Origin of the sequence: Corynebacterium sp. CCM 9203, assembly GCF_041357675.1 — a bacterium.
In the GTDB taxonomy this organism is placed as follows: Bacteria; Actinomycetota; Actinomycetes; order Mycobacteriales; family Mycobacteriaceae; genus Corynebacterium.
The window spans coordinates 173015-288357 of the sequence record NZ_JAUERY010000003.1; the positions used below are offsets into that span (position 1 = coordinate 173015).

At 60.2% G+C, this 115343-nt stretch carries 94 protein-coding genes and 1 tRNA gene (1 of these 95 cut by a window edge); 33 read left to right on the plus strand and 62 right to left on the minus strand.

Features of this window, described 5'->3' with window-relative positions; translation table 11 throughout:
- The 12 genes from QWU44_RS07525 to rho form a co-directional block, all read right to left on the minus strand.
- Positions 1 to 623, minus strand: partial view of a F0F1 ATP synthase subunit gamma gene (locus QWU44_RS07525; RefSeq protein WP_370915073.1) — the 5' portion only. Its footprint begins 358 nt before the window's first position; 623 of the gene's 981 nt are visible here — the first part of the coding sequence; its start codon is at positions 621 to 623; the stop codon falls past the left edge of the window.
- Positions 624 to 675: 52 nt separating this feature from the next.
- The gene (atpA, locus tag QWU44_RS07530) at positions 676 to 2319 is read right to left on the minus strand and encodes a F0F1 ATP synthase subunit alpha (RefSeq protein WP_370915359.1); all 1644 of its coding nucleotides are present in this window, start codon (positions 2317 to 2319) and stop codon (positions 676 to 678) included.
- A gap of 69 nt (positions 2320 to 2388) precedes the next feature.
- Positions 2389 to 3207: a F0F1 ATP synthase subunit delta gene (locus QWU44_RS07535; protein ID WP_370915360.1), complete on the minus strand. Its 819-nt coding sequence runs from the start codon at positions 3205 to 3207 to the stop codon at positions 2389 to 2391.
- A gap of 5 nt (positions 3208 to 3212) precedes the next feature.
- Complete coding sequence (locus tag QWU44_RS07540) at positions 3213 to 3791, minus strand: F0F1 ATP synthase subunit B (protein WP_370915074.1); 579 nt, start codon at positions 3789 to 3791, stop codon at positions 3213 to 3215.
- Positions 3792 to 3840: 49 nt separating this feature from the next.
- Positions 3841 to 4080 carry an ATP synthase F0 subunit C gene (locus QWU44_RS07545; protein WP_198737374.1) on the minus strand — a complete coding sequence of 80 codons (240 nt, stop codon included), beginning with the start codon at positions 4078 to 4080 and terminating at the stop codon, positions 3841 to 3843.
- 174 nt (positions 4081 to 4254) lie between these two features.
- Positions 4255 to 5067, minus strand: a complete 813-nt coding sequence (gene atpB, locus QWU44_RS07550; RefSeq protein ID WP_370915075.1) for a F0F1 ATP synthase subunit A — start codon at positions 5065 to 5067, stop codon at positions 4255 to 4257.
- Between the two features lie 543 nt (positions 5068 to 5610).
- Complete coding sequence (locus tag QWU44_RS07555; protein ID WP_370915076.1) at positions 5611 to 6042, minus strand: hypothetical protein; 432 nt, start codon at positions 6040 to 6042, stop codon at positions 5611 to 5613.
- 10 nt (positions 6043 to 6052) lie between these two features.
- Positions 6053 to 7228 carry a glycosyltransferase family 4 protein gene (locus QWU44_RS07560; protein WP_370915077.1) on the minus strand — a complete coding sequence of 392 codons (1176 nt, stop codon included), beginning with the start codon at positions 7226 to 7228 and terminating at the stop codon, positions 6053 to 6055.
- A gap of 1 nt (position 7229) precedes the next feature.
- On the minus strand, positions 7230 to 7880 hold the full coding sequence (locus tag QWU44_RS07565; protein ID WP_370915078.1) for an L-threonylcarbamoyladenylate synthase: 651 nt from the start codon (positions 7878 to 7880) through the stop codon (positions 7230 to 7232).
- Between the two features lie 33 nt (positions 7881 to 7913).
- Positions 7914 to 8768: a peptide chain release factor N(5)-glutamine methyltransferase gene (prmC, locus tag QWU44_RS07570; RefSeq protein ID WP_370915079.1), complete on the minus strand. Its 855-nt coding sequence runs from the start codon at positions 8766 to 8768 to the stop codon at positions 7914 to 7916.
- A gap of 10 nt (positions 8769 to 8778) precedes the next feature.
- Entirely contained in the window at positions 8779 to 9852 is a 1074-nt protein-coding gene (prfA, locus tag QWU44_RS07575) for a peptide chain release factor 1 (protein WP_370915080.1), read from the minus strand.
- 1 nt (position 9853) lies between these two features.
- Positions 9854 to 11980, minus strand: coding sequence for a transcription termination factor Rho (gene rho / locus QWU44_RS07580; protein ID WP_370915081.1), 2127 nt, complete (start codon positions 11978 to 11980; stop codon positions 9854 to 9856).
- 531 nt (positions 11981 to 12511) lie between these two features.
- Here rho and QWU44_RS07585 point away from each other — a divergent pair.
- From QWU44_RS07585 to QWU44_RS07595, 3 genes are all read left to right on the plus strand, one after another.
- Positions 12512 to 14227, plus strand: a complete 1716-nt coding sequence (locus QWU44_RS07585; protein ID WP_370915082.1) for a long-chain fatty-acid--CoA ligase — start codon at positions 12512 to 12514, stop codon at positions 14225 to 14227.
- Positions 14228 to 14356: 129 nt separating this feature from the next.
- On the plus strand, positions 14357 to 14650 hold the full coding sequence (locus QWU44_RS07590; protein WP_370915083.1) for a DUF2249 domain-containing protein: 294 nt from the start codon (positions 14357 to 14359) through the stop codon (positions 14648 to 14650).
- 237 nt (positions 14651 to 14887) lie between these two features.
- Positions 14888 to 16015: an ABC transporter ATP-binding protein gene (locus QWU44_RS07595; RefSeq protein WP_370915084.1), complete on the plus strand. Its 1128-nt coding sequence runs from the start codon at positions 14888 to 14890 to the stop codon at positions 16013 to 16015.
- A gap of 91 nt (positions 16016 to 16106) precedes the next feature.
- Here the strand turns inward: QWU44_RS07595 and thrB are convergent, their stop codons facing one another.
- Genes thrB through QWU44_RS07610 form a run of 3 tightly spaced genes read right to left on the minus strand, consistent with a single transcriptional unit; the run spans position 16107 to position 19460 of the window.
- Positions 16107 to 17030: a homoserine kinase gene (gene thrB, locus QWU44_RS07600; RefSeq protein ID WP_370915085.1), complete on the minus strand. Its 924-nt coding sequence runs from the start codon at positions 17028 to 17030 to the stop codon at positions 16107 to 16109.
- Between the two features lie 5 nt (positions 17031 to 17035).
- On the minus strand, positions 17036 to 18118 hold the full coding sequence (thrC, locus tag QWU44_RS07605) for a threonine synthase (RefSeq protein ID WP_370915086.1): 1083 nt from the start codon (positions 18116 to 18118) through the stop codon (positions 17036 to 17038).
- Between the two features lie 4 nt (positions 18119 to 18122).
- Positions 18123 to 19460: a homoserine dehydrogenase gene (locus QWU44_RS07610; RefSeq protein ID WP_370915087.1), complete on the minus strand. Its 1338-nt coding sequence runs from the start codon at positions 19458 to 19460 to the stop codon at positions 18123 to 18125.
- Between the two features lie 869 nt (positions 19461 to 20329).
- On the opposite strand from QWU44_RS07610, the gene QWU44_RS07615 reads away from it, so the two are divergent.
- Positions 20330 to 20959 carry a hypothetical protein gene (locus tag QWU44_RS07615; protein ID WP_370915088.1) on the plus strand — a complete coding sequence of 210 codons (630 nt, stop codon included), beginning with the start codon at positions 20330 to 20332 and terminating at the stop codon, positions 20957 to 20959.
- Positions 20960 to 21318: 359 nt separating this feature from the next.
- Here the strand turns inward: QWU44_RS07615 and QWU44_RS07620 are convergent, their stop codons facing one another.
- The 3 genes from QWU44_RS07620 to argS form a co-directional block, all read right to left on the minus strand.
- Positions 21319 to 21783, minus strand: a complete 465-nt coding sequence (locus QWU44_RS07620) for a hypothetical protein (protein ID WP_370915089.1) — start codon at positions 21781 to 21783, stop codon at positions 21319 to 21321.
- 165 nt (positions 21784 to 21948) lie between these two features.
- Positions 21949 to 23310, minus strand: coding sequence for a diaminopimelate decarboxylase (gene lysA, locus QWU44_RS07625; protein WP_370915361.1), 1362 nt, complete (start codon positions 23308 to 23310; stop codon positions 21949 to 21951).
- Positions 23311 to 23427: 117 nt separating this feature from the next.
- On the minus strand, positions 23428 to 25080 hold the full coding sequence (gene argS / locus QWU44_RS07630; RefSeq protein WP_370915090.1) for an arginine--tRNA ligase: 1653 nt from the start codon (positions 25078 to 25080) through the stop codon (positions 23428 to 23430).
- A 740-nt stretch (positions 25081 to 25820) separates the two neighbouring features.
- On the opposite strand from argS, the gene QWU44_RS07635 reads away from it, so the two are divergent.
- The 5 genes from QWU44_RS07635 to QWU44_RS07655 all read left to right on the plus strand — a co-directional run bounded on the left by QWU44_RS07635 (position 25821) and on the right by QWU44_RS07655 (position 31619).
- Entirely contained in the window at positions 25821 to 27509 is a 1689-nt protein-coding gene (locus QWU44_RS07635; protein ID WP_370915091.1) for an L-lactate permease, read from the plus strand.
- Between the two features lie 463 nt (positions 27510 to 27972).
- Entirely contained in the window at positions 27973 to 28758 is a 786-nt protein-coding gene (locus QWU44_RS07640; RefSeq protein ID WP_370915092.1) for a (Fe-S)-binding protein, read from the plus strand.
- A 23-nt stretch (positions 28759 to 28781) separates the two neighbouring features.
- Positions 28782 to 30311: a lactate utilization protein B gene (locus QWU44_RS07645; protein ID WP_370915362.1), complete on the plus strand. Its 1530-nt coding sequence runs from the start codon at positions 28782 to 28784 to the stop codon at positions 30309 to 30311.
- Positions 30311 to 30982: a lactate utilization protein C gene (locus QWU44_RS07650; protein WP_370915093.1), complete on the plus strand. Its 672-nt coding sequence runs from the start codon at positions 30311 to 30313 to the stop codon at positions 30980 to 30982. Before QWU44_RS07645 ends, QWU44_RS07650 begins: the two co-directional genes overlap by 1 nt.
- Before the next feature lie 564 nt (positions 30983 to 31546).
- Positions 31547 to 31619 (plus strand) — tRNA-Arg (locus QWU44_RS07655).
- 219 nt (positions 31620 to 31838) lie between these two features.
- On the opposite strand, the gene QWU44_RS07660 is transcribed toward QWU44_RS07655, so the two are convergent.
- The 6 genes from QWU44_RS07660 to QWU44_RS07685 all read right to left on the minus strand — a co-directional run bounded on the left by QWU44_RS07660 (position 31839) and on the right by QWU44_RS07685 (position 41000).
- Positions 31839 to 32081: a PspC domain-containing protein gene (locus QWU44_RS07660; RefSeq protein ID WP_370915094.1), complete on the minus strand. Its 243-nt coding sequence runs from the start codon at positions 32079 to 32081 to the stop codon at positions 31839 to 31841.
- 169 nt (positions 32082 to 32250) lie between these two features.
- On the minus strand, positions 32251 to 32790 hold the full coding sequence (locus tag QWU44_RS07665) for a MarR family winged helix-turn-helix transcriptional regulator (protein WP_370915095.1): 540 nt from the start codon (positions 32788 to 32790) through the stop codon (positions 32251 to 32253).
- Positions 32791 to 32996: 206 nt separating this feature from the next.
- The gene (locus QWU44_RS07670) at positions 32997 to 35642 is read right to left on the minus strand and encodes an AAA family ATPase (protein WP_370915096.1); all 2646 of its coding nucleotides are present in this window, start codon (positions 35640 to 35642) and stop codon (positions 32997 to 32999) included.
- A 14-nt stretch (positions 35643 to 35656) separates the two neighbouring features.
- The gene (locus QWU44_RS07675; protein ID WP_370915097.1) at positions 35657 to 36820 is read right to left on the minus strand and encodes an exonuclease SbcCD subunit D; all 1164 of its coding nucleotides are present in this window, start codon (positions 36818 to 36820) and stop codon (positions 35657 to 35659) included.
- Positions 36817 to 37662 carry a hypothetical protein gene (locus QWU44_RS07680; RefSeq protein WP_370915098.1) on the minus strand — a complete coding sequence of 282 codons (846 nt, stop codon included), beginning with the start codon at positions 37660 to 37662 and terminating at the stop codon, positions 36817 to 36819. The genes QWU44_RS07675 and QWU44_RS07680 overlap by 4 nt, the downstream gene beginning before the upstream one ends.
- Positions 37659 to 41000: an SNF2-related protein gene (locus QWU44_RS07685; RefSeq protein ID WP_370915099.1), complete on the minus strand. Its 3342-nt coding sequence runs from the start codon at positions 40998 to 41000 to the stop codon at positions 37659 to 37661. The genes QWU44_RS07680 and QWU44_RS07685 overlap by 4 nt, the downstream gene beginning before the upstream one ends.
- Positions 41001 to 41417: 417 nt before the next feature.
- Here QWU44_RS07685 and putP point away from each other — a divergent pair, with 417 nt between their 5' ends.
- From putP to QWU44_RS07700, 3 genes are all read left to right on the plus strand, one after another.
- On the plus strand, positions 41418 to 42995 hold the full coding sequence (gene putP / locus QWU44_RS07690; protein ID WP_370915100.1) for a sodium/proline symporter PutP: 1578 nt from the start codon (positions 41418 to 41420) through the stop codon (positions 42993 to 42995).
- A 122-nt stretch (positions 42996 to 43117) separates the two neighbouring features.
- Positions 43118 to 43819 (plus strand): HNH endonuclease family protein, encoded by a 702-nt coding sequence (locus tag QWU44_RS07695; RefSeq protein WP_370915101.1) that lies wholly within the window; start codon positions 43118 to 43120, stop codon positions 43817 to 43819.
- Positions 43820 to 43909: 90 nt separating this feature from the next.
- Positions 43910 to 44410 carry a DUF2269 domain-containing protein gene (locus tag QWU44_RS07700; protein ID WP_370915102.1) on the plus strand — a complete coding sequence of 167 codons (501 nt, stop codon included), beginning with the start codon at positions 43910 to 43912 and terminating at the stop codon, positions 44408 to 44410.
- Between the two features lie 183 nt (positions 44411 to 44593).
- Here the strand turns inward: QWU44_RS07700 and QWU44_RS07705 are convergent, their stop codons facing one another.
- From QWU44_RS07705 to QWU44_RS07770, 14 genes are all read right to left on the minus strand, one after another.
- Complete coding sequence (locus tag QWU44_RS07705) at positions 44594 to 45097, minus strand: hypothetical protein (protein WP_370915103.1); 504 nt, start codon at positions 45095 to 45097, stop codon at positions 44594 to 44596.
- Between the two features lie 2058 nt (positions 45098 to 47155).
- The gene (locus tag QWU44_RS07710; protein ID WP_370915104.1) at positions 47156 to 49450 is read right to left on the minus strand and encodes a DEAD/DEAH box helicase; all 2295 of its coding nucleotides are present in this window, start codon (positions 49448 to 49450) and stop codon (positions 47156 to 47158) included.
- A 1108-nt stretch (positions 49451 to 50558) separates the two neighbouring features.
- Positions 50559 to 51743 (minus strand): acetyl-CoA C-acetyltransferase, encoded by a 1185-nt coding sequence (locus tag QWU44_RS07715; protein WP_370915105.1) that lies wholly within the window; start codon positions 51741 to 51743, stop codon positions 50559 to 50561.
- Positions 51740 to 52414 (minus strand): 3-oxoacid CoA-transferase subunit B, encoded by a 675-nt coding sequence (locus QWU44_RS07720; protein ID WP_370915106.1) that lies wholly within the window; start codon positions 52412 to 52414, stop codon positions 51740 to 51742. Before QWU44_RS07720 ends, QWU44_RS07715 begins: the two co-directional genes overlap by 4 nt.
- 6 nt (positions 52415 to 52420) lie before the next feature.
- Positions 52421 to 53152: a CoA transferase subunit A gene (locus QWU44_RS07725; RefSeq protein WP_370915107.1), complete on the minus strand. Its 732-nt coding sequence runs from the start codon at positions 53150 to 53152 to the stop codon at positions 52421 to 52423.
- A gap of 78 nt (positions 53153 to 53230) precedes the next feature.
- Positions 53231 to 54028: a hypothetical protein gene (locus QWU44_RS07730; RefSeq protein WP_370915108.1), complete on the minus strand. Its 798-nt coding sequence runs from the start codon at positions 54026 to 54028 to the stop codon at positions 53231 to 53233.
- A gap of 112 nt (positions 54029 to 54140) precedes the next feature.
- The gene (locus QWU44_RS07735; protein ID WP_370915109.1) at positions 54141 to 56459 is read right to left on the minus strand and encodes a hydantoinase B/oxoprolinase family protein; all 2319 of its coding nucleotides are present in this window, start codon (positions 56457 to 56459) and stop codon (positions 54141 to 54143) included.
- Between the two features lie 25 nt (positions 56460 to 56484).
- Positions 56485 to 58611: a hydantoinase/oxoprolinase family protein gene (locus QWU44_RS07740; protein ID WP_370915110.1), complete on the minus strand. Its 2127-nt coding sequence runs from the start codon at positions 58609 to 58611 to the stop codon at positions 56485 to 56487.
- Between the two features lie 27 nt (positions 58612 to 58638).
- Positions 58639 to 59073, minus strand: coding sequence for an acetone carboxylase subunit gamma (locus QWU44_RS07745; protein ID WP_370915111.1), 435 nt, complete (start codon positions 59071 to 59073; stop codon positions 58639 to 58641).
- 30 nt (positions 59074 to 59103) lie between these two features.
- On the minus strand, positions 59104 to 61011 hold the full coding sequence (locus QWU44_RS07750) for a hydantoinase/oxoprolinase family protein (RefSeq protein ID WP_370915112.1): 1908 nt from the start codon (positions 61009 to 61011) through the stop codon (positions 59104 to 59106).
- Positions 61012 to 61648: 637 nt separating this feature from the next.
- Complete coding sequence (locus QWU44_RS07755) at positions 61649 to 62878, minus strand: MFS transporter (RefSeq protein WP_370915113.1); 1230 nt, start codon at positions 62876 to 62878, stop codon at positions 61649 to 61651.
- 559 nt (positions 62879 to 63437) lie between these two features.
- Positions 63438 to 64268 (minus strand): hypothetical protein, encoded by an 831-nt coding sequence (locus tag QWU44_RS07760; RefSeq protein WP_370915114.1) that lies wholly within the window; start codon positions 64266 to 64268, stop codon positions 63438 to 63440.
- 177 nt (positions 64269 to 64445) lie between these two features.
- Positions 64446 to 65270: a (2Fe-2S)-binding protein gene (locus tag QWU44_RS07765; RefSeq protein ID WP_370915115.1), complete on the minus strand. Its 825-nt coding sequence runs from the start codon at positions 65268 to 65270 to the stop codon at positions 64446 to 64448.
- Between the two features lie 47 nt (positions 65271 to 65317).
- A complete protein-coding gene (locus QWU44_RS07770; RefSeq protein WP_370915116.1) occupies positions 65318 to 66877 on the minus strand; it encodes a carboxylesterase/lipase family protein in 1560 nt (519 codons plus the stop codon).
- Positions 66878 to 67168: 291 nt separating this feature from the next.
- Here QWU44_RS07770 and QWU44_RS07775 point away from each other — a divergent pair, with 291 nt between their 5' ends.
- From QWU44_RS07775 to QWU44_RS07785, 3 genes are all read left to right on the plus strand, one after another.
- A complete protein-coding gene (locus tag QWU44_RS07775; RefSeq protein WP_370915117.1) occupies positions 67169 to 68026 on the plus strand; it encodes a hypothetical protein in 858 nt (285 codons plus the stop codon).
- A 147-nt stretch (positions 68027 to 68173) separates the two neighbouring features.
- Positions 68174 to 72022 (plus strand): ABC transporter ATP-binding protein, encoded by a 3849-nt coding sequence (locus QWU44_RS07780; RefSeq protein WP_370915118.1) that lies wholly within the window; start codon positions 68174 to 68176, stop codon positions 72020 to 72022.
- Between the two features lie 177 nt (positions 72023 to 72199).
- On the plus strand, positions 72200 to 75997 hold the full coding sequence (locus QWU44_RS07785; protein ID WP_370915119.1) for a multifunctional oxoglutarate decarboxylase/oxoglutarate dehydrogenase thiamine pyrophosphate-binding subunit/dihydrolipoyllysine-residue succinyltransferase subunit: 3798 nt from the start codon (positions 72200 to 72202) through the stop codon (positions 75995 to 75997).
- 117 nt (positions 75998 to 76114) lie between these two features.
- Here QWU44_RS07785 and QWU44_RS07790 read toward each other — a convergent pair whose 3' ends face one another.
- Complete coding sequence (locus QWU44_RS07790; RefSeq protein ID WP_370915120.1) at positions 76115 to 76816, minus strand: hypothetical protein; 702 nt, start codon at positions 76814 to 76816, stop codon at positions 76115 to 76117.
- 244 nt (positions 76817 to 77060) lie between these two features.
- Here QWU44_RS07790 and QWU44_RS07795 point away from each other — a divergent pair, with 244 nt between their 5' ends.
- Positions 77061 to 78146 carry a magnesium and cobalt transport protein CorA gene (locus QWU44_RS07795; protein ID WP_370915121.1) on the plus strand — a complete coding sequence of 362 codons (1086 nt, stop codon included), beginning with the start codon at positions 77061 to 77063 and terminating at the stop codon, positions 78144 to 78146.
- A 4-nt stretch (positions 78147 to 78150) separates the two neighbouring features.
- Here QWU44_RS07795 and QWU44_RS07800 read toward each other — a convergent pair whose 3' ends face one another.
- The gene (locus QWU44_RS07800; protein ID WP_370915122.1) at positions 78151 to 78675 is read right to left on the minus strand and encodes a general stress protein; all 525 of its coding nucleotides are present in this window, start codon (positions 78673 to 78675) and stop codon (positions 78151 to 78153) included.
- Between the two features lie 132 nt (positions 78676 to 78807).
- Between QWU44_RS07800 and QWU44_RS07805 the strand changes: the two genes are divergently transcribed.
- From QWU44_RS07805 to QWU44_RS07815, 3 genes are all read left to right on the plus strand, one after another.
- The gene (locus QWU44_RS07805; protein ID WP_370915123.1) at positions 78808 to 80133 is read left to right on the plus strand and encodes a magnesium transporter MgtE N-terminal domain-containing protein; all 1326 of its coding nucleotides are present in this window, start codon (positions 78808 to 78810) and stop codon (positions 80131 to 80133) included.
- Between the two features lie 56 nt (positions 80134 to 80189).
- On the plus strand, positions 80190 to 80810 hold the full coding sequence (locus tag QWU44_RS07810; RefSeq protein WP_370915124.1) for a DUF1003 domain-containing protein: 621 nt from the start codon (positions 80190 to 80192) through the stop codon (positions 80808 to 80810).
- Between the two features lie 67 nt (positions 80811 to 80877).
- Complete coding sequence (locus QWU44_RS07815) at positions 80878 to 82008, plus strand: Mrp/NBP35 family ATP-binding protein (RefSeq protein WP_370915125.1); 1131 nt, start codon at positions 80878 to 80880, stop codon at positions 82006 to 82008.
- A gap of 78 nt (positions 82009 to 82086) precedes the next feature.
- On the opposite strand, the gene tatB is transcribed toward QWU44_RS07815, so the two are convergent.
- The 3 genes from tatB to sigE all read right to left on the minus strand — a co-directional run bounded on the left by tatB (position 82087) and on the right by sigE (position 83841).
- Positions 82087 to 82581: a Sec-independent protein translocase protein TatB gene (tatB, locus tag QWU44_RS07820; RefSeq protein ID WP_370915126.1), complete on the minus strand. Its 495-nt coding sequence runs from the start codon at positions 82579 to 82581 to the stop codon at positions 82087 to 82089.
- A 51-nt stretch (positions 82582 to 82632) separates the two neighbouring features.
- Positions 82633 to 83046 (minus strand): anti-sigma factor, encoded by a 414-nt coding sequence (locus QWU44_RS07825; RefSeq protein ID WP_370915127.1) that lies wholly within the window; start codon positions 83044 to 83046, stop codon positions 82633 to 82635.
- 129 nt (positions 83047 to 83175) lie between these two features.
- Positions 83176 to 83841 (minus strand): RNA polymerase sigma factor SigE, encoded by a 666-nt coding sequence (sigE, locus tag QWU44_RS07830; protein ID WP_370915128.1) that lies wholly within the window; start codon positions 83839 to 83841, stop codon positions 83176 to 83178.
- A 176-nt stretch (positions 83842 to 84017) separates the two neighbouring features.
- Between sigE and QWU44_RS07835 the strand changes: the two genes are divergently transcribed.
- Entirely contained in the window at positions 84018 to 84677 is a 660-nt protein-coding gene (locus QWU44_RS07835; RefSeq protein WP_370915129.1) for an O-methyltransferase, read from the plus strand.
- A 122-nt stretch (positions 84678 to 84799) separates the two neighbouring features.
- Here QWU44_RS07835 and glgC read toward each other — a convergent pair whose 3' ends face one another.
- Positions 84800 to 86017: a glucose-1-phosphate adenylyltransferase gene (gene glgC / locus QWU44_RS07840; RefSeq protein ID WP_370915130.1), complete on the minus strand. Its 1218-nt coding sequence runs from the start codon at positions 86015 to 86017 to the stop codon at positions 84800 to 84802.
- Positions 86018 to 86362: 345 nt separating this feature from the next.
- Here glgC and glgA point away from each other — a divergent pair, with 345 nt between their 5' ends.
- Both glgA and QWU44_RS07850 read left to right on the plus strand, forming a co-directional pair.
- Positions 86363 to 87550: a glycogen synthase gene (glgA, locus tag QWU44_RS07845; protein WP_370915363.1), complete on the plus strand. Its 1188-nt coding sequence runs from the start codon at positions 86363 to 86365 to the stop codon at positions 87548 to 87550.
- Positions 87551 to 87606: 56 nt separating this feature from the next.
- Entirely contained in the window at positions 87607 to 89061 is a 1455-nt protein-coding gene (locus tag QWU44_RS07850; protein ID WP_370915131.1) for a GH32 C-terminal domain-containing protein, read from the plus strand.
- 63 nt (positions 89062 to 89124) lie between these two features.
- On the opposite strand, the gene QWU44_RS07855 is transcribed toward QWU44_RS07850, so the two are convergent.
- The 7 genes from QWU44_RS07855 to dapE all read right to left on the minus strand — a co-directional run bounded on the left by QWU44_RS07855 (position 89125) and on the right by dapE (position 94542).
- Positions 89125 to 89991, minus strand: coding sequence for a methyltransferase domain-containing protein (locus QWU44_RS07855; protein ID WP_370915132.1), 867 nt, complete (start codon positions 89989 to 89991; stop codon positions 89125 to 89127).
- Positions 89992 to 90223: 232 nt separating this feature from the next.
- On the minus strand, positions 90224 to 90391 hold the full coding sequence (locus QWU44_RS07860; protein ID WP_198735586.1) for a DUF3117 domain-containing protein: 168 nt from the start codon (positions 90389 to 90391) through the stop codon (positions 90224 to 90226).
- A gap of 104 nt (positions 90392 to 90495) precedes the next feature.
- Positions 90496 to 90792 (minus strand): cell division protein DivIVA, encoded by a 297-nt coding sequence (locus tag QWU44_RS07865; protein WP_370915133.1) that lies wholly within the window; start codon positions 90790 to 90792, stop codon positions 90496 to 90498.
- A 63-nt stretch (positions 90793 to 90855) separates the two neighbouring features.
- On the minus strand, positions 90856 to 91638 hold the full coding sequence (locus QWU44_RS07870) for a glucosyl-3-phosphoglycerate synthase (protein ID WP_370915134.1): 783 nt from the start codon (positions 91636 to 91638) through the stop codon (positions 90856 to 90858).
- Positions 91635 to 92447: a dihydropteroate synthase gene (gene folP / locus QWU44_RS07875; RefSeq protein WP_370915364.1), complete on the minus strand. Its 813-nt coding sequence runs from the start codon at positions 92445 to 92447 to the stop codon at positions 91635 to 91637. The genes QWU44_RS07870 and folP overlap by 4 nt, the downstream gene beginning before the upstream one ends.
- Before the next feature lie 55 nt (positions 92448 to 92502).
- Positions 92503 to 93303 carry a TIGR00730 family Rossman fold protein gene (locus tag QWU44_RS07880; protein WP_370915135.1) on the minus strand — a complete coding sequence of 267 codons (801 nt, stop codon included), beginning with the start codon at positions 93301 to 93303 and terminating at the stop codon, positions 92503 to 92505.
- A gap of 123 nt (positions 93304 to 93426) precedes the next feature.
- Positions 93427 to 94542 (minus strand): succinyl-diaminopimelate desuccinylase, encoded by a 1116-nt coding sequence (dapE, locus tag QWU44_RS07885; RefSeq protein ID WP_370915136.1) that lies wholly within the window; start codon positions 94540 to 94542, stop codon positions 93427 to 93429.
- A gap of 125 nt (positions 94543 to 94667) precedes the next feature.
- Between dapE and QWU44_RS07890 the strand changes: the two genes are divergently transcribed.
- The 7 genes from QWU44_RS07890 to QWU44_RS07920 all read left to right on the plus strand — a co-directional run bounded on the left by QWU44_RS07890 (position 94668) and on the right by QWU44_RS07920 (position 101433).
- Positions 94668 to 95591 carry a DapH/DapD/GlmU-related protein gene (locus QWU44_RS07890; protein WP_370915137.1) on the plus strand — a complete coding sequence of 308 codons (924 nt, stop codon included), beginning with the start codon at positions 94668 to 94670 and terminating at the stop codon, positions 95589 to 95591.
- 253 nt (positions 95592 to 95844) lie between these two features.
- Positions 95845 to 97242, plus strand: coding sequence for an amino acid permease (locus QWU44_RS07895; RefSeq protein ID WP_370915138.1), 1398 nt, complete (start codon positions 95845 to 95847; stop codon positions 97240 to 97242).
- Positions 97243 to 97330: 88 nt separating this feature from the next.
- Positions 97331 to 98308 carry a 2,3,4,5-tetrahydropyridine-2,6-dicarboxylate N-succinyltransferase gene (gene dapD, locus QWU44_RS07900; RefSeq protein ID WP_370915139.1) on the plus strand — a complete coding sequence of 326 codons (978 nt, stop codon included), beginning with the start codon at positions 97331 to 97333 and terminating at the stop codon, positions 98306 to 98308.
- A gap of 114 nt (positions 98309 to 98422) precedes the next feature.
- Positions 98423 to 99025 (plus strand): GNAT family N-acetyltransferase, encoded by a 603-nt coding sequence (locus QWU44_RS07905; RefSeq protein WP_370915140.1) that lies wholly within the window; start codon positions 98423 to 98425, stop codon positions 99023 to 99025.
- Between the two features lie 148 nt (positions 99026 to 99173).
- On the plus strand, positions 99174 to 100526 hold the full coding sequence (locus QWU44_RS07910) for an amino acid permease (protein ID WP_370915365.1): 1353 nt from the start codon (positions 99174 to 99176) through the stop codon (positions 100524 to 100526).
- A gap of 170 nt (positions 100527 to 100696) precedes the next feature.
- Positions 100697 to 100948 carry a helix-turn-helix transcriptional regulator gene (locus QWU44_RS07915; RefSeq protein ID WP_370915141.1) on the plus strand — a complete coding sequence of 84 codons (252 nt, stop codon included), beginning with the start codon at positions 100697 to 100699 and terminating at the stop codon, positions 100946 to 100948.
- Positions 100945 to 101433: a hypothetical protein gene (locus QWU44_RS07920; RefSeq protein WP_370915142.1), complete on the plus strand. Its 489-nt coding sequence runs from the start codon at positions 100945 to 100947 to the stop codon at positions 101431 to 101433. Before QWU44_RS07915 ends, QWU44_RS07920 begins: the two co-directional genes overlap by 4 nt.
- Here the strand turns inward: QWU44_RS07920 and QWU44_RS07925 are convergent, their stop codons facing one another.
- The 9 genes from QWU44_RS07925 to typA all read right to left on the minus strand — a co-directional run bounded on the left by QWU44_RS07925 (position 101434) and on the right by typA (position 109802).
- Positions 101434 to 101994, minus strand: a complete 561-nt coding sequence (locus QWU44_RS07925; RefSeq protein ID WP_370915143.1) for a GtrA family protein — start codon at positions 101992 to 101994, stop codon at positions 101434 to 101436.
- Positions 101995 to 102187: 193 nt separating this feature from the next.
- Complete coding sequence (locus QWU44_RS07930; protein ID WP_370915144.1) at positions 102188 to 102820, minus strand: pseudouridine synthase; 633 nt, start codon at positions 102818 to 102820, stop codon at positions 102188 to 102190.
- Between the two features lie 6 nt (positions 102821 to 102826).
- A complete protein-coding gene (locus QWU44_RS07935) occupies positions 102827 to 103021 on the minus strand; it encodes a hypothetical protein (protein ID WP_370915145.1) in 195 nt (64 codons plus the stop codon).
- Positions 103018 to 104133 carry a succinyldiaminopimelate transaminase gene (gene dapC, locus QWU44_RS07940; RefSeq protein WP_370915146.1) on the minus strand — a complete coding sequence of 372 codons (1116 nt, stop codon included), beginning with the start codon at positions 104131 to 104133 and terminating at the stop codon, positions 103018 to 103020. Before dapC ends, QWU44_RS07935 begins: the two co-directional genes overlap by 4 nt.
- Before the next feature lie 82 nt (positions 104134 to 104215).
- The gene (gene fdxA / locus QWU44_RS07945; RefSeq protein ID WP_198735573.1) at positions 104216 to 104533 is read right to left on the minus strand and encodes a ferredoxin; all 318 of its coding nucleotides are present in this window, start codon (positions 104531 to 104533) and stop codon (positions 104216 to 104218) included.
- A gap of 78 nt (positions 104534 to 104611) precedes the next feature.
- Positions 104612 to 105022, minus strand: coding sequence for a hypothetical protein (locus tag QWU44_RS07950; RefSeq protein ID WP_370915147.1), 411 nt, complete (start codon positions 105020 to 105022; stop codon positions 104612 to 104614).
- The gene (gene mshB / locus QWU44_RS07955; protein ID WP_370915148.1) at positions 105019 to 105942 is read right to left on the minus strand and encodes an N-acetyl-1-D-myo-inositol-2-amino-2-deoxy-alpha-D-glucopyranoside deacetylase; all 924 of its coding nucleotides are present in this window, start codon (positions 105940 to 105942) and stop codon (positions 105019 to 105021) included. Before mshB ends, QWU44_RS07950 begins: the two co-directional genes overlap by 4 nt.
- A 7-nt stretch (positions 105943 to 105949) precedes the next feature.
- Positions 105950 to 107587 (minus strand): ABC transporter family substrate-binding protein, encoded by a 1638-nt coding sequence (locus QWU44_RS07960; protein ID WP_370915149.1) that lies wholly within the window; start codon positions 107585 to 107587, stop codon positions 105950 to 105952.
- Positions 107588 to 107888: 301 nt separating this feature from the next.
- Positions 107889 to 109802, minus strand: a complete 1914-nt coding sequence (gene typA, locus QWU44_RS07965) for a translational GTPase TypA (RefSeq protein ID WP_370915150.1) — start codon at positions 109800 to 109802, stop codon at positions 107889 to 107891.
- A gap of 461 nt (positions 109803 to 110263) precedes the next feature.
- Between typA and QWU44_RS07970 the strand changes: the two genes are divergently transcribed.
- The 4 genes from QWU44_RS07970 to QWU44_RS07985 all read left to right on the plus strand — a co-directional run bounded on the left by QWU44_RS07970 (position 110264) and on the right by QWU44_RS07985 (position 113581).
- The gene (locus QWU44_RS07970) at positions 110264 to 111007 is read left to right on the plus strand and encodes a hypothetical protein (protein ID WP_370915151.1); all 744 of its coding nucleotides are present in this window, start codon (positions 110264 to 110266) and stop codon (positions 111005 to 111007) included.
- Between the two features lie 6 nt (positions 111008 to 111013).
- A complete protein-coding gene (locus QWU44_RS07975) occupies positions 111014 to 111556 on the plus strand; it encodes a DUF402 domain-containing protein (protein ID WP_370915152.1) in 543 nt (180 codons plus the stop codon).
- A gap of 173 nt (positions 111557 to 111729) precedes the next feature.
- Positions 111730 to 112569 carry a formate/nitrite transporter family protein gene (locus QWU44_RS07980; protein ID WP_370915153.1) on the plus strand — a complete coding sequence of 280 codons (840 nt, stop codon included), beginning with the start codon at positions 111730 to 111732 and terminating at the stop codon, positions 112567 to 112569.
- 130 nt (positions 112570 to 112699) lie between these two features.
- On the plus strand, positions 112700 to 113581 hold the full coding sequence (locus QWU44_RS07985; RefSeq protein ID WP_370915154.1) for a trypsin-like serine protease: 882 nt from the start codon (positions 112700 to 112702) through the stop codon (positions 113579 to 113581).
- A 459-nt stretch (positions 113582 to 114040) separates the two neighbouring features.
- Here QWU44_RS07985 and QWU44_RS07990 read toward each other — a convergent pair whose 3' ends face one another.
- Entirely contained in the window at positions 114041 to 114262 is a 222-nt protein-coding gene (locus QWU44_RS07990; protein WP_370915155.1) for a hypothetical protein, read from the minus strand.
- Positions 114259 to 115002, minus strand: coding sequence for a hypothetical protein (locus tag QWU44_RS07995; RefSeq protein WP_370915156.1), 744 nt, complete (start codon positions 115000 to 115002; stop codon positions 114259 to 114261). Before QWU44_RS07995 ends, QWU44_RS07990 begins: the two co-directional genes overlap by 4 nt.
- Between the last annotated feature and the right edge of the window lie 341 nt (positions 115003 to 115343).

Consider the following 115343-nt stretch of genomic DNA (forward strand, 5'->3'; position numbering starts at 1 on the left):
AGTTGGTGTGCGCGAGCGTTCTGCGTGAGCATGGACTCGAACTCGGTGTACACGACGTGCAACTGATCGAATCCCTGGACAGCTTCGCCTTCGGGCGCAGATAGTCCTTCACGCCACTTCGCGGTACCTGCAGATCCTGCAACGAATCCATCGATCAGGTGCCTGCGCATTCCGTGCGTTTCCTTGTAACCCGGGTCCTGGGAGAACCCAGTCCAGGCACCAGCGATTTTCTCACTGCGGAAACGGTAGTAACTCAAACCCTTGTTACCGGAAACGTACAGAACCACTTCGTAGCCCTTGTCCTCAAGCATCCCACGCAGTTCCGCAGTCTTCTTGAAGACATTGTAGTTGTATCCGCCGCACATGCCACGGTCACTGGTCACCACGAGAATCGCGGCCCGACGTCCGTTCTCGCGTTCACGGAGCATCGCGTGATCGAGTTCAGTGGCGGATGCCAGGCGTTCGATCACATTGTGGATCTCTTCGGCGTACGGCATCGATGCCTGAACCCGCTGCTGGGCCTTCGTGATTCGCGAGGTGGCGATGAGCTCCTGCGCCTTGGTGATCTTCTTCGTCGAATTCACCGATTTGATACGGGAACGTAGTTCTCGAAGATTGGCCATGGTCTATCGCCTCCCTTCTTTTCCTTGGACGGTCATGGTGCGTGTCACGACCCTATTTCTTGGCTGACTTGCGAGAAACCGTGATCTTGTTCTTCTTCAGGTCTCCCTCAGCGAGAGCTCCGACCTCAGGCTCGTTGATCACGGGGGTCCCATCCGTGGTCTGGAAGGTTCGCTTGAAATCCTCGGTCGCGGAAACGAGCACTTCCTTGGACTCATCGGAGAAAGCAGCGCCACCTGCGATCTGGTCGTAGACTTCGCGGGCGTTGCCATGCAGGTACTCGTGCAGTTCCGACTCGAAACGACGGACATCTTCGACGGGAACGTTGTCGAGGTGACCTTCGCCTGCGAGCCAGATCGAAACCATCTGATCCTCGACGGCCATCGGGTTGTTCTCGGACTGCTTGAGCAGTTCGACGAGACGCTGACCACGTTCCAGCTGGCGCTTGGATGCCGGATCCAAATCGGACGCGAAAGCCGCGAAGGCCTCCAGGTCACGGTAGGAAGCGAGATCCAGACGCAACGAACCGGACACCTTCTTCATGCCCTTGGTCTGTGCGGCACCGCCGACACGGGAAACCGAGACACCGACGTTAATGGCCGGTCGGACACCCTGGTTGAACAGGTCCGATTCCAGGAATACCTGACCGTCGGTAATGGAGATGACGTTGGTCGGGATGAAGGCCGAAACATCGTTAGCCTTGGTCTCGATGATCGGCAAAGCCGTCATCGATCCTGCGCCCATGTCATCGGACAGCTTTGCGGCACGTTCCAGCAGTCGGGAGTGCAGGTAGAAGACGTCACCCGGGTAAGCCTCACGGCCCGGCGGACGGCGCAGCAGCAACGAGATCGCACGGTAGGCCTCAGCCTGCTTGGTCAAATCGTCATAAATGACCAAAACGTGCTTGTTGTTGTACATCCAGTGCTGCCCCAAGGCCGCACCGGCGAACGGCGCCAACCACTTGAATCCAGCGGAGTCGGAGGCAGGAGCGGCAACGATCGTCGTGTACTCCAGCGCACCGTGCTCCTCGAGGGTCTTCCGGATTCCGGCGATAGTGGAGCCCTTCTGACCGATGGCAACATAGATGCAGCGGACCTGCTTCTTCTCGTCACCGGACTCCCAGTTGGCCTTCTGGTTCAGGATGGTGTCCAGGCAGACAGCAGTCTTACCGGTCTTCCGGTCACCAATGATCAACTGACGCTGACCACGCCCGATGGGGGTCATTGCATCAATAGCCTTAATACCTGTCTGAAGCGGCTCCTCGACGGGCTGACGCTGCAGCACAGAGGGTGCCTGAAGCTCGAGGACACGGTCCTCTTCAGCCTCGATAGCACCCATCCCGTCGATGGGTTCACCCAGGGGATTGATCACTCGGCCGAGGAACTTGTCACCGACCGGGATGGACAGGACTTCTCCCGTCCGCTTGACTTCGTCGCCTTCTTTGAGGCTCTCGTAGTTACCCAGCACCACGACGCCGACGCGGTCGGTATCGAGGTTCTGTGCGACGCCGATGACGCCACCCGGGAACTCGAGCAGCTCATTCGTCATCACTGACGGGAGGCCCGAAACCTGGGCGATACCGTCAGCCGCCGAAATGACCACGCCGACCTCCTCACGGGAGGCCTCCGGGGAGTAGCTCGAGGTGTAATTCTCAATCGCGCTACGGATCTCGTCGGAGGAGATCGTCAGCTCCGCCATGTTCTTCCTGCTCTCGGTTGTTTCTTCCAGCATTATTTGTCTAGTTCTCCTGGTCGTAGTCGGCGCCGGTCACGGCAGTTTCGACCGCAGGCGTTGAAGTTTGCCTGAAGTAGAACCATCAATGACTTCCGAACCGACGCGGACGACCACACCACCGAGGAGGCTGGGGTCAACCTCAGAGTGGATGGACATCTCACGACCGTAGATCGTGCCCAGCTTGTCCTTCAGTCCCTGCTCCTGCTGCGCAGTGAGCTGGGTCGCGGCAACCACATGGGCAACCGTCCGGTTCTGCATGTCGGCGGCCAATGCACTCAGTGCGGCGATGTCGTCGACGGGGCCGTGGTCTCGTCGGGTGATCGCCTGCAATGCCAGTGCCTCGGTTACCGGGGTGACCTTCCCGTACAGAACGTTCGCCAGCAACCCTCGCTTCGCGTCGGCAGTCGCCGTGCGGTCGTCGAGAAGTTGCGTGAGTTTGGGTTCGTCGCTCAGTATCCGGGAGAGCCGGAACAGTTCGTCCTCGACCTGCTCCAACTGCCCCTGATTCCGGGCAGCCTCCAGCAGTGCGCGGCGGCCGAGTTCAACTAGGCCTTCCCGCATCTCACGGGGGGTCGACCAGGTCAGTTCAACCGCATCTCCGAGGACCTTGAGGGTGGTATCGGAGACCTTTCCCCCGAATACCTCCCGCACCAGGCCCACGCGCTGCTCGGCGGGGTTCGAAACCTCCGCTGCAGCGACACGCAGGGCGCGGTCGCCGTCGAGGACTTCCACGACGTCGAAAAGCTCGGTTCCGGTCTGTGCGGCGCTGGCCACGGCGTTGCCCTGGCCGGACAGGATCGTGTCCAGATTGCGCGTCGCCTTCGCCAATGCCTCGCGGCTCGCTGCGTGCATGTCGCTCACTTTCCTGCCGGGGCCACGGTGTCGAGATCGGAGAGGAATGTATCGATCGTCCCGGAGCGCTTGACGTTGTCGCCGAGCTGCTCGCCGAGGAGGCGCTCAGCCAAGTTGATCGAGTTCTGTCCCATCTCACGGCGAAGCTCGGTAATGACCTGCTCGCGCTGAGCCATCAATTGCTTCTCACCGGACTCGATGATTCGGTTACTTTCTTCTGTGGCCTGGGCCTTCATGTCTTCGATGATCTGCTTGCCCTTGGTACGCGCATCTTCACGGATCTGCGCGGCTTCAGCACGAGCCTCAGCGAGCTGGGCATTGTACTTTTCCAGGGCCGCCTTGGCTTCCGCCTGAGCAGCTTCCGCGCGCTGAATTCCGCCCTTGATGCGGTCTTCGCGCTCGACGAGCACTTCACGGGCCTTCGGAAGAACAAACTTCCAGAAGCCGATCAGGATGACAATGAAGCACAGCGCCGACCAGACCATGTCGTAGGTGAACGGGAACAAGGGTGAAATCTGGCCGCTCAGCGGCAGATTTCCATGCTCCGCGCCACCTTCGGCAAGGTGGTAAAGGTGGTTAGTCATAGGTCCTCACAGCTTTCGTTGTCGGCGTGGTTCTTCGCTGTTGAGTAGATCAGAACAGGAAGCCGGCAACGAGGCCGATGAGAGCAAGCGCCTCCACGAAGGCGATACCCAGGAACATCGTGGTGCGGAGCTGGCCGGCCATCTCGGGCTGGCGTGCCATACCCTCGAGGGTCTTACCGACGAGGATGCCGATGCCGATGCCGGGGCCGATCGCGGCGAGGCCGTAGCCGATGGCGCCGAAACCGGAGAAGGAGGTGGCGGCTTCCTGCGCGAGGATGATCTCGTTCATTGGTGTGTCGTTCCCTTTCTTAAGCCCAGAAAGGTCATTGTCTTCTGGGCGAGGTGGTGATGATGGGGTATTCAGTTGACCGTATTGATGCCCCGGCCTGAGCCGAGGCTGGTCCGTGGCTCCGGTCTCCCGGAATCACGAGGCCTGGGCCGACGCCCCGGAGGGCGACGGGTGTCAGTGTTCGTCCGCGTGCAACGACAGTTCGATGTAAACGGCAGAGAGGAGCGCGAAAATGTACGCCTGCAGGAAGATGACCAGCAGTTCGAACAAGGTGAACGCGACTCCGGCAAGGAAGGTCACGCCACTCAGCAGGGTCCAGCCGTTCAACTGCCAGAAGAAGAAGTTCGTGGCGGAGAACAACAGAACCAGAATGAGGTGACCTGCGAGCATGTTGGCCATCAGACGCAGGGTCAGCGTGGCCGGCCGCATGACGAACGTCGAGAAGAACTCGATCGGAATCGTCAGAAAGTGGAGCAACGGCGGAAGGTTCGGGACCACCGTCGAGCACTTGACATACTTGAAGAAGCCGTAACGCTTTACACCCGCGTAGATGAACGCGATGTAACCGACTATCGCCAGCGTCAGCGGCATGCCGATTCGAGCATTCGGGGAAATGTTCAGTCCCGGGATCACAGACGGGAGATTCATCGCAAAGACGGTGAAGAAGATAGCCGTCAGCAATGGCAGAAAGCGGTGTCCCTCCCGCTTGCCGAGGATCTCCTCGGCGATATGAAGCCGGACGAAATCAAGGCCCATCTCCCCCACGCTCTGCAACCGGGACGGAACCAGTTTGGGGTTCCGCATGGCGATGGCGAAGAAGAAGACGAGCAGAACCGCCATGAGCAGGCGGACGAACATCAGACGGTCGAGTGCGAATGCGCCGTTGAAGAAGTCGTGGAACCAGAGGTTCACGACATTCCCGTGCTCATCCACGTACCCCGGGAAAAATTCTTGGTCCAGGTCGGGCTTATGGAACTCACCCTTCATGGACAGTGTTGTAACGCTCAGCGTTCTCTCCCGTGTTCGGGCCGCACCCGACGCTTCTGCCTGCGGGTGCGGTGCGATGGACGTCTGAAAAGTACCTGGACCAACCGCGGACTCCGTCGCACATCATCGCGGTGATCACTGGGGACGGGAAGCCCGGCACCATCCCAGCAGAATGGCACACCTGTACGGACGAAAGCACGTCAGCACAACGGTTCCCTAAACCCGGGATCAGACTATCAGGTGCCGGGTACGTTTACCGAAGATTGCCCCGGGGGTATTCACCCACCCCCTGGACCAGAACCAGCGCACCACTGTTCAACGGGGAAAATGTTTACTTGTAAGTTCGGTCACATGGTGTTGAAGTGGGGGCTACGGGGGTAATCCACCAACTTCAGAGATGTAATGCATCTCCGGATTTTCCCGGCCCCCGGTTCCCCCGTATGCGCCTTATCCTATACTCGGACCTCAATACCGGACGTAACACCGTGATTCATCTGTCGCGGGAACGATGTCCACCCACTGAAATAGAGCACGCGGGAAGTGTCAGGAGACATAAGTCGTGCGACTGCTCACGATGGCCCATGTCTCTGATCCCAGGACCACGGTCAGTGCCGCCATTACCGTGACGAACAACGCCCTGCGTGAGTAGAAGTCCAGATCACGCAGAATGAACAGAAGGATGAGAAGTGCCACCAGTTTGAGGAGCCAGCCACCAAGCACTAAAACGGCTGTCATACTCGGTGAGGTTCCACCGGTAATCAGAACACTCAGCACTGTCAGAAGAACGAATCCGCCTCCGACAATCCCACCGATGATTCCACCCCACATTCCCCGTTCACCATCGATCATCCACCACCCCGACACGGAGAGTGCCGTGATTCCGAGCAGGGCGAACGACCCCATCTGAGCAGCACGTATAAGCGGGATCCGATGATTGTCATACGGGGACTCGGGGAACTGGGTCGATTCACTCACATGCGGAATCCTACGTCATGGGAGATGGAGGGTCGATCGAGAGTTCACGGTCCCGCTTCCGTTTGTCCAGGACCGGTGTGATCGTAAAAATGAACGCCAGCGTAATCGCGAGGAAAAACCCCACGAGCACTTCCATGACATGGAGGACCGTGAACGCTACCGCACCGAAGGCGACCGCAAAGGTCCACGAGTAGATCGTTACCGCAACCTGACGGGGGGAATGCCCGTGGCGCATGAGTTGATGATGCAGGTGATTCTTGTCGGGAACCGACATCGACTGTCCGGTGACCAGACGTCGGACAACCGTCAGACAGAGTTCCGCGAGAGGAACACAGACGCATCCCACGGCGACAATCATCGGTGCCATGACAGCGAAGATATCTGCCACACCGTACAGGGAGAGATTAATCTTTCCCGAGGCGGACGTTGACCCGGCTGCGAGAAGCAACCCGATCAGCATACTGCCGGTGTCCCCCATGAAAATCCTCGCGGGAGCGAAGTTGTGCGGGAGAAACCCGAGACAGATTCCCACCAGGCCCGCTCCAATGATGGCGGGTGGATACGCGGACACCGCTCCTCCCTGATCGTGGAGAATGGTCAGGGAAAAAGTCAGGATCGCCCCACCCGTGATCAACCCGACCCCGGCTGCAAGTCCGTCACTGCCGTCAACGAAATTCAATGCGTTGATCAACGCCACGGTGACGAAAGCAGTGAGTACCGTCGACAGCACCTGATCGAGCACGACGGTTGTTCCACCACCGAACGGAAAATATATCAGGGTCCAGGTCAATCCCATCAGGCTCATCACGACGGCACCAAGGATCTGTCCGATGAGCTTCGCCAGAACATCGAGTTCGAAAAAATCATCGATGATACCCACCAGCACGATGACGAGTCCAGCCCAGGCGACGGCCCCCATCTCCGGGGTGATCGGTTGAAAACCTCTGTTGAGCGCTGGAAGCTGCTGTGCCAGGAAAACTGCCGCCAGAAAACCAGTGAACATAGCTACTCCGCCCATCTGCGGAGTCGGGTTCTTGTGCACGTCCCGTTCCCTTACCGGGTCAACCTTGTCTGTGCGAACCAAGACATACCGGACGATTCCGGTGGCCAGATAGGTCACCGCGCAAGCGACGAGAAGGACCAGTCCAAGTTCGCGCAGGGGGACTCCGGCGCCTCCGGATCCCATGTCAGGCCAGAGTCTCCGGAGAGATCCCGAGCGCATCAGCGATCCGTGCAGCCGGGACGGCCCCTTCCCGGAGCAGTCGCGGGCGACTCCCGGAAAGATCGATAATGCTCGAAGGCTGACCCGTCAGACAGGTTCCGCCATCGAGATAGACGGAAACGGTGCTACCGAGTTGCTTCCGGGCTTCCTCGGCTGTTGTTGCCGGAGGTTGACCGGAAATATTCGCACTTGAAACCGCCATCGGCCCGGTTTCCCTCAGCAGCTCGATCGCAACCGGGTGCAGCGGCATCCGGAGCATCACCGTGCCACGGGTGTCTCCGAGATTCCAGGGAAGACTCGGTGCCTGGACGACGACTATGGAGAGTCCACCGGGCCAGAACGCCTCGATAAGAGTACGCACCTGCGGTTGATTGTCACGGACGAGTCCCTGGACCGTGTACCAGCTTCCGACGAGAACAGGAACCGGCATGTCGGGTCCCCTGTGCTTCGCCCGAAGCAGGTCACCGACGGCACGATTATCGAACGCGTCGCACCCGATTCCATACAGCGTGTCCGTCGGTAGGACGACGAGCCCGCCGCCTTTGACCGCGTTGACGGCAGCGGCTACACCGTTGACGCGGTCCTCGGTGTTCAGGCAATTGTAGATCCGGCTCACTGGTTTGTTCTCTCTTTCCGGGTGGAACCTCGTTCAGCAGTGTCCGAGTCTACTCGCCGTGGTGAATCGCTCCCGACCCGCCAGGTCGCTCCGGGTCCGAACCCGGTTAAACCCACCGTGCGCGGAGAACGCCGCCCGTACCGCACCTCCGGTGGAATCATCATGTTCGATTCCACAGATACCCCCCGGTTTCAGCAGTTTATACACGGTCTCGAGCATGGGGATGATGACCTCCATGCCATCTATGCCACCAAATACGGCACGGTAGGGGTCATGGGATATTTCAGGGGGCAAGATCTCCGATCCGCGCTCAGGAACGTACGGCGGGTTCGAAAGTACCAGGTCCACCCTGCCCTGAAGATCCGGGAGGATGTCCATCCGGGTCGCATCGGCCTCAACGAGCCGGACACGGGGAGCATGTACATCAATATTTCTCCGTGCCCACCGGGCTGCGTCCGGATCCAATTCGACCGCGATGACCGTGGCATCAGGGACCGAGCAGGCAACCGCGATCGCGAGTGCCCCCGAGCCGGTGCAGAGATCAACGACGACGGGGGTAGCCAAATTAGTGAGTTCAGTGATTCCCCAGGCTGCGAGCAGTTCAGTCTCGGGGCGCGGGATGAAAACCCCGGGACCGACTGCCAGGTCAAGCCCGCCGATGGAAGCAGTTCCGGTGATGTACTGGAGAGGCTCTCTTCGGGCCCGTCGCCTGACGAGCGCCGCGTAGCCTTCCGGTGCCGGTTCCCCGCCACGGAGGAAGAGGTCCATCCGCCCGCAGCCAAGAAGATGTGCCGCGAGCAACTGGGCGTCGACGAGCGGCGTGTCGATGCCCGCGGCAGAAAGAACCGCCGCAGCGTCGCGCACGGCAGCGGTTACCGTGAGCTGCACGTGGATACCTCTACTCAGCTTCCAGACGGGCGTTGCGTTCCGCGGTCTGGAGCGCGGCGAACAGATCCTCAAGATCACCGTTCAGAACGGTGTCGAGGTTGTTGGCCTTGTATCCGATCCGGTGGTCACTGACCCTGTTTTCGGGCCAGTTGTAGGTCCGGATACGCTCAGACCTGTCCATGGTGCGGATCTGGGCAGCACGGCCCTCTGCGGCTTCAGCGTCAGCGGCTTCCTCGATCTGCCGCTGCAGCCGGGCTGCGAGAACCTGCATGGCACGAGCTTTGTTCTGGATCTGTGAACGTTCCTTCTGACAGGTCACAACAATTCCCGTGGGCAGGTGTGTGATACGGACAGCCGAGTCGGTGGTGTTGACTCCCTGGCCTCCCTTGCCCGATGAACGGTAGACGTCCACCCGAAGATCCTTGTCATCGATCTCCACGGCCTCAATCTCATCGGGCTCCGGATAGACGAGAACACCCGCTGCGGAGGTCTGGATACGCCCCTGTGACTCGGTCACGGGCACCCGCTGAACCCGATGAACACCACCCTCGAACTTGAAGACGCTCCACGCACCGTCCGCAGAAGGCTGCTTCGACTTGATGGACAAGGTCATGTCCTTAACTCCACCGAGATCTGATTCGCTGAGCCCCAGAATTTCAGTACTGAAGCCGTGCTTCTCAGCGAAACGCTGGTACATCCTGGCGAGCTCGCCGGCGAAGAGCGCCGCCTCTTCACCACCGGCGCCGGACTTGATCTCCATCACGATGTCATCGGCATCGTGCGGATCACGAGGAGCAAGGAGGTCGGCGAGCTTCTCCTCCAACTCGATCTTCCGTTCGGAGAGACGTTCGGCCTCAGCGGCAAACTCGGCATCCTCGTGGGCCATCTCAAGGGCTGCCTCAAGATCACCACGCACAGCAGACAACTCACCGTGCACGCGGATGATCGGTTGCAGTTGCGAATAACGCTTACCGACTCTACGGGCGGCCGTCTGATCATTGTGCAACTCCGGGTCTGCGAGCTGTGCTTCGAGGCCCTGGTACTCGGAGAGGATGTCGTCGACAGCGGAAACCTGGTTCGACATCTTAGGAGTACTCCTCCTCGCCGTCAGACGCCATCGGCGCCGACGAAGCGATCTGCATCATGAACTCTGCATTGGATTTCGTCTTCTTCAACTGCTTCAGTAGCAGATCAATTGCCTGCTGATTGTCCAGGGCAGACAGAATCCGACGTAGCTTGTGCATGAGCCGCGCTTCCTCGGGGGCGAGCAGAAGCTCGTCCTTGCGGGTGCCGGACGGGTTGACGTCGACGGCCGGGAACACCCGACGCTCAGAGATCTTGCGGTCGAGCTTGAGCTCGGCGTTACCGGTACCCTTGAATTCCTCGAAGATGACCGTGTCGCCGGCCGAACCGGTCTCGACCATGGCAGTCGCGATGATTGTCAATGAACCACCCTGCTCGATATTCCTGGCGGCACCGAGGAAACGCTTCGGCGGGTAGAGTGCGTTGGAGTCCACACCACCAGACAGAATGCGTCCCGACGCCGGAGAGCTGTTGTTGTACGCGCGTCCCAGTCGGGTGATGGAATCGAGTAGAACGACGACGTCTTTCCCTTCCTCCACCAGGCGCTTGGCACGCTCGATAGCGAGCTCGGCGACAGCCGTGTGCTCGCTCGGCGGACGGTCGAAGGTGGAGGCGATGACCTCACCTTTGACTGAACGCTGCATGTCGGTGACTTCCTCCGGACGCTCATCCACAAGCACGATCATGCAGTGGCATTCCGGGTTGTTGGTCGCGATCGCGTTGGCGATGTTCTGCATGATCGTCGTCTTACCCGCCTTCGGAGGTGAGACGATCAGTGCACGCTGCCCCTTACCGATCGGCATGATTAGATCGATAAGTCGAGTAGTGAGAACCTTGGGGTCAGTCTCCAACCGCAGACGCTGATTCGGGTACAGCGGGGTGAGTCTGTAGAAGTCAGGGCGTTTACGTGCCTCTTCCGGACTCATCTGGTTCACCGTGTCGACTTTGACCAGCGAATTGTACTTCTGCCGGTTGCGTCCACCACCGCTGTGCTGGTTGGCGGGCTGTCCGTCGGCACGCATCTTCACCTGACCGGTGATCGCATCCCCAGAGCGCAATCCGAACTTGCGGACCATCTGCTGCGGCACGAAAACGTCCGCTGGGCCAGCGTGATACCCGGTTGTACGGACAAATGCGAGATTGTTGTCGACGATGTCGAGAATACCTCCGACCGGAGAGAACACATCATCATCGCGAGAATCATCGTTGCTGTGATTGTTGCCGTAGGCGTCGTTTCCGCCTCGGTTACGGTCCCGGCGGTTACGTCGGTTACGACGGTTACCCCGCCCACCATCATTGTCATCGCCACCGCGGCTGCGGTCCCGGCGGTTGTTCCCCCCGTTGTTGTCCGAATTCTGCTCGTCACTGCCGCCGCCCCGGTTGCGGTCCCGGCGGTTGTTGTTTCGGCCTCCGTCTGAATTCTGCTCGTCACTGCCGCCGCCCCGGTTGCGGTCCCGGCGATTGTTGTTACGGCCTCCGTCTGAATTCTGCTCGTCACTGCCGCTGTCACGATTGCGGTCCCGGCGATTACCGTTACGGATGTTTCCGTCATTGTCATCGCCGTCATCCTGCGTACCGTCATCACTAGTGTCACGGCCGCCCTTCCGCTGCTGGCGGGCACGGTTGCGACGTGCCCGGCGCGCAGCCGAACGTGATTCAAAATGCCCGTCATCGTCACCGTTGTCACTGTTTTCAGTACCCGGGGAACCCTCCGCCTCGGAATCCCGATCTTCGCCTCGATCACGACGTTCCGCATCGTTCGGGTCACCATTCTTGTGGGCACCGTTCCGCTGCTGACGCTCATTCTGTGCAGACGTCTCCGGCTGCATTGCCGCATCCCCCCTCTGCGCGGACTCCCGCGCAGATTCCCCCGGAGTGATCGTTGAGGTACTGACCCGGCGTCGATGCCGTTCTCCACCGGAGACATCCGAACCTGACTCCCCCTGATCCGGTGCTGAGGCTGTGGCGGGGGCCTGGCTCTGTCCACCTGCGCCGCGGATTGCCTCGATGAGGTCTCCCTTGCGTTTGCCGGAGATTCCCCGGATACCGAGTTTCTGCGCCATTTGGCGCAGCTCAGTGAGCTTGAACGAGGCGAGATCCTTGTTCACGGCGTTGTCCGTATCGGTCACGAAAGTCCTTTCAATCGCTGTACCGGCACTGATGGCGTCATACACCACTGGGCAGATCGTACTGCCGGCAGCTTTTCACGGAAAATAATCAGTCATCGCAGTACCGCTCGGCTTCGGACACCTGCCGGAGAATATCCGTGGGGCGATCCGGGAGCGAGGAAGCTCTGCTTCAGACTTGTCTGGGTGCTTCGGCCGGTTCATCCTTCGGGTATACCGCCGGGAGACCGTCATCGAAGCTGTATTAACTGGCCCGGGCATGCACCCCGGCCATTCGAGTGCGCGGCCATGGGAGGGAGCACGGAAGAAGATTGTCGTTCCCGATAATCCGGCTCCGCGCCTCGGCCCTGGCGGTCACACTGCATTAACCTGTCGGTTCAGTCACCTACTTTAGCGTATTCGGCACGTCTACGCCTACATCGGACACGGTCGAACAGGTAGTCCGCATCATAGCTCCCCAGAGAAATGACACGTCCCGCATCAGCATTCCATGGACCCCTGCCCCCGCATCAGCACGCGGTTAGAGTGGTGAACATGCTGAGTACCATGCACGACATCCCCATGTCGTTGACCAGGATCCTGCGCTACGGTTCCACCGTGCACGGGTCATCGACGGTCACGAGTTGGGACCACGGTGAACCAACCTCAATGACATTCAGCGAGATCGGGGTCCGCGCAGCGGCACTCGCCAACGCTCTCCGAGATGAACTCGGCATAGATTCCGACCAGCGTATCGGTACATTCATGTACAACTGCGCCGAGCACCTGGAAGCGCTGTTCGCGGTTAGTTGCATGGGAGCGGTGTTCAACCCCCTCAACAAGCAACTCATGGAGGATCAGGTCTCCCACATCATCAATCACGCCAATGACCGCGTCATCATCTCCGACCCACGGCTGATTCCGAAACTGGGACGGATCCTCACCCACTGTCCCCGGGTCACGGATGTGATCATCACAGGCCTGCAAGGCATCGACACGCTCTCTTCGCATCTACCCGACCACATCAGGATCCACTCCTACGAAGCGCTCATCGACGGTCGCCCCACGACATACGACTGGCCCGTCCTCGACGAACACACCGCAGCCGCGATCTGCTATTCCACCGGCACAACCGGGGCTCCCAAAGGGGTCGTCTACTCCCACCGGTCCATGTATCTCCACTCCATGAGCCTCCGGACCACGGATAGTTTCGCGGTGAGCCATGGGATACCTTTCCTCTGCTGTGTACCGATCTATCACGTCCTCTCCTGGGGGGTCCCGATATCCGCATTCATGTCCGGCGCACCGATGATTCTCCCCGGCCCTGATCTCTCCGCACCGACACTCGCGAAAATCATCGCGACGACCCACCCACGGGCGGCATCCGGGGTCCCCACACTATGGATTTCGTTGATGGTGCATTATCTCTCGCATCCCCCAGAACGAATGAGTCTCCAGGAGATCTTCGCGGGCGGATCCCCCGTACCACCGATCCTCATCAGAATGTGGGAGGAACGGTACGGAGTCGACGTCATCCACATCTGGGGCATGACAGAAACCTCACCCATCGGCACCGTCGCCCGACCACCGATGGGTGTCTCCGGCCAAGCCCGTTGGACATATCGAATCAGCCAAGGCAGATTCCCCGCATCCATCGAGTTCCGGGTGGTCAACGACGGCCGGGAAGTCACCGGAACAGATCGGAACCAGGGCGAGATCCAGGTCCGTGGCAACTGGGTCACAGCCTCCTACTACCACTCCCCAGAGGAGGACAAAGGTGGCCTCGCACAGAGCTTCCGCGGCGCGGACGTCGGGGACGCCACCGACAAATTCACCGATGACGGGTGGCTGCGCACCGGGGATGTCGGATCGATCACCCGTGACGGCTTCCTCACCGTTGAGGATCGTGCCCGCGACGTCATCCGATCCGGCGGGGAATGGATCTACTCCGTCCAACTGGAGAATCTGATCATGGAGGCGGATGAGGTCGTAGAAGCCGCCGTGATCGGATATCCCGATGACAAATGGGGTGAACGGCCCCTCGCTGTGACGGTCCTCTACCCTGGGGTCACCCCCGGAAAAACCACCGCGGAACACCTCCGGGACACACTCCGCGAGAAACTCCCGGCCTGGATGCTGCCCGAGTACTGGACCTTCGTGGAACAGATCGACCGCACCAGCGTAGACAAGTTCGACAAAAAGGATCTGCGCAAACACCTTGCTGACGGCGACTTCGAGGTGATCCGACTCAAGGGCCCTGGCGAGCGTTGACGATGAGCCGGGATGGCTTTCTCCCGGCGAACCCCCACGGCAGCTCGCGCATCGGGGACCGGTGACAATCAGAGTATCCGAGATTAACATCGTGGAATATCATCTACAGCTCCACTGAAAGGAACCCCGATGAGTCTCCGGGAACAACTGCCCCTCACCGAAAAAACGGGCACCTGTAGCTGTACTGAACAAGAGATTCCGATCCCGGAGCTGGATGCGGCTGCCATTCCGCATGCCATCCGACACGGGGCCATCCATGGTGCACTGGGGGTCCTCCCCATCGGAGGGGCGCTCGTCCTCGTCGCCCCGCACAATCCGGTCCCCCTGATCAACGAGATCGCCGCTCGTGAGGAATCCTTCGACATGAAGTTCATTCAGCAGGGCCCGGACGAGTGGCGGATCAGATTCACCAGGATGGCCTGACCCGGAGTTTCCACGGGGAGTTTTCCTGACCATGATTCCCGGGCCATAACTGTGACATCATGAAGTGATCTGCACAATACCGTGCAGTCGGTATCATCCCCTGGTCACAGCATCTGGGCACGGTTTCGACGTCGCGCTACCCTGCCGCGTATGGCGTAAACCCCTTGCCACGGTGGGCGGGGAAGGTACTCCACTCGGATCGTCCGGCACGTACCTGCCGGTGGAGGGAATTCAATCATGGCTACAGTGACTTTCGATAAGGCCAGCCGAATATACCCGGGGGCCAATCATCCGGCCGTCGATAAACTTGATCTACACATTGATGATGGCGAGTTTCTCGTTCTCGTCGGTCCGTCAGGCTGCGGAAAATCCACTTCACTCCGGATGCTCGCCGGACTGGAGGACGTCAACTCGGGCCGCATCCTCATAGGTGACCGCGACGTCACTTCGGTACTGCCGAAAGACCGGGACATCGCGATGGTGTTCCAGAACTACGCGCTGTACCCGCACATGACCGTCCGGGAGAACATGGGGTTCGCCCTCAAGATCTCCAAGACCCCGAAGGACGAGATCGCCCGCCGCGTGGACGAAGCCGCGGGGATCCTCGGTCTCGAACCTTTCCTGGACCGGAAGCCCAAAGCGCTCTCCGGCGGCCAGCGTCAGCGGGTGGCCATGGGCCGCGCCATCGTCCGTAAACCCCAGGTATTCCTCATGGACGAACCCCTGTCCAACCTTGACGCGAAACTCCGTGTACAGACTCGTACCCAGATCGCCTCGTTGCAGCGCAACCTCGGTGTCACCACGGTGTACGTGACGCATGACCAGACGGAAGCGCTCACCATGGGCGACCGGATCGCCGTTCTCAAGGACGGGGTACTCCAACAGTGCGGCACGCCGCAGGACATGTACGACCGGCCGGTCAACAAATTCGTCGCCGGATTCATCGGATCACCCGCGATGAACCTCGGGACGTTCCACGTCGACGGCGACGAGGCCAAGCTCGGTTCCGCTGCGGTGCGGCTCCCGAGGGACACGGTCGCAGCTCTCACCGAAGCGGACGGCGGACGCATCACGATCGGTTTCCGGCCCGAGAGTCTCGAGGTTGTCAGCGAGCAGGTGGGCACAACTATTCCGGTGGTCGTCGATCTCGTTGAGGAGCTCGGCTCCGACGCCTACATCTATGGTCACCTCGCGGGTGCCACGGATGCGGCGATCGGATCTGGCCCGGACGAATCCGCTGATTCGCCCATCATCGTGAGGGTTCCCCCACGGACCGCACCGACGCGCGGCGAGACGATCCACGTGCGGATCCGGGAGAACCAGCAGCACTGCTTCAGCGCGGCCACCGGCGAGCGGATTGCCTGACGTCCTTTCGATCCCCAGTCGCTGAACGAAGCGGGGTGGGTGGGAGATTCCTCTCCCCGCCCACCCCGACTTTCAGGTCCGCTGGTCCGGATCAGTCAACGGTGACCTCGACAGGTCCGGCCACCTCAAGCTCGTGCACCACGAGTCCGTCTGCCCGCGCCTGGTCCAGGATCATCGGATCCACGGGTTCCGTGGACAACACCATGACGGTGGGTCCTGCTCCAGAAAGATAGGCGGCCCAGCCCCGATTCCGGAGTCGGTTGACCCACTCCGCAGTCACGGGGAGGACATCCGCACGGTAGGGCTGGTGCAACCGGTCCCGGGTGCCCTCCCAGAGCAATTCGGGATGATGCTGGATGGCCACGGTCATCACCGCGCACCGGGAGACGTTGAAGCGTGCATCCATGTGGGTGACGTCACTGGGCAGCACCTGGCGGACGGCCTGCGTCGAGGCACGGAAATCAGGAACCAGGGCCGTGGCCCGAATCCGCTTGTCAGTGGGGATTCTCACGGCACGGTACTGGGGTTTCGTCGTACCGTCTACCGGTACCTCGGTCCAGCCTACGATGGCGCTACCGAGCACACTGGCCGCGGCATTATCGGGATGTCCCTCGAAATCGCTGGCCAACTGTACGAGAGCCGCATCATCGAGCACAAAGCCCGCGAGCCCATTCGCCGCGGCGACACCAGCGACAGCGGCAGACGCTGAGGAACCAAGTCCACGGGACTGAGGGATCGAGTTCCGGCAGGTCACCTTGAGTCCTGGCACGGTGACACCGGCAGCGTTCAAGCCTGCCCGAACAGCACGCACCACGAGGTGCCGCTCATCAAGGGGAACCTCCCCCACACCCTGGCCCTCGACGGTAACCTCGAGACCGGACTCCGTGACTTCCACATCAACATGGTCATAGAGACTCACCGCGAGGCCCAGGGTGTCGAATCCCGGCCCCAGGTTCGCGGAGGATGCGGGGACCGTGACGTGCGCGGTTTTACCTACAGGAAGTGCGGTGCTCACCGGGATCACGCCTTCAGACCAAGTGCCTCGACCACGGCAGCGGGATCGACGTCAATCGGGGTCGGTTCCGGCATCTGCAGCAGCGCCGTCGTCGGATCCTTGAGGCCATTACCGGTGACAGTGCAGACAACGAGCTGGCCCGGCTCGAGCCAGCCGTCTTCGTGCGCCGCAAGGACACCGGCGACGGACGATGCGGATGCAGGTTCGACGAAGACGCCTTCCTTACCGGCGATGAGCCGGTACGCCTCGAGGATCTTCTCGTCGGTGGCGGCACGGAACACGCCTTCAGACTCATCACGGGCGGCGACAGCCGAGTGCCAGGACGCCGGGTTACCGATGCGGATAGCGGTCGCGATAGTCTCCGGGTTGGTGACGGGTTCACCGTTGACAAGGGGTGCTGCGCCCGCAGCCTGGACCCCGAGCATCCGGGGACGACGCGTGGTGACACCGTCGTTGAAATACTCGGTGTAGCCTTTCCAATAGGCAGTGATGTTACCGGCGTTGCCGACGGGCAGCGCATGGATGTGTGGCGCATCGCCGAGGACATCGGCGATCTCGAAGGCCGCGGTCTTCTGCCCCTCGATACGCATGGGGTTCACGGAGTTGACCAGGGCGATCTCCGGATACTCGGTGGTGGTCTTCTGGACGAGCTCGAGACAGTCGTCAAAGTTACCGCGCACCTGGATGATCTCCGCACCGTGCATGACCGCCTGAGCGAGCTTCCCCTGGGCGATCTTTCCTTCGGGGATAAGGACGGAGCACTTGATGCCCGCGCGGGTCGCGTAGGCAGCCGCTGACGCGGAGGTGTTGCCGGTGGACGCGCACATGAGCACCTTCTTGCCGTTGGCGACGGCATCAGTCACTGCGACGGTCATACCGCGATCCTTGAAGGAACCGGTGGGGTTAAGGCCCTCGACCTTCAGATAGACATCGCAGCCGGTGATCTCGGAGATGTGGTGGGCCTTCAGCAGCGGGGTGCCACCCTCCTGAAGCGTGACGGCGTTCCACCCCTGGGCCACCGGCATACGGTCGCGGTACGCCTCGATCAGTCCGGGCCAGCCGTGGTGGACGGGGTTGTGGGAGCTCATTGGATCATTCACCTTCCAGTCTAAGGACACTGTTGACGGTTTTAACTGCGTCGAGCTTCTTGAGCGTCTCGACTGTTTCGGACAGGTCTGCTTCACGCGCGGAATGCGTCATGACGACGAGCCGTGCGGCATCGTCACTCTCCTCCTGGCGAACCGTACGAAGAGAGATACCCGCGTCGGAGAAGACCCGGGAGACATCGGCGAGAACACCGACGCGATCCTCGACCTCCATGTCGACGTGGTAACGGGTGATTACCTCTCCGAACTGCGCGACGGGGAGGTTCGCATAGGTGGACTCCCCTGGTGCACGACCACCGTGAACCTTGTTCCGGGCAGCGCCGACGAGGTCTCCGAGCACCGCGGAGGCGGTTGGGGATCCGCCCGCACCGTTGCCGTAGAACATGAGGCGACCGGCGGCCTCCGCCTCGACGAACACCGCATTGAAGCTCTTGGTGACACTCGCCAACGGGTGATCCCGTGGAACGAGGGTCGGGTGAACCCTGGCCGAGACCTTCGTGGCACCGTCGTCGCCGGTGATGCGTTCACAAATGGCCAGTAGTTTGATGGTGTACCCCGCTGCGCGGGCGGCCTCGATATCGCGTGCGGTGATTGATGAGATGCCCTCACAGTGGACGTCCTCAAAAGTCACGCGGGTGTGGAACGCCAGGGATGCCAGGATAGCGGCCTTGGACGCGGCATCGTGCCCCTCGACGTCAGCGGTGGGATCAGCTTCGGCGTAACCGAGACGAGTGGCCTCCGCGAGCATGTCGTCATAGGATGCACCGGTGGAATCCATGGCGTCGAGAATGAAGTTAGTTGTGCCGTTGACGATACCGGCCACAGATTCAATGCGATCACCCGCGAGGGAACGCCGTAGTGGGCCGACGACGGGGATCGCGGCAGCCACAGCAGCTTCGAAATAGAGGTCCACTCCGGCAGCGTCCGCAGCCTCAGCAAGCTCTGCGGAGTGCGCCGCCACCAGAGCTTTGTTCGCGGTGACCACTGATTTCCCGGCCTTGAGCGCCGCCAGGACCAGTTTTCGGGGATACTCGATCCCACCGATCACCTCAACGACGATATCCACGTCATCGCGTTGGATGAGTTCCATTGCATTAGTGGTGAGCAAATCCTCGTCTACTGAATCACGGTGCTTTGATATATCCCCGACCACGACGCCTTTGACTTCGAGGGGTCCACCGATCCGATGCGTGAATTCATCGGAGTTGTTCTGGAGAAGTCTGAGGACTTCGCTCCCGACGGTTCCGTGTCCGAGGAGAGCCACGCCCACCGGGCTGCCCTCCCCCTTACCTGGGTTATAGGTTGGGTGTTCTTTGACGGTCATGGCGCTCCATGTGGGTTCTGGTGACTTGTGCTCTACCGATTCTCCGCCGAAACAATCTGCCCAGTCCACCTACTCAAGATTCAATCTGCAGGCGCACCGAACCATGTCGAGGCGTACTCAGCCATCATAGACAGAGTGTTCCACCGACCTCGCCGATGGACCGCCTTAATCCCCGTGGATTCACCGTCAGAGGTAGGGTCCGGAGCCCTCTCGGGCAGACCGTCGATTCATCATATCGGGCTACTCGGATACGGGAGGCGCCGCAAACCTGAGGACCTATCAACCTCGCACCTTCACGTCCCCGGATCAACAAGGTCATATTGTGGACGGTTAAGAAAACAGAACACCGGTGGCGTACATGCAGTCGCAACCACGGGGTTCACGCGCCCCACCGGACAGTTTCACCCTTTAACCGGGAGACCCCACTATCTCCAAATCCAAGGAGTTCCCTCACGAATCCATCCGACTACGGCGCGGCATCATCAATGCAACGTCACTCTCTCACCGTCTGCGGCACGTCCGCAACGACGAAGGACAATAACTCATGCACACAGGCCACCTGCGCAGGCCACTACACAGGTTCTACACCGGGGGTGCCGCGACTGTGACAGGTTCTTATGCGGACGGCAACATTCACACGGCTACCTCAACTGGATGTTCGCCCGTTGGGTGAATTTTCTCAGGATTTTTACTATTCATGTAACACTTCTACGACAATTCCGATACAGTTCATGTATTCACCACATCTACCGAGTCTGCTGACCACGATGTGGTGGGCACACATGTAGCCACAGATGAAATTGTCAGTGGCTTAGGTCGGGCATGCCCGAACCGACATACTTCACACCCTTATCAGGAGATCTTTTTACATGACGAACCGTCGTTTCACCTCCGCCGCAATCGCGGCTGTCGCTTCCCTCGCACTGCTTGCTGGTACCGGCTCGGCCGTCGCCACCGAAGGCAACGCCAATGCCCATGTCACTGTCAACGGCTCCTCCGTGAAGGTAGGTGGCAACGCCGAGGGTGAGAATTCCGGTTCCTCCGTCGACGACATCACCGCCAAGATCAAGAACGCCTTCGGCTCATCCACCAACACGGACGAGAAGAACGACGACACCGACAACGGCGACAAGAAGGAAGACGCCAACGGCTCCTCCATCGACGACATCACCGCCAAGATCAAGAACGCCTTCGGCTCATCCACCAACACGGACGAGAAGAACGACGACACCGACAACGGCGACAAGAAGGAAGACGCCAACGGCTCCTCCGTCGACGACATCACCGCCAAGATCAAGAACGCCTTCGGCTCATCCACCAACACGGACGAGAAGAACGACGGGACCGACAATGGCGACAAGAAGGAAGAAACGGGTTCCAATGCTAAGGCTGAGGGCGGCTTCAAGCTCGCCCTGGGACTTGGTGCCTTGGCTCTCGTCTTCAGCTTCGCCTACAACTGGGCTGTTCAGCATCACCTGATCGCCCCCTTCTTCCACTAGGATTTAGGTTTTCCCGGTTCCCCGGGAAACTGAAAACGCCACTCCGCCTTTACCGGCGACGAGTGGCGTTTTCTCTTTGTCATCCTCAAGTTGATGATTTCCCCTTGCTGTATCTCTGTCGATCAGCCGATCTGTGTGGGCCGCATGAAACACGCCGCCTCCATACCGTGCTGATCTTGACCAAAGGCAGGACCGGAAGAGCCCAACGGCGACGGGACCGGGTCCGACGCTCCATGAACACGAAAAAGGCGGAACGGCTTTCCCTGCTACACAAGGTGCCGGTCCGCCTTTTTCTCCCCTCAGATCATCGAATCCGAGGGTGTCCGGTTTCTATCGGAAGACAGGGTGCTCAAGATCGGTTAATTCTCAGTGTTCGCAGAATCAATCTTGTCCTGACGAATTTGTTCGGCGCGCTCTTCGATACACCGTTCACGTTCGGTTGTGTCCTCGATCGAGTTGCACTCGGTGATCGACTCGATGTTTTCGGTACCGATGAACTGCACGAGCGCCCAAGCAAGAACCACGCTGAGGATGATGGCGACCACGGAGATAATGATCGCGGCGATCGAGAGTCCCTTTCCGTTCTTTGACCCCGTCACCCCTTTAGCTTTAATGATTCCCACGATGCCCAGAATCACACCGATAGCTGCCAGGAGCCAATTGAACACCGGAACCCAGCAGATGAGCAGCGCGATAATCGCGACACCGAGAGCCCATGGGGCGATGGCATTCCTGGTTGATCCATTTCTCGCCTGCGGGTGATCGAGTCCAGAGGGATATCCGTCAGATGGATTACCGTATCCGGGAGTGTCAGGATTTGTCATAAAGATCTTCTGCTTTCTCTTGTCCTACGATGTAAGGCACTGGCCCCCTAGCATTTAACGCGCAGGAAGAAGGTCCATACGCTTTATGCTCAAGGAGGGCAGTGCCCGGAAAGTCTACGTAATAAATCCCCCATAGACAACATCCGTCACACCGTCTGTCCCCAGCTAGACCTGATCTGTTTCCAGGGCCAGAAGATCATCGAGGGTCTCTCTCCGTAGCATGAGGTGGACCCGTCCATTTCTGACAGTTACCACCGCTGGGCGGGTGAACATGTTGTAACGGGAGCTCATCGCGTAGCAGTAAGCACCCGTACCTGCGATCGCGAGAAGGTCCCCTGAAGCGATATCATCCGGGTATAGAACATCGCTGAGTAGGATATCCCCCGATTCACAGTGGGACCCGACAACCCGCGTCGCAATGCCCTTTCCCTCCACGAAACGGTTCACCACACGCCCCTCATACTCCGCCTGATAGAGGGCTGGGCGGATATTGTCGCTCATCCCCCCGTCGACGGACAAGTACCTGCGGGTCATGTCCTGGGCCGTATGAACATCCTTCACGGTACCGATTGTGTAGAGTGTCACCGTTGAGGGGCCCGCAATCGCCCGGCCTGGTTCCACGAGTAGTTGCGGCGGCTTGAGCCCCAGCGAATCAGCGTGGGCACACACCTCCCGGAGAAGACATGCAGCGACGCCCGGCACGTCGAGAGGTTCTTGGAGTTCCGTATACGCAATACCGTATCCCCCACCGAGATCCAGGACGGATACCGCGTCTGCCGCGTCCTCTGGCGCCAGATTCCGGATGAGTTCGCCCATGAGCCCCAACAGGCGTTCGGCTGCGAGTGAGAATCCTTGGGCGTCGAAAACCTGCGAACCGACATGACAATGGAGACCCACGAGTTTGAGGTTCTCGGCTTCAACCACCGCCACACAGGCCGCATGCGCCGACCCCGAGGCCAGGGAGAAACCGAATTTCTGGTCCTCATGGCTGGTGGCGATGAACTCATGGGTGTGCGCCTCAATCCCGGGTTTGACCCGAACAAGCACTTCCTGCTCAACACCCTCATTCACCGCAATGGTGGATAACCTGCTGATCTCTTCGGCGCAATCGACAACGACGTGCCCGACTCTCGCCCTGACACTCGCCCGCAGAAGCTCTTCCGATTTATTGTTCCCGTGGACGGTAACGCGTGAGGCAGGAAAATCAGCGGCCAAGGCGACCTGCAGTTCCCCGAGAGAAGCGACGTCGAGGGACAAGCCTTCCTCATCAATCCAGCGTGCAATGGTTCTGGTGAGGAACGCCTTGGAGGCGTAGTGGACATTGTGCCCACCACCGAAGGCCTCGGCCATATCACGGCACCGGGACCGAAAATCATCCTCATCGACCACGAAAACCGGAGTTCCGTAGGTCTCCGCGATCTCAGGGAGTGGAACACCAGCAATCGTTACAACCCCGTCATCCTGGCGGCGGGCGTTCCTGGGCCAGACGTGAGCGGGAAGTCCGTTGAATGTCTCCGCCACATCCATCATCCGCCGTGCGGAAAATGACGCACCTGCGGCGCGCTTCTCGACGGAATCGAATCCGCCGTCCGCGATACCCGCGATCGCACGGCGTTCCAGTGACGGCTCGCTACGGCGGTTCATTTACATCCGCTCCGGGGCCGTGACGCCAACAAGCCCGAGAGCGTTGGCGAGTGTCTGTCGGGTCGCTGCTGCGAGCGCGAGGCGGGCACGATGCACCGGTTCAGCTTCCTCACCACCCCGGGGCAGGATCTGACAGGTGTCATAAAACCTGTGGAACGTCCCCGCGAGCTGTTCCGCATACCGGGCGACCCGGTGTGGCTCTCGTAGCTCAGCCGCCGCCGTGACAACCGCGGGGAATTCCCCGAGGGTGCGGATGAGTTCACCTTCCCTGGGTTCCGTGAGCAGGGAGAGCTCTGCTCCCACGTAGTCGACGCCGAGGTCCGTGGCCTTCCTGGCGATGGAGCACAGCCGGGCGTGCCCGTACTGGACGTAATAGACGGGATTGTCGCTGGACTGCGACGACCAGAGGTCCATGTCGATGTCCAGGGTGGAATCCACGGAGGAACGGATCATGGCGTAACGGGCTGCATCCACACCAATCGCCTCTACCAGATCGTCGAGCGTGATGACCGTACCGGCACGCTTCGACATCTTCTTCACTTCACCATCCTTGACCAGGCTGACCATCTGCCCGATCATGACCTCGACGCTGGCCGGATCATACCCCAGTGCCGCTGCAGCGGCTTTCAGCCGGGCGATATACCCGTGGTGGTCCGCGCCCAGCATGTAGATGCACAGGTCATGGCCGCGTTCGATCTTGTCGACGACATAGGCGATGTCACCCGCGATGTAGGCGGCGTCACCGTCGGACTTGATGACGACGCGATCCTTGTCGTCACCGAACACGGATGATTTCAACCACCAGGCGCCGTCCGCCTCGTAGAGGTTTCCGTTCTCCTTGAGCATCTCGATCGAACGCGCGACAGCCCCGGAGTCAAAAAGCGAATTCTCGTGGAAGAACACATCAAAGTCGGTGCCGAACTCGTGCAGGGAACTCTTGATGTGGGCGAACATCATATCAACGCCATGCGCGCGGAAAGTCTCCTGTACGGTTGCGGGATCCTGCTCCATGACACCCGGAACCTCAGCCTTCACAGCCTCCGCGATCTCACTGATGTACGCGCCGCCGTACCCGTCCTCGGGTGTCGGTTCCCCTTTCGCCGCTGCAACGAGTGACCGAGCGAAGCGATCAATCTGAGTACCGTGGTCATTGAAGTAGTATTCGCGGGTGACACTCGCACCGCAGGCGGTGAGTATCCGGCCGAGGGAGTCTCCGACGGCAGCCCATCTGGTGCCACCGAGGTGAATCGGCCCCGTCGGGTTCGCGGAGACGAATTCAAGGTTGATACGACGCCCCGAAAGTACATTGCCGTCACCGTACCGGTCCCCTGCGTGCAGGATCTCCTCGACGATTCTCCCCTGTGCATCGGCTGCCAGCCGGATATTGATGAATCCCGGCCCGGCGACATCCGCCTCAGCTATCTCATCCGACTTCGCTAGCGCGTCCACGAGCCAAGTCGCGAACTCCCGCGGATTGGCCCCCACCTTCTTCGCCGTCTGCATGGCCACATTCGTGGCGTAATCACCGTGTTCGGGATTACGAGGACGCTCAACGGTCACCTGTTCAGGCAGGAGCGAGGAATCGAGGCCGCGGGCGTCCAGAATACCGGTCGCGGTGGTTTTGATGAGGGAGGCGAGATCTGATGGAGTCACGGTCAGTCATGCTATCAGCCTCCAACGACCACGTACGTAGTCTCGTCCACGTCGGCGAAGTACCTGGCTCCACTCGATTACATCCCTGGATTTCCGTGACGAGCAACGGGGGCACCCATCGACCGCCCAAATGCCGCTATCTCGAAACAATGGCCCGGGGCCAGTCCGTTCTTGAACAGCCGTGAAAATCACCGAAACGGTTCACAGGAAAACATGAACTCCACCCCCACGCTCATACATCCGCAACTCCACCCCCTCCCCCAGAATCGATGTCACCGACCACACCACTGGTACACCAACCCCAGCAGCCTCATCACTTCTCCCACAGAAGATTTGTCGTTACATGACAGTGAAGCAGCAAAGTAAATCCACCAGGCAGGTTTTTAACGTCGCTTGATAGGTGACCAGACCACAATGACCCATCAACCCAAAAGTCCACCCCCGGGGGTATTTTTTATCACTCTTAGCCAGAGCAGGTCAGCAAACCCCCTCCGATGTCCGGAAAGACGGTTCTCACTGCAGCGTTAGACCTTTTCGCTGAGTCAGCACCGCCCCCATCACAAACATTGACTCCCTTCAAGATATCCGGATAAAGAAATTTTTCCCCGATTCTCCATACTCGATAAAGTCTCTCCACCTAGGATTCAGGAGACTCACGGTGGCGCCCAACGCGACAGAAACTTGATCGATTCCGCCCCGAGGACCACCGGCCCACGCATTCCGAAACACAAGGAGGTCCCATGCGGGATTTCACTATTCTCACCAACGCGGTGGGAGGTAGCCTCGGGCTTTCAGCGGCCGTGGCCACCATCCCTCTGCTCACGTTCTTCGCGATGCTCATCTTCGTCAAGGCACGTGCTCATACCGCAGCCCTCGTTGCCCTCCTGGCGTCCCTGATCGTGGCGATAGTCGGATTCAAGATGCCCGTTCTCCTCGCTGTCTCCTCCGCGTTCCGCGGTGGAGCGTTCGGTATCTTCCCGATCGTCTGGGTCATCGTCATGGCTCTCTGGTTCTACGAGATCACCGTCGTATCCGGACGGTTCGAAGACCTGCGACGCACATTCGACAGGTTGGGAGCCGGCGACATTCGTATCCAGGCAATCCTGATCGCGTTCTGCTTCGGCGGCCTCCTTGAGGCACTCGCCGGCTTCGGAGCTCCGGTCGCGATCACCGCCACGATGATCCTCGCACTCGGCGTCAAACCACTGAAGGCAGCGGTTGTCGTCCTGCTTGCCAACACCGCCCCGGTGGCTTTCGGCGCAGTCGCGATTCCGATCACCACAGCCGGCGCCGTAGCCGGTCGAACCACCGAACAGACGGAGAACATCGCCGCGATCGTCGGACACCAGGCCCCATTCCTGGCATTCTTCGTTCCGGTGATTCTCCTCTTCATTCTTGACGGAGCCCGGGGAATCCGGGACGCCTGGATGCCCGCTGTCGTCATCGGCTTCTCGTTCGGAATCGCCCAGTGGGCCACGTCGAACTTCTTCGCATACCAACTCACCGACGTGGTCGCCTGCATCTTCTCGCTCGGGGTCGCAGTCGCTTTCCTCAGGATCTGGAAGCCTCGGGGAGTCACCGCCATGCGCGAGCGTCTCGGTGTCGGCGAAATCAAGGCCTCGGAGGAACTCCCCGGGAGACGGATCTGGATGGCGCTCATGCCCTACGGTGTCGTCACCGTCATCTTCGGCATCGCAAACCTCGGAACCACGATTCCGAATGCACTCAAGTCAGCATCCATCACTTTCGACTGGCCACTACTCTCCGACGCCCTGTTCAACGCCGACGGTAGCCCCGTGAAGTCTGCTTACACCTTCGCTTGGCTATCTAATCCCGGCACGCTGCTCCTGATCTCCGGGCTCATCGTGACACTCCTGTACTCGATCTTCAGCGAAGGGGGCCGATACCGGATAACAATCGCCGCAGCCTTCACCGCCATGGCGCACTGCATGGTGAAGATGCGGTGGGCCGCACTCACCATCGCGGCGGTCCTGGCACTCGCCTACGTGATGAACTTCTCGGGGCAGACCGTTGCCATCGGCCAGTTCGTCGCCTCTCTCGGCGCGATCTACGGGTTCCTGGCTCCGACGCTGGGGTGGGTGGGCACAGCCGTCACGGGATCTGACACGTCCGCCAACGCGTTGTTCGGGAAAATGCAGGTCACCGCCGCCGAAGCGGCCGGATACAACCCGGACCTCATGTTGGCCGCTAACACGACGGGTGGTGTCGTCGGAAAGATGATCTCCCCCCAATCACTCGCCATCGCCGCTACCGCCGTCTCGATGGGCGAGGATGCAGCGGATAACCCCCGGGAATCCGACATCTTCAAGGCTGTTCTCCCCTGGTCCATCATCATGCTCTTCGCCGTCTGCTGCCTTGTGTTCCTTCAGACCAACATACTGAGTTTCCTCGTCACCACCGTCGGCTAATTCCGGACGCCCCCACCCCCACCCCCACTGGAGCCCCGGAGGGGTTCCCACCAATTCCAGCGGTGGGAACCCCTCCGGGGCTCCAGTGGATTCTACCTTCATAACACGACACAAATAGCATCCGATGTTTTTAACCACATACCCAAAACAAAACAAATAAACCTCATCTGAATCAGATTATGTTCTTAATTCAGATGCTAATGATAAATAATACCGAAGGACTAAACTAAATAGCGTCGGCAACAACTCATTCCCCCAGCGAAACCCCGATAAGCTGCACATTTTACGCAAACGCACCCGACCTCCGAAAGGAACTAAACAGAACTCGACAACATGTTTGAGTCGGCCCGCAATCCGGAAACCGGGTAACATGAGAAGCATCAGCCACACCTCCACATTCGCCAGTAAGAATTTAGGTAAGGCTTCATTTAAATTTAATCGCCCAACAACAGCGAGGAACACCATGCGTGTCGCTCTCTTCTCCACGTGCATCGGGGATGCCATGTTCCCGGATGCAGTCAAAGCCACCGCTGTGGTCATCTCACGCCTCGGACACGAGGTCGTGTTCCCACCGGAACAGACCTGCTGCGGTCAGATGCACGTGAACACCGGATATCAACGTGAAGCGGTGCCACAGATCCGGAATTACGTCGACGCTTTCTCTGATCCATCGATCGACTGCGTTGTCGCTCCTTCAGGATCCTGCACCGGGGCGGTACGTGAACAACACGTACACGTCGCCAAGCGGTACGGAAAGAAAGGCCTCGCAGAGGCAGCCCAGAGAACCGCGGACAAAACTTACGATCTCTCCGAGTTTCTCATCGACGTCGCCGGAGTCGATCAGCTCGGCGCATTCTTCCCGCACCGGGTCACCTATCACTCGACCTGTCACTCACTCCGTTTTCTCAAGGTCGGAGACCGTCCTCTTCGCCTACTCCGCAACGTCGAAGGCATCGATCTCGTAGAGCTTCCGCATGCGGATGAATGCTGCGGATTCGGTGGCACATTCTCAGTGAAGAACGCCCACACCTCGGCAGCGATGGTCGCCGACAAGGTCCGCAACATCCGCGACACCCGGGCAGAATACGTCACCGCAGGTGACGCATCCTGTCTCATGAACATCGGTGGGTCCCTCTCCCGACAGCAGTCAGGGGTACGCGCCCTCCACATGGCGGAGATCCTGGCGTCCACGAAGAGCCATCCATGGCAACCGGACTCCGCAATCTACTCGAAGGAGGCCATGCTGTGACCACTCTCCTCGGTACCCCGAAAATGCCACCGCGCGCGCCGAAGGGCGTCGGGCACCTCCGCGGCTCCCAAAGCTTCACCAAAGCGGCGGAAACCGAGCTCGACAACGCCACCCAGCGACGCAACCTGCACAAGGCAACCCACACCATCCGCGAGAAGCGAATGCAGGTCATCACCGAGATCGATGACTGGGAACGGCTCCGCGAAGCGGGTTCGCACATCAAACGCGATGTGATGGCACGGATGCCGGAACTCCTCGAACAGTTTGAACAGGAGGTGACCGCCCGCGGCGGACACGTGCACTGGGCACGGGACGCCAACGAGGCCGGCGCCATCGTCACCGAGCTGGTCAGGCAGACCGGCGAGACCAACGTGGTCAAGATCAAATCAATGGCAACGATGGAGATCGGGCTGAACGACCAACTCCGGGAGGCGGGGATCTCCGCCCGGGAAACCGACCTCGCCGAACTGATCGTCCAGCTCGGCCACGACACGCCGAGTCATATCCTCGTACCCGCTATCCACCGCAACCGGGCCGAGATCCGGGACATCTTCGTCCGGGAGATGCCCACCACGGACGAGACCCTGTCGACGGAACCCGCCGAACTCGCGGAAGCCTCACGGCTCTTCCTCCGCGAGCAGTTCATGCGCGCCAAGGTTGCGATCTCCGGCGCCAACTTCGGTGTGGCGGAAACCGGCACCGTCGCCATCGTCGAATCCGAGGGAAACGGCCGAATGTGTCTCACCTTGCCCGAGACCCTCATCAGCGTGATGGGCATCGAGAAACTGCTGCCGACCTTCCGCGACTTCGAGGTGTTCCTGCAGCTCCTTCCCAGATCATCCACCGGTGAGCGAATGAACCCCTACACGTCACTGTGGTCGGGGGTCACCGAGGGCGACGGCCCACAGAACTACCACATCGTCCTCATCGACAACGGGCGGACAGCAGCACTAGCCAACGAGATCGGCCGCGAAGCACTCAAGTGCATCCGCTGCTCAGCGTGCCTCAACGTCTGTCCCGTCTACGAGCGGGCCGGCGGGCACGCCTACGGTTCGACCTACCCAGGGCCGATCGGCGCGATCCTCACCCCACAGCTCACGGGCATCGACTCCGCCCATGACCCGAACGCATCACTTCCGTACGCATCCTCACTGTGCGGCGCCTGCTACGAGGCGTGCCCGGTCAAGATCGACATCCCGTCCGCGCTGCTGGAACTGCGACACCAGAAGATCGAAAGCCACAAACCGAAGATCGAGGGCGTCATCATGGGCGCTATGGGGCTGGCCTTCGGTAACCGGCATATCTGGAACACAGCGACGCATCTCGTGTTCCTCGGCCGGTTACTCGGCGGATTCGACGGTCGGATCACCCACCTGCCGAGTTTCCTCGCCGGTTGGACCGACGTTCGCGATACCTGCGTACCACCGAAGAAATCGTTCCGGCAGTGGTTTAACACCGACGAGGCCCGGGAACTGCTAGCCGAGGCACGGCGTACCGGTATCCCCGGCTCCGGAAACACCGCCTCGGCACCTGAAAGTACGGAGGAGAAGTGATGTCCACCGACACCCGCAGTGCATTGGACCGTTCGACGAATGCGGCCGCAAAGAAAGAGATCCTGAAACGGATCAGGAACGCCCACAAACTCGCGAACACAGCACCCGGCCCGGTGGCGGTTCCCCGCGAGTACAACCTCGAGCCCGAGATGGATTGGCCTGAGCTCAAGGAAGTCCTGATTGACCGTCTCGTCGATTACAAAGCAATTGTCCAGGAAACCACCCCGGACCAGATCTCCGACACCATCACCTCGATCCTCAAGGGCCGGGGCGCCCGCACGGTCCGGTACGCCGAGGGCCTTGATGCCGAACTGTTCTCGGGATTCGACGGCGACGCCGGACCCGACGACTGGGACACCAACCCCCGATTACTCAACGAGGTGGACGTGGTTGTCACCGACAGTCGGGTCACCTCAGCACAAACCGGTACGATCTGTCTAGAGACCGGCCCCGAATGTGGGCGCCGCGCCCTGACACTCGTCCCGGACTGCCACATCTGCATAGTGCGCCGCAACAGCGTCGTCTACGGTGTGCCCGCGATGATCGAACGCCTCGACCGCCGTCAGCCGATCACCATGATTTCCGGCCCTTCGGCGACCTCGGACATCGAGCTGAGCCGGGTCGAGGGAGTTCACGGCCCTCGCACACTGATCGTCGTAATCGTGAACTGACCGCACCTTCCTCATTACCCCGATACCGGGTGCCCCCGCCACGGTTAGGCACCCGGTATCGGGCTGTTCAACAGAGATCTCGCCCCATCCCACAGCAACACTCCGTACTCACCGGGATGCATCAGGGCTGCAGTTGGGCGGCCGCCACCCCACAATCCCCCGAAAACAGGCTCAAGCAGGGATCTCGTGGATGTTTAGTGCCCAAGCTCCGAATACCCCCGATTCCCCGAGAAGATCCTGTGGAGCCTCCACCTAACCCGGAGCACTCTATAGCTCCACCGGATCCTCCACACACGCCGCCCAGAAACCAGGCCGTGTGGCCACTGGAAGCAGCGCCCCGACGACCAGGAAGACGAGGTCCGCCCATCAAGAAAACCGCTGTTGACAGCGCTTCTGTACCCGGTACTCCGCAACAGGAATGTCACTCTGCAGTGAACCACCCACCGGCTCCAGCATCAGCTCACCCAGAGCCATTTGGTGGCTGGCCCCCTACTGGTGCTAAACTAACATCCGTTGCGCAGTCACCGGGGAATGTTTCCACATAACCTGAAACTGCGTTGGCACGCCTCCGTAGCTCAGGGGATAGAGCATTGGTTTCCGGTACCAAAGGTCGCACGTTCGATTCGTGTCGGGGGCACAATAGGTAAAAGCTCCACCGCTTTTGCGGTGGAGCTTTTTTACTAGGCATCTGCGGGATCTGTTCATTGGCTGAAGTAGGTCGCCCACCCCTCCCTCACATATGTTGTTCTTCCGCTCCGGTGTATTTTTGCGGCAGACCGGTCTCAAGGCATTCCTAGGACTAGACCCAAGGGCAGTACGCCACAATCAGACTGGCCGGATGAAAAAGAAAACCCGTTCAGCCATTGGGACCGGGCATGATGAACCACATCACAAAGTAGAAAATCACCTGTGGCCCGGGAAGTAGAATCGACGCCACGAACAAGATACGCAGCAGCGTACTGTTGATCTCGTAGGTCTCCCCAATACCGCCGATAACACCAGCTACCAGTTTGTCCTCCGCACTGCGTCGAAGTTTACGCCGCAGTAGGGGTGCATCGGATTCATTACTCCGACCATTGCCGGGATATTCATATTCCATGATCACGCCTTTCTCGAGCTGCCGGGGACGGACTGGTTGATTATCTCCCCTGCAGACTCAATTATCCGATCATAACATGTGGAATCACATCAGGGATTACCCTGATTCTCCCCCGATTTTCCGGTTCAAGACCGGAGTCCGTCGGCAGCGCTCGATGACACCCGAACGATCACTGATTACAGGGGGTAACACCGTTATCCGGGAATGCGTGACGCTCAGGATCATATCCTTCTGCTCCGGGGACGTTGTCGACGGAGAGCACCATCTGAAGATACCGGGTCAGAAGAGGGATATCGGCCCGATCCAGGCCGTCAAAGATGAGCCGCTGCACTGATTCAACATGCTTCGGCGCTGCAGCGATGAGGCGTTCAGTACCTTCACGAGTAATCCCGACCACAACCCCTCTGGCATCACCGGCACAGCGGGTCTTATGGACGAGGCCACGGCGTTCCATCCGGGTGATCTGGTGCGAAGCACGTGATCTGTCCCAGTCCAAGTCAAGGCAGATGTCGCGGAGTCTCATCTGCCGGTCGGGGTTCTCCGAGAGACTGACCAGGACAGCGAACTCCGACGTTGAAAGACCGTGATCAGTGACCAGTGTTTCTTCGATACAGCGACTGGCTTTACGGACCGTTGCAAGCAGAAGCCGCCAGAAGGCCTGCTCCTCCTGCGACAGCCAACGGGGCGACGACTGTGGATCCGAGTTCATGGGGCTAACTGTATCGGGCACCTGCCCAGTCCTGAAATCCCGCACCCGGACGCCAGAGACACCGAATACGGCAGGTATGCGCAGGTCTACAGCTCAGGCTCGTGGTATCCGACATCGTTCAACCCCCGTCACATCCCCCCTGTTGAAGCATCGGGATACATCACAGTAATGAGAACTCGTCAGGGTCTGCTGAAAAACAACATTCTTCACTCCCGAGGCTTCTTCAGATCCGACATCACCAGATGGTGTCGCCCCGGAACATGGTCATAGCGGGCTGGCACGCAAGTGAGCACGAATATCTGCCCCTCTTTTCCGGCGTCCGCCAATACGGTGGCCATACGGCGGAGGCGTCCACCGTCGGTACTTCCCAATGCATCGTCGATGAACACCGTCACCCCGTCATCCTTAGCGACAAGTTCCGCGACAGACAGTCTCACCAGGATGCCGATCTGTTCCCGGGCCCCGACAGAGAGCGAGTCAACATCGATGGTGGCGTCTCCGAGAGTACGGTGAGCGACCGCAAGTTCCTCAGTGAGTCCGAATGAGACACCTGGCCCGAACACCGTTTCTGCCATGCCCGTCAACCGTCGGGCGAAGGGCTCCGCGTATCGACGACGAGCGTCATCACGGTAACGGAGCAACGTCTCCCGGAGTCGTTTCGCGGCGGCCGCCCGACGAAGGGTGGATTCAAAGCTGTCGCGAGCTCTCATCTCCGCCGACACCGCCTTCTCCAGCCGCTCTTCCGCGCCGGTTGCCTGCTCGATTCTTCCCTTGTTCTCCGCGATCGCCCGCTCTGCGAGGCGGATCGTCTCATCAATGGAATCCACCTGTGCTTCCGCTCCTCTGAGGAGTTTGGTAACAAGGCCCGGGTTCACCTCGTTGAGTTCCCGTCTGGCGGCCTCCAGTTCGTCCTCTGCGTGCTGCATTGCAATCGTCTGTTCCGCGATACGCTCATCCAGGTCTCCGGTATCGGCATCGCCTGCGATCCCGGATTCGGCCGTAATTCGAGCTTCTTCGGCACGTTGGAGAGCTTCTTGCGCCGCTTCGATTCTCGCATCATGGACAGCTAGTGATCCGGAAACCCGTCGTTCCGACAGTGCCGACAACCGCGCTCGGCAGAGTGCGACAGCGTCCTCTTTCTCTTGTCTCTTAGCCTTCGCCGCATCGAGGTCCGCGGTAATAGCGGGAAGATCGGTATCCTCAGTCTCCTCATCTACGGTAGCTGCACCGAGAGAATCCATCTCGTGTTTCAGAGCATGTTCTTCTCTACCCGCGAGACGCGCCTCGCGTTCCCTCCGGAGGGTGTTCAGTTCGCGTTGCCGCGCCTGCTCGGACACGAGCCGTTTTCTGGCTGTGTCGACATCCGGGCATTCCAGTGCCCGGAGCAGGTCCACTAGGGACCGCTCCACCGAGCTGACATCCGCGTTCGCTCCCTCGATCCCGGAACCAGGGGTGATCACGGCCGTTATCCCTGATACCACGAAGGTCATTGTCCCGGTCACATCATAGGAAAGACCGTCACCGTCGAGAACGACGTCTTCACCATCGACCGTGATCCCAGTCGGTTGTTCGGCAGTCAATGCGATCGAGGCCGAGGCTGCATCTCTCCGGCTTCGGGCGAGTTTGAGTTCGAGCTCCGCTGCCTCCACCTCGGCGACCGCCGACTCAGTCACGATGTTCTCAGATGACTGCTCACGCAGGACCGACATACGCTCATCGAGACTGGCGATTTCATGGAGTATTTCCCCCAGTTCCTCCCTGCGGAGCCTGTCAAGGAGGCTCTTGCGTCGGAGTTCCGTGGCCTTTACCAGTTCCGTGGCTTGTCTGAGTTCCCTCTCCGCGTCGCTGAGATCCTTCTGCGCCTCCTCGATCTTCTCCCGCTCCCGAGCGGCTGCGGTGGCGAGCTCCGTACGCTCATGGGTGAGGGTGACGAGCTTCTTCTCCATCTCGGTTACCTGGGCAGCAAGTTCCTCACGCCTGCGCCGCGCACCGAGAAGGGCATCGCGGGTCGCGGTGACAGCGGTGAGTGCGTTCACGGCTGCTCGCAACCTGGCTTCTGACTGCTCCGCTTGCTTCGCCGCGTTCCGCAGTTCCGCGCGTTCTCTGATGGCGTCCGGTCTCCGAGCTCTCGCGGAGCTCTCCTCTTCCGAGCGCCGACGAACCTCTTCGACATACTCTGCGAGCTTTTCGACGTCGGTGTTCGCTTCGGCTAATTCGGCGGCGGCATACTCCGCATTCGCGCGTGCCACTTTAAGTTCCCCAGTCTCCGTACCGCGGGCGGCGGTGTAATAGCGCTCGTATTCCTCCTCAACTCGGCGCAGAATCTCCTCGCCTTCCCGGAAAGTAGGGTCCTCTCCTGATCCGGAGTCCTCCGTACCACCGAGAGCACGGGCGAGGGACGGCACTCCCGCAGCGGCAACCGCGGCATCCAATTCGCCCTGTCGTACGAAGAGCACGTCCATGAGGGCGGTGTCCAGGTACTTGTCGAGGATTTCAGCAAGCCGGTCCTCAGCTTCCCTTCCGGTCAGATTCTCCGGGTGGGGTCGCCGAACTGTGAGCACCGCCGACTTCTGTCGGAGATAGCTTTTCGTAACGGTGAAGGAATAGGGGCCAACCGTGGCGGTGAGTTCGATCCGTGGTGCGACATCGGCACCCACCGGCTGAAGTGTCCGAACCTCGCGGCGGTTGCTCGAGTGGGGAAGCATGAGCACGGTTCGCACCGACTCGAGGATCGTGGACTTTCCCTGTTCATTGTCACCACTGATGACGATGAGTCCACTCTCCGGGAGGTCCCGGAGTTCGAGGTGACCGATTCCCCGGACATTGTCAAGGATGATCGAGTGGATACGCATGTCGGTGTTCCTTCTCAGACAAATCGGTGAAGCAACCGGAGGGCATCTCGGGCGACAGGGTCTGCGGGTGTGGTGTCGCTGCCGAGTGCGGCGTCGAGAAGCTCGTCCCACGCGCCCGCCACATACCCGGACAAGCAAAGTTCCCGCAGCTCTGCGTCCCCTGGTACCACAGAGAGATCCATCAGCCGGGGGCGTTCCCTGAGTGAGGCAAATCGGGGTTCCAGCCTGGCGAGTTCGTTCTCCAGATGCTTCCAGGTACCGAGGTCGACAGATCCACGCAGCGCGTACTTGATGACGGTCCTCGCCTTATCCGGGTACCCATCGAGTCGGGAGATGAACGCGGAGACGTCCGCACTGGAGTTGATCTCTGCGCCGAGAGACTCGAATATCCACGTTCCAACATCGATCTGTCGAACAACTACCTCCGCGGGCGAATCGGGGGCGTCATCGTCAACGGTTACGGTGACCACGAGGGCCGTTCCCGAATTGTCCTCCCCGCCCCCACCGGAATCGAGATCATGGTAGTCCGTGGCCTCCGGCGCACCGGAGAACCAGATCCGGCCAGTCTCACCGACCGACTGTGCGGAGTGAGTGTCCCCGAGCGCGACGTAGTCGATGATCCTCCGGGCCAGTGCATCCTCAAGAACCCCGAGATCGATGAGACCCGGACCCGGATCACCACCCCTGTGGAGTACTTGTCCATGGGCGGCGAGAATCCTGATACCCGGTGTCACCTCCAGCTTCCCAAGCGCACGTGCCGCGAGGTCTTCGCTGGCATATCGAGCAGTCAATGGGGCACCAACCAATTCGACACCATCGGCGACCTCCCGGGGTGCGTCATCCGCGAGAACACTAACACCGGGGATGTTGCACGCGCCGTAGAACGGGTTTGCTGCGGTCAGGGGATCGTGATTGCCGGGCAGCAGCCACACCGGGGTACGTAACGAGGCCAGGGCCTCGAGAGCACGCCCGGTGGTGTGTTCCGCGAGACTATTGTGTTCGAAAATGTCCCCGGCGACGAGCATGAATGCACACCCATGGCTGACTGCTGCGGCGTCGAGTACTCGGATGGCGTCAATACGCGCCTGGTCAAACCGTGCCTGCGCTTCAGGGGGAAGGAACCAGCGTTCCATCCCGAGCTGCCAGTCGGATGTGTGGAGGAAAGAGATTGTGGTCATGTACTGCTCCGGGGTCCATGGGCAAGATGATGGTAGAGCTCGGTGATCTCCGCAACGCCGTGGCGGGCTTCGATACGTGTGTAGGAGACGGTGAACAATGCCTCGACGAGCTTGTCTGGATCGGTCTCATCAATGAGTGGTGACGCCGTCGGCTCCGGAAGCGGGGGAAACTCGGCACCTCGCCAGAACTCCTCAGTGCTCACCACCGCAGATTCGTTCCGCTCCGTGACCGCGCCGCTCATGCTGCGTTGAACCGCGACAGGATCGACTCCACGCAGGGCATAGAGGAGATGCGGTCCGGCTTCGAGTTTCTCCGATGCTATCCGTGCAACAGCAACCGAGTGTTTGCACACGGGAGCCGGATCAGGGCATGTGCAGTGGAAACGAAACTCGTCTGCCTCTGCACAGAGCAGAACATCGAGTACTTCATCAGGAATATTGCCCCGTCGGACGGCATCGATCCCCCGGGGGTCTCCGGCCAGAACCCTGATAGCCCGCTGCAGATCCTCCGCCCCCCGGTAACCGAGGCTGACGGTAACCGTGAATGGTTCATTCTGGCTACCCGCGACGGTCCCGACGATGCGGTCCCGATCAACGGTCACGGAGAGAACATTGCCGTTAGTGGCATAAGCCACACCTCTTTTCCGGCGTCCCTCCTCCGCAAGTGCGGCGACCCCTTCGCCGAGTCTGCGCATGACGGGACTCACAGGTACCACGTTCTTCTGTTTCTTCTTTGCACGAGGCGTTTCGGTGGTGACCCGTGTGGTACGTCCAAAATTTGCGTAGATAACGTTGTCGGCGCCCGTGCTGTGTCCTCGGCGAGATGTACCGGTGTCGCTCATTCCGCTTCCTCTCTCAACTTGACCGGCCCGGTAGGAGGCTCAGCCGCCCGGGAACCGTGCGCTCCGACCCTATCCCGGTAGCTGAACAGTTCCGCCAGCTCGGCATCGGACAATTCCGTGATCCATCCTTCTCCACCATTGATCACCGTGCCCGCCAAACGACGTTTTCCTTCGAGCACTTCCTGGATCGCCTCCTCGATCGTGCCCTCGGTGACCATCATGTAGACGCGGACGTCCTTGAGCTGGCCGATCCGGTAAGCCCGGTCAGTGGCCTGATTCTCCACGGCAGGATTCCACCAACGGTCCATGTGAACCACAACGTTGGCCGCTGTGAGATTGAGGCCGGTTCCTCCCGCTTTCAGGGAGACGATCATCACTGGTGGACCGTCGGTGGACTGGAATTCAGCGACGATTCGGTCCCGTCGGCCCCGACTCAATCCACCATGCAGGAACGGGATATTCCGATCCAGTCGTGAGGACAAATACGGAGCAAGAATCGTTCCGAAGGCCCGGTACTGGGTGAACACGATTGTCCGTTCCCCGGCTGCGGTGGTCTCGTCGAGCAGATCCATCAGTGCGGAAACCTTGCCGGACCGATGCCTTCCACGGATCGAGACCGGCGAACCGTCACCGAGGTAGTGGGCAGGGTGATTGCAAATCTGCTTCGTTCTGGTAATCGCCGCGAGGACCAGCCCACGACGTGCAATGGCCTCGGTTCCCGCCAGTTTCTCCTGTACTTCGTTCACGTAACTCTGGTAAAGGGCCGCTTGCTCAGGTGTCATCGGGACCCGGAGAATGGTCTCGTTCTTCTCCGGGAGGTCGTCGATAACAGTGGGATCTGTCTTCACCCGACGCAGGATGAACGGAGCAGTGAATGTACGGAGCCGCTCAGTCATCTCCTCGTCACCATATTTCTCGATGGCATTCGCATAATGGTTCCGGAAGAAATTTGCGCTACCGAGGACACCGGGGTTGCAGTAGTCCATAATCGAACGCAGTTCTGATAACCGGTTCTCCACCGGGGTTCCTGTCAATGCGACACGGTGCCGGGAGGGAATGCTCCGGACAGCCCGCGAAACGGCGGTCGCGGAGTTCTTGATGTGCTGAGCTTCGTCGAGAACTACGCGCCACCAGCCGACTTCGCAAAGCGCCTCCAGGTCACGGGTCACTGTTCCGTAACTGGTGATCACGACATCGGTATCGACGACAGTACCGGTGAAAGAAGCACCACGAAGACGCGTTGCACCGTGGTGCACGATGACGCTGAAGGAGGGAACGAAGCGCGCGGCTTCCGCCGCCCAGTTCGCGAGAACCGCATTCGGAGCGATCACCAGGGTCGGACCGAAATTTCCGTCAGAGTCGTATTCCTGCTTTTCAGCGGCGGTCAGCGCAAGGATCTGAAGGGTTTTACCCAATCCCATGTCATCCGCGAGAACCGCTCCCAGACCAGATCGTGACATCCAGTGGAGCCAGTCAACTCCCCGCCTCTGGTAGGGACGAAGCTCCGCATGGACGGTCGCGGGAATCTCGACCCGACACGGGGCCGGCTGCTCCGGGACTGCACCGGTTGGGAGACCATCTGCATCGGTGGCGATGCTCTCCCCCATGATCCGTGCATGCCAACCGATGGCAGTGAATTCGACAGGAGCATCCTCAACGGCGAAACTCTCCATCGCGATCTTTCGGAGTTCGGCTGCGGTCAACGCCCCTGATGTACCTGTGCCTTCCAGGTATTCCCGGCTCGCCGCTTCGAGTTTCTCCTCCAGATCCCGGACATCGCTGTCTCCCGACATCCGGGCAGTTGCCAGTGCCTCACGGCACCGTTCAACCTCTTCACGGAGATGTCCTTCCCCCGCTCTCACCAGCTCCTCCACGTACTTTGCCACACGGGCGACGCTCGCCTTATCCGCGACGACCCAGTTGCCACGGAGCTTAACCAAGCCATCCCGGGAATTGACCAGTTCAGCCATCTCACTATCGTCCAGAACTGTGTCTCCGAGACTGATACGCCAGTTGTAGTCGACTATCTGGTCCAGACCGAACCGGCGATGTGTGCCACCAGCGACACCCGGATCCTGGGGCGAAGAGGTGGTCACCTTCAAGCCCATTTCCTGGTGCGACCATGACGCGGGCAACAGCACCAGAAAACCCGCGTTCCGTAGTGCGACGGCATCCTTCTCAACGAAGGCGAGGATCTGGCTTCCGCTCAGGGCCACATCCCAGTCACCATCATCGCTCCCGGTAGCAGAATCACGGAGCCCGAGCCCGTGGCGGGTGTCATCCAAGAGAGCACTGACGCGGACGGCCCTGAGATGCTGCTCATTCAATTTTTGCCAGATCTCAACTGGCCAAATCCCACGTCGGAAAGGCTCCGGGGTACCACCGTCTTTCCTGACCGCGACCCGTACCCGCCAGAGATCTTCAACCTGCTCCTCATCTCCGGGTTCGTGAACCACCGTCTCAGCGAGCCCACGAAGCGCAGACACCGTGTACCGGGCACCACGGGCACGGGTCAGATCAATCACCCGATCCTTGCCCGGTGCGGGTTTGGGTGACGCGGAGACGGAGGGGCCGGGTCCTGGTTCCTCGACGACGAAAACCAGCTCAAGCCGTTCACTGTCCAATGAGTCCCGCCACTCCGTCAAACCGGCGACGAGTCGCGCATTGCCCCTGTTGAGGGCTTCACCAGCGAGCAATGCAGCAACGAAGGGATGCGGTTCACGATCCACGTCGGCAAGCCGACAGTCAGCCAAATAGGCGAGTGCGATCCAGTGCGGAAGAATTCCTGCTATTTCCTCGGCAACTGCCGCCGAGGCATTGACGGTGAGAATCCGGGGAGCGGCGGCGGCCATGGCTGTCAACCACATGGCTTCATCCGCCCCCATCACCAACTGCCATTCGGGCCACCACTGCCCGTCAGCCCATCGACACCGCAGGGAAACTCTTCCGGCTCGGACGAACCGTTCGAGCCCCAGATACAACCGGACCAGCCACAACAAGTCGGGGGCGACCGCTGCTCGTTGCATCGGTCCCACTGCAGGACCCGGCTGATCCAGCGGAGCGAGCTGTGCCAGCAGTTCAACCGCTTGTTCGGGGGTAAAAGCCGTAGTCGGAACAGTGAGGCTGACTCTACGTTGTTTCGGAGTCTGAAGAATGACGGGAATCCTGTGTCGGAAGGATCTCCCCGACAACGTGGTCTCCAAAGCCATGGGAAATGTACCGTCCGGAACTGAGTCGGGACCGACCACACGATGTCCGTCAATTTGCTCGATCCATACGTGCAGGCCCGTGTCACGGCACCACAACCCATGTGCGAGATGCGTGGGCTCCGGAGTCATGCTGTCTTTTCTACCACCGACACCTGACTCCCCCAACCATCTGAGGCGAACATTTTTTCGATACTCAGCACCCCGGAGGTAAACACCCACTACACATCCTGCTCTCACCCCCCCAGAACGGGCATCTTCTCCCATCCGGCCAACGAACTCCCAGGTGCCCCCGCACACTCCCCCGAAATCAGGGCTCTCACCACCTGTTTTAAGGAACCATGTCGACGGTTACCCCGCCTTCCGCCGGAAATAACTCCATGGATCACACGTCTCAGGGTTGCTGACTCTAAGCTGGTGTGAAACCGTCTTTAAGGCTGATCTCACCAGATGGCGGCCCGATCCAACGATGACTTTCGACGATTCCCCGGAGAAGCCCCTCACGAGACAGTCACCATACACCGCCATCCAGTACACCTAGGAGGACACATGGCCGAACAAACCTGGTTCGTCATTGCCATTGTCATATACATGCTCGTCATGCTCGCCATCGGATTCTGGGGGTTCGGCAAGACCGACGAATACGATGATTACGTTCTGGCCGGTCGCGGCCTCAACCCATTTGTCGCCGCACTCTCTGCCGGTGCATCAGATATGTCAGGCTGGCTCCTGATGGGGCTTCCGGGTGCTCTGTTCGTGACCGGCTTCTCGGAACTCTGGATCGCGATCGGACTGCTGATCGGTTGTTGGGCAAACTGGTTCTGGGTCGCTCCACGCCTACGCAGTTACACGGAGGTGGCGAACAACTCCATCACCATCCCGTCCTTCGTCGAGAATCGGCTGCGCGACAAGTCACACACCCTCCGTATCATCAGTTCACTGATCATCCTGGTGTTCTTCACTTTCTATGTCTCCGCGGGCATGGTTGCCGGCGGAAAGTACTTCCAGGCCACCTTCGACGGTGACTATCACACGGGCCTTCTCGTCGTCGCTGTCGTAACCGTCATCTACACGGTCATCGGTGGATTCCTCGCGGTCTGCTACACAGACGCCGTCCAGGGCATGATCATGTTCGCGGCACTGCTCATCGTCCCGGTGATGGCACTGTTCGTGATGAACGATCCCGCCTCCATCTTCACCTGGGCTACCTCCAACGACTACGGCCCCTACACCGAGGGAACAGGTAATCCGTCCTACTTCTCGATGATCTCCGGAGTCTCCTTCGCCGCCATCATCGGTAACCTGGCATGGGGGCTCGGATACTTCGGCCAGCCACACATCATCGTCCGGTTCATGGCGCTCAGTTCCCCCAAAGAGGCGAAAGCCGGGCGCCGCATCGGCATCGGCTGGATGCTGCTCTGTGTCATCGGTGCCGCCGCCGTTGCACTGATCGGAACATCCTTCTTCGGACAGGACCCGAACATCGCGATCACCGACCGCGACTCCTACGAGACGATCTTCCTCGACATGGCCCGCATCCTCTTCCACCCGTTGATCGCAGGTCTGGTGCTCACGGCGGTTCTTGCGGCGATTATGTCGACGATCTCATCTCAGCTCCTGGTCACGTCCTCCGCGCTCATCGAGGATTTGCTGCGACTGTTCCACAAGAGCGCCATGTCCAATCAGAAGTTGGTCTACTACTCCCGTACCGCTGTGGTCGGCGTCGCCATCATCGCCGCTATCCTCGCGTGGAATCCCGACGCCTCGATTCTCGGACTCGTCGGCTTCGCCTGGGCAGGCTTCGGCTCAGCTTTCGGCCCGGTCGTGATCGCGTCGCTCTACTGGCGTCGCCTCAACACCGCAGGCTCCATCGCAGGTATGGCCACCGGTGCCCTGGTCGCATTCTTCTGGGGCAGGTCTGCACTCGGTGGTTTCCTTTATGAGATGGTTCCCGGCTTCATCCTCGCAACCATTGTCATGGTCGTCGTCTCTCTGCTGACCGCACCCCCGTCCCGTGCCGTCACCCGAGAGTTCGATGAAGCCGCTGAATTGGCGAAGCTCTCCGACCGAAATCCCGACCTCGCGGTCGATGAGGTACAGGCCAAAGCCGCGAAGGGCGAAATCTAGATACCCCGCTCTCGACGGTCGTGACCGATGATCGACGACTGGCCCGGCACCGCCCCGAACGGGTAGAGCCGGGCCAGTCGTATTCAAGGAACCGGATTCCGCAACCCCGGGTCCAATGATTCATGTCGACAACCACCCCCGGTACCCGCCCTCCAGCATGGATCACCGTTTCACTCATTCTCATGACCGCCAGCCTGCTGCTCTATACGCTCGCGCCGACAACGGGTCGGATACCAAACGGGCAATCGGAACCACCACGATTGTCCGAGACGTTACCGAATATCAGAATCGTCACCGATCGACCCGATGTTCCCGGATATCGTCGTGACCAGTTCGGTGCCGGTTGGGGCCCCGCGCGTGCGGGCAACTCAACCTGCACGACCCGGGAGATGATGGTCTCGAAAGCCCTCCCCGGTGCGCTCGTCCTCCGTGACTGCACAATCAAGGCCACGAAGGGTCTCGATCCGTATTCCGGTGGAATCATGGCGACGCGGAGCCCGGAACGGAAACAACGCATCGAGGTCGACCACATCTACCCGCTAGCTGCGGCCTGGGATATGGGCGCATCGGAATGGGATCCTTCTGTGCGAGTACGATTCGCCAACGATCCACTGAATCTGGTTGTCGTCACGGCTGTGGAGAACAGAGCGAAGTCCGATGCACTTCCTGCCACATGGCTTCCGACAGATCGATGGGCACGATGCTGGTATGTGCGCCGGATAGCTGCTGTCGCTCAGGCTTACGCCCTCCCGCTGACCGTGGATGACGCAGTGAAAATGCGCAGGCAATGTCTGCTCGAGCGATTGAACGGCATTCTCCGTTGAAGCAGCCCCGCTCTTTATCCCGCAAACCGGTCACCAGGTTATGGTAGTCAGGTCCTTCCATCCCCGACCTTCGAGAGGCCGATCCCCGACGTGGATAATCTCATCAGCATTCTGCATGTGCTGGCAGCAATCGTTTTCCTTGGACCGGTGACCATCGCCGTCTCCATGTTTCAGGGCCGCGCACGCGCAGCCCATGAGGGTGACAGCGCGGCACTCGGTTCTGCCGCCATGCTTCACCGCATCACCAAGACCTACGGTTTTCTTTCCCTCCTCGTTCCTCTGTTGGGACTGGGTCTGTTCCTCACCGACACGGTATTCCTGAAGGATGGACGTTTCCACGTCTCCATACTGTTGTCCGTGGTCGCCTGGGGAATCCTGTTCTTCCTCATCGTTCCGCAACAGAAGAAGCTGATGGCCAACCTCGGGGTAGTAACTGATGATGATGATCCCGCGTCAGCTCTCAACGTCGACGATGGTTCCATCGATGGAACCGCAGGAGTTAACTGGACCGCAACGACGAAGAAATTGTCCATGTTCGGCGGCATCTTCTCGTTGCTGTGGTTCATCGTCGCGATTCTGATGATGATCTGAGATACAGCGGCTCAACTACGCGAAAAGACCCGCCCAACGGTGTGTGCTGCTCCACAAAGGTCGAACTGAGAGATCAGAACACGGACCGGGAGTACAGTTCGGTGTGAATCCCGCCCCTGGGCGGGTTTATCGTTCCCACCAGAGTTTCTGGCCCGGAATCAGCGCCCACTGTCATGCTTCCGATCAGGGAGCCGGTTGCGGGAGAATCCGGGACGAGAGCCCACCGAGAACTTCCGCTGACGCCGAGAAATCGACGGGAATTCTGGGCAGGATGTTTGACTGTCGAGCGATAACGATAGCCAGCATGACGAACGCTCCGAGACTCAGGACACCGCTCACTCCCATACCCGTACTCAACCCGACGCTCTTCCCCGATAACGTTTCAGTACTGTTCAGGATATTGAATCCCGAGGACAGTTGCGCAGCAGAACCACTGGGCTGCGGAGGAGTGTAATCATCCGGAGGCGTCACCTTACCCCGAAGATGCGGAGTGAACGTCTCATCACCCGCCCTATCGACCGCCAGGGTATCCCCCGACGTTTCTGGCCCGGTGACCACGGTGCGGTCGGTATCCGGTGCGGCCTCTTCGGCTACGGAAACGGGAACGAGAATCGTGGTGGCCAGCGCAAGACTGCTGGCAACCGCGACGCCCGAACGGATGATGGAGAGGCGGAACGAGGTAGGCATGAGATGTTCTTTCCGGAAATTGTCGGGCCGCATGAGCCGGAGTAGGCCATGCAGGAGGTGAAATCAGAGTATCTTCTGCGACCGCCCCTCTCGGACTGCCACAGAAGATTCCGAGAGTGACTTTACATCGGATACGGTCGACTCCTGACGATCCTATCCGGCCCGACCACGATTTCGTTAGCTTTCCCGACACATGTGCAGAACCCGGAACGAATCCTTCCAGCCCGTTGTCCCAGGCTGAATCTGAATACTGAGCACCTCGGCTGGTCCAACAACACGGGTAACTGCACCGGGTGAGTAAGAAAGTGGAAGATAACCCCACTGAACACGGGCAGAGCTCCCCGGAGGCCATCGGCTCCACTTCATGCGTTTCCGGGGTCTCACTCTGGATTGTTATATCATGGTCATCTGAATCGGTTCGATAGCAGGATCCTTCTGACTGATACCTGCGATCGCGGACAACCGGAGCCGACCCACGAAAAGTTCCCTCCGGAAAAATCCTTGGGGGTGATCAAAGACATAGATCGAACCATCGGAAAACTCTGGCACCGTCAGTCAGTGAAGGGAAACGGGTGTCCTTCACGTGCTAGCCGTAGCCGCTGGTGTCCGTCATCCCGTCGAGTCCACCGGATACCGGGTCGATGACCGCCGTTTCCCCCGAACACCAGGAGGCCACCACGGCGTTATCGTCGGCGACGAAAACGGCACCGAGGTGCCCCTGATGATATTGGCACCAGCCTTGATTCCATGAATCTCTTTCTGGGGATTAACCATGTTCAGTGGTGTCACAGTCTTCGCCACGGGGTCAGATCACAGGTACACCTCCGGTACGGGTACCAGCAGCAAAAGTAGTTTCCTTCCTTGATATGCAGGAAGGTGTTATCCGGAATCAGACCTAAGCCCGTGTAATAACAAAGAGTTGCGCTGGTCGCCACACAGGTGACTGGTGCACTCCTCTCATTCAGTTCTTTACCCAGGACATCCGAAACACGCGGGAGTGCCTTTCGCGAACCTCTCCGTCACGTCCACAGCAATGAATCCGCCATTCGGCCCCGTCTCGTACAGAGCTCCGAGGTTTCCCGATTCTTCAGCGAATGCGACACCCGTGATTTTTTTCGTGCGTCCTAGGTACTGCCACCCACACCGCCGGCGACGTGACCGGCACCGCGGCGATGATGGCATCACCGGCGAGGCATTCCGCTGTGACAGAAACCTTGTGGACCAATCGATCGTCGAAATCAACATAGAAGAGAGTGCCCGTTTGTCCACCCCAACCTGAATCAAATCTGATGCGCCTGTCAACCCTCTCGCTGATTAGCTTTGTTCCCAGGTCAGCGAAATACCTCTCAATGAACCCGGTTTCACATTTGCTGACAACAGCGATTCCATCATCTTTAGTATGTCCAACGCATTGGCCGCCCCCACGCCACATCAACGCTGACGCCACTGATGGCCCAGTACGCGGGGCTATCGACACCCGGTAAGACTTCCCCCGGATAGCCGAAGCTCAGGACAGTCAGATTCCCTCGCGCTGTGTAAAAATTTCGAGGACACACTGTTCTTCTCTTCCGCCCACGTCACGGTGCTGCGATCCCAGCTAACCACCAGACCTGCACCGTTAAACCTCCCGGCACCGGTGTGTCGAGTGAACCAAGTTGAGCTTCCTCCGGCCCGTGTCAGTCTCCCTGATGTTGCTTGCTAAACCGGATGAACAGTTCTCCATCCCCGGAAAGAGGATCGAACACGATACGCGGGTCAGCGAAAGTCAGGTCCAGGTCGCACTGCCCCCGAACATATATCCACTGCACTGAACCTTCCCGGAAGTGGGAGCCAGACCGACCGTTGAGTTCACATCCGCCCCCCCTGCGAGACAACCGTGCTGGTCAGTGAGTAGACGGTCGTGGATACTACGACGACAACTACAGCTACTCTCGGCGACCTTTCAATGACATAGGCCGACCCCCGATCACACTCCGGTAAATGCCGGAAGTGTGATCGGGGGTCGCTCTTTGCTTGCCTCAGCCGTGTACGGCCGAAAAGCGTTGATCGCTGTGGAGGTTAGCTGCGCCAGCCGCCACGGTCAGTGTTGCGGTCACCACCGCGGAAACCACCACGACCACCGCGATCTTCACGGTCACCACCGCGGAAACCACCACGACCACCGCGATCTTCACGGTCACCACCGCGGAAACCACCACGACCACCACGATCTTCACGGTCACCACCGCGGAAACCACCACGACCACCACGGTCGCCACCGCGGAAACCACCACCACCGGAAGACTGGCGTCCGATGGGTGCATCCGGAGTGTGCTCCAGTTGAATGAGCTGGCCCGAGATGCGGGTGTCAGACAGGTTTTCCCACACTTCGCGGGGCAGATCCTTGGGTAGTTCAACCAGAGTGTGGTCGACATTGATGGTGATACGCCCGACATCCTGAGAAGTCAGTCCACCCTCGTTAGCCAACGCACCGACGATGGCACCCGGGCGAACATGCTGGCGTTTGCCGACCGCGACGCGATACACGGAGAGGTTCTTGTCGCCACGGTCGAAGCGGGCATTTCCGCCTCGGTCGCCACGGTCGCCTCGGTCCGGTCTATCGCCCCGGTCGAAACGTCCACCGCGATCATTGCCACGGTCCCGATCACGGTCAAAACGCTCACGATCCCGCTTCGGCTGTTCCTTGAGAAGGAAATCATTGCCAGCCTGGGCCTGGGTAGCGAGTGCGGCAGCAACGTCTTCGAGTGGCACATCGTGCTCTTCCGCATACTCCTTGACCAAGTGACGGAAGAGATTGACCTGTTTGTCCTCCAGCGCGGCAGTAATGGAGTCGGCGAACTTCGCTTTACGCGAATCGTTGACTTCCTCAACACTCGGGAGTTCCATCTCGTTGAGCGGGGCGTTGGTCGCCCGCTCGATGGACTTCAGCATGCGACGCTCACGCGGAGTGACAAACAGGATCGCCTCACCGGAGCGGCCCGCACGGCCGGTACGGCCGATACGGTGGACGTAGCTCTCGGTGTCATGGGGGATGTCGAAGTTGAGCACGTGGCTGATGCGGTCGACGTCGAGTCCACGGGCGGCGACATCAGTCGCGACGAGGATGTCAAGGCGACCATCCTTGAGTTGGTCGACGGTGCGCTCACGCTGAGCCTGGGCGATGTCACCGTTGATGGCGGCCGCGGAGAATCCCCGGGCGCGCAGCTTCTCAGCGACTTCCTCCGTCTCGTGCTTGGTGCGTACGAACACGATCATGGCCTCGATCTCTGTGACCTCGAGGATACGGGTCAGCGCGTCGATCTTGTTCCGGTGCGCGACAGAAAGGTAGCGCTGCGTGATGTTGGTGTTGGTACGGGTCTTTGACTTGACGGTGATCTCCGCCGGGTCATTGAGGTACTGCTTAGAGATGCGACGGATACCGTTGGGCATCGTCGCGGAGAACAGGGCGACCTGCTTCTCGGCGGGTGTGTCGGCGAGGATCCGCTCGACGTCCTCCTGGAAGCCCATGTTCAGCATCTCGTCGGCCTCATCGAGAACGAGGTAGCGCAAGCCGGAGATGTCCAGTGACCCCTTCTGCAGGTGGTCGATGACGCGACCGGGGGTACCGACCACGATCTGCGCACCACGACGGAGACCACCGAGCTGCACGCCGTAGGCCTGGCCACCGTAAATCGGTAGGATACTGATCCGGTTGCCGATGTGATCGGCGAATCCCTGGAACGCATCGGCGACCTGGAGTGCGAGCTCACGGGTTGGCGCAAGCACGAGTGCCTGGGGCGCCTTCACCGACGGATCGATTCGGGAGAGGATGGGCAGTGCGAACGCAGCGGTTTTACCGGTGCCGGTCTGGGCGAGCCCGACAACGTCCCGGCCCTCCATGAGAAGCGGGATCGTCTGGGTCTGGATCGGTGAGGGGGACTCGTAACCAATCTTGCGGACGGCCGCCAGAGTGCGTTCCGGCAGTCCGAGTCCAGCGAAACCGTTCTCTTCCGGTTCTTCGGCCTTGACCTCCGGGGTTTTTTCCGGAGCGCTCTCCTGTGTGTCGACGTCGTGCTTTGCATCATCTTCCACGACGACCGGAGCTTCTTCCGCTTCGTCGCTAACCTCGCCGGATGCCTCAACGTCGGAAACGTCATCATCACTCGCGACGGTCACAACGACAGTCTCGGGGTTTTCTGCATCAGCGGTATCCGCACTGATTTCAGCCGCGGTGTTCTCTGCACCTGCATTGACCACGTCATCCAGGGTGATGATCTCATTCGCATCACCGTTGGTGTTCAAGTTGTTTTCGTTCTGGGCGTTCACTGCGCCATCCTCATTCTTCTGCGCGACTTCATATTTCGCGCTGCTCATGTCATTCCGCACGCTGTTCGCGCGGCTCACACATTATTTTTCTTGATGTTGTATCGGTGCCTGGCGTTATGAAGACCGCACCGACCAGCGCTACCCGACGCTTGCACTACGGGGCACTGTGTCCTGCTCGCCACACCTGGGCCTTGCCGGTCCACATCTAACAGACTAATCCCATGAGGGTGTCTGACTCGTCGATGGAAGATGGTGTCTACGCAAAAGGCTCGTCACAGCCAGCTTCAAGTGACTGACGACGACCTCGCGGACACGACACAAACCAGCATCCCAATGATCCAGTGAGGCCATGTCGGCGCTCAACAAGATCGGGCGTACAACCACCGGGGATGTAGGCTAGTGAAAAGCAGTACTTCTCCACAGTACGCGCAAAACCGCCGTTTGGCTAATCCAGAGCCAGCACAAACACCGCGGTGAGCAGAAAATTTAAGGTGAACCGTCAGGTCGAAACCTAAATATATTCAATAATTTTCTGGCAACACATAAGACAGTCACTAAAATTTATCGACACCTAATCCATTATCCAATAATTAATGCACTATAAATTATATTAGAAAATATTAACCTCTGCAAAGGGGCGGAAACCCACAATCTAACTAATGACAAATTTCGACCATGGGATATTCGGGCAATATTTTAATTTTATAAGGATATCAATATTTCATCCGCCTTTTTAGAAAAGACCCCAGATCTTCAAGAAGCCCTCTAATGACAATACGATCAATCTTTCCGCCATGACTTGGGGCCCAAATACAGTCAGGGTGACAAGCGTAAAGATTCACCATCTTCCCATAAATTCCACTAGGGTTTCGAAACTTCTCTCCCCGCCCCCCAGGTGATGAATATTGGCATTATTCAACACCTCAGATAGGCGACAAACTTTCCCACAGTCGGGTCAAGATACTTCCAATGTGACCCATACAAAAGAGCAGCCACAATAGTCACTCCAGTTAGGTGAAAGATTGCCCCTTTCAGGATATCCCCACCTCCCTATAAATCCGGAACACAACCAACCATTTACGATAACCAAACCTGGATGCACGTGAAACGATCGAGAGAAACATCACGGATGCCTTAGCTCATGAATGCGGGTGAATCAGTACCTACTGATCACCATCGCTTGTCCCTGCCCTCCAGCTCCACAGAGTGAGACGGCGGCGGTCCCACTTCCACGACGGAGAAGTTCATAAACGGCGGTCACCAGAACCCGGGCACCGGAGGCCCCCAGCGGGTGCCCCAGGGCGATCGCGCCTCCATTGGGATTGCACTTCCCCATGTCCAGGTCCAGGTCGCGCAGGGATTGGATGACCACCGATGCGAAGGCCTCGTTGATTTCCACAAAATCGACGTCATCGAGTTGTATCCGACTGTCCGAGAGTGCTTTTTTCAGGGCGTCGGCGGGTTTGGAATGCAGGTAGTGGTCCGGTCCCCCGGTACTCCCCTGCCCTTCGATGGTGGCGAGGATCTCAAGCCCGTTCCGCTGCGCGTACTCGCGGCTGACCACGACCAGTGCCGCTGCGCCGTCTGAGATCTGGGATGAGTTACCCGCTGTGATCGTCCCCTCCCGGTTAAATGCCGGGCGGAGTTTCCCGAGGCTCTCCATGGTGGTGTCCGCACGTATCCCCTCGTCGCTCTCCACCACCAGGGGGTCGCCCTTCCGTTGTGGGACCGTTACCGGGGCGATCTCGTCGCGGAATCGGCCTTCCTCCTGCGCTTCATGGGCACGCCGGTTGCTGAGTTCCGCGATAGTGTCCTGCTGTTGCCGGGTGATGCCACGTTCTCCGTTGCCTTTCTCCGTGAGCGCCCCCATGGTCTCTCCGGTATACGGGTCCTGGAGTCCGTCATACAGCATGGCATCTTCCGCTGTGGTCGGCCCCAGAACAGTTCCTGAGCGTGCCGCAGTGAGCAGGTGCGGGGCACAGGTCATGGATTCCTGACCACCAGCTACCACCACGTTTGCGTCACCACATCGGATGAGTCGGGCGGCTTGGGTGACCGCCTCGATGCCGGAGAGGCAGGCCTTGTTCAGTGTGTCCGCGAACGCACTGAGGGGAATCCCGGCGTTGATCGCCGCCTGGCGGGCCGGCACTTGCCCGGATCCTGCCTGGATGGCCTGTCCCATGATGACCTGATCAATGTGCTGCGGATTGATTCCGGAGCGTTCCACGGCGGCTTTGATTGCCACGCCACCCAAATCAACTGCGGAGACGTCCTTGAATACGCCGAGGAGTTTTCCCTGTGGTGTGCGGGCAGCTCCCACGATAACAGCTTCGCGTTTCATGATTGTTCTCCTTCGATCCGGGTTGCTCCGTCATCGGTGATGACGGTAAATGTCGCTTCGGTGTTTTCCTCGACCTCTGCCAGGCTCACACCCGGCGCGAGTTCCCGGAGCACCATTCCTTCGCGCTCGGTGATGTCGAAAACTGCAAGGTTGGTGATGACGCGGTCGACGACCTGCGTTCCGGTGAGTGGCAGGGTGCAGTTCTTCTTGAGTTTCGGACGTCCCTTTTTGTCCACGTGGTCGGTGAGGACGATGACCCGGGGGGCTCCCGCGACCAGGTCCATCGCTCCCCCCATTCCCTTGACCATGACTCCGGGAATGATCCAATTAGCGAGATCCCCTTTCTCGGAAACCTCCATCGCACCGAGTACCGCGAGCTTGAGGTTTCCGCCCCGGATCATCGCGAAACTCTCTGCCGAGTCGAACACTACCGCCCCCTTGCTGAGTGTGACGGTCTGTTTCCCGGCATTGATGAGATCGGGGTCTTCTTCCCCCTCAAAAGGGAACGGGCCCATTCCAAGGATTCCGTTCTCCGATTGCAGGATGATGTTCACGCCCTCGGGTAGTTGATTAGCGATCATGGTGGGGATACCGATCCCCAAGTTAACGTAATCACCGTCGCTGAGTTCGGCTGCGGCGATGGCCGCCATTTCTTCGCGTGTCCAGGCCATGTCGTTTCAGTTTCCTTTCTCGGCGGAGTTACCTTCGGGGCGTGGTCGGGTAGTCACCCGTTCAATCGGTTTGATCCGGGGTACAGCCTGCACGAGATGCTGAACGTAGACGCCTGGTGTGTGAATGAAGTCGGGGTCCAGATCGCCGAGTTCAACTACCTGTTCAGCCTGGGCGATGGTGATTCGACCGGCCATCGCGCACACCGGGTTGAAATTTCGGGCGGTGCGGTTGTAGACGAGGTTCCCGTTCGGGTCCGCTGTCGCGGCATGGACGAGGGCCAGATCGGTTCTGATGGCTTCTTCGAGGATGTAGTGCCGTCCATTAATCTCGCGGACTTCCTTACCTTCCGCGATGATCGTCCCGTAACCGGTGGGGGTGAAGAAGGCTGGGATACCAGCGCCCGCTGCACGAAGCCGTTCCGCGAGGGATCCCTGTGGAACGAATTCGAGCTCGAGTTGTCCGGCGAGGTATTGCTCTGCAAACGCCTTGTTTTCTCCGACGTAGGACGCCATGACCTTTTTCACCTGCTGGGATTCGAGAAGGAGTCCGAGCCCTATTCCGTCAATGCTCATGTTGTTGGACACGATCGTGAGATCCTTCGCTCCCGAGGCATTGACTGCCTCGATGAGGTCGAAGGGGCTGCCTGACAGTCCGAATCCGCCGACTGCGATGGACATGCCGTCCCTGATGAGTCCCGACACCAGATCGGTGATGTCACCTGTGTGTAATTTGCTCACGTAATGCTCCTCAGAAAGGTTGACAGACGATCCGGGGAAACATGGGCTCCGCCTCGGATCACAGTTGGCGGAAGGTGGTCAGAGGGCCTCAAGGCGTTCCAGAACAGTGTCTGGTTCGGCCTCTACGGGAATTTGGGCGACGAGAAAATCAGCCTGCGGTACCTCACCCTCCCCTAGCCAGTAGCCCGGGTCAACAGTTGCACCACACAGGTCCTTACCTGCGACGGCGATAGTTTCATCGGTCTGCATCAGTACGGACCAACCGACATGTTCTGCGGCGTTGATCACCGGTTGGTAAGCGGCGATGTCCTCTGCCGGAAGTGTCGTGTCGTCACCGGATCGTCGGCCATCGAGAAGTAGACCGGCGACGGGGGCGTCTACGAACCTGCGGAGCCAGTCGGCGACGTACATGGCTGCGGATTCCGCATGATCCTCGGTGATCGAACTGACGTCGGTGTTTCCGGCCGCTGCCGCCGCTTGTGCGAGCCAGCGTAGCGGCGACGGTATCCGGAGGAGGAACGGTACTCGACTGGTATGGCTGGTCGCGGTGAGAATACGGTTCGCTACGGTCGCTGCGGAGTCATCAGCGAGCATGGTGCGCAATGTGTATCCGGTCCGGGAGCGGGCTCCCATGGACTCCCCCAGCTCGGGGGTCGCGGAGAGAACCGCGCTATAAAGTGCTCCGAGGTCGACGATGGTGGCGTCGGAGTTCAGCATTCCCTGAGCCTGACCGTAGTAGCTTGCGGTCGCCGGAGCATCGAGATAGGGAAGTTCACCGTGGAGGATGACCCGTTCGCCGAAGGGAACATGGTCGAGAAATAGTGCGGTTCCGCGTTCCGAGGGTGGGGTGGTGATGAGGTCGGTGAATGAGGTCATGGGATGCTCCTTGTTCCGGTGGATGAACGCCTGTTGTACCTGGTTGTTGTCAGTAAAAATAGGGCTGCCCTGGGGCGGCGTGGAACCGCACCCAGGGTTGTGGAGAGACGGGTCAGCTCTTTTTCGAGACCGTCTCGCCGTGTTTCTCCTCGAGCTCCGCGATCCGCGCTTCGAGAGCCTCGATCTTCAATTCGCGACGGTCCGGGATCATGATGATCGGAAGTTCATCGACTGTTCCGGTGACCCGCTTGCGGCCGTTGACTGTGAAGACCGTGGCGGTGAGTTCCTCGGTGTCATCACCCCAGTTGCCGTAGTAGAGGAGGTCCTCCGGGGGCTCCTCCGTGACGAACTCCTCGATGAACTCGGCGTAGGGCTTGCCCTTGGACAGGCGTTCCCTGCGGCGCGCCTCACGGAGTCGTCGTGTCTCCTCGGCATCCAACCGGAAGTGCTCTTCGTCATAGGCGACGCAGAAGATATCGCGGGCGACTTTCGGTGAGATGCGTCCGAGTTCCGCATCCGCGACGACGGACTCGGGGTCCCGTTCGATCGGGTCACCGTAGCCGCCGCCTGCACCTTGGCTGATCATGTACAGCTCACCGTCCTTGGCGACGTCGAACTGCAGGCCCATGTGTGACGTCATATACTTCGCCCCCTCGAAGGGACGTTCGTTCATGACCTTCTCAATGGAGAGATCAAAGGTGCGGGAGTCTTTGCGGAAGCTGTCGTAGGTATTGACGCCCTTCACCATCGCGAGCGGGTAGGCACCGCAGCCGTAGCCCCCGAACATTCCGTAGATCGAGCTGAACTTCGATCCGGATGTCACCGTCATGAATCCCCAGTGCGGGGTTCCCTCTGCTGCGACGATCATCTCGTAGCCCATGCCGCCGGTGAACTTGCCGAAGCCCATGTTGTCCTTGACCAGGCGCTTCGACACGAGCTGCATGAAGGGAACCTCCTCCTCCATGATCTCCTGCTCTGCGGTGTCCGCCATGGCGCAGAATAGTGGGGAGACAGAATCCTCACCGTCCCGGAAAGGCTTTGCCCCGCCTGGCATTCCGTTGAGGTCGGCGCAGAGGTTGCCCACCTGGTCACCGTGCTGTGTTTCACCGCCCCACAGGAAGGTATTGATCTGGTTAAACCAGTTGGCCACCACATTGGAGTACTTGCGGGGGGTGGAGAACTGCATCTTCCCGTAGAGCGCCTGCATCGCGGAGAAACCGCGGAAGGATGCCTGGAGGGACTGGCCCATCGGCGCATCGTAGGAGGCGTCCGACCAGGTTCCCTCGTCGGAGATGATCTCGATGCAGCTCATGGCTGAGGTGCAGCGTGGCAGATCCGGCCACCAGAAAGCGAGGATCGCCTGCATCATCATCGATTTGACGGAGCACAGTGGCGAGTTGAACGCACGGTTGAGGATCTCAGGGCCAGAGCCCCGCAGATCGACGGACATGTGATCCCCCTTGACGGTGATCTTGCACGCCATCTTGATGAGGATGTTCTCCTTCAGGGTCGAGTCCATGAACTGATTAAAGGAATAGGTACCGTCCGGCAGTTCCGCGATGCGACGTCGGACCTCGGCATCGACGTCCTCGATGGTGATGCGGATCGCGGCGACGAACGTCTCCACCCCGACTTCATCGATCAGTGTGTTGATGCGTTCCATGATGCGGTTAACGGCCCCGATCTTGACCTTCAGGTCAGCCAACTGCAGCTTCGGATCACGGACGGAGTGTTGCAGGAAGGTCAGTAGGTCACGACGCAGGTGGCCGCGCTCGACGATCTTGAAGGGACTCATCCGGAGGCCATCATCGAAGGGGGTCTCCGAACCCGAGGGCATACCGCCGGGTTCACAGGCACCGTTCTCGCCTTCGTGAATCGTCGCGGCGACCCAGGCGATGAGCTGACCATCACGGATGATCGGCATGATCATGGACTGGTCTGTGTTGTGGACGTTTCCGTAGCGGGCATCGTTGTGGATGAAACCGTCGCCTTCGTTGATGCCGACGGTGGGCTCATCCTTCCAATACTTCATGATGTACCGGATGGGATGGTGCAAAATCGCCGAGAAAGCGATGACCCCGTGGCAGGAGAGGTAGGAGACGTCACCTTCTGCGGTGTATATGGCGGTGGTGAGGTCACCCCATTTCGCTCCCGGGGCCGCTCCCTGAGCCTCACACATCTCATATCCCTCATCGAGGGCACCCGAGATACGCTTACGGATTCGTTCAACCTGGATACGGTCAATCCCTTTTCCGATGCATTCCTCCTCATAGGGGGTACGCTCGGCGATGCTGTGGCTCCGCATGATCTCCGGGTCAGGTCCGAGGAACAGCGTGGTCTCGTCCATGAAGGCGTCAACCCATTCCTGTTCTTGCAGGGTAAGGTTCTTGCCTTGGACGGAGGTTGTTGTGTCTTTGTCGACAGCGGTCATTGCATTCTCCTCGTGGTGTCAGTCATCAGTCCTGCAGGAGCCAGACGGCGCCCTGCTCGGTGGGTTCCAGGCGCCATCCCGGCTCGACCAGGAAGGTGGTGTTCTCCGTGGTGACGATCGCCGGTCCCTCAATGATCGCGGCAGCGGTCAGGGCGCTCTGGTTGTACAGCGGAGTGTCAATGGCCTTGTCTTTTCCGACGAAGTGGACCCGACGTTCCCCGATCGACTCCGGGGTTGTCCGTTCTCCGCCGTTGGCGAGTGACTCGAAGTTGACGGTGTCGCCCTCAACGTAGGAGGCGACTCGAACCGTGTTGACTCGGATTCCAGCCTCGGGAGCGGCACAGTTGGAACCGAATCGGTGGCTGTAGACATCACCGAAGGTCTTGATCATGTGCAGTACATCCCCGACGCCGGTCATCCGATTGATGTCCAGTGTCACAGCCTGGGTGAGGAGCTGGTTTCCGTAACGCATGTCCAGTTCCAGTCGGTACTTGACGTCCTCGGCCGCGAAGCCTTGTCTGCGCAGGTCCTCTCGTCCCTTGGCCTCGAGTTCTTCGACTATTTCATTGAACTCGGCGTAGTTGTCGTACAGTGCCCGGGTGGTGGCGTTGTACATCGTGATGTGTGTGCCCCGCTCATGGAAGTGGAGCTGCTGCATGTTCCCCGCACCGCAGGCGGAGAACACAGAACTGAACGGGGGAACAAGAACCTTGGTGATACCGGCGTGCCGGGCGATACCACAGGCATGGAGGGGACCGTTTCCGCCGTAGGCCAGCATCGTGAAGTCCTCGGGCAGGTAGCCGCGTACACGCAGTTCCTTGCCGATGCCGATGGCCATCTGCTCATCGACGGAGTTCTTGATGATCTTCGCGATGTCGAGGACGTCCATGTCCATCTCGTCGCAGAGAGTCTCCTCGATGGCGAACACCGAACGCTTCGGATTCAGTTTGATGTACCCGTTCGCATAATTGTCCGGGTCGAGGTACCCGAGGAGAAGGTCTGCGTCAGTGACGGTGGGACGCAGCCCGCCCCGGTCATAGCAGGCCGGTCCCGGGTTGGATCCGGCGGATTCCGGTCCGATTTTCACCGACTGGTGGATGCGGTCGTAGCTGGCAATGGATCCACCACCTGCACCGAGGGTGTCGAGGTGCACCATGGGAACGCTGACCAGCCATCTGTCGATGGTCGGCATGAAGTCGTAGTGCTTCACGCCTCCTTCAGGAACGAGTCCGATATCGAAGGAAGTTCCACCCATGTCGGTGCTGATGACGCTTCCGATGTCGGTGGATTTCGCGAGGTGCTCCGCGGCACCGACACCAGCGATGGGACCGGAGTGGATGGTCTGCAGTGCGTCTGTCGAGTTCATCTGCGCCATACCGCCGGAATTGTGGTTGACCAGCATCGGCTTGGTGTACCCGGATTCACGGAGGTTGTTCGAGAGTTGGCTCAGTGCGTGGAACATGATCTCGTGCAGGAATGCATCAACGATCGTGGATGTGGCCCGGACGTACTCACCTTTTCGTCCGGAGACCTGGTGCCCGAGCAGGACCGGGACGGCACCCAGCTCGTGAGACGGATACTCCTCCAGGATGATCTCCTGGATCTGGAGTTCGTGGACCGGATTCTCGGTGGCGTTGGTCAGCGATACGACGATGGCTTCGGCACCGGCATCCATCAGCTCCCGGACGACGTTCCGGACGTCATCCTCCCGCAGTGCAGCGACGACTTTACCCGCGGAGTTGACCCGCTCCTTGACGGAACGGATCAGTGCACGGGGAACAAGGGGTTCGGGGCGTTCCGCAGCCGGCATGTTCTGTTGCATGGAGTAGTCGAGACCTTCACCGTAGCCCCGGCCTCGGGACAACGGGATCGTGTCCTCGAAGCCGTGTGTGACGATGGCTCCGACCTTCGGTCCCTTGCGTTCGATGAGAGCGTTGGTGCCGAGTGTCGTGGCGTAGCGCACCGAGTCCACCCCGGACAGGGCGGTCTCGCGGTCGAGTCCGGCGCGTTCACACGCCAGATCGAGCGCCTCATTGAATCCGAGAGCTAGGTTGTGGTGCGTGGTCAGTGCCTTCGCCTCGACGTAGGTGTCGTCCCAGACGAAGAAGCAGTCGGTGAATGTGCCGCCAATGTCGACGGAGATGCGTTTCATGGATGTCTCCTGGTTTCGTTTCGCAACTCAACGCTGTGAGTCGGCGGCTTTTTTCTTGAGTTCGGCGGTGTACTTCTGAGCGTCCTCGCCGGGGCCGTAGTTAAAAACTTCCTCTGGATCAACACCCCGTTCCTCCCATTGCTTGCGGAGAGCAGCGACGTCGATGACCATGTCACGGGTCGGCGGGTGTCCCGGCGGGACGTACTCGGTCTCGAGCTGGGTGGCACAGCCGGGGCAGTAGAATTCCAGGATCCTGCAGTAACTCGGGTCCGGAGAGAACGTGTACTCGTAGCGCTCGGGGTCGATGATCGGCTGATGGATCTCGGTCGGATCCCGGTCGTACACCAGGCAGCCGGGTTTGTAGTTCCGGTTTGCGTCACCGATGTCGTGACCGCAGTTGCGGCACAGCCACCGTTCGGTGTCGAGATCGATGAGCAGATACTCGGTCATGGGGACTCGCACAGTGTTTTCCTTACTGTCTCGTGATGGTGGTCAGCGCTCGTCGCTGATGATGAGATCACCGTTGCTGGTCACGGTGAACACCCAACCTGGGGTGACCCGCGCGGTGAAGAACGGCCCCTCGATGATCGCCGGCCCTGCCGCCCTCGCCCCTGGAGCTTGATCTTCGAGTACGTAGACGGGAAGATCCCGGATCTCATCGGCTCCGACGCGAACGGCGCGGATCGTGGTGGAAACGGCATCGGATGCTTCGACACTGTCGTCGTCCCCGAGATCGGCGTGCGGCAGAACCTTCTTCACATCCAGGCACAACATCAGGTTTCCCTCCAGATCACCGAGATCTTCTCCGTGCCGGTATCCACGTGTCGAGATGACTTCACCTGATTCGTCGTGCTGCTCGAGTGCCCATTCGGTCTCGCATTCCGCGAGGCTGTATCCCTCCTGGAACATGTCCCGTTCAGCGCGGTGCAGCAATTCATCATGATGACGTTGCAGGCTCTCAGCATCGGTACCGGTGATGCTTATCTCGTAGGTCTTCCCGATGTCGGAGAAGGAGATGCCGAACGCAGAGAACACTGCGGCCATGCGTGGAATGAGGACACGCTTCACTCCGGCTTTCTCTGCGGCACCGCACGCGCTCATTGGACCTGCCCCGCCGAACGCAGCGAGCGTCGTGTCGTCGCGCACTAGGTCACGGAACGTTTCCGCCATTGTCTCGAGATATGCGTCCTCCATCCGGATCAACGCCTCTTCGAGACTGATACCGAGGGGCTCGGCAATGGTGGAAGTGATGACCGCACGACTCCGGGAAGCATCGAGGTGCATCTGGCCGTTGAGGTAGGTGTCGGGGTCGAGGACACCGAGAAGTACCTTGACATCGGTGATCGTGGCGTCTTTTCCACCTAGACCGAAGCATGCCGGGCCGGGGGCTGCACCGACGGAACGGGGACCGACGACGATCTTGCCGTCGCGGACGCCGATGATCGAACTGCCGCCCACACCGGAGCTGTGCACGCTGGACATCGGGAAAGAGATCGTCGCTTCCCCGACCTGTCCGCGTCGTTTCGTCTCGATGGTGCAGTTGTCGACGACGCCGACGTCGGTCGTCGTACCACCGACATCCATCATCAGAACATGGTCGAGCGAATAGCTCCGGGCGAGGGCGGCGGTGCCCTCCAATCCACCACGGGGGCCGGAAGAATAGGTGCGCAGAGCAACTGACTTGGACACCCGCGACGATGCACCGTCATTGCGGTAGACGAGTAGTGGGTTGGTGACCTTGTTGTCCCTAAGACGGGACTGTGCCTGGTAGAGGAAGCGTTCCATCACCGGATGCAGGAACGTGTTGACTACTGATGACCAGGCACGGCGGGCGTCATCGATGTCCTCGACGAATTCCCAACTGCACAGCACCGGGACGGAGCCGAGTAGCTGCCTGGGAAAGTTACGGAGAAGGAGATTACGCACGGTCCGCTCGGATTCCGCGTCGCGCCCGACGACCACGAGACGTGCAGCACCATCGGTGGTGAGCTTGTTGACGGTCTGTACGAGACTGAACTCAAGTGTGTCATCGGAGATGTCGAATGTCTCAACCCGGGTGCCGACCAGGTCGGTGAAGAGCGCAGAGTGGTCATCGTCGGACTGCATGGCGTCAACCACCGCAAGGTCTTCGACGAGTAGTCCGATGGACGGCCCCTTGCGTTCAACGAGAGCGTTGGTCCCCTGAGTCGTGGAGTAGCGGATATGCTCCGCCTCGTGGAGCAATCGGACCAGGTCACGCTCGCCATAGAGGTTTGCGGATGCCTTCGCGATTCCCTCAAAGAGACACTCCGACAAATCAAAAGGTGTGGTGAGGGTTTTAGTGAAGGAAAATTCTCCCCCGTCCCACACACAGATATCAGTCAGGGTTCCACCGTTATCGATGTTAATGAGGTGTTTCATATGTCCTCCTCACGCGACCTTGAACGAAGATCGCGGCGTTCCAGAAACGTCCGTGTTACTGGTACCAAAACTGTAACAGCGTTTTACGCATAAAGTGAGGGCTGTCACATAAATTGGTCAGGAGTGCATTGTGACCCAGGTCATGAGATAAAACGGGGGTAGGCGGGGGTACTTTAGCTACCCCATAGATCGGCCATGATGCGCGACCGCAAAGCCACCAACCGTGAGACACCCCACCCGCAACCCCAGGGCCAACCTTCAGACCTGCAACTTCCCGGAATATGGAACGAAACTACTGCCCCATCAATGCTTACAACCCCCAACGGGGGCTAACAAACCAAACCTTGAAACCCGGCCAGATCTTTGATCAGGAATCAGATATTTGCACGGCAAATATAAATATATAGCTCAATGAATACCAACCAAATACAGGCCAACACATCGGAAATGTCCGATCAAAAATTGCCAATTTTGCAAAGTTGTTTCAACAATGAGAAACGCTTTTCATTAACCTGGTTGTAGAAAAAACGCGCTGGCATTGGGAAGATGGGTAGACAATCACATTTCATTAGTTAGCTATCTGTAACCCCACATCACTTGCCCGACCGGACACTTCAACCAATGGGCCCGGCAGATATCAGGGTGTAGACACAGGCGCTACCGTCCGCTTTCCGTCAAAGGTCTCCCGACCAAAGAACCATGCGGACGCAGCCAACAGACTCACCGCACCACACGCGGCAAAGGCGGCACGGTATCCGAGCGCGTCCGCGAGGGCACCCACAATGACAGGACCGGCGATCGCTCCGAAATCCTGCGCCATCTGGAAGTTGGCGAGCACCTTCCCCCCCGAACGGTGGTTGCCGATAATGTCCGCCAGCGTCGCCTGCTGTGAGGGCAGGAACAACCCAGCTCCCACACCCGCCCCGACCGACACCGCCAGAAGCGTCCAGGGCTGTGAGGTCAGTCCGATCGCCGCCGTAAAAATCCCGTTGACCACAAGTCCTGCAAGGATGAGCGGTTTTCTCCCGATCCGATCGGCAAGGCGACCCGCAATCTGGAGTGCAGAGGCATTCCCGACCGCGAATGCAGCGAGCGCGATTCCCGCTACTGCACCCCCGGTATGGAATGCTGCGGCCGCGAACAAGGGCAGGAGCGCGATCCGGACCCCGAGATTCGCCCATCCGTTGGCAAAACCACCGATCAACGCACTTCGATAAGCTGAGTCACGGATCGCCTCCCCGAACTGCATCGGCGGAGCCGTGTTGTCGTGGTCATAGCCATACACCGCAACCGCGCTGAGTTTCCACCAGACAATGAAGGCTGCAAGAAACAGAGCCGCCCCGTAGATCAGGAACGGGGTACGCATCCCCAGCACCGACAGGGCGGCACCGATCACGGGTCCGACGATTGATCCCGTGAGAAATGCAGTGGCATAGACCGACGACGAGCGCCCCCGTATCTCCGGCGGGGATATTCTCACGATCAACCCCATCGCAGACACCGTGAACATCGTGGATCCGATCCCCCCGACCGCACGGAGGGCGACGAGCTGCCAGTACTCCCGGGCGAAGGCGATCAACCCGGTCGCGACTGCAACGGTAACGAGTCCAGTCAGATAGACACGCCGCGAGCCGATACGATCGACCAGCCGCCCCGACACCGGCGCGAAAACGAGTCTGGATGCCGCGAACACGGAGACGACAAGACCAGCAGCCGCCATCGAGACACCGAAACTCCGGGCGAACTGAGGAAGAATCGGAGCTATGAGCCCGAAACCCACGGCGATGATGAATGCCGCGGACACGAGCACCCAAATTTCCTCGGGAATACGGGTTCTTGGCCGATCCTCGGCAATCTCTCTCGTCACACATTCAGGCTAACCTCGAATGCCCCCACTCACACACTCGTCAACGCCCCAGGTGTCAGACGCCACCCCCCAACCCCAAGTTCGAATACATATTTGGTTCAGGAGCGGTTCATGTCCACCACGTCACATGTGGCCGGAGCCTGTTCAACACGGAAGAAATACCGGGGATCCAACCCTGTAGGTCACTTCTATCAAGGTTGTACAGCCGTACCACCCGACGTCCCCTCTCCTCCGGGAAGAGAACGCCAGTGCCGGGCATAACGGCCTTCACCGAATCCGACGAAGCCGCACACGACAAATGGAATCCGTACGCCCCCCGATACGACGACCACGTTAGCTCACCCGCCCCTTCCACATATTGGCGGACACTATCCGTTCGGTTATGCGAGACTCTCAGACAACCTCCACGACAAATCACCATCCACCGGATCTGGCCGCGAAAACATACACATATGAGCGGTGGCGGTCACTGGATCGGAGGGTGAGGCTGTGTGATTGAGCCGACAGGAGAAGCCCCTCCAATCTTTCTGTTGGCACGTGGAACGTACCTTATCTGCCACTATTCGTCCGTGACATCCCTGCCAAGGTCTTCCTCATCCACGCCATCGAGATCGAAATCCTCGAGATCGTCCTCCTCATCACCGTCCTCATCGCGGGGCTCCCCGAAAAAGAGGTCATCGTAGTCATCGGCGGTGCTGGAGAGTTCCTCTTCCCATTCCGCGACGTGCTCGGCTATGAAGGGCATCACCGTGAGCAGTCGCTTGAAATCCGTATAGGCACCTAGCCCCATAGTCTGTTCCGGGAGGATCAGCCCCTCTGCGATGAAGTACCCGATGAGTTCCTCAATCAACGCGTCATCGACAGGTCCGTCGACCCCGTTGAGCTGATCATCCAGCAGAGCCTCCAAGTCCGGATCAAACGTCGTGAGAGTCACGGTAGCCACTGGTTCACCGTCAACGATGTCGATCACGATGTCGAGCTCGGAGTTCTCGGCAGCAGGAGAACGAACAGTGATCGGTTCCCCCTCCACTGCTGTGAACTGAAGTTCCCCAAAACGGCCGTCCGGGTCAGTGACGAGTTCATCGACAAGATCAACGATCGCATCCGTCGCCATGTGGTCAAGCACCGCGTCCACCGCCGCATCAACCGAGAAAACCGCTGATACGAGGACCGCCTCAAACTCCTCCTCGTCACCGGCCAGCGCGGGGTCGGTGACAGCGGCATCCGGTGCCGCTGCGATGTAGATGTTCGCTGCAGGAAGCAGTTCATTGGTCACATCGAACTGGATCTCGACACCGGACGAGATCGGTACGAACAAGGTGTCATCGTTGACGCGCGATTCAATCCCCTCGGCGTCCAGGGCGGCGGCAAGATCCTCATAGAAGCTCATGTAGGTGATGCACCCTTCCGGTGGCTGGCGTTTGTGTAGTGGGCGCCGGGAACCTCAATGCTCCTTCGACACCCGGATCCGGACTCAATCGCCGGAACACCTGACAGCCTAGTGCCGCAAAGCATGACGCGGTGCGTCACACCGACGGACGCACCGAGCCCCTCCCCCGTTCAGCAGCTAACCGCCGAATGCGGAGAGCAACTTCCGCTCCCGTTCATCTGGCTCCTGCCGAGGGCAAGACAGACACTTCCCCACCGTCGGCGAATGATAGATCATGCAGCACGAGGCTCTCTTCACCACCGTGCGGACATCATCAGGCTCATCTCCAGCAGACACCGCCGCCATGTCGGTCGGGAAAATACGCCCCCCGATGATGTCGAGAAAACGGGGCTCGGGTACCACGACACCATCCGGAACACCGGCGGCCAGTCCTGCCACCAGTTCACCGGCTACACGAACACCGAGATACGGATCGAACACCTCGTTTCCTGCTTCCACCGCAGCCTGGGCGAGGCCGTCGGCGGCCACGGCCCAGAGCGGGGCCGACCGGACTCCCGTACTCCGGGAGATCGCACACACCACCGGCTTGACAGAACGGGCGAGATCCTTCCCCGCCGCTCGCCACGCAACCGCCGACCCCGCACCGACACGACCTGGCGTGAAACCGATCCAGAATCCTTCCCCGGGGTCTCCGTACCGTTCAACGGCGCCACTGAGAAACAGTTCTCCTCGATCAAGGTCGAGGTCGGGAACACAGTCATACCCGACCATTACCGTCACCGATGGACCGACGATGGAGTTCACGGCGGAAAACCACCACAATTGGCCCCCATGTCTCGGATCGCTAACTCCGAAAAGCTGTCCGGCGGCGGCGACCGCCCGTTCTATGACATCCGACTCCGCAGCTTCTCCCACGGTGAGGGGACGACTGCCGTCACCGGGTTCAACCGCTGCACGAAAGCGCGGATGGTCCGCGAGCAGCCGGGCGAACACGCCATCCATCCGGTACCTCCTGCGACAACTTGATCTTCCCGCGCCCTCTGACCCGATCACCCAGGTTTCGTCGCCTCCGGCGACACCCCCCGAATGTCCAGCATATCCGGGCGCCCTGCCCCCCATTCCCTCATGTCGTAGTCACTCCATGCCTGCCGGAGGCGGGAACGTGGATCATAGGTTACATGAGATCGAGCATCGAAGATCCGGGTCGCACGTCCGGGACCATTGTCTCCTCCCAACCGGTACCGGGGCCATCCAGACCCCGGAACTGAGTGATGGATGAAATTTCCCCAATAGGCTTGCATCTCAGTGGTCACCCCACTCAAGTCCTCCACACCACCGAAACGGGTGATGCTGCGGGTCCGGGACTCCTTGTGTGCTGCGAAAACCGCAGTGAGTTCAAATGAGTGCATCGCACCGAGGCCGATCCACCGCAATGCCGCCGGGGCATAGTCGAACCTGTACATCCAAGTGTCGACGCAACGGGAATGATTCTCCGCGATCCGGAGCGACGGTGCCCAAAACACAGCGTCGGTAACCATCCTGGCGAAGTCGGATCTTTCGATGGCCCCGTTGTACGCCTGAAGAACTGCCGCAGAATTCGAGTGGTCGTAGGCATCCAGCATCCGGGCAGCAGCCCTGCTCCGCGCGTTCTGTCTGATGTAGAGGAGCTTCGTCACCGAAGCTTCGTCGTTGTTCGTGCCGATGAGCAGAGGAACCTTGTTCTGGCGGCCCGCTGCGAAGGTGTCAAACGGATGCTCCGGAAGTAGGTCCCCGTCCACGGTCGGGCCATAACAGGAATTGAGCTGAAGCAATTCCCGGGAACGCCACATCATCGACTGCCCGGCACGGACCAAGTCACCGGCATCTTCGAAACGAAGTTGACCGCAGGTGGTTTCCAAGGGAAAGGCCATCGACGTAACAAGTTGCTGTGCCCAATACGCGGACTGCACGGGAGCGTGCAACGTCGCGGCGGGAGCAGACTGCACGATGGCCTTGTGGAAGAGACCTTCCGCTGCAGGCACACACAACAACGTCGTCACCGCCGCCCCACCCGCAGATTCCCCCATGAGCGTGATATTGCCGGGATCGCCACCAAAAGCCTCGATGTTCCGGTTGACCCAGTTTAGGGCGAGTAGCTGGTCATGCACAGCGGGATTGGCGACGCAATCGCCGTCTCCGAGGCTGCGGAGGTCAAGGTACCCGAAGACACCCAGCCGGAAATTGACGGAGACGTAGACGACGTCGAGGTTTCGGACGAAATTGTACCCGCGCAACATCGTTTCGTGGGAGGACCCCACGATGAAGGATCCGCCATGGAAGTAGACGACGACGGGAAGCCCGTCTTCCTCGGTGTCCGGTCGTACGATGTCGAGATTCAGGCAGTCCTCGGCTCCTCGGACCGAGTCCTTGTAGGAGTATTCGGGCTGGGGCGCGACCGGCCCAAATTCAACACAATCCCGTACTCCTCTCCATGGTTCTGGGCTCGTGGGGGCCCGCCATCGGAATTCTCCGGAGGTGTCGGATCCATAGGGCACACCGCGCCAGGTACGTATTCCCGACAGCACGGTGCCACGTACGAGTCCTGCAGTGGTGACTGTGATATCGTCCATTGCCCTACACCGTAGTAATCCCGACAGCCACCGGGGAATCGACCCGGCCGCCGGATATAAAGTCGCAGGCAGCAGGCTCTCCGGGCAGGAACCGGGGCGAATCGCCCACCGGTAACTGTCACCGTTCGGACACGAAATGGTAGCAATTATTCGGTCATATGCTGCTTGTGTCGCACCAACTTCCGGTGGCATCTACGATGTAGCGCACCACCGACGCCGAGATTCTGGCGCACCCCGGCTCAACCTCTGCCGGGGCCACCCACAAACACAAGAAATGAGTGAGTGACACCCATGGGTCTCTTTGGACTCTTCGGAAAAGACAAGAACGACACACAGGATAACCGTCCCGTAACCGATGCCGTCGGTTCCGACCCGAAGGCACTGGAAGGCCGTACCGGAGCAACAGGCCGGATGCTGATCTCAGGACTGGACAAGGCCGTACATATCCAGGCAGACACGATCGCCAGGTACGTGGACTGGATGCGTGCAAAGAATCCTGACCTCAATCCGCGGGAGCTGCAGAAGGCCATCGACAAACACTTCTCCGTCCTGGCCACCGGTTCCGGTGGTGCAGCGGGAGTCGCTGCCGCTGTTCCGGGGATCGGGCTGATCACCGGTGCCGCGGCGATCGGGGTGGAGTCGCTCGTCTTCCTCGACCTCGCCGCGTTCTACACCATGGCGTCCGCGAGACTCCGCGGTGTGGACATCCACGATCCGGAACGCCGTCGGGCGCTGATTCTCGTCGCGCTCACCGGATCTTCCGGAACTGCACTCGTCGACGCTGCAGTCGGTGATCTGTCCGCAGGGGCGGGCAGCCGCTCATTCACCACAGCGCTGTCGAGTTTCTCAGGTGCGAAGCTCACCAACGTGAACAATCGCATGGTCAATCTCGCGGTGAAGACGATGGGCAAGAAACTCCGTCGTGCATGGTTCGGCAAGATCATGCCGTTGGGCATCGGTGCGGTCGTCGGTTCTTTCGCAAACCATCGTCTCGCGGACAAGGTCGTATCCAACGTCGGTGAATCACTCGGTGGTCTGCCCGCGGAGTTCTCAACGCCGATCCCTGATGATGTCCCCGAGGACATCGACGTACCCGCCGAGATCGCCCGTGATCTGGCTGAAGCCGACAACTCGGATGAGCGAGAATAGCGCACCCCGCTTCTCTTTACCGGCACCGCACCCCATCACCGGGGGGCGGTGCCTTCGTCATTCTCCGCACCCGCCCCGGAGACAACCCGAGGTCGGCCGGTCTGGGATGATTGGTCCGAAGAAACCACGGCAGGAGGATCGGTCACCATGACGTCAGTCGACCATACGGGTGCACCCGGTGTGGGAATCCGCTCGGCCCTACTCCGGCTTCTCCGCGCAGCAACCCAGCGCCGGATCCCGGCGGTGACCGCTCTTGTGGCGACAATCCTGGTGACCCTGTTCGAGACGGCCACTCCCCTGCTTACCCGAGATGCCGTCGACATCGCGCTCGGGATTCACCCGGGGGAAAGAGTACCCGGACTATTTCCCGGGATAACTCCGTTGAACACGGTCGTCATCATGCTCTGCACCGTGGCTGTTCTACGCTTCCTCTTTCAGTTTGCCCGCCGGTTCACCGCCGGTGCCGTGGCGTTGGAGACCCAGCGGAGACTCCGGGTCCGACTTCTGGAGTCCTTGCTGAAGTTGGATGGTCCGGGACAGGACGCACTGCACACTGGACAGGTGGTGAGTCGGTCGATCTCAGACATCAACACGGTGCAGGGACTTCTGGCGATTCTGCCGTTGACATTCGGCAACATCCTGAAACTTCTTCTGACAATGGTCGTGATGCTCTGGTTGTCACCGCTTCTCGCACTCGTCGCCCTGGCAACGCTACCGGTCGTTGTTCTGCTCGGTGCACGAGGCAGACGGAGTCTCTTCGCCTCCACCTGGTCTGCACAGCAGAAGGCTGCGGACCTGGCGACCCGTGTCGAGGAAACGGTAACCGGAGTTCGGGTTGTCAAGGCTTTCGGACAGGAAGAGAACGAGATCTCCCGGATGGACAAGGCGGGACGCGAGCTCTACGCCCACCGCATGCGCGCCGCCCGCATCAACGCGCGGTTCCAACCCGCGCTGGACCAGTTACCTATGATCGCACTGGTCGTGAACATCGCCTTTGGTGGCTGGCTCGCACTGCACGGCGGCATCACGGTGGGTACGTTCGTGGCCTTCTCCACTTATCTGACGACCCTCACCACCGTTGCACGGGTACTCACCGCAACAGTTGTCCGCCTGCAGATGGGGGCAAGCTCGGTGCAACGGGTCTTCGAGGTGATCGACCTCCGGCCTGCTGATGCTATCGCCGTGACCGACATCGGATCGCGGGTACCAGCGGGTCCACTCGGACTACGGATGGAGGAGGTCACGTTTTCCGACGGCGAACGTCAGATCCTCTCTGGACTATCCCTCGATGTACCCAGAGGGTCGACGGTGGCGGTGGTCGGTCCTCCCGGATCCGGTAAAACGATGCTCGTTCATCTGCTGGGTGGCTTCTACCGTCCGGACTCCGGCCGTATCCTGTTCACAGCACCGGGGCAACCGGACACCGGTTTCGCGGAGATCGACCTCCAGGATCTCCGTTCAGATCTCGTATGTGTCTTCGACGAGCCCTTCCTCTACTCCGCTACGGTTCGAGAGAACATTGCGGTAGGTGCTGGGGATCACTCCGTCGGGGATGACGAGGTGCTCGCCGCAGCCCGCGCAGCGCAGGCACACGAGTTCATCATGGACCTCGAACACGGATACGACACCCCTGTAGGGGAGAGGGGACTCACGCTGTCCGGTGGTCAGCGTCAGCGCATCGCACTCGCACGGGCACTGCTCGCACACCCGCGAGTGCTGGTCCTCGACGACGCAACCTCCGCAGTGGATGCAATCACCGAGGCAGCCATCTACCGGGCGCTCAAGGACTATCTCCCTGATGTCACCGTACTGACGGTCGCGCACCGCAGTTCCACGCTCGAGCTCTCCGATAAGGTCGCTCTCATGTTCGATGGTCGAGTGATCGAGTCGGGGACGTTGGAGGAGATGAGTACCGCCCCCCGTTTCGCGGAGCTCATGGACCTTGCGCTGAGGCCCCCACATACCGGGTGTGGACCAGCATCTGAGCTCTGCAGCGCAGATGAACCGGATGACGAAGACCTCTGGCCGAAGGTCCGGGCCGATAACGGGGTTCGGTGGAATCCCAGCCCCGGGATCGCCCGTGCGGTTCCAACCGCCGGAGGGCGGGGGCGCGGTATCGGGACGGTACCACCCAGTGCCCGGCTCCTCGCAGAGGTCGAGGACCTTCCTCCGGCGACTGAAGACCCGGGAATCGATTGCCGACCTCTGCGTGCGGACATCGGGGAGTTTTCTCTCCGAACGCTTCTCCGTCAGGCCCGTGGTCTGACCTGCGCGGTGATCATCCTCCTATTCGTCGCTGTCGCGACGGATCTGGCGTTCCCAAGCCTGGTCAGAACGGCTGTCGACGACGGAGTCATCGGGGGCGATACGACAGCACTGTGGTGGGCATCGGCTGCTGGCGGAGGTGTCGTATTCATCGCGTGGTTCGCCGCCGTATGGCGTACGGTGTTGACGGCCAGAACCGGGGAGCGCCTGCTGTTCGGCTTGCGACTCCGCTCCTACGCACACCTGCAGCGACTGGGACTCTCCTATTTTGAGTCGACCATGTCCGGAAGGATCATGACCCGGATGACCACCGACATCGACGCTCTGAGTTCCTTCCTTCAGACCGGCTTGGCCCAATCCGTGGTGGCGATCGGGACACTGGTCGGCATCGGCACTGTTCTGGTAGCCACCGACCCGGTTCTCGCCCTCTGGGCATTCTGGTCAGTGCCCGTCATCATCATCGCGACCATCATCTTCCGGACTATCTCGGCCCGCCTCTACACCCGGGCACGAGAGCAGGTGAGCACGGTCAACGCCGACTTCCAGGAGTCCGTTACCGGTTTACGTACGGTCCAGATGCACTGTACCGAGGAGCACCGCCTCGCTACCTTCATTTCACGCGCCGACGCCTACCGGCGGACGCGAGTCCGCGCCCAGATCGCCGTAGCACTCTATTTCCCTGGTATCGCGTTGGTCTCCGAACTATCCCAAGCCATGGTGCTCGGTGTCGGTGCGGGTCTCGTGATGGAGGGGATGATCAGCGCAGGCGTCCTGGTCGCCTTCATCATGTACATCGGACAGTTGTTTAGCCCAATTCAGCAGTTAAGCCAGATCTTCGACAGTTACCAGCAGGCATCCGTCGGCTTGACTCGCATCACCGATTTCCTCTCGACACGGAATGATGTCCCGGACACCGGTCGCCGGGAGGGGTGCGAAGCAGCCGCATCCGGGCCGATTTCCCTCGATTCAGTTTCTTTCGCATACCCGGGTTCACGGGACCGGGTCGTCACAGAAGGTCTCAACCTGCATTTCGAACCTGGGAAAACGGTGGCGGTGGTCGGTCCGACTGGTGCAGGAAAGTCAACCCTGATCAAATTGCTCGCCCGGTTCCACGATCCGGTCGCGGGTTCCGTCCGAGCCTCCGGTGTCGATATTCGGGATTTTCCGCTGTCGCAGTGGCATCACCAGATCGGCCTGGTCCCACAGGAACCGCATCTTTTCACCGGCACAATCGCGGAAAACATCTCGTACGGCCGTCCCGGAGTCGACCGTGCCACGATCACTGACGCAGCACGACGGGTGGGAGCCCTATCCGCCATCGCTCGTTTACCGGCCGGTTTCAATCATCCCGTCGGTGAACGTGGGCGGGGCCTAAGCTCAGGACAACGTCAGTTGATCGCTCTAGCCAGAGCTGAACTCGTTGAACCGAAGCTGCTGCTTCTCGATGAGGCAACAGCCACCCTCGATCCCGCCACCGAGGCCGCGGTTCTCTCCGCTGCGGAACGTGTCACCGGAGGACGTACCGCGGTCATCGTCGCGCATCGGCTTGCGACCGCCGCGCGGGCCGACCGAATCCTCGTGATTGACAGGGGCCGAATCATCGAGGACGGAGTGCACACCGAATTGTTGGAGAGCGACACCCTCTACCGCGACATGTGGGAGGCGGCCACACGTGTCGGAGCCGTCGGTCTTCGGTACGTTCGCTCAGCACCGGACACCGGAAAACGGTAACGTGAGCGCGGTGCGGTGTCCGTATTGATGTGTCCCCGCTCCCGCCGCGGCACGATTCAGATCGATCCCACGTCGCGACGATGCGACAGAACGGGGTTGCGGCAACTAGCCTGTAGTCAACGACTACAGTGGACATACTGACGTAGGTTAACCAAGGAAATGAGGCGAGCACCTGCCGTGAGCAGCGCTAGTACTTTCGGCCAGAACCAGTGGCTGGTAGACGAGATGTTCCAGCAGTTCCAGAAGGACCCCGGGTCCGTGGACAAGGAATGGCGGGACTATTTCGAGACACAAGGTGCCCCTTCAAGCACCCCCGAAAAAACCCCCGCTGCAGCCGTGCAGAAGCCCGCTGAGCCAACGTCCGGCAAGCGAGCACAGGCCCCCACGGTCAGTGCGGCATCTTCACAGCCAACTGCCCCTGAAAAGGGGATAGGTATCCAAGCTGAGAAGGAGAAGCCTAAGGCTCCCGCCGCCAAGGCACGCGATCACGCGCCGAAGTGGGAGGGCTCTTCGACCCATTCGCGGGACAGCGCCGCAGAACGGCTCTCGAAGTCCCCGCTGGGCCGCATCGGTGATCTCCCCGAGGCCGGTAAGCAGCAACTGACGGGGATCGCGAAGGCCATCGCGAAGAACATGGATCTCTCCCTTGAGGTCCCCACCGCAACATCCGTGCGCGACATGCCCGCACGGCTCATGTTCGAAAACCGCGCGATGGTCAATGACCAGTTGCGCCGTACCCGTGGTGGAAAGATCTCCTTCACCCACATCATCGGCTACGCGATGGTCAAAGCCACCATGGCACATCCCGCGATGAACAACTCCTACGATGTCATCGACGGCAAGCCGACCATGGTCGCCCACGAACACATCAACCTCGGCCTCGCCATCGATCTTCCGCAGAAGGACGGCTCCCGTGCACTGGTCGTCGCGGCCATCCGGGAGTGCGAGCACCTCTCCTTCTCCGAGTTCGTCGATGCCTACGAAGACATCGTCGCTCGCGGCCGCAAGGGAAAGCTGACCGGTAGGGACTTCTCCGGCGTCACCATCACGCTGACAAACCCGGGCGGTATCGGGACACGGCACTCGGTCCCGCGCCTCACCAAGGGGCAGGGAGCGATCATCGGTGTCGGTTCGATGGACTACCCGGCGGAGTTCGCCGGTGCCTCGGAGGACCGTCTAGCGGAACTTGGTGTCGGCAAACTTGTCACCATCACCTCCACATACGATCACCGCATCATCCAGGGGGCGGAATCGGGTGAGTTCCTGCGCACAATGAGCCAGCTCCTCACCGATGACGCATTCTGGGACCACATCTTCGACTGCATGCAGGTTCCCTACACGCCGATGCGCTGGCGTCAGGACATCCCGAACACCGGAGTGGACAAGAACACCCGTGTCATGCAGCTCATCGAGGCGTATCGCTCGCGTGGTCACCTGATCGCCGATACCAACCCATTGCACTGGAACCAGCCCGGGGTGCCGATCCCGGATCACCGCGACCTCGACATAGCCACCCATGGCCTGACACTGTGGGATCTCGACCGGAAGTTCTCCGTCGGCGGGTTCGCCGGCCGCGAGCAGATGACCCTCCGGGAGGTTCTGACGACCCTCCGGCAGGCGTACACCCTCAAGGTCGGTTCCGAGTACACACACATCCTCGACCGTGACGAACGAACCTGGCTGCAGGACCGTCTCGAGGCGGGCATCAACAAACCCACTGGCGCAGAGCAGAAATACATCCTCCAGAAGCTCAACGCAGCGGAGGCCTTCGAGAACTTCCTCCAGACCAAGTATGTAGGGCAGAAGCGGTTCTCCCTCGAAGGGGCCGAGAGCCTGATTCCCCTCATGGACGCCTGCATCGACACCGCCGCCGGACAGGGACTCGACGAAGTCGTCATCGGTATGCCGCACCGCGGCCGGCTCAACGTCCTCGCCAACATCGTCGGCAAACCGCTCCGTAACCTGTTCAACGAGTTCGAGGGTAACTTCGACCCGGCCCAGGCCGGCGGCTCCGGTGATGTGAAGTACCACCTCGGAGCCGAGGGGCAGCACATACAGATGTTTGGTGATGGTGAGATCAAGGTCTCCCTCACAGCAAATCCCTCCCACCTCGAGGCCGTGAACCCGGTCATGGAGGGTATCGCCCGCGCCAAACAGGACATCCTCGACAAGGGGGAGGACGGCTACTCCGTTGTCCCGCTACTGCTCCACGGTGACGCAGCTTTCGCGGGCCTCGGTATCGTCCCTGAGACCATTAACCTCGCGCAGCTCCGCGGGTACACCGTGGGTGGCACCATCCACATCGTGGTGAACAACCAGATCGGCTTCACCACGACCCCCGACTCCGCCCGTTCAATGCACTACGCCACGGACATCGCCAAGGGATTCGGTTGCCCAGTGTTCCACGTCAACGGCGATGATCCCGAAGCCGTCGTGTGGGTCGGGCGCCTCGCCACCGAGTATCGCCGCAGGTTCGGCAAGGACGTCTTCATCGACCTCGTCTGCTACCGTCGTCGCGGACACAACGAAGCCGATGACCCGTCGATGACGCAGCCGCAGATGTACGAGATCATCGACAACCGGGACACCGTCCGTACCCGGTACACCGAGGATCTTCTCGGCCGTGGTGACCTCTCATCCGAGGACGCCGAGGCCGTCATCCGTGACTTCCACGATCAGATGGAGTCCGTCTTCAACGAGGTTAAGCAGGCCGGTAAGAAGCAGGCCTCCGCTCAAGAGGGAATCACGAGTTCCCAGAAACTACCGCACGGGTTGGATACCTCCATCACCAAGGCCGACATCCTCGAGATTGGGGACGCCTTCGGTAGGACCCCGGAAGGTTTCACCATCCACCCGCGTGTCCAGCCGGTAGTGAAGAAACGCATGGAGAGCGTCCATGAGGGCGGCATAGACTGGGGTTGGGGCGAGCTCATCGCCTTCTCATCTCTCGCGAACTCCGGCAAACTCGTGCGTCTCGCTGGCGAGGATTCCCGCCGTGGTACGTTCACCCAGCGCCACGCCGTTCTCATCGACCCGAAGACCTCCGAGGACTACAACCCACTCAATGCACTCGCTCAGTCGAAGGGCAACGGTAAATTCCTCGTCTATAATTCCGCACTCACCGAATATGCGGGTATGGGCTTCGAATACGGTTACTCCGTGGGTAACCCGGATGCCGTTGTCGCCTGGGAGGCACAGTTCGGTGACTTTGCCAACGGTGCGCAGACCATCATCGACGAGTACGTATCCTCCGGCGAAGCCAAATGGGGGCAGACCTCCGGGGTCATCCTGCTTCTACCGCACGGCTACGAGGGCATGGGACCGGACCATTCCTCTGCGCGCATCGAGCGCTACCTGCAACTGTGCGCGGAGGGTTCCATGACCGTCGCACAGCCGTCGACCCCGGCGAACTACTTCCATCTGCTGCGTCGCCACGCACTGAGCGAACTCCATCGCCCATTGGTTGTATTCACTCCGAAGTCGATGCTGCGGATGAAGGACGCGGCAAGCCCCGTCGAGGATTTCACCGAGGTACGCAAGTTCCGCTCCGTGATCAACGACCCACGTCTCGTCGACCGCGACAACAACGTCATCGGTGATGTCGACAAGGTCACCACCATTCTGCTGGTTTCCGGCAAGCTCTACTACGAGTTGGAGAAGCGCCGGAAGAAGGACGGCCGCGAAGACGTCGCGATCATCAGGTTGGAGATGTATCACCCGATACCGCACAACCGACTCAAGGAGGCATTCGAGTTCTACCCGAACGCCACCGAAGTCCGGTTCTGCCAGGATGAGCCTGCTAACCAGGGAGCCTGGCCGTTCCTCGCCCTCAACCTCCCAGAGCGGGTCCCGGACATGCCGCCGCTGAAGAGGATCTCCCGCCGTGCGCAGTCCTCGACCTCGACCGGCATCTCGAAGGTCCATCAGTTCGAGCAGCAGCAGCTCATCGAATCGGCATTCGCACCGGACGCCTGAGAGAGCGAGAACCCGGCGAACGGAAAGACCCCGCCCTCACGTTTTCAGTGGGGCGGGGTCTTTCCGTTCACGATGCTTTCCGGTTCTTGCCTCGGTTGATCGCGATGCACTCCGTACCTATAACCCCTCAGCCTGCAGGTACGGAACCACTGCGGCAGATACCGAGTTGGAGTCCATGGCCTTACCGGTCAACTCACGGATGTCAGCGGTCGAGATCGTACCGCCAACGGAATTAAGGATGAGCCGGTCCCGACGGTCGAGCATCGGTTTCCGGTATACGGGCACAATGTTCTGCGGCAGTTCCGGACCGTCATAGTTCTCGCATCCCAGCGCATTCGACGGATCGGTCGCCATCATGTTGCCGGGAAGCGAACCCACCATCGCCGCATACACCTTCTCCCGCCATTCCCCCGAATTTCTGTCGACCTCACCTGATTCAACAGCAGCCGTGTACTCCCTGGAGAGTTCAGCCGCAGCCACGGGGTTGAGCTGATGGAGCAATTCTCCAGTGCATCCCACCACGAGGTCAGCTCTCCGCTCATTGAGCCTCTCGATACGCTGGTTGTCATTCGACGCGGTCTCCAGAGTCAGGTACGCATCACGCTGATGGGACCGTAGCGTCCGCTGATACATCTCGCCGAGTATCCGCTGCTCAATCGACGAGGAGTTCACGGATATCTGCACGGGCCGGAACTCTGATTCCCCGGGAGGGGCTGCGGGTTCGGGCGCGCAGGCGGACAGGAGAGGGGCACCGACCACCGAAGCCAGAACAACCCGGCGTACCCATCGCAAAACCTGGCGTGAGTCAGCGTGCATCATGAAGTCTCCTGGATAGTACGGGACAGCTTCGTGGCGGTACACGTTATTCGGGCATCGCCGACACCCCGTTTCAGCTCTCGGGAGACCACTCTACTGCGGATAGCGCATGATGCGCCCAATTTCCCTCCCGAAGGATGTTGTACGCGCATCGGAACTCGGTACACTCACTGCTGATCAACGGTGCCCGGAGCCCCTTCCGTGCCAACTCGACCCGCCCGCACCGCCAGAAGGAGACCCAAGCCCGATGCCCAGTATTCGTCGTGTCCTCAAACCCAGGACTTCTCCCGCCGACAAGGTCTCCCCTTCTCCGATGCATCCGGATGCCCCGGTCGAGGAAGCGATCGAACGCTGCACCGTGTACGTCGACGGAGAGGACGACGGTCACCGGCACACCTACCGCAGTGCACTCCGGCATGTCCGGAACGAGGGCCGTGGCTGGGTCTGGCTCGGTCTCCTGGAGCCCAATGAACGCCAGATGATGGAGATCGCTGACGCGTTCAACATTCACGAGCTCATCGTCGATGATGCGGTCAATGCTCATCAGCGTCCCAAAGTGGAACGATACGACCAGCAGTTGTTCATGGTCGTACGTTCAGTAATGTTCAAGGAACATGAGTCAGTAAACGACGCCTCGGAGATCATTGAGACCGGTGAGATCCAGATGATCCTCGGGCCCGATTTCATCATCACCGTCCGACACGGGAAACCCTCAAATATCAAGGGCCTACGCAAACGCGTGGAGGAGGATCCCGAACAGACAGCTCTCGGCCCCTCATCCGTTGCCTGGATGATCATGGACGCCGCCGTCGACGAATACGTCCGGATCAGCGGTGAACTCGCCGCAGACGTCGACGAACTGGAGGCCGAGGTATTCACCCCGAACGAACGATTCGATATCCAGACCATCTACATGCTCAAACGAGAGATACTCGAGATGCGGCACTCGATCGATCCGCTCGCCGCCGCACTCCGGTTACTGCTCGAACGTAACAACGACATGCTGCCCGGTGAACTCATCCGGTACTTCCGGGATGTGCTCGACCACGAGTTACTGGCCGTCGACAATGTCCGGGGTCTTGATGAACGACTTTCCGCACTGATAGATGCGGGTGTAGCAAAGATCACACTCCAGGAGAATGACGACATGCGAAAGATATCCTCCGTCGCAATCATGGCCGCCGTCCCCACCGTGATCGCCGGTATCTACGGCATGAACTTTGAATACATGCCCGAACTCGGCCTCAAGTACGGCTACTATCTAGCGCTGCTGCTCATACTCGGATCGGTGGTGTTCCTGTGGTGGCTACTCCGGCGCAAGAATTGGTTGTGACAGATCACCGCTGCACGTTGTAACGACCGACGAGGTTCGCACGGGCAATTTCATCCCGAGCACGGCGAGCATGTTCCGGGGCACAAAGGACGTCGTACCGCCCGGCGACGATCTGCGTTGTGGTCGCAAAGTCCCGGCGCCCCTTAGACGCCGCATACGGCACCGCCGCCGCAATCAGCCCGAAGATGACCCCCATCACAATGCCGTAGATCATCGGCGCCAGGAGACTACCAAAACTGTCGCTGAACAGGATCATCAAGACACCGACGAAAAGCCCCATCCACGCCCCCGACACCGCACCAGCGGCAAGAACCCGGCCCCAGGTGAGTCGGCCAACGACTCGCTCAACCTCCATCAGATTTACCCCGACGATTGTGAGCTCGTTGACCGGGAAATCACCGCGGTCACTCAACATGTCCACTGCAGCCTGTGCTGAGGCGTAGTCCTCAAAACTGCCCACTGGCCATCCCTCCGGGCGGCAACGTTCCCCGGTCGAGTTCCGGTTCGGACCGGTACCGAAAGGTGTCATGCCCACAATCTCCTCCTGCGGTGTGACGGAAGTGTCCTCCGCCGGGACCCGGCGGGTTCATCGTCCTTCCGTATAACGGCCGTACTCGGGGGAATGTTCCCCTGGCAGGCAAGCACAGTAAACTAGATTCTCATGAGCCAAATCACCCGTGTCTACGTCGGCCGCCTCTCGGGCATGATCGTCCGCGGCCCCGACACAGACGTCATCGGACGTGTCCGGGACATCGTCATCGCGGTGCGCCCCATCGGACAGACCTCTCGGGCGCTAGGCCTCGTGGTCGAGATGCTGAACAAACGCCGGATCTTCCTTCCGATGCTCCGGATCGCCGAGATCGCACCCCAGGAAATCGTTCTCGCCACGGGTTCGGTTTCCCTCCGAGCATTCCAGTCCAGGACCGGTGAGCTCAGTGTCCTGGCGGACATCGTCGGATCAAAGGTTCAGGTTGATGACCCTGAGCTTGATCATCTCCACGGACGCGCACTGGAAATCGCAGATGTCGAGTTGGAACGCACCCGTACCCGCGACTGGGTGATTTCCCGAGTTGCCGTCTACCATGAGAAACCCAAATTCGGTCGACGCCCGAAGTTGGACGTCGTCCCCTGGACACACGTACACGGAATCTCCGCCAGTGGCACAGGTGACCCGGATGAAACCGCGGAGCTGATCGCCCAGTTCGATGACATGCGTCCCGCCGATATCGCGACACAGCTTTACACAATGCCCGCGGCACAGCGGGAACAGATCGCTGTTGAGCTCGACGACGAACGCCTCGCTGACATCATGCAGGAGCTCCCCGAGGAACGTCAGGCGGAACTCCTTGAGGCGCTCGACTTCGAACGGGCAGCAGACGTTCTGGAGGAGATGGATCCCGATGATGCTGCGGACCTCCTCGGTGAGCTTCCCGACGCCAAGGCTGCAGCCCTGCTGGAGGAGATGAATCCGGAGGAATCCGCTCCGGTCCGTCGACTGATGAGCTTCTCGCCGGACACCGTGGGTGCGCTCATGACTCCGGAGCCACTCGTTCTCACCCCGCAGACGACCGTCGCGGAGGCACTCGCCTTCGCTCGCGACCCAGAACTGCCGACTTCCCTTTCTTCCATGGTCTTCGTTGTTCGGCCCCCCACAGCGACCCCGACAGGCAAATACCTGGGATGTGTCCACCTGCAGCGGCTGCTTCGGGAACCCCCCGGGTCCCTCATCGGTGGTTGCCTCGATCCTGATCTCCCGCCGCTGTTCGCGGACGATGACCAGGAGACAGCCGCACGATACTTCGCCACCTACAATCTCGTCTGCGGGCCGGTCCTCGACGCCGACAAGCACCTCCTCGGTGCCGTCGCCGTCGACGACCTACTGGACCACATGCTCCCCGACGACTGGCGTGAACGGGGTCTCCGTCCTGCCCCCGACCCCAGTGGACAGCATCCTCTCCTTCGTTCCACCCCACGCACGACCCGCTGACAGACACACCACAATCACCCCGTTCGACCCTCTCTGACCATCGTGAAGGAGCCCCCGTGGCTGATTACCAGCGCAGTGACCTCGATACTCCGGTTGCCGGCCAGCGCCGAAAGCTGATCAACATCGACGGCGACTCGGTCGGCGCCTTCGCAGAGAAGGTTGCGCGATTCTTCGGCACCGGCGAATACCTCTTCTGGCAGACGGTATTCGTGATGATTTGGATCGCCCTCAATGTAGGTGCCTGGAAGTTTAGTTGGGATCCGTACCCATTCATCCTCCTCAATCTGGCTTTCTCCACACAGGCAGCTTATGCCGCCCCCCTGATTCTTCTTGCGCAAAATCGGCAGGAGGACCGTGACCGCGTGGTGATCGCGGAGGATCGTCGGCGTAGTGAGCAAACCAAAGCCGACACCGAGTTTCTCGCCCGCGAACTTGCAGGTGTACGGATCGCCGTCGGGGAGACCGTCACCCGTGATTATCTCCGCCGTGAACTTGAGGATCTCACCGACATGCTCGAACGTCTCGAAGCGAAGATCGACGATGAGTCCGCTGCACGCCAGGCCCGTGAACACCGGCGGCGGGGGGCCCACGACGGGAAAGACCTGCTCGCAGAACCGACCATGGGTGAGATCAACGACCGCGATGACACAGATGGTTGGCCGCATCCACAGCGATGATCCTCATCATCACGCCCACCAGCCCCGTGGGTAGTCACGGTCCGGGGCGCGCTAGGATCGGTGGGTGATGACTACCGTGACTGAATCCGAAGTCCGCGCCGCACTCTCCAGGGTCATCGACCCCGAGATCGGGCGCCCCATCACCGAGCTTGGTATGGTGAAATCCATCGTCATCGATGGTTCCTCCGTGCAGGTCGAGATTTATCTGACCATCGCCGGTTGCCCGATGAAATCCACCCTGACGGAGAATTCACGAGCAGCGGTGGCCGAAATCGATGGGGTGACTGACGTCACTGTTACCACTGACGTGATGAGCGACGAACAGCGCCGAGAGCTGCGTACCAGTCTGCGGGGCGCATCCGCTGAGGTCGTGAATCCCTTCGCGCAACCGGGATGCACCACGCGCATTTACGCAGTGGCCAGCGGAAAAGGCGGCGTCGGAAAGTCGTCCATGACCGTTAATCTGGCCACGGCGCTCGCCGCACGGGGCCTATCCGTCGGCATTCTCGATGCCGACATCTACGGGCATTCGATCCCGCACATGCTCGGTTCCGAGGAACGCCCACATCAGGTCGACGACATGATCATGCCGCCCATGGCTCACGGTGTAAAAATGATCTCGATCGGTCATTTTGTCGAGGGAAACGCACCCGTCGTCTGGCGCGGACCCATGCTGCACCGGGCGATCACCCAGTTCCTCACAGACGTGTTCTGGGGTGACTTGGACGTCCTTCTCCTGGATCTACCACCGGGTACGGGTGATGTCGCAATTTCCGTCGCCCAACTCGTGCCCAATGCTGAACTTCTCATCGTCACCACCCCCCAGGCCGCTGCCGCCGAGGTCGCGGAACGCGCGGGCTCAATCAGCCAGCAAACCCGACAGCGGATCGCCGGTGTCATCGAGAACATGGGCGCTATGGTCATGCCCGATGGTTCGACGGTAGATGTTTTTGGTGCCGGTGGTGGACAGACCGTCGCCGATCGGCTTTCAATTCTCACCGGAACCGAGATCGACCTTCTCGGCGAGATACCCCTTGACCCGGCTCTACGCGCAGGCGGAGATGTCGGTGTACCAGTGGTCATCGCACACCCTGACTCCCCGACTTCCCAGGCGATCGGTAAGGTCGCGGACAAAATTGCGGTACGGCGGGAGTCCCTCGCCGGTAGATCCCTCAACCTCGGTGTCGCTCACCGTTAGCACACTACGAGGAGTGCCCCTCCGCGGAATCGGAGGAGCACTCCTCGTCCAACAGATGATCCGGTAATCTCCCGGCCATCATGTGACATCCGACCAGTCTCCCGCAGCGACACCATCATCTGTATCGGGATGTCCGGTCGACCGCTCTGGCATATGCCGTTCTCTGTCGGGTCGTTCGACCCGAACGGTTTCCTCTGCCGCCCGTACGACTGTGGTGTTCTGCTCGGCCGCGCGCTGCCGATGAGCCTCGCCCGCAGTTCCCTCCGACATAATCTTCTTCGGGTCGAAGGAATCCAAGAAACTATCGTCTCCGTCGAAAAGGGTCTTGGCCAGAACAGCCCGCGGCCCCATTCGCTGCAGCGCAGCGAACTCCCCGATCGAACCCGTTATATCCTCGAATTCTGGACCGAACTCATCGCTCATCGAACGCTTCGCATCGTCAATCGCCCGCCGCGCCGCGAGAATCGCCGCACGGACATCCTGAATAACACGGGGGAGCCGTTCCGGTCCAATAACAATGAGACCCACGACAAAGAGAACGAATATTTCGGACCAACCGACACTGTTGAACACTCCTTCATCCTAACGGAAGGAAGGTGGTACCGTGCTCACCAGATTTTATCGTCACCATCCGCGAGATCGACGCACCGCACGGTAGAGAATATCCATCTTGTCGAGCAATGTCTGAGGCGGTGAACAGACCGAGTCTTCCACTCCTGGTCCCGCTGGACAGGACTGTGCGATGGAGTTCAATCGTTCCAGAAGGGAACTGGGCACACGGATATCATCATTCTCACCGCAGGTACGGAGCCGCTCGGCGGCGCGACGCTGCTGATCAACGTCATCCCTGCATTCCACACAGTGAACCATGTGAACCCGGGCCCGATGCGCGGCTCCCGGTGACAACTCACCGTCAACGAACGCGGCGACAGCTTCAGGACTCAGGTGTTCAACAGAAGCGAATTCCCTGGGCCGATTGCCTCGGCGCCACGGCCCCCCGTGCGGTGTCCACCCGTCCTCGGGCTGCTGTTCAACCATATCGAACCGCCTCCCTGCACATCTCTGTTACCAAGCCGAGCCACATCCCGGGTCCCTCACTGTATCTGCCGACAAGAATACGCTGTTCGGCGAATACAGTGCACCGGGCCTCCCGTTCGGGTGATCCAGTCAGCGGCTGAGAGGGATCAGAAGCTGAGCATCAGCATCGGTGCGGGCAGCCAATTCCAGACTGTTCCGAAGTTGGCTACGCCCCCGGTGGATACGTGAACGAACCGTACCCATCTTCACCCCGAGGGTGTCCGCAATCTCGTCGTAGGTCATTCCGAGCACATCACACAGTACGACGGCGACCCGAAACTCAGGACTCAGAGCATCAAGAGCCCGTTGGAGCACCGGGTCGAGGTTCGAGAAGTTGAACGCCTGTTCAGGGGTCATCTCGGTACCGGGCACACGATCATAGTCCTCCGGCAGTGCCTCCATCCGGATACGACTCCGATGTCGGACCATATCCAGGAAGAGATTCGTGGTAATGCGATGAAGCCATCCCTCAAAGGTTCCGGGCCGGTAGCTCTTGAGAGAACGGAACACCCGCATGAAGGTTTCTTGCGTGAGATCCTCCGCGTCGTGCCGGTTGCCGGACAAACGGTAGGCAAGCCGGTAAACCCCATCAGCATGCTCCTCCACCAGCTCGGCCCATGTCGGCATTTCCGCGGCACCCGCATCGAATGCGGCAGTACCACAGAGCGATACGGACCCGTCGACATCGGGGATCGCCTGAACTTCAGAAGGCCTGGGTGCTCCGGAGGGATCGGACATCATGCTTTGATTATCCATCAGAGAACTATCGTACAACGAAGCCCGCCCTTAAACCATCCTGATTTTCCCGCGTCAATTCAGTAACGCCCCCGGCCCCACCCCGAGGCCATCGGTGACATTTTTCGCTGAAACCACAAACACGAAAACCGGCGGGTTGTCTCGCTTTTCGGCTCACCGGCCATACACTTGTACACGTGAGTGACACTGCCTTCAACAACCTCTGTTCCTACATCACCGGAACCACCGACACCCCACCTGAACTCGTCTGCGCCCGAAGCGATGCGGAAGAGTTCGGCCTGACCGTACCCGATGAGATCACCGGTTCACTCCTTTCTACGCTCGCCGCGACCGCCACCAGAGAAACCTCGGCAGGTGCAATCGCCGTCACTCCCGCAGCCGCTGTCGTGGGGCTGTATCTGTTAGAGGGCCTCGGCGCACGAGGTACTCTCACCTGCATCGACCCCGAAGCCGAACACCAGAAGCAGGCCCGCGCGACGTTCACCGCAGCCGGATACCGGCCAAGCCGATTTCGATTCCTCCCGTCACGTCCGCTTGAGGTGATGGGGCGCCTCGCACCGGGGTCCTATCAGCTCGTCTACGGGGACATGCGGCCGAGCGATCTCCGGGCCTTCATCAACGCCGCTTGGCCACTGCTCGGTGACGGCGGGGTCCTCATTCTCGCGGACTGTCTACTCGACGGCACACTGTCCGACGCAACCCGCCGCGATCGCGACACGGTCGCGGCCCGGGAAGCGGACGACCATGCCCGCCAGATGGATGATGCTCTGATAACAAGATTGCCCTTGGGTGCAGGTATGACAATCCTCACCAAGCGTTCCTGCCCTACCGTCTGATTTTCTCGGACATAAAGAAGTGCGTTCGGCAGAAACCCTGCCGAACGCACTTCTTTCCGTTATCGCCTTGCCACCGATGTCACCGCGCCGAGCGCGGCGACCAGTGCAACCTGCCCGGCAGGCTAGACGACGACGTTTTTCCCGATACAGACAACTCCACCGGCACTCACGGTGAAGCGCCCTGCATCCCGTTCATGGTCAACCCCGATGAACTCCCCTTCGGAGATCACAACATTCTTGTCCAGGATCGCGTGGCGGACCACAGCGTTCTTGCAGACACGCACACCCGGCATGAGAACAGACCCTTCAACGGTCGCCCCTTCCTCGACGATCACGTTCGCCGACAGCACCGAGTTCCGAACCGTTCCACCGGAGATAATCGACCCCGATGCCACCATGGACGACTGGGCGATACCTCCCTGAACGAACTTCGCTGGCGGGTAATTACCGGTATCCGTGTTATGGATCGGCCAGCGGCGGTTATACAGGTTGAACACCGGGTGCACGGAGATCAAGTCCATATGTGCCTCATAGAAGGCGTCAATGGTACCGACGTCACGCCAATAGCCGCGATCACGGTCGGTGGCCCCGGGAACCTGGTTGGATGAGAAATCATAAACGTTCGCTTCGCCACGTTCCACGAAGAAGGGGATGATATCCCCACCCATATCATGGTCCGAGCCCTCATTTTCGGCATCAGCCTTCAGCGCATCAACGAGAGCCTTCGTGGTGAAAACGTAGTTACCCATCGATGCGAAGGTCATCTCCGGGTCGTCAGGAGTCGCCGGTGGATTAGCGGGCTTCTCCAGGAACTCAGTGATCTTTCCGTCGTCACCGGACTGGATGCAGCCGAATGCATTCGCCTCTGAACGGGGTACACGGATACCGGCGACGGACACGGAGGCCCCGGACGCGATGTGTTCCTCGACCATCTGGCGGGGATCCATTCGGTACACGTGGTCAGCGCCGAAGACAATGACGTACTCGGGATCCTCGTCGTAGATGAGGTTGAGGGACTGCAGGATCGCGTCAGCGGACCCTGTGAACCATCTCTTCCCGAGGCGCTGCTGAGCGGGCACGGGCGTGATGTACTGACCTGCCAGTCCGGCGAGCTGCCAAGACTGAGAGATATGCCGGTCAAGGGAATGGGATTTGTACTGTGTCAGAACACAGACGTTCATGTACCCGGCGTTGACCAGGTTGGAAAGGACGAAGTCGATCAGCCGGTAGGTGCCCCCAAAGGGAACAGCGGGTTTCGCACGGTCTTCCGTCAAGGGAGACAGGCGCTTACCTTCACCGCCGGCGAGGACGATGGCTAGGACATGTGGTTGGCTCCTCACGAGATCCACTGTATAAGAGAATTGCTGTCTATGGAGGGGTTCGATCAAATTAGATACTTTTCGATCTGATAACCGCTATGACAATGGTCACCTCCTGCATCCGTCACAGCATCGGCTCCGATGGGTGCCAGCCGCTCACGATAGGTACGGACACCCCCGACACCTCCCAAACACACACCCGGACACCCGGCACCTCCGAAGCACCCCCGTGCGGTGACTCCGGAAAACACATACCCGCAGTACGTAGCATTTGCACTGCCCCCTGTCCGTTCCCGGAATGTGGCATACCTCTCCCCCGTCCCGACGTCGCTGCATGCCGCGATAAGCACGGCTATCGTCGTGGATATGCGAGTAGGAATGATGACCAAGGAATATCCCCCGGAAATCTACGGCGGAGCTGGAGTCCATGTGACCGAACTGACACGGTACATGCGAAAGCTCGTCGAGGTTGACGTGCACTGCATGGGAGCGGAACGGGATGAGCCCCGGACGTTCGCCCACGGTGTCGACCCCGCCCTGGCCGACGCGAATCCGGCCATCAGGACGCTATCAACGGGACTCCGCATGGCGAGTGCGGCAACGGGAATCGACGTGGTGCACTCACACACCTGGTACGCGGGCCTGGGGGGACATCTGGCCGCCCGCCTCTACGGAATCCCGCATGTGGCCACGGCACACTCCCTGGAACCCCATCGCCCGTGGAAGCGTGAACAGCTCGGCGGCGGCTACGAGGTTTCGAGCTGGTCAGAACGAAACACCATGGAATACGCCGACGCGGTCATCGCCGTGAGCGAGAAGATGAAGGGTGCCATTCTTGAGGCATATCCACGCATCGACGCAGACAGGATCCACGTTGTCCTGAACGGCATCGACTGTGAACTGTGGCAACCACGCCCGACATTTGACGACGCCATCGAAGCCCGGGGTTCCTCGGTATTGACGGATCTCGGGGTGGATCCAGACAAACCCATCGTCGCTTTCGTCGGCCGGATCACCAGGCAAAAAGGGGTCGGTCACCTCGTCAAGGCCGCCAAACTCTTCGCCCCGGACGTCCAACTGGTTCTCTGTGCCGGTGCTCCCGACACCGAGGAGATCGCCGCGGAGACGACCGCTCTCGTGGAGGAACTTCGTTCTGTACGAGGCGGCGGAGTCTTCTGGGTGACGGAGATGCTACCCAAGGACAAGATCCAGGAGATCCTCACCGCCGCAGACACCTTCGCCTGCCCTTCTATCTACGAGCCACTCGGAATCGTCAACCTCGAGGCAATGGCATGCGGCACCGCCGTAGTAGCCTCGGATGTCGGAGGCATCCCCGAGGTCGTGGTCGACGGGGAAACGGGGACTCTCGTGCACTATGACGAGAATGATCCGGAAACCTTCGAACGGGATCTCGCGGCAGCAGTGAACGACATGGTTTCGGATAGAGAGCGTGCCCGCAAGATCGGGGAGGTCGGCCAGCGCCGCGCCGTCGAGAAGTTCTCCTGGGCGAAGATCGCCGAGCAGACCATCGACGTCTATTCATCGCTAATGTGAATGACGCCGACAGCTCCTGACCCCACCTCTGACACCGATTCCGGAGTCCATCACCCATGACCTACACCACCCACCGACCTGAACTGCATGTCACTGCGGAGCAAGGGGTTCTCAATGCCCCCGCTGGCGCGATCCGGGATGCTGATATCTGGCACGTTTTCCTGCAATACCAGCCCTCAGCGGGGGCACCCGCACGTTGGGCTCATCAGGTCCTTGACGTGACCAACCCCTATGACTGGGACATCTGCGATGATGTCCTGGCACCCGAGGGAAACGAGATTCAGGTGCGTGCCGGCTCCGTTGTTCCCGTCGGTGGGGCCGGAGCAGCAGAACTCTTCTTCACCTCCGTCACACCAACCGGAACCGAGGTACACGTCGCGGCAGTTCCATCACTCTCCGGAACGGTCACTGACCTGGATGATGACGCACTCGCACTCGATTCCTCGGTCTCCCGGCTCGGTTGTGTTGTGGGAGATCAAGACGGCTGGCACAATTTTCGGTCCCCATGCGTCCTCACGGATGGTCCCGGACGCTGGCTGATGCTCGCCGTCACCGGGCACGTCGATGAACCTCGACTCGTCATACTAGATTCTCCAGACCTCCGTGAGTGGGCCATACGGGGGCCCATGAGTTTCGACGGCGATCCGGGCGTCAGCGGTGGTCACTGCATGGTGAGTCCGAGGCTCCTCCGGCTCCGTGACGAGGTCAACGGGGAGCTGCGTGATGTCCTTCTGACCACCGTCGAACAGGAGGGGAACGGCCCCGACGTCTCCGGTTACCTCGTGGGAACCCTCAACGGTGCCCGTTTCACCGTGCACACCCCATTTACCCGAATGGATTTCGGCCACGATTTCACCCGCCCCCGCAACACCAACTTCATCGGTACCGGTACCGGCGAACAACATCAGGACAGTGCTCTCGTGTTCGGGCTGATGAACGGTATCGGGCGTAAGGATGACCCCACCAGACACAAGAGCCTGACCACAGAAAACTGGGCGAACTGCCTCTCCATGCCACGCCTGGTCACGCTTCAGGATGGAAGATTGTTCCAGACTCCGACCCCCGGTCTGCCGGAGGTCATTCCCGGAACGACTGCGGCCCGCATGTTCACCGCGATGCTCGACGTGAGGAACGGATCAGTCAGCGTCGATGTGCTCGACGGCGCCGGCGATACCGCACTCACAGTCACTCATCACGGAGATCATGTGACCCTCGACCGATCGATGAATACGGCCTACCCCGGTGACGCCGCGGCCTCCGGTCCGCTCGCAGAGGCTGACACCGACTCACTGACCGTCATTGTCGATGGCTCAACGGTGGAGGTCTTCGTTGACGGTGGAGTTGCGGCACTCGCCAGTCGCGTGTACTTCAGCAATGGGTGCACCGGATTCACCGTGCGCACCGACGGCGAGGCTCAGGTCCTTCAAACCATGAACCTAGGGCCCCTCCCACACGACTCCACCGAACTTGGTGATGTCGTGGACGGATTCGATCCTGCATCCTCAGCCTGACCGGACGAATACGACGAGGGGCGGCCCCCTTTTACTGGGCCGCCCCTCAATCGTCGGTAGGCGTCAGCGCAACTGAAGACGGGTGATCGTCGCACGCGCAGTGAGCGTCATGTGCTCCGGGATGCGCGCAGCACGCTCTGCCAGTACATCAGCCGGGATATGGCGGGCCGACGGGCTCATCCCCGTCTGCGTCGCAATGGACTCCTGATCGAGGCGCATGGTGAATTCAACCAGCTCCGGCTCACAGACCGTGTCGAACCACTCCGCTGCCTGTTCAATCGCTTTCTCAGTCTCCCCCTCCGGAACATCAAGAATACCGAGCGGCTCCCGCAGCTCCGAGAGATGTCCCACCTCCGCAGTGAGAACCACCACCTGACCACCGGGTTTGAGCACACGGGCGAACTCCGCGGGGTTAGAAGGCGCGAAGACAACGGTCAGAACATCCACCGAGGAATCCCGTAGCGGTAGTCTGCGCCGTACATCAGCCACGACAGCTCCGACACGAGGATGGCATGCAGCGAGACGTTCCGCTGCGGGAACCGAAAGATCTATCCCCACACCGCGCGCCCCCTCGACATCATCAAGCGTATGCGAGAGATAATATCCGGTGCCCGCTCCGATCTCGCAGACAACCGGATGCGCGTCATCGGTGACCCCGGCATCATCGAGCGCGAGTTGCACAGCACCTGTCACCGCTTCAACGAAGGGTGCGTAATGTCCCCGGGAGAGGAATGTCTCTCGGGCGGTGACCATTCCGTCGTCATCGGCACGATCTGCATGAACGCCATCGATCATCAACGTCACGTACCCCGAACCGGCGATGCCGTAGTAGCGCCCCGAGGGACTGCCGAACCGGGAACGGTCGCTGTCAAGGGTCAACGGACTTCCATCGACTGGATCCGCCAGGACATCGGAGACATCTGTGAGCACGTCTGGAAAACTCCTTACCGTTGGTGAGGGGAACCGCCGACGGGGGTTCCCGCTGGCAGGCCGGAATGATGGGGGAACAGCCGTTCAGCGCGGTTCATGATACCCGTAGTACCGCAAGAGGCGGTCGATCAGTGGGGTGGTCAACGGCTCCTGAGCGATACCCCAGGAATGTTAAAAGAAGACCGTCCCGTGAAGATGTCAGGGACGGCCCGGGGTAACAAGATGAGCCGGATCAACCCGCGGCCTCGACGAGCAGAGCGCCGAGCTCCGCAGCCTCCTCCTTGTTGAGTTCCACCACGAGACGTCCGCCACCATCGGTGGGGATACGCATCACAATCTTGCGCCCCTCTTCCGCGGCTTCCATCGGACCGTTACCCGTCCGGGGCTTCATAGCTGCCATTACGTCCCAGCTCCTTCACAAGCTTGTGTTTTAAGAAGTATCGCCTTCCAGCCTAGTCTTTTTTCAGGACAACGGTCCCGGGGAACAGCCCACACCGGCTGGAATCAGGCACCTTTCCCATGGCACCGGTTGAGTTCGGAACGCAGCGCCGCAATCTTTTCCTCGTAGGTCGCCACCAGCCGATCAACCTCCTCCATACGATAACCCCGGAGCGTCACCGGGAGACGGATGTCCTCCGGCCGGTCGGCCCACACCGCCGAGTCGTTGGCTGCACCTATGTCAGGAAGCTGTTCATCGAGCGGAGGGAGACTCTCTCCCCGTCCGAACAACACCCCGAACACCACAGTGAATACGACGACGAGCACGAGCAGTACACAGATGTAGATGATCCAGGTAAGCACGATAACAACTCCTAGCAGACGATCTCCATCCGCGATAGTCGGTCAGCCTCAACGCGAACAAGGCTACCCGTCGACGGTGCCATGATGCAGCGTCGACAACGGAGGACGCTCCGGGACGATACACCCGTGTCCAGGAATAACCCCGTTTCGGGACAGAATCGTGGCGACAACCGCATCAGCGACAGGTTCAAGATCTCCCGTGGATTTGTTGCGGTGTCTCCGCACTCCGAGATCAACGGAGGTTACGGAGTCTGGACCAAATCTGGCGGAGACATCGAGAAGCAGTCCCGCTTCCACCCCCCAACCCGAGACGAACGGTAACTCCACCGCGGTAGAACGCCGTATCGCATACTCCCCGGTCAGTGGCTGACGAATATGCACGAGCTCCGGATTCAATGCCCTGAGCAGGGGGCGGGCCGTCAACGTCGTCACCCGCCCACCGCCGTCATCATCATCTCCGAGGGGACGACGATGATCCCCCTTGACGAGCTGGACACGCGAATCGACAAAGGGTGCACACAGCGCCCGGACCATACCCGGAACCGGATCGACGAGGTCAGCGTCGATGAACACCACGACGGAGCCCCGCGCCGCGGCTGTTCCCCGCCACAGCACCTCGCCTTTACCCGGACGGACCGCCACATCAGGTAACGCCGCTTCCCGGGTCAATACCATCGCCCCGGCTTCCCTGGCCCGGGCGATGGTCCGATCGGTCGAACCTGAGTCGATCACCAGGATCTCCCCCGGCGCGTCCGCCGACACCGCAGCAACGACGTCAGCCACGGTCTCCTCCTCGTTGAGTGCTGGGATGACCACACTCACGTACTCCACGGGAAACCCGGTCACGCGAGACCTCGAACCGCAGCGACCGGTGGAACATCCCCCTTAATCGCCGCTGTCATCCGGAGGACGTCCACCGTATCCGCCACCTCGTGAACACGGAAGGCCGCCACACCACGTGCCGCCGCCCAGGCCGTCGCCGCGAGTGTGCCCGCAACCCGACTCTCCAATGGTCGTCCCACAGTCTCCCCGATGAAATCCTTGTTGGAGAGCGCCATCAGCACCGGCCAACCGGTACTGACGAGCTCGTCGACGCGGCGGAGAAGTTCAAGTCCGTGATAGGTGTTCTTGCCGAAATCGTGAGTTGGGTCAATCAACACGAGATCCTCGGGGACTCCGCACGCGACGGCTCGTTCCGCAAGTGTGGTCGTCTCGGAGATCACCGCTGCGACGACATCATCATAGTGCACACGATGCGGCCGGGTCCGGGGAACGGCGCCGCCGGTGTGGGAACAGACATAACCGACACGATGCGCTCCCGCGACCTCAACAAGTTCCGGATCATGCCCGGCCCAGGTGTCGTTGACCAGACGCGCACCGGCGGTGATCGCGGCATCCGCGACCCCAGCCCGCCACGTGTCCACTGACACAGTCACACCGGGATGCCTGTGAGCGGCGGCTGCGATGAGGGGAATGACGCGATCAATTTCCTCGGCTTCGTCGACGACGTGACCAGGTCCTGCTTTGACTCCACCGACATCGATGATCGTGGCGCCGTCCGCCACCGCGGCATCGACACGGGCAACAGCATCATCAAGGGCGAAGGTCGCGCCACGATCGTAGAAGGAATCAGGGGTCCTATTGATGATGGCCATGACGGTCGGAAGAGAATCCGCCCGCCCGTAACCAGGATGACCGGGACGCACCCCGTTACATCCGCGATTCAGCATCAGCATCACGGGCAGAATTTTCCTCGGCGTCCCGTACCAGACCCTGATGGGCTCGACGAATGTGGTCGACAGCCTCCTCTGGGGAATCCGTCACCATGATCAAATCCAGGTCCTCTGGTGAGATCATGCCGTTGACAAGCAGTTGTTCCCGGATCCAGCCGACCAGTCCAGACCAGAAAGAGGTGCCCAGTAACACGATCGGATAGTTCGTGATCTTGCCGGTCTGGACCAGGCAGAGCGCCTCGAAGAGCTCGTCGAGCGTACCGAATCCACCCGGCAAGCAAACGAAGGCCTGGCTATACTTCAGGAACATCGTCTTGCGGACGAAAAAATACCGGAAATTGATCCCGAGATCGATATAGGGGTTGAGCCGTTCCTCGTGAGGTAGCTCAATCCCCAACCCGACGCTCAGCCCACCTCCCTCGGTCGCCCCCCGGTTTCCGGCCTCCATCAGCCCTGGCCCACCGCCGGTGATCACGGCGTAATCAGCCTCAGCCAGCCGTGTACCGAGTTCCCGGCCGAGATCGTAGTATCCCGTGCCTTCGGATTGGCGTGCGGAACCAAACACCGTGACTGCGGGGGGCATTTCCGCCAGGGCACCGAAGCCATTAACGAACTCGCTCTGTATGCGCAGCACCCGCCACGGATCCTCATGCAGCCAATCGGTCGATTTCTGGGTGTCCAAGAGTCGTTGATCGGTCGTGGAGTCCTGCTTCCCACCGTGCCGCACCAGCACAGGTCCACGCATGTAGCGGCTCTGATCCTTCGTTTTCTCGCTCATCGGTATCCTTCAGTCGTGTCATATCTCTGTCGGCCCTGTCCTCACGAGGGTAACCTCCGGCAGGTGATCCGGTTGCGGACCGGCGATCCGGGAGTACCGCAACCAAGTCGCCGGTGTCCATGGTCACCGGTGAAGATAAGCCAGGAGCGTTTCTGAGACCTCCGTGATCATGTGAACGGGACACTGTTCATCCCGCTTGTGGCAGAACGACGGATCCCCAGGACCGAAATTCACAGCGGGGATCCCGAGCTCCGCGAAACGCGCGACATCAGTCCACCCGAATTTCGCGCGGAATTGTCCCCCTGTCGCCCGGACAAGTTCCGCAGCAGCCGGCTTGCCAAGCCCCGGGAGCGCCCCCGGAGAGATGTCGTCGATGTCCACGGTGAATCGGCTATCCCCATCAACGCCGAGAACTTCATTGAGATGGCCCATCGCTTCATCGACGGTCTTGTCCGGTGCGAAGCGGTAGTTTACGTAGAGCAGCGCCTCGTCGGGGATGGTATTAGTGGCGACAAAGGATTCACACCGCACGATGTTGATTCCCTCACGGTAGGTGCAGCCGTCAATGTGCACCTCATCCGGCTGGTAGTCAGCGATACGAGTGATCACCGGAGCGAAAAGATGCATCGCGTTGACACCGAGCCAGGACCTCGCTGAGTGAGCCCGGGTTCCATGCGCGGTGATCTTCAGTCGGATGGACCCCTGGCACCCTGCCTCGATGACAGCTCCCGACGGTTCACCGAGGATGGCAACGTCGCCGGCGAGCCACTCCGGGTGTTCTCTGACCAAGTGGGTGAGGCCGTTGAATTCCGAGGCGATCTCCTCACACTCGTAGCAGATCAGGGTCAGGTCACGGGAGAGGTCAGGGCTCTCCGCAAGTAAGGCGAAAGCGTTGAGGAACACGGCGTCCCCACTCTTCATATCAACGGTGCCGCATCCGAACAGAGTGTCACGTCCCTGATCGTCGACGCCGCGCTTGGAGGGTACGTTGTCGGCGATCGGAACGGTGTCAATGTGCCCGGCTAAGATCACCCGGCCGGGCAGCCCCCGGTTGGTGCGGGCGAGAACGTTGTTCCGGTAGCGGAGAACCTCAATTCCGGTGCCCTCCGCAAGATCCCGGAGGGCGGACTCAATGGCGTCGGCGATGTTCTCCTCGTGATGCGAAGGGCTGGCGATGTCGACGAGCCGGGCTGTCAGGTCGACGGGATCGGCGGTCAGGTCCAGTTTGAAGTCGGTCACGCCACCACCCTAGTGCCCAACGGGCATCACGCTGTTTCCGGTACCAGAAACCATGCTCATCCGCCGGGGGTTCCTGTCAGACAGCAAGACTGGTGTCACGGAGGGAACCAGCTAAACTGAAGGAGATGATTACTTCGGGAGCAAGCGCAGTCGGTATCGCCAACATCGCCATGGACGGCACGGTTCTGGACACCTGGTATCCACAACCGGAACTCACCGTCATCCCTCCGGCCGACAGAGGGACGATCCGGCTCGGGGCATCGAAATTGAGCCGTAGGCTCCTGTCATTAGTCAAGCTCGATGAAGACCGGATGGTCGAGCAGGTGGCAGTCCGCACGGTCATTCCCGACCTGTCAGCACCACCGACCGACGCCCACGACGTCTACCTGCGCCTACATCTGCTGAGCCACCGACTGATACGCCCACACGACGCAAACCTCGACGGACTTGAATCACTTCTAGCCACCGTGGTGTGGACGAACAAGGGACCCTGTCTGCCGAAGAATTTTGAGTTCGTTCGCACCTCACTGCGCTCCCGGGGGTTGATTCACGTCTACGCGATCGACATCCTCCCCCGAATGGTGGATTACGTCGTTCCGACCGGAGTCCGGATCGCGGAGGCTGAGCGGGTCCGACTGGGAGCCCACCTCGCCGAGGGGACTGAAGTGCTACGAGAAGGCTTCGTGTCCTACAACTCAGGTTCCGTGGGGCCCGCACACATCGAAGGACTTCTGTCCGCAGGCAGTGTCGTGGGGGCCGGGACACACGTCAGCCTCTCTGCGACGGTTCTAACAGACGACGCGAGTGGTACCGACACACCCCGTCCGGTTCGCGTGGGAGCGAACTGTCGAATCGGTGTCGGTGCCGGAGTGATCGGCATCGATCTCGGAGATGACTGCGTCATCGGCAACAACGTCGTCATCGATCGTTCAACGACCCTCCGTTTCCCGCACAGCGGTGAAACCGCACCGGCGACGATGCTCAGTGGTCAGTCCGGCTGGCACATCGACCGTGAACCTGGTTCTGCGGAACCAGTCGCACGACGCTGAACGGGGCCGTCGCGGTTCCATTCGTGAGGGAGTGGGAGGGGAAGCAACATCACCCCCGGGTGCCGTCAGGGTCCACGCAGTGCGTACAACTCCGAGTCAGACAGAACCTCACGGAAAACGCGCACCACACAGCGCCAGCCGGACCGATATGGGGCCCCTCATAACCACCTCGCAGACCCGATGAGGGTACAGCAACGGAATTTCCGGGGGTTTTAAGCATTTACACAGGGGAAGCACCGGTTATTGTTTACTTATGACAATCACTGAAGCAGCGGGGACCGAACTCGGCTCCGGACTGAAGACACGACATCTGACCATGATGGGGCTGGGTTCCGCAATCGGTGCGGGGCTATTCCTTGGCACCGGTGTGGGTATCCAGATCGCGGGCCCCGCGGTTCTGCTCGCCTACATCTTCGCCGGCATCATGGTGGTGTTCGTGATGCAGATGCTCGGCGAGATGGCCGCGGCCCGCCCAGCCTCCGGTTCATTCTCTAATTACTCCGAAATGGCATTCGGCCACTGGGCAGGATTCTCTACCGGTTGGTTGTACTGGTATCTACTCGTGATGGTGATGGGGGCGGAGATGACTGGTGCCGCAGGAATCATGTCACAGTGGTTCGGCGTAGATCCCTGGATCCCGGCTCTTGTCTGCGTGGTTATCTTCGCCGTCATCAATCTCTGGAAGGTCTCCGGGTTCGGTGAGTTCGAGTTCTGGTTCGCCTTCATCAAGGTTGCGGTCATCATCGTCTTCCTCGCCATCGGGGCCCTGCTGATCTTCGGTCTGTTCCCTGGGAGTGAATCGGTCGGCTTCGACAATTTCATCGGTGAACACGGCTTCATGCCGAATGGAATCTCCGGTGTCGCGGCGGGTCTGCTCGCCGTTGCCTTCGCTTTTGGTGGGATCGAGATCGTCACTATCGCAGCGGCGGAGTCAGACAACCCGGCCCGTAACATCGCTACCGCCGTCCGCTCGGTCATCTGGCGCATCGTGGTTTTCTACCTAGGCGCCGTCCTGGTGATCACTTTCCTACTCCCGTACGACGAGATCAGCGGTGCCGATTCGGCCGCCGAATCACCCTTCACACGGGTTCTTGAGATGGCCCATGTCCCCGGCATTGTCGGCATCATGGAACTCGTCATCGTGCTCGCCCTACTGAGTGCCTTCAACGCCCAGATCTACGGAACGTCCCGATTCGCATATTCCCTGGCTACACGTGGCAACGCCCCGCAGCGCCTCGGTCGTACTAACAAAGACGGCGTCCCGATGAATGCGGTCCTGCTTAGCATGTTCTTTGCGTTTGTCTCCGTCGCTCTGCAGTACTGGAACCCTGCGGGTCTCCTTGAGTTCTTGTTCAACGCCGTGGGTGGCTCGCTGTTGCTGATTTGGGCATTCACGATCCTGAGCTACATGAAGCTGCACCCGCAGATGGAACGTAACGGTGAACTCTCTGTCCGCATGTGGGGCTTTCCGTGGCTCGGATGGATCACCCTCGCGATGCTCGTCATCCTCACACTGCTCATGCTCTCCGACGATTCCGCAAGGTACCAGGTCCTCTCGGTCATCCTCGTGTTCGCCGTGCTTGTAGGCCTCTCGTTTATTGCCCCGGGAGCGAAGACCGCTAAAGCAGCGAAAGCCCGCGATCTGAAATAGCGCATCACCTTTCCACACCACGATGGCCGTAGCGTCCGCAACCCGGGCAGAGACTACGGCCATCATGGTATCCGGTAGGTTGTAATCCATGACTTCAGCTATCGCCACAGGACTCGCCACAATCGAGCACGATGGAACCGTTCTCGATTGCTGGTTCCCCGCCCCTGAACTCACTGACACCGATCAGACCACCGGTACGACCCGTCTCGACGTGAACGAACTCCCGGATCATCTTGCTTCACTCACGGGTACCGATGATGATCGTAACGTCGAGCGGATCGGTATCCGCACCGTCATCGCGGACCTGGACGCTGCCCCGGCCGACGCCTATGACGTGTACCTGCGTCTCCATCTGCTCTCCACCCGTAAGGTCCGTCCCCACGGGCTCAACATGGATGGGGTCTTCGGTCTCCTGACCAACGTCGTTTGGACCAACTTCGGTCCGTGCCCAGTAACTGATTTCGAGGTCACCCGGGCAAAGCTCTCTCGCCGTGGCCAGGTCAACGTCTACCTGGTGGACAAGTTCCCCCGGATGATCGACTACGTCGTACCCACCGGTGTCCGTATCGGTGACGCCGACCGGGTCCGTATGGGGGCACATCTCGCGGAGGGCACGACCGTCATGCATGAGGGCTTCGTCAATTTCAACGCCGGTACTCTCGGTGCATCGATGGTCGAAGGCCGAATCTCAGCCGGGGTTGTCGTCGGCGACGGAACAGATATCGGAGGTGGCGCCTCGATCATGGGAACCCTGTCGGGTGGTGGCAAACAGGTGATTTCCCTGGGCGAACGTTGTCTTCTGGGTGCGAATGCGGGCTGCGGCATCTCTCTCGGAGATGACTGCGTCATCGAAGCCGGCCTCTACGTCACCGCAGGAACCAAGGTAAAGGTTCTCGGCGATGTAGCGGTAGCCGCCGGGGTCGCCGACGGTAACTCCGTGAAAGCTGTCGAATTGTCCGGAGCATCGAACATCCTGTTCCGCCGTAACTCGCTAACCGGCGCGGTCGAGGCTACCGCATGGGGTTCCGCGCAGGTCGAACTCAACGCCGACCTACATGCCAACTAGTTTTCACCGGTTGGGGGATTAACCATCGTCGGGGTTCACCGGAACGGGTGTTCTCTTCCACGGATCCCCTACGTCTCCCGTTTTCGGGTCCTAATGGAAGAAAAGGCCAACCCAATGCCCTGGTTTTCCTCGCCCACGCTCACCGGCCGCATCATCGAGTTAGCTCCACTAAGCCTCGATGATGCACCTGAGCTCTCGGAAGCCGTCCTAGACGGCAATCTGCATCACGAGTGGTGGACCTCCACACCCGCACCCGATGACATGGCCAACGACATCACGGTCAAACTGAACCATGCCGCTGACGGGACCATGGTGCCGTTCATCATCCGTTCTGCGGTCGACGGCACCGCATTCGGCGTGACCTGTTACTACGATCTCGATCCGAGGGTTCCACGGGTGGAGATCGGATACACATGGCTGCGTTCCGCGGCCCAGGGCAGCGGAGCAAACCCAGAGGCGAAGCTCCTCATGCTGGGTTACGCCTTCGACGAGTTGAACTGTGCACGGGTGGGCATCCGGACGAAGTTCTCCAACACCACGTCGCGGGCCGCCATCGAGCGTCTGGGACTCAAGTGCGACGGAATACTCCGTTCACACGTGAGACTCCGCAACGGGGTACTTGATGACGCGGTCCTGTACTCCGCGCTCGCGCATGAATGGCCGGTGATCCGGGCCCGACTCAATGACCGGATCAGGCGCCATACGCCCCTGAACTGAAAACCCTGCCTGGTGTTCAATCGGTACGCTCCACGGCGTACTCTTCTTCTGGGCCCTTTTTCACAGCCGACACCCAGCAGGAGATGGCACCGCCGTGAGTACGACCACCACCAATCTAGGATCCGGTCTGAAGGTCCGTCATTTAACGATGATGGGCCTCGGCTCGACCATCGGGGCGGGACTGTTCCTCGGAACCGGCGTCGGGATCAGGGCTGCCGGGCCGGCCGTGCTGCTGGCCTACATCGCCGCTGGGGCGATCGCCGTGATGGTGATGCGGATGCTCGGCGAGATGGGGTCGGTGGTGCCTGCCTCCGGTTCGTTCTCCGAGTATGCGGAGCTCGGTATCGGCCGGTGGGCCGGTTTCACCCAGGGCTGGATCTACTGGCTCGCGACCGTCGCCGTCCTCGGCGCCGAGATGACCGGGGCCGCGGCGATCATCGGTTCCTGGTTGTCGATCCCGCAATGGGTTCCGGCTCTGGTCTTCGTCGTCTTTTTCGGGGTGGTCAACCTTCTGCGTGTCCGGGCCTTCGGTGAGTTCGAGTTCTGGTTCGCACTAATCAAGGTGCTCGCGCTCGCCGGATTCCTGGTCATCGGGTTCCTTCTCATCTTCGGCCTGCTCCCGGGGCACCCGTACATCGGGTCCTCGGTGTTCACGGCGGACGGGTTCATGCCGAACGGTCTCGGCGGAGTCGCCGCGGGCATGCTCGCCGTGGCCTTCGCCTTCGGTGGCATCGAGGTAGTCGCCATCGCTGCCGCCGAATCCGAGGATCCCGGCAGATCATTGGTCAACGCCGTGCGCACGACGATCACGAGGATCAGCGTGTTCTACCTGGGCAGTGTTCTGGTGATCACCTTCCTCCTGCCCTACTCCACCCTCGGGGCGGCCGACACCGCGGCGGACAGCCCATTCGCCCTCGTTCTGGGGCTCGCCGGAATACCCGGGGTCGTGGGACTGATGGAGACGCTGATCGTGCTCGCACTGCTCTCCGCGTTCAACGCCCAACTGTTCGCCTCATCCCGGATGATGTTCTCGTTGGCCCAGCGCGGTGACGCTCCGGCGATTTTCTCCCGGGTGAATCCCAGAAAGGTCCCTGTCCCGGCCATCATCTTGTCGATCATCCTCGCCACCGTGATGGTGGTGCTGAATTTCGCGGACACGGGTTGGTTGCTCGGGTTCATGCTCAACGCGGCAGGAGGTTCCCTGCTCATCGTCTGGGGGTTCATCACCGTCTCCGAGCTGAAACTCCGGCGCCGACTGGAGCGGGTGTCGGAGCTGCCGATCCGGATGTGGGCCTGGCCCGTGTGCACGTGGGCGACCCTCGCCGTGCTCGTCGCCCTCGGGCTGCTGATGCTCGCGGACGCGGGTGCACGCATCCAGTTGATGTCCGGGGCCGGCATGTTCCTCCTGCTGTTCATCGCGGCCCTGGCCAACTCGCGGATTCGTGGTGTCAGTCCGTGGCAGAAGGCGCTGTTGCCCGGTGAGGACCGCGGGCTGAGGTAGGTCCACGGCCCCATTTCCCCCGACCCGGCGGTACAGGTAGCCGTCCGTCCTACCGCTCCCGTACGGGGGACGGGGGACGGACTCTCTGATTCACCCTTGCGGGCCGTGTTTCCCCCGCCACTGAGTAAAGTTATATTGACTAGAAAGTAAGTATTCTTTACATTATGGCCATGGAACCGGACACAACGGAAAATCTGGTGCGCAAACTCCGCCGATGGGCGGAACTGTCCCAGGCGGAGCTCGCAGAGCGGGTAGGCGTCACCAGGCAGACGATCGCGAACATCGAGAAGGGAAACTACTCCCCGTCCGTGCATCTGGCGCTGGCGATCTGCCGCGAACTGGGCACCACCGTCGAGCAGGTTTTCGGTACCGAGCAAGCTATGGCCGCCCCCACCATCACCCACGAAAGGAACCGACGATGACCGCCACCCGCCACCTGGACGAGGTGATCCGCTGGTCGGAGAACCAGTTCGAGGACGAATTCCAGATCCGGACGTTCCACAGGTCGCAGACACTGGGACGGATACTCTGCGGTCAGCTATCCGTACTCACGGCGGGTGTTCTCGCTTGGGCCCTCCCACCCGGATATGCGCTGCTGTCCTTTCTCGCCGTACTCCCGTTCGCCGGCTCCGAGCTGATCGCCAACGCATGGTTGACCGGCCGGGTACCCCGCCCCGCACCGCTGCGGCCACCGGCATGGGTGATCGCACTGACGGGTGTCCTCACCGCATTCTGGTTGGCCGGAATCTGGCGGAACGGTCCGGAGTGGGGCGCAGACTGGCACCACGGATTGATCGTCGGCGCCTGTGGCGGACTCGTCGCGATGTTCGTTGCGGGCCCCAGGTTGATCCGCCGCGCACGTCTGCGGGACATCCGGCGAATCGATGCGCGACTGGGATCCGACTGATCAGGGTTCCGGGACCACGGGGTCACGGGCGATGACGACCCGACTCGAGCGGAACGTCCAGAACTTGTTGATGACGAAGTTCACCGGCATCGCCACCATGATCGAGATCAGCGTGGCCCAGTAAAAGCGGGTCCGGAACCCGGTGGAATCATCGAAGATGTGCGCGGGCAACGCGAACGGTGATTCCGGATTCATCAGGGCCGTCACCACAACCAGGCTCACCACCAGGGCGATCATGCCAGTGAGAAGAAAGGGGATGAACTCCCGGAACCAGCTCAGATGTGTGGATGAACGGAACGTCCACGACCTGTTCAACTGGAAGTTCCACACATTGGCAACCAGGAAAGCGATGGTGAAGAACACGTGGTACCAGCGGATGTTGTACTGAGTTCCGAGGAGATTCAGGAAGGGTTCATGTTCGGTGATCCCGTGCCACCACCAGGCGATCTTCTTGCTCATCGCAACGGCGAAAAGATTCACCACCACGCCTGATCCACCGACAATCCCGAATTTCAGGAACTGACGGAGACTATTGGTGTAGTGGCCGATGGTTGGCTTCATGGTGTATGCGGATGTCCTTATCGATCCTGTACAACGGTAGGGGCACGCTGTCCGTCCATCGGCACGGCCCGGGGGCACCTCAGACTACGGGGCTGCCCACCAGATAGAATATTCTACGTCGGCGAACCCGCCTCGTCCGCATTCAGAGGGTCGATACCCGTGCTCGAGTGGCGATCATCACCACCGGTACGGTTTACGGCCGCCGCGTACTCCGCCAGTCGCGGGATCGCCCGTCGATCGGATCAGTTACCTGCAGGCGGGTGGCCACCAGCCCCAACGGTTCGGTGAAGTCCCGGAGATCCAGACCTCTGTCCACTGGGTAGGTATCATCGCCCACGATCGGACACCCGAGGTGAGCGAGCAACACTCGGAGCTGATGCGTGTGCCCCGTGACGGGCCGCAGCTCAACGGTTCTGTCCCCGGTTCGGCGAACCTGGGTTCGGGTCGGGATACCACCGTCCATGACCCGGACGACCCGCTCGCCGGAGATCTTCCGCATCGGCAGTTCGACCGTGATCCAGTCCTCCCCCAACGGCGGTTCACCCACCACGCGAGCCAGATAAGTCTTAGTCACCTGCCGGTGCTGGAACAATGACTGATAAGCCGACCGCGTATTCCGATCCGTCGAACAGAGTAAAACCCCGGCCGTGAGCCGATCCAGACGGTGCAGAGGAACGATGTCCGGATTATCCAGTTCCACCCGTAACCTCGTCTGCACCGTCTCCCGAATCACCCGGCCATTTGTGGTTGCGGGGAGAAAATGCGGTTTATCGACGACCACGTACCGGTTCGTCCGCTCAAGCACGTCGTGGGTGAACGGGATCACCGGCTCCTACGGGACCGCGGGGGTGAACCACGCCGGAACCGCCCCGTCGAGAACCGTACCCGCGGGAATGATCTCACCGAACCTGAAGGACGAATCCCCAGCGGCACCGGCCACATAGGTCCGACCATCCGGAACGACTTCACGCAGTACCACCCGGCGCGGTGAGATCCCGTCGATGACCGGAAGCGGGCAGCGACTCATGCCAATCGCGCCACCGCTGCATCGACACGCTCATCGGTACCAGTCAAAGCCATCCGTACATGCTGCGCTCCCTTGGGACCGTAGAAATCCCCCGGGGCGACGAGTATCCCACGTTGCGCGAACCAGTCGAGGGTCGCCCGACAGTCCTCGCCACGCGTGGCCCAGAGGTAGAGCCCAGCCTCGGAATTGTCCACGGTAAAGCCTGCCCCGGTCAGGGCAGCGAGAAGTTTGTCCCGCCGCTCCCGGTACCGTTCCCTTTGCTCCGCTTCCTGGGCGTCATCATCGAGCGCGGCCACCATCGCGGCCTGGATCGGACCTGGCATCATCAGGCCGCAATGCTTGCGCACCTCAAGTAACTGACCGATCAGGTCACTGTCCCCGGCGAGAACACCGGCGCGGTAACTGGCCATGTTCGAGGACTTCGACAACGAATGGATCGCGATGAGACCGGTGTGGTCGCCACCGCAGACCCTCTCATCCAGAATGGACAGTGGCGGATTCTCCGGATCCCACCCCAACCCGATGTAGCATTCGTCGCTGCACAGGATCACACCCCGCTCCTGCGCCCATCCGACGACTTTCCGCAGATGCTCGATGCCGAGCACCTTGCCCGTCGGATTAGACGGGGAATTGATGAACATCATCGTCGGTGTCGCCGGACCAATCTGGGTCAAAGAATCCGCCCGCTGCGGGCGGGCACCGGACATGAGCGCCGCCACCTCGTAGGTGGGGTAGGCGACCTCGGGGATGATCACCGTGTGGCCCGTACCAACACCCAGCAACATCGGTAACAGTGCGATGGCTTCTTTCGTACCGATGACCGGTAGAACCGCCTCAGCCACGAGTCCAGACATGTTGTATCGACGCGACAACGACTCCACCAATGACCGGTTCAGTTCCGGGGTACCGGTCGTCTGCGGATAGCCCGGTTCAGCGGCCGCCTCCGCCAACGCGACGCGGATCGGTTCCGCGACGTCGTCGACCGGGGTACCCACGGAGAGGTTGACAATACCGTCCGGATGCTCCGAAGCCTTCTTCTTCACATCGGCGATCGTGTCCCACGGGAAATCGGGGAGGGCGTTGCCGGGAGGAGTGCGGGTGAGAGATGCCATACCACTGTTTATACCCGTCCACGGGCAGAAGACGGCCCAGCGGGCTAGATGAATCCCCGCCGCGGGCCCTCACCGCCAGATGTCAGGCCTGCGGGGGAAGTTTGTCCACCAGCGGTGGGTCGAAGTCCTGTTGCCCCAGACGGGCAGCACCACCAGGCGACCCGAGATCGTCGAAGAACGCGGCGTTCGCGTCGGTGTAGTCGATCCACTCGTCCGGAACGTCATCCTCGTAGAAGATCGCCTCGGTCGGGCACACGGGCTCGCAGGCACCACAGTCGACGCACTCGTCGGGGTGGATGTACAGCGAACGCTTTCCCTCGTAGATGCAGTCGACAGGGCATTCTTCGACACATGCCTTGTCCATGACGTCGACGCAGGGCTGCGCAATTACGTAGGTCATCGTGGTTCGGTTGCTCCAGGTGGAAACGGTTCGGGTGGTCGGACGACAGGGGCTGGTCCGTCGCCGGACCCCATTGTGTCACTTCCCCCGTATCAACGGCCAACCGCCGCCCATCGTGCCCGCGAGAAGAAGCGCTGCACCACTGAGCGTCTGCGCGACCAGCACGTCTCCCGTCACCTCCGGCCAGAGCAACAGAGCGAGGTATCCCGCCAGCCAGACCCCGAGCGGGATTCCCGCGACGGCACGGTTCTGCGTCCACAACAATGCTGTTCGGGAGAGCACCAGCGTAAAACCGAAGGCGATGGGAAGAGTGAATGGAAATGCGATTATCTGTCCCGCCGGCAGGGTGATACGTGTCCCGACGTACACCACCTCCAGCAGGACGGAAAGGAGAGCCCCGAGCGATAGCCAGGCAAGCCCGACGGCCGTCTCCCCCACCGTATGCTCGCGATAGATGTACCGCTCGGTCCCGTAATCGGCGGCAGTCACGGAAACTCCAGTCCGGCAGTCACATCCGGGGTCCGTACTACCGGGTCGACCCCCCACCCAATCCGGTAATGCTCATTCCGGAGGAGCGGCTGCGCGATGAGGTTACTCAAGGCAAATACTGCGGGAGTCACCGCAGGATCTGATACCGCCGCGAATGCGGCCACCGGATTAACATCACTCACCGACCCGTCCGCAAACCAGATCTGGGTCGCATGGGCCGCCATCGCCGCCTTCTTCGCCGCGAGGCACTCATCATCGAGGACGACTGTGAGATCATGTGTATCGACGGAGGCAAGCTCCCCGTCCGTGGCGCGGCTCCAGCCGTCCGGAATCTGAGAGATACCGTCGAGCCCCGCGCGCTGGTCCGCCCGATCAGTCACCGCCCAGAGGATCCGCTGTGGCACAGCTCCCGGAATCTCCTCCGCAAGCAGTGCTTCGACAGCCGCATGGGTGATCTCGTGTGCACGAATGTGGTCAGGGTGCCCGTATCCCCCGTCTGGTCCGTAGGTCACGATGAGCTGTGGTCGGTATTCTCTCATCAGATCGATGAGCTGCTCCACCGCTGTGTCCCCCGAGTTGATGAACGCCCTGGGGTGCCCGTTGGCTGGATCACCCGCCATCCCAGAATCCCGCCAACAGCCCGCTGACCCGAGATGAACACCCCGGACACCGAGGTGGTTCAGTGATTCCCGCAATTCAGCGATCCGGAAACCACCGAGCTGATCAGCGCTATCCGCGACAAGCCCCCGGTAGGGATCTCCGATCACCTCACCCTGCTCACCGAGCGTGCAGGTGACGACAGTGACGGCCGCTCCACGGCGGCTGAGCTGCGCCAACAGTCCCCCCGTCCAGATTGCCTCATCGTCAGGATGAGCGTGCACGGCGAGGACTGTAAGCCCTTTGAGGTCATTGTTCAGCATGAGATCCCTACTCCTCTTTCGCGGTCCAGCCTGCAGCAGTGGACAGGAGGCCGGTGATTCCACCCGGATTCGCGGACCAGTTCTCGATATCCGCATCCGGGACCACGATACCGGGGCCCAGGACGATAACACGGTTCTCCGTGACCAGCGGGATGGAGAGTACCTCACTCTGCTCGACCCTGCGGAGTTCGGGGATCACATCTTCCGGATTCATGGTGCCCGCGAGCATCGACAGAAGCGTACCGTCAAGTTTCCTCGAGCAGATCCCAGAGAGATTCCCCGAACGGATCGAGGTCCGCTTTCGAGACCGGGACGACATCGACGAGACGTCGTTGGGGGATCCCGTGGACGCGGTCACATCATCCGGATCGAGCGCGACCGGACACAGAAACCGGTCAGCGAGGGTAACCGGATCCATAGTCGTGCGTTGGTGGCCGACAACGGCGTCTGCGTCACCGGCCGGAAGCAACTTTCCGGCGATATCGGTGAACGGTGCGAGTACAACTTCGGCGTTGATACCCTTGCTTCGGAGGATGTCGACGATGGTGTTCGCGGCGGCGGTAGCCATTCGATCGGCTGGATCAACAGCAATGCGGAGTGGAGTACTTCGGGTGGCGAGTTCCAAAGTAGGCCCGACTGTCCCGATATCTGCGGAGGAAAACTTGTTATCGCCGTTCAGGTCCTCCTCGGGTCCGTCGTCTCCGAAATCCCCTGCACCGATGTCCCCTGGTTCCGATACTGGGAAATCCGGGATCACAAGGTTCGTGGAACGCCCCGTGGCCAGCCTCGCGACCTGGTTCCGGTCGATGAGTCCAACGAGTTCCCGACGGACCGCGGCTGTGGACAGCACCGGAGAAGTAACGGATAGGGTTAATTCGAGTACGGTCTCGTGTTCGCGGACCGACACGCGAGTCTCGGGCAGCAGGCTGAATGCGTCGAACGTGGTTTCCTCCGGTGTCACGTCGAAATAGCTCGCTTGACCGGAACGCAGCATCTGGACTCCCTGCTGCACCGACCGGACCTCTCGAAAGTTCAGGGTCTCGGTCTTTGCCGGATCCGGCCCCCAGAAACGATCGTTACGTACGAGAGTCACCGCACCACGTTGTCGGTCGACCCGAGCCACGGTGTAGCGCCCACCTGCCGCTGGAATAATATGATCCAGCCCCGTTGTGAAACCGTCAGCGGAGTCTCTGAGCAGATGGCTCGGAAGCAGGTGGTTGAACAATCCACTGATGTCAGCGACTCCGCGACGGAAATCGACATCGATGGTCCGCCCACCCCCGGATGTGCGGATGGCGCTGATCTGTTCATATCCTGCGGCCCCGATGACTCCAGGGGTGGATACCATCGAGTCCCTCAGAAAACTGAAGTCGGCACCCGTGATAGGGGCACCATCCGACCATTGTGCGGCAGGATTCAGTACGTACCTCACGGTCTGTGCGACACCGGGTGCCGAAGGTTCCACAAAATCCACCGACTCGACGAGATCAGTGTTAGGTCTACCATTGACGTGAGTACTCGGGAGAACGAGATCAGCGAGTGCCCGGACAAAAGCCGAATCCTCGGAAATAAGGTGCGGATTGAAACCGCCGTCGAGGGGGTCTATACCGATGGTGATCTCCGAGGCCAGCGATGAGGTAGCCACTTCCTCCCCTCTCTCCTCAAATCGGGGGTCTGGAGGAACACTCGAAGTACCGGCTGCCGTATCGACGGGCAACGGTGTGGGGCCATCAGCCGAACATGCGGTGAGAGCAAGCGAAAGCACAAGCACCACCGCCGGGACGGTCCGGAATGGCGCGGAAACCGGCACCGGAATGGATCTCGGGAGAACAGACACATGTCCATCCTAGTCTCCGTACGTCTCGGGACCCCGGCAATACGACGATACCCCGCTCCAGACACCAGGAAGGTGCGGAAGCGGGGTACACGTGAGCGATGCTGTGAAATCAGCCCTTGTTGCGCTGCTTGTCACGGGAGCGCGCACGACCGCGCTCAGTGGCATTGAGAATAGCCTTACGGACACGGATGATGTCCGGAGTGACCTCGACGCACTCATCCTGACCGCAGAACTCCATGGCCTCATCGAGAGTCAGGTTGCGTGCCTTAGCGAGAGTCACCGTGGCATCAGCGTTCGCCGAACGCATGTTGGTCAGCTTCTTCTCGCGGGTGATGTTAATGTCCATGTCCTCCTCACGGTTGTTCGCGCCGACGACCATACCCTCGTAGGCCTGCGTTCCGGGTTCGACGAAGAAACCGCCACGATCAGACAACTGCTGCAACGCGTAAGCCGTGATCTGGCCGGTACGGTCCGCGACGAGAGAACCGGAAGCTCGGCCCTTGATCTCCCCGGCCCAGGGCTTGTATCCCTCGGAGTAGTGGTTGGCGATGCCTGTTCCACGGGTTTCCGTCATGAACGTGGTGCGGAAACCGATTAGACCACGGGCAGGAACGGAAAACTCCATGCGAACCCAGTCGGTACCTGTGTTGTCCATGGACAGCATCTGGCCCTTACGCGCGGCGAGAAGCTGGGTGATCGCACCCTGGAACTCCGAGGGGACGTCGATAATCATGTGCTCAAAAGGCTCATGGATCTTACCGTCGATGGTCCTGGTGACCACCTGCGGCTTACCGACGGTCAGCTCAAAGCCCTCACGACGCATGGTCTCCACGAGAATCGAGAGCGCCATTTCACCACGGCCCTGGACTTCCCAGGCATCAGGACGCTCGGTCGGCAGAACCTTGATCGAGACGTTGCCGATGAGTTCCTGGTCGAGACGGGCTTTGACCACGCGGGCGGTGAGCTTGGTACCACCACCGCGACCAGCCATCGGTGACGTGTTGACACCAATGGTCATCGCGATGGCAGGTTCGTCAACGGTGATCCGCGGCAGAGCAACCGGATTCTCCAGGTCCGCCAGGGTATCGCCGATCATGATCTCCTCAATGCCCGAGATTGCGGCAATATCACCGGCGATGACCTCATCCGTAGGAACCCTGGTCACACCGACGGTACGGAGAAGCTCACCGATCTTGGCCGTCTTGGTGTGCTGGTTCCCCTCAGCATCATAGTGGATCCAGGCTACCTGCTGCCCCTTCTTCAAGCTCCCTGCGTGCACGCGGACCAGGCCGATACGGCCGAGGAAGGCGCTGGAGTCGAGGTTGGTGACGTGAGCCTGCAGAGGACCGTCCAGGTCTGCACTAGGCTCGGGGAGAACATCATAAAGAACGTCGAAGAGATCCTGAAGATTCTCGGTGTCGGGGGCGTTGCCGTTACCGGGATTGACGGTCGACGCTTTTCCTTCACGACCCGATGCGTAGAGTACGGGAAGATCGAGGAGACTCTCAGCAGCCTCCGCGGCCTCCGGATCCTCGATGGTGGAGGCGAGCTCCAGGAGCAGATCCTGACTCTCATTCACGACCTCTTCAATGCGGGCATCGGGGCGGTCCGTTTTGTTCACCACGATGATGACAGGCATCTTCGCCGCGAGTGCCTTACCCAGTACGAAGCGGGTCTGGGGCAGCGGTCCTTCAGAAGCATCGACGAGCAGAACGACTCCGTCAACCATGGACAGGGCGCGCTCGACCTCACCACCAAAGTCAGCGTGGCCCGGAGTGTCGATGACGTTGATGACAAGATCCGCACCATCCTTACCGACACCTTTGCGACGGATGGCCGTGTTCTTGGCCAGGATGGTAATTCCTTTTTCTTTCTCCAGGTCCCCGGAGTCCATCACGCGATCGACGGGTTCAGCGCGTTCCTCGAAGGCGCCGGACTGACGCAGCATGGCGTCGACGAGGGTGGTCTTTCCGTGATCGACGTGCGCTACGATCGCGACGTTACGGAACTCTGTGGTGCTCACTGGTGGTTTCTCTCCTGGCGGAATGCGAACGGTGGGACTGAAGCGCCCGCCGTTGTGGTTAATCGGTGGTTCAGCGTACCCGCACCCCGACCAGAACCGCACCTTTTCATGTTTTTACCCCGAGTACGGAGTAACGCTAACAACGTTCCTTTCCTTCCCAATTTCCGGGGTTGTGTAACAGTACATTTCCGTTCCCCGACACACCCGGTAGCCAGGAACCAACGGTTGCAGCCTCCCTCCAGAAACTCTAACCTCTCTCGATCCATCCGCAGACAAGACCGGTAGTCGCCAACAATTCCCGGATAACTGTCCCAGGCAAGCGTCACTGGTGCAAAACTAAATGAAAGTGACTAAAGTTACGCATGCTATTTACGTGAGCGGCGTTCGTGTCGGTGCACCGTTGGCGTACCATTCACCTCTGCCCCGCCCACGATCCCCCAGATAGATGGAGTCCAGACACAGTGCCTGAAAAAACCCGCAGCACCATCCACCTCCGCGTCGCTGCCGCCACTACATCAGCGCTACTGCTGTCCACCGCTGTTCTGTCCACTGTGCCCGCAGCAGCCGCCCCCGCCAACCCCGCCCCGGTAGGCTCCAGCGTTCCCGGGCTTCCCCAGTTGCCACCACCGCCACTCGATCATCTCGGCCGCCCTGCCCCCCACATCCTCCAGCAGATGCGGGATCTTGCCGCACTGGAGTTCATTCCCGGAAACATCCGTGGAATGCTCCTTGCCGCCGTCGGTTTCTTCGAGGGGGGCGGCAAACCGGGTGCCCCAATCCCCAAGGATGCACCGGTCTTCGCCCAGTTCGGTTGGCCCACCGTCGCAGATCAGTGCATCGGAGGGGAAAATAGGGCCACCGGTACCGCCATCGCTGTTCCCGGCCCCGCAGACCTTCCTCTGCCCGGCGTCCCCGCGGGACACGCAACCTTCGTCTTCACGGCACTCGGCACCGAACGCGTCGCAGAGAACCAGCAGGACTCCATGCAGGTGCATTGGGTGAATATCAGCACACTACGCACCGGAATCACTCCCCTCGGATACACCGGCATCAATCCGGACGGTCCCGCAACGATCGCAGGGACCGCAGACACCGGGCCAGGCACCGTCGTGGCGGTCCTCGACGGGGGTGTCACAACCACCGGAGAGAACGGCGATTCCACCTGCAGGTTCTTTCCGACCACCGGCATCTTCGACGTGAGGTAGCCGACGATGACCGATCTACATCCCGTGAAGCAGGAGATTTTCGACCTCAACCGAGGTACGAACACCGACCCGAAGGGATTCATCCGTGAGGTCGACACCTACCGAATCACGGACTTCGGTCTATACATGGCCCGAGGCGCAAACCACCCCCGGTTCGGATACCTCGAGACCTGGCTCCTCCCGGGATTGGGGCTGCGCGTCAACATCTTCCACTTCCGGGAAGGCATCAACGTTCACCAGGACTATTACGTCGACGTCGCGGAAATCACCACCGATCCATCTGGTATCTGGAGAACCCGAGACCTCTACGTCGACCTGATTTCGGTCACCGGTACCCCCGTCGATGTACTCGACATCGACGAACTAGCTGCGGCCGCCTCCGCGGGTTTGATCACCGCCGAGGACACCGAGACAGCTATCGAAACGACACTCACAGCGGTCGAGGGCATAACCCGGAACGACGACAACCTCATGGCCTGGCTCAGTCGGCTGGGAATCACCCTGGACTGGGCTGATCCTGACACCATCACTCTCGCCCCTGTGGAGTAGCTCAACCTCTCCACACGGTTATCACGTCCACGCACGGCCTGGCTACACTGACGTTCCGCCCATCCGCCGGATCATCGGACCGGGCACATACCTACCCGCCCTGGATACCCTTGATTATCCCCTGACTACATCGGGGTGTCGCCGCACACCGACACCCGGCTGAGGAGTCCGCCATGTCCGACGAATACAAATCGAACCAAAGCAGCAGACCCGACCACCAGCAGAACAGTGACACCGACAATCTGTCGGAGACGATGATCAAGCAGATCAATGAAGGTACCGAACGGCTCTCCCGGCCGCTGACGGCTCTCATCGTCACCGGGATCATGGGTTCCCTCGAAGTTGGGGTCGGGTTACTCGCCGAATACATCGTGAGCGAATCGACCGGCAGCGACATGCTCGGTTCCCTCGCTTTCGCCATCGGACTCGTCATCATCCTCCTCGCCCACTCCGAATTGTTCACCGAGGGGTTCCTCGTCCCGGTGTCCGCAGTCGTGGCTGGAAGAATGCCGCTGCACCGCCTCATCAAATTCTGGGCTTCCACCTTCACCGGAAACATCATCGGTGCCGCGATCATCATGGCTCTCCTCGTCATCGCTTACCCCGACATGCACCCATATCTGGTCGAGAAAGCCAGACACTACGCACTCATGCCCCTCGACGCGGAACACGTCATTCTCGCCGCACTCGGAGGCATGTTCCTCACCCTGGTAACCCGCATGCACCAGTTCAGCGACGAAGTCGTCCCCATGATCATCGCCAGCACCATCGGCGGGTTCCTCCTCTCCGCCACCGGAATCATCCATTCCATCCTGGATACCCTTTTCATCTTCGGTGGTTTGTTCACCGGAGCCTCTGGCCTCACCATCACTGACTGGCTATCCTTCGTGTGGTGGGTCGCACTAGCCAATCTCATCGGTGGCCTCGGCCTCGTTTCCGCCCTACGCTTCGTACAGGCACATCGGGTAGTCCTCGAACAACAGAACGACTCCGGCATCAGCGGAGACCGCTGAAGCTCCCAACGGAACGGTACAGCGGTAGAGTGTGACGAACGGGGTTAACCACACCAACCTCACAGATCTCCGGGAGTAACTCCCGCCAACCGCGTAACCCGACCCCCGACCACAGAGGAACACCACGATCATGGCCCACCTCATCCGCCGCGCTCTCGCAACTACGGTTGCAGGAGTCGCGATGATCTCACCTGTCATTGTCGCCACACCAGCCGGGGCGATCATCAGCGCGCACGACGCCAACCCCGCGTTCGCCGCCTCCGCAGTCCGGCTCTCACTCGGTGACATGAACTGCACCGGCACTCTGATAGCTCCGGAGTGGGTACTCACCGCAAAGCACTGCGTAGGTGAGGGCACCACCTCAGATGTCTCGGTGGGACCGACCTATCACGCCGAACACCACCACGCCCGTGAAGTCATCCTGCATCCGAACGTAGATCTGACGCTGGTCAAACTTGATCGACCGTCCACTGCGCCAGTCTCACCGCTCTCCGGACACCACATGCAGCCCGGCGATGTCGGCCAGGCAATCGGCTGGGGTGGTATCCGAGGCAGTATCGCACCCCCGGTTCAGGAATCCTCAGTGACGGTACAGCGCCGGGTCACCAATGTACCTAGTCCAGACCGGAGCGCCACGATGGTGGAGACGTGGGTAGATGCTGGACGAATCCAACCAGGTGATTCCGGCGGCCCCCTGTTCATGGATGGAACTGTCACGGGAATCATAGCAATGTCGAATGCAGGGACCGGGAACACGGTCGACGGCACCGTCGCCTGGTACGTCCCCGTGGCGGAGAACCTGGACTGGATCAGCAGGCACTCCGGTGCCCCGCGTCCGGCTGTCACCGGTTCCCCGGCACCACTCGTCGACGCCACCGCGTACCCGACGGTCGCTCCGGTGCTTCCCCCCGTACCGGCGGTGTTCGGCAGCAGTATGCCGCAGCTTCCGCCGGAACTGTCCTTCCTCACCGCCGGAATCCCGCTGGGTGTGCCGCCTGTCGGTTCCTCGTAGAAGCGACGCGCGCACTGAGGTAGTCCCCGGAAAGCCGAAAAGTCCCGGCTCCATCCGTGTGGAGCCGGGCCTTTTCGCGCGGGCCGGAGACGGCTACCAGATGGTCGCCCCGAGTTCAATCCCGAGACCGGAGACCGAGTCAATGAGGTCCCAAGTGTAGGCCTCCTTCGCACCGGCGAAGATTTCGTCGGCGGTACCGGACTCGACGACCTACCCCTGTTTCATCACGACGCTGTCGCCTGCCGTCTGCCGCGGGGCAGCGGGATCACGGATGATGAGAGCTTCACACCATCACCCCGACCCCAACAGACAACACGAGCAGAGCATGTGGAAAAGCGCCGAACCCGAAGGCTAATTCGAGCGGCCACCGTATCTCGTAGAATAACGGTCCAGAAACTGAAACTGTGGTGACACCTCAGAATCATCAACCCATGACAATCCAGGCCAGAGCCGTTTACATCAGGCGTCACGCTTCCCGGTCACTCGACGCGCAAGTCCAACAGCCAAGGGTAATGGGAAAAGAGTGTAGACAAGAATTTTGAGGTAGGGCTCCGTTTCTTCGAGGCCCAGGACATGAGCCAGCCTGCTATCGCCCAGTACCATTTCGGCGAAGCTCCAAACAATGATTTGGGTCGCCAGCCAAATCATCAACACCACCAGGAGGAATTTCAGTGATTTCATTTCGGAGTACAGTTTCCTCGTTCTGCAACAGTATTGATTTGATAAGAACCAACTTTCCATTGGTAGCAAGTTCCATCGTTGATGTGCCGTAGATTGTCTAGGGCGACTTTGAGAGACCACAGAGCAACCGTAGACCCTACCGTCACACAGAGAAGCCCGGCAACTGCCACAACCAAAGGATGACGGAGCCTAGCGACCTGTGCACACCCATACCCTACCGCCAGCGCAAGAGAAGCGCCGCCGGCGGATTTCAAGGCACGAAGCTCCCAACCAAACCAGTTAAAATAGACTCCCCAGCCGTAGGTAATCTGTGGATCCAGAACGATTTCCCCCTCAGTCTCCTGAGTGTCTACAATTTGCCTGAGAGAAGAACCATCGGCGCTAATTTCATACCATGTCTCAAGGGGATTGCCGTCCTCATCGACAGCCCACGGTGCAGAGATTACGGTTTCCGATACTGCAGAAACACCATTCCCAGTGTCCATGCGGAATCCGACAGAACCATCATCAAACACAACAGCTTCCACCCCTTTAGGCATAGATAACCCCCATTCCTTTTCGACAAAGTCTTCATGCTTCGCGACTACTTCTGTCTGAATTAGAGTGCCAACCTCAGAAGAAGCCCGTGCGACTGCGCCAGTTTCAACATCCGCAGCGTATTCAGTCCACGCAACGTCTTCAAGCTTGACGGAGTCACCAAACGAAACTGAAATTTCACCGAAATACGTGTCTCCAGTCACTCCTTCATCAGTTATCTCCGCTTTGGACGGACGAGCAACCTCAGCACGCTCGGAAACTCCTTGTTGGATTGCCTGTTTTCCGCAGCAAGTGCCGTTTCAACAAGACTCCCCTCTTCACCACCCACTTCTTGAGCAGAAGCAGCGGAAATGTTACTAACCCCCAAGACCACAGCAGTTACTACAGTTACAATTAGCTTAATAACGCTTGAACCGTGCATGATCACACCTCCACAGGTTAACCACAGATACACTACTAAACATAGGTAAGCCTACATATATAACGAACCCCTTGTAACCAATGAAACGGTACCGCTGATCCGGTGGTGCGTGACAAGCACAAC

Coding starts and splice junctions, on each gene's coding strand:
- QWU44_RS07850 (WP_370915131.1), top strand. CDS start 87,607: ATGACCTACACCACCCACCGACCTGAACTGCATGTCACTGCGGAGCAA.
- glgA (WP_370915363.1), top strand. CDS start 86,363: ATGCGAGTAGGAATGATGACCAAGGAATATCCCCCGGAAATCTACGGC.
- QWU44_RS07750 (WP_370915112.1), bottom strand. CDS start 61,011: ATGAAACACCTCATTAACATCGATAACGGTGGAACCCTGACTGATATC.
- QWU44_RS07975 (WP_370915152.1), top strand. CDS start 111,014: ATGACCGATCTACATCCCGTGAAGCAGGAGATTTTCGACCTCAACCGA.
- putP (WP_370915100.1), top strand. CDS start 41,418: ATGGCCGAACAAACCTGGTTCGTCATTGCCATTGTCATATACATGCTC.
- dapD (WP_370915139.1), top strand. CDS start 97,331: ATGACTTCAGCTATCGCCACAGGACTCGCCACAATCGAGCACGATGGA.
- QWU44_RS07615 (WP_370915088.1), top strand. CDS start 20,330: ATGACGAACCGTCGTTTCACCTCCGCCGCAATCGCGGCTGTCGCTTCC.
- QWU44_RS07610 (WP_370915087.1), bottom strand. CDS start 19,460: ATGACCGTCAAAGAACACCCAACCTATAACCCAGGTAAGGGGGAGGGC.
- QWU44_RS07650 (WP_370915093.1), top strand. CDS start 30,311: ATGTCCACCGACACCCGCAGTGCATTGGACCGTTCGACGAATGCGGCC.
- QWU44_RS07675 (WP_370915097.1), bottom strand. CDS start 36,820: ATGACCACAATCTCTTTCCTCCACACATCCGACTGGCAGCTCGGGATG.
- QWU44_RS07640 (WP_370915092.1), top strand. CDS start 27,973: ATGCGTGTCGCTCTCTTCTCCACGTGCATCGGGGATGCCATGTTCCCG.
- QWU44_RS07705 (WP_370915103.1), bottom strand. CDS start 45,097: ATGCCTACCTCGTTCCGCCTCTCCATCATCCGTTCGGGCGTCGCGGTT.
- fdxA (WP_198735573.1), bottom strand. CDS start 104,533: ATGACCTACGTAATTGCGCAGCCCTGCGTCGACGTCATGGACAAGGCA.
- atpB (WP_370915075.1), bottom strand. CDS start 5,067: ATGAAGGGTGAGTTCCATAAGCCCGACCTGGACCAAGAATTTTTCCCG.
- QWU44_RS07560 (WP_370915077.1), bottom strand. CDS start 7,228: ATGGGATCCGGAGGCGCCGGAGTCCCCCTGCGCGAACTTGGACTGGTC.
- QWU44_RS07670 (WP_370915096.1), bottom strand. CDS start 35,642: ATGCGTATCCACTCGATCATCCTTGACAATGTCCGGGGAATCGGTCAC.
- QWU44_RS07815 (WP_370915125.1), top strand. CDS start 80,878: ATGACTACCGTGACTGAATCCGAAGTCCGCGCCGCACTCTCCAGGGTC.
- QWU44_RS07790 (WP_370915120.1), bottom strand. CDS start 76,816: ATGATGCACGCTGACTCACGCCAGGTTTTGCGATGGGTACGCCGGGTT.
- QWU44_RS07665 (WP_370915095.1), bottom strand. CDS start 32,790: ATGAACTCGGATCCACAGTCGTCGCCCCGTTGGCTGTCGCAGGAGGAG.
- QWU44_RS07760 (WP_370915114.1), bottom strand. CDS start 64,268: ATGAGCTTCTATGAGGATCTTGCCGCCGCCCTGGACGCCGAGGGGATT.
- dapC (WP_370915146.1), bottom strand. CDS start 104,133: ATGGCATCTCTCACCCGCACTCCTCCCGGCAACGCCCTCCCCGATTTC.
- QWU44_RS07805 (WP_370915123.1), top strand. CDS start 78,808: ATGAGCCAAATCACCCGTGTCTACGTCGGCCGCCTCTCGGGCATGATC.
- QWU44_RS07720 (WP_370915106.1), bottom strand. CDS start 52,414: ATGGCCTGGACACGCGAAGAAATGGCGGCCATCGCCGCAGCCGAACTC.
- QWU44_RS07795 (WP_370915121.1), top strand. CDS start 77,061: ATGCCCAGTATTCGTCGTGTCCTCAAACCCAGGACTTCTCCCGCCGAC.
- QWU44_RS07895 (WP_370915138.1), top strand. CDS start 95,845: ATGACAATCACTGAAGCAGCGGGGACCGAACTCGGCTCCGGACTGAAG.
- atpA (WP_370915359.1), bottom strand. CDS start 2,319: ATGGCGGAGCTGACGATCTCCTCCGACGAGATCCGTAGCGCGATTGAG.
- QWU44_RS07730 (WP_370915108.1), bottom strand. CDS start 54,028: ATGACCTCATTCACCGACCTCATCACCACCCCACCCTCGGAACGCGGA.
- QWU44_RS07710 (WP_370915104.1), bottom strand. CDS start 49,450: ATGAGCAGCGCGAAATATGAAGTCGCGCAGAAGAATGAGGATGGCGCA.
- QWU44_RS07915 (WP_370915141.1), top strand. CDS start 100,697: ATGGAACCGGACACAACGGAAAATCTGGTGCGCAAACTCCGCCGATGG.
- QWU44_RS07800 (WP_370915122.1), bottom strand. CDS start 78,675: ATGACACCTTTCGGTACCGGTCCGAACCGGAACTCGACCGGGGAACGT.
- QWU44_RS07735 (WP_370915109.1), bottom strand. CDS start 56,459: ATGACCGCTGTCGACAAAGACACAACAACCTCCGTCCAAGGCAAGAAC.
- QWU44_RS07780 (WP_370915118.1), top strand. CDS start 68,174: ATGACGTCAGTCGACCATACGGGTGCACCCGGTGTGGGAATCCGCTCG.
- thrC (WP_370915086.1), bottom strand. CDS start 18,118: ATGAGCTCCCACAACCCCGTCCACCACGGCTGGCCCGGACTGATCGAG.
- QWU44_RS07660 (WP_370915094.1), bottom strand. CDS start 32,081: ATGGAATATGAATATCCCGGCAATGGTCGGAGTAATGAATCCGATGCA.
- QWU44_RS07695 (WP_370915101.1), top strand. CDS start 43,118: ATGTCGACAACCACCCCCGGTACCCGCCCTCCAGCATGGATCACCGTT.
- QWU44_RS07825 (WP_370915127.1), bottom strand. CDS start 83,046: ATGGTTGAACAGCAGCCCGAGGACGGGTGGACACCGCACGGGGGGCCG.
- QWU44_RS07585 (WP_370915082.1), top strand. CDS start 12,512: ATGCTGAGTACCATGCACGACATCCCCATGTCGTTGACCAGGATCCTG.
- QWU44_RS07910 (WP_370915365.1), top strand. CDS start 99,174: ATGATGGGCCTCGGCTCGACCATCGGGGCGGGACTGTTCCTCGGAACC.
- QWU44_RS07880 (WP_370915135.1), bottom strand. CDS start 93,303: ATGAGCGAGAAAACGAAGGATCAGAGCCGCTACATGCGTGGACCTGTG.
- folP (WP_370915364.1), bottom strand. CDS start 92,447: ATGGCCATCATCAATAGGACCCCTGATTCCTTCTACGATCGTGGCGCG.
- QWU44_RS07635 (WP_370915091.1), top strand. CDS start 25,821: ATGCGGGATTTCACTATTCTCACCAACGCGGTGGGAGGTAGCCTCGGG.
- QWU44_RS07985 (WP_370915154.1), top strand. CDS start 112,700: ATGGCCCACCTCATCCGCCGCGCTCTCGCAACTACGGTTGCAGGAGTC.
- QWU44_RS07770 (WP_370915116.1), bottom strand. CDS start 66,877: ATGGACGATATCACAGTCACCACTGCAGGACTCGTACGTGGCACCGTG.
- mshB (WP_370915148.1), bottom strand. CDS start 105,942: ATGCTGAACAATGACCTCAAAGGGCTTACAGTCCTCGCCGTGCACGCT.
- QWU44_RS07765 (WP_370915115.1), bottom strand. CDS start 65,270: ATGGATGGCGTGTTCGCCCGGCTGCTCGCGGACCATCCGCGCTTTCGT.
- prfA (WP_370915080.1), bottom strand. CDS start 9,852: ATGTCGAACCAGGTTTCCGCTGTCGACGACATCCTCTCCGAGTACCAG.
- QWU44_RS07990 (WP_370915155.1), bottom strand. CDS start 114,262: ATGAAATCACTGAAATTCCTCCTGGTGGTGTTGATGATTTGGCTGGCG.
- QWU44_RS07860 (WP_198735586.1), bottom strand. CDS start 90,391: ATGGCAGCTATGAAGCCCCGGACGGGTAACGGTCCGATGGAAGCCGCG.
- lysA (WP_370915361.1), bottom strand. CDS start 23,310: ATGGATGTGGCGGAGACATTCAACGGACTTCCCGCTCACGTCTGGCCC.
- QWU44_RS07715 (WP_370915105.1), bottom strand. CDS start 51,743: ATGAAACGCGAAGCTGTTATCGTGGGAGCTGCCCGCACACCACAGGGA.
- QWU44_RS07775 (WP_370915117.1), top strand. CDS start 67,169: ATGGGTCTCTTTGGACTCTTCGGAAAAGACAAGAACGACACACAGGAT.
- QWU44_RS07595 (WP_370915084.1), top strand. CDS start 14,888: ATGGCTACAGTGACTTTCGATAAGGCCAGCCGAATATACCCGGGGGCC.
- QWU44_RS07740 (WP_370915110.1), bottom strand. CDS start 58,611: ATGAAACGCATCTCCGTCGACATTGGCGGCACATTCACCGACTGCTTC.
- QWU44_RS07980 (WP_370915153.1), top strand. CDS start 111,730: ATGTCCGACGAATACAAATCGAACCAAAGCAGCAGACCCGACCACCAG.
- QWU44_RS07920 (WP_370915142.1), top strand. CDS start 100,945: ATGACCGCCACCCGCCACCTGGACGAGGTGATCCGCTGGTCGGAGAAC.
- QWU44_RS07590 (WP_370915083.1), top strand. CDS start 14,357: ATGAGTCTCCGGGAACAACTGCCCCTCACCGAAAAAACGGGCACCTGT.
- QWU44_RS07535 (WP_370915360.1), bottom strand. CDS start 3,207: ATGCACGCAGCGAGCCGCGAGGCATTGGCGAAGGCGACGCGCAATCTG.
- sigE (WP_370915128.1), bottom strand. CDS start 83,841: ATGGATAATCAAAGCATGATGTCCGATCCCTCCGGAGCACCCAGGCCT.
- QWU44_RS07645 (WP_370915362.1), top strand. CDS start 28,782: ATGCCACCGCGCGCGCCGAAGGGCGTCGGGCACCTCCGCGGCTCCCAA.
- QWU44_RS07680 (WP_370915098.1), bottom strand. CDS start 37,662: ATGAGCGACACCGGTACATCTCGCCGAGGACACAGCACGGGCGCCGAC.
- QWU44_RS07925 (WP_370915143.1), bottom strand. CDS start 101,994: ATGAAGCCAACCATCGGCCACTACACCAATAGTCTCCGTCAGTTCCTG.
- QWU44_RS07905 (WP_370915140.1), top strand. CDS start 98,423: ATGCCCTGGTTTTCCTCGCCCACGCTCACCGGCCGCATCATCGAGTTA.
- QWU44_RS07685 (WP_370915099.1), bottom strand. CDS start 41,000: ATGACTCCGGAGCCCACGCATCTCGCACATGGGTTGTGGTGCCGTGAC.
- QWU44_RS07935 (WP_370915145.1), bottom strand. CDS start 103,021: ATGAGTCGCTGCCCGCTTCCGGTCATCGACGGGATCTCACCGCGCCGG.
- QWU44_RS07620 (WP_370915089.1), bottom strand. CDS start 21,783: ATGACAAATCCTGACACTCCCGGATACGGTAATCCATCTGACGGATAT.
- QWU44_RS07890 (WP_370915137.1), top strand. CDS start 94,668: ATGATTACTTCGGGAGCAAGCGCAGTCGGTATCGCCAACATCGCCATG.
- QWU44_RS07545 (WP_198737374.1), bottom strand. CDS start 4,080: ATGAACGAGATCATCCTCGCGCAGGAAGCCGCCACCTCCTTCTCCGGT.
- QWU44_RS07540 (WP_370915074.1), bottom strand. CDS start 3,791: ATGACTAACCACCTTTACCACCTTGCCGAAGGTGGCGCGGAGCATGGA.